This is a genomic window from Geodermatophilus maliterrae (genome assembly GCF_041018925.1).
Lineage (GTDB): Bacteria > Actinomycetota > Actinomycetes > Mycobacteriales > Geodermatophilaceae > Geodermatophilus > Geodermatophilus maliterrae.
This window is the reverse complement of sequence record NZ_JBFNXQ010000009.1, coordinates 1-98,989: the sequence shown is the minus strand read 5'-3', so window position 1 is coordinate 98,989 and position 98,989 is coordinate 1. Positions and strand designations below refer to the sequence as shown.

Here is a 98,989-nt window from a genome sequence, read left to right as displayed (position 1 = left end):
CCCGGGTCGGCCTGGGCGACCGACTGGCCGGCGAAGGCGAACGCGAGGGCGAAGGCGCCGACCGCCGCCGTCCGGCGGACGGCCGCCGCTCGCGGACGGGAGGCCGGGAGCGTCTGGGCCGAGTCCTGCTGGTCGGGCGCGGTGTGGTGCTGGGTGTTCCAGAGCATGGCGAAGAGAACTCCTGACGATGGGGTTCGCCGGGCGCCGCCGTCTGCTCAGCGGTCACACGTGGCATGGCACGAGGCCTGGGTGTGGACAGCCGGTCCACCGCCTGGCGCGGGGCCCGCTGCACGGCGGGACGACGCGATCAGGTCGGTTGGTCCCGGTCCGGCGCCCGTACGGCGCCGGGGGACAGGGGCGCGCGGCGACCACGCCGACGCGAGCGCTCGGGTGCCGGTCGGCGTCCCTGTCCGAGGATGTGTGAGTGGCGCGGAGCGGGCCCGTGGGCGCACGCCGCGACGGCTCTCCGTTCTCCCGTGGCCGCCTACCGGGTCAGCTGACGGGTTCGGGCGGGGATGCGCCCTACCCGCCCCCCAGGCCTGCTCGGGAGGCGGGATTCACCCCACTGGTGCGGTTGGGTCCCCGGCTCGCACCCACGTGGGTGGCTGCGACTCGGCGGCATCCGACGCGGTTCTCCCGGGTGGGAGAGGTGACGACCCGCCGGACGCAGCGACCGTAAGGGCGTTATGAACCTGTGACAACGGGGGACCGGTCCGCTCGGCGAGTTGCCCGTGCGCGGTACGCGTGTCGTCACTCGTATCGGCGTGTCGGCCTGGTGGGGACGCCTCCCCGTGGTCCGGAGGACCCTCACGCGGCAGTGCACCGGTGGGGCTGCGGGATGCCTAGACTCGTGGACACGACGGACGAGTCGGCCGGGCGGTCGCGTCGGCGGGGGAGACCTCGTCGCCGAGGAACGTCCGGGCTCCACAGGGCAGGGTGGTCGCCAACAGCGACCCGGGGTGACCCGCGGGACAGTGCCACAGAGAACAGACCGCCAGCGGTTCGCCGCTGGTCAGGGTGAAACGGTGGTGTAAGAGACCACCAGCGCACCGGGTGACCGGTGCGGCTCGGTAAACCCCACCCGGAGCAAGGTCGAGAAGGGACGGCGGCCTGGCCGCCGTCCTGCGCAGGCGTTCGAGGGTTGCCCGCCCGAGCCTGCGGGTGGACCGCTCGAGCCCGCCGGCAACGGCGGGCCTAGATGGATGACCGCCCATCGGGAGGCCGCGAGGCGCCCGAGGACAGAACCCGGCGTACAGGCCGACTCGTCCGTCGCCCGCCTCTGACCTGCGCTTCTGCAAAGGCGGGGGCTCAGCTGTCCTCAATGAGTCCTCAGCAGTCCTCAGCACCGAGTCGACCGCGGCCCTCGTCCGGTCGTCCGAGTCGGGCCAGAGGTGGCTGTAGGTGTCGAGCGTCTCGGCGGCGCTCGCGTGCCCCAGCCGGGCCTGGACGGTCTTGACCGACTCGCCGTGCCGGATGAGCAGGCTCGCGTAGAAGTGCCGCAGCGCGTGGAAGGTGACCGTCTGCGGGAGGCCGGCGGCGTTCACCGCCGGCCGCCAGACGCGGGCGGAGAACGCCGTCCGGCGGATCGGTGCGCCGAGCTCGGTGGTGAACACCAGGGCCTCGGCCGGCCAGGTGTTCAGGTGCGCGCCGAGGGCGTCGACGACGACCTGGGGGAGGGGGATGGTCCGGATCGACGCCTGCGTCTTCGGTGCGGCCAGGTACGGCGGCCGGCCGGGCAGGGTGATCAGCTGGCGGTCGACGGTGAGCTGGCGTCGGAGGAAGTCGATGCGGTCGATGCCGAGCCCGAAGGCCTCGCCCTGCCGGAGTCCGGTTCCGGCGGCGAGCGTGACCAGCGTCCGGTACCGGCCGGGGATGGCCTCGGTGAGGGCCTCGACCGCCTCGACCGTCAAGGGCTCGATGCGTTGCTTGGGGTCCTTCGGCAGTTTCGTCCCCGCGCACGGCGAGGCCACGATCCGCCGATCCCGGACGGCGGCTTTGAAGACCGCGGCGAGGATCCGGTGGACGACGCCGACCGTGCCGGGCGCGAGAGTGTTCGACAGCCGCTTGACGAGGCTCTGGACGTCGCTGGGGAGCACGGAGGCGAGCGGGCGCTCGCCGAGTGCGGGGTAGACGTGTCGGCGCAGCATCGTCTCCACGTGAGCCGCAGTCGTAGGTCGATGTACCTGCGCGGCGCGCCACTGCTCGGCGTACTCCCGGACCGTCTGCCGCCCGGCGTTCGGGTCGACGAACTGCCCGGTGACGAGCGCCGCGGTGACCTCGTCCAGCCAGCGCTGGGCATCGACCTTGCGGGCGAACGTCCGGGTCTTCTGCGCGCTGTTCGGTGCGGGCCGGTATCGCGCCCGCCAGGTTCCGTTCGGGCGCTTGTCGATGCTGGCCATCAGCGACCTCCGGCGCGCGGACCGACGCGGTCGCTGCTGGGCAATTCGCCCCGAAGCGCGGCGACCTTGGACTGCCACCAACGGTCGCACTCTGCCTCGTCGTAGAGAACTCGGCGGCCGACTCGGATGCCGGTGGGCCCGGCGCCGATGTGTCGCCAGTAGCGGACGGTGGAGGGGCTGGTACGGAAGCGCTCCGCGACTTCCTCGGTGGTCAGCAAGCGGACGGTCATGGTTCCTCCCGGGGAACAGCGATGGGGCGCGGACGGGTGTCCGTCACCGCTAGAAGGCGCCGATCCGTGGCGATTGGTGACAGCCGGCCCGGGGTGACATTCGGCTGACGTGGCCGCACTACGGCGCCTGCGACGTCACCCCCGTGTCACCCCGGTGTCACCCCGCGGCCAGCGCGACGGTGAACGCAGGGCCGAGCCATCGCGACGGTGCATGGCGCGTGTGATGTCGTCGAGGGCCGCGGCGATGGCGGGCAGGTGCCGGTCGTAGACGACGCCCTGTTCGACTTGGGCACCGAGCTGCCGCAGCAGGTCCACCCATGCGAGCTGCCGGGGCTTTGGCGCTGACGCAGGCGGCCTGGCGGGGACGGTGACTACCCGTTCGACGATCTCGACGGCGCTGCGGCCGGAAGCGGCGGCGCGAGCCTGCTCCCAGGCCCGGTGCCGGCAGGTCGCCGAGCACCACTTGGGAATCGGTCCTCGGGACCGCGGGGTGATCGCCCGGTGGCACCAGCCGCACGTCGTGGCCGCTGCTCGCCGTGCCCTCGTCCTCGAGCTTTCCCGTGCCGTCGCACCGTCGAGCGGTGGCGGCTGCTGAGCGAACGACCGCTCTTGTTGCTGACGGCGACGCCGCTCCCGCTGCTGCGCGCGGTATCCAGTGCTGCCTTTGCTGCTCACGCCCTGGAGCATCCGAGGTGACGTTCATGAACCCGTCACCACGAATTGCGCGTCGCCCGTGATGCACCAGGTGTGTCGGCTCGTGATCTTGGTAAGAACAGGGATCTCCAGTGACTGTTCGAGCGTGGCCACGAGTCCGGATGGCGGGCTGGCAGTTCTGTGGAGAGATCACGTCCAAAGCGCGTCTTCCAGCGGCTGATCAGGGCAGGGAGCTGGAGTCGATCCTGGGCCGACGCAGCGCACGGCGGCCCGCCGTCTCCCGACGACAACCTCAGAGAGCGAGACTCCGGAGAGCGAGACGGGCGTCCCGCAGTACGACGATGCACCGGCCGGTCGGGTCCTGTCCGGCCGCAACCCGGTCGTCCTCCACAGGTGTTCGCCGACCAGACCGACGTCCCGGAGTCCGGCGACTGGTGGGACGCCGCCTACCTGGTCCTGTGGGGCTCGAACGTGCCGATGACCCGCACGCCGGACGACCACTGGATGACCGAGGCCGCCGCCCGCGCCGAACTGGACGCCCTGGCCGATTCGGACTTCGGCCGGGACAACCCCGGGGTGATCCGCCGCTGGCGCGACTCCTGGGAGCTGGTCATCCCGTTCTTCGACTTCGCCCCGGAGGTCCGCAAGGTCATCTACACCACCAACATGATCGAGTCCATCAACGCGACGCTGCGCCGCAGCACCCGCAACCGCGGCCACTTCCCCTCCGACGAGGCCCTGCTCAAGGTCCTCTACCTGGCCTGCAAGGAGATGGGCCGCACCAGCACCCGTTCCACCGCCGGCCGCGGCAGCGGCGTTCCCTGGAGGACAGCACTCAACCAGTTCGACATCATGTTCCCAGGCCGACTGGACCAGGCCTAACCAAGATCAAGTCACGCGCTTACACAGGCCAGCTGACAGTCCCTGCTGATCGGCATCGCGGTCATCTTGCTGGCGCTCGTCGTCGCGCTGGCCGTGATGGTCGCGCCCCGGCCCGATCCCCGCCCCACCGGTACGCGGCTGACACCGCCGAGCACGGCTGCCCCCGGCCATGTGGGCGAACCCGCCCGCTGGGACCTGGGGCCCGCGGATGGTGCCTGGTGACTGCACCCCTTCCTGGAGCGTCGCGCACCTCATCGGGCAGCCGGCACAACGCAGCAGGCCGGGTGGTGGCTGAGCGCAGTGCGGCGCCAAGCCGCGTCCACGACGCCACCGGGCATCGTCGAACCGCTGGTCGGCAGGCATGGCCAGGAGGCCGCTGGGCAGCGCGCGGGACGGCGATACCTGCCCCGGTACCGACCCATCTCACAGCGCAGCAGAGAGGATGCTGGTGGCGGTGGACCGGCACGACGCTGAGGACCCCTCCCACCGACCGGCCGGCGGCGCGCTGATCGCCTTCTACTGCCTCGTGTGCGGCTACCTCCTCGCTACCCAGGACCGCCAGCCGGCGTCCGCGCCGACGTGTGCCGGCTCAAAGGCCAGAACCGGCGAACAGCATGAGCCAACCCCCATGCAGCCGCTGCTTCTGCACTGAGCTCATTCACTCGTCGTGTAGCGCTGCAGCAGCTTCCACGGTCACATGTACCGGGAATGCCAGAGGAGGCCGGAGCGGAGGAGTCCGAGTTAGCGGTATGCGTGAGGCATGGAGCAGCCGACCGCATCAGGCTCCGGGGACGTCGCACCAATCTGAATGAAATGTCAGCAACAGTCCTTGACGCGTCGGCGGCGTGCACGGACGCTCGGAGTAATGGCCACGAAAACCATCATTCTGATGCATGACGACTTGACGGATGCACCTGCGGACACAACTGTGAGCTTCGGCCTTGATGGCGTAGACTATGAGATTGACTTGACGGCCGCCAACGCCGAGGAGCTGCGGGAAGTGCTGGAAAGGTTCGTTGCGGCAGGCCGCACGGTGGGCGGCGTGCGCAGGCGTCGCCGTCCTACAAGTCCTGCTGCAGAGGTGGACCCAAAAGCCGTGCGCGCCTGGGCGGCTGCGAAGGGGTACGAGGTCAGCAACCGTGGACGTATCCCGGCGTCGGTGGTTGAGGCTTTCAAGGCTGCTGGGAACTAGCAAGCGTCAGCTCGGTACCCTCCGTCCTGTGTCGAGCGCTAGCGGCGGGGGAGCGACGGTTGAGGAACGTGAGGGTGTCAAGAACAGACGGCAGGACTGGCGTTCTGCTCTTATCGGCGCTGCTAGCGGACTAGTTGCTACAGCTATCGCCTTCGGTGGAGTGCTGTACGGGACCAACGTCACCGCAGACAGGGACGATGATCGATCCAATCGTGAGTTCCTGCAGACGCAACGGATCGCTGTTTATGGGGAGTACTTGACTGCCGTCGATGATTCTTACTCCCTGATGAGGCCGTGGATACCTGACCCATTCGTGGTCGCAACGATTAGAGAGGTCCGGGATTTTCAAACTCCCAGTGACGAGGAGTCCCGAGCCATCTATGAGTCCATTCAGCGCCTAAACACAATCGTCGGTCGCCTCCAAGTGGTAGGCGGCGCAGAGGTGTACGAAATTGCCTCCCACCTGCGCTCTGACTTGAACGCCGGAATGAACACTATTGCCCACGTGACCGGATGTAAGACTCAAGAGAATATCCCTGAGGACGTTTGCGCGCGCGACCAGTTCCTGAAGGGCGGTCAGGCATACTGGCCGGACGATGACTTCCAGTCTGACCGCGAGGAGTACCTGGAGGCGGCACAGGGGCAGTTAGGAGTCTCGGACTAGCGACCTACAAGGGCGGGTGTTACAGGAACGGTCCGAACTGGAGCCCCGTACTGGCGAGGAAGCCGGCCAGCAGCCCGCAGCGGTACTGCATCCGTCTCAGCCGCGTCTTCACCAGCGCCGTCAGCTCGGCGATGGTGTGCTTGGTCAGGTTGGCCAGCGACCGCTTCAGGTGCGACCACACCGGCTCGACCGGGTTCAGGTCGTGGGCGTAGGGCGGCAGCCGGTAGACCGTCAGCCACGGCCGGGCGGCGATCAGTTCGGCCATGGCCTTGCTGGCGTGGGTGCTCAGGTTGTCCCAGACCAGCACGATCGGCCCGCGCAGCTGCTGATGGGCGGCGTCGAGCAGGCGGGCGTAGTCGGCCTCGGTGAACCCCTTGCGCCCGACGACCATTGAACTGGCCGGACCGCTTCGATGTGTCGCCTGGACTATTCAGGCGGGTCAGCCGCGCGGCCACCCGGTAGGGGACCCTGCGGTTCAGATGCGGTATGCGTCTCTGCGGTGATCGATGTCGAGCACGTAGACGGTGAGGTTTGCATCGTCGACGCGGTAGCGGACTCGGTACTCGCCTCGTCGGGCGCGCCACTGGCCGGCGAACGGCGCGCGCAGCGGGGCCCCGACGCGATGCGGGTCGTCCGCCAGTGGGCCGAACAGGAATTCGACGCAGGCCGCAGCCGCGGACTCCGGCAGGCGCTCAGCCAGCTGCCGTGCGGCCGTCCGTGTTACGACGACCCGAAAGCTCACTCAGTCGACCCGGACCGCCGTGCGGTGAGCAGCGCGCGAACCTGGGCCTCGTCCAGGACCTCGCCTCGCTCGATCTCCTCCTCGGAGCGGGCGAGGCGCGACTGGGCGTCGGGGTCGCCGAGCAGCTCTAGGGTGGCCTCGATGGATTCGAGGTCCTCGGCGGCGAGCAACACGACGTAGTCGCGCCCGTTCTTCGTGATCCGAACACGCTCATGCGTCGCTGCCACCTTTTCAGCGATCTGCGACAGGCGTGCCTTGACCTCAGATAGCGGCAGCGTGGTCATAGACCACAATTCTAGGCTATCGGCGAAGGTTGAACAAGGGGCGCGGTCAGTGTCGGCCGCGGGCGTGGCAGGAGCGCTTTGCGGAGTTGATCTCGTGGCGACGGGCGGGGAGCTGTCCTCAATCAGTCCTCAGAACGCCCGACTTCCGCCACTTCCGGCCAACGCGGCCCAACGATATAAGTCCTGCTCAATAGCCATATCCAACGTCATCCGGCATCGACCAATACTCCAGCATCAGTCCCCGGCGTACAGGCCGACTCGTCCGTCGTCCCCTCTGACCTGGACATGTGAGGTCGGAGGGGGTGCTCAGGTCGCCCGTGGTCCGCAGGTCCACGCACGATCGAGTCGACGGCGACCCGGGTGACGTCCCGCTCGGTGGTGCAGCCCGGCTGCTGCGGGGTCTTCCGCAGGTCGGACGATGACGCGATCAGTGCCGGCTGTGCCACCCCCTTGCCGGGGCCGGGGCCGGGGTGGCCAGCAGGGGCCATGGAGCCTCCGGAGGGGTGGTGGCGGAGGAGCAGGCGGCCTCGGTGCTCGCCCACGTGCCCGCGACGGGCTCGAGGCCCGCCGCGAGCAGTGGCCGGCCGAGCACAGGAGGCGTCCACGATGCCGACCCGCGACCAGGTCGAGACCCACGGGCACCCCTGCCACCGCCCGGCTGTCGGACGACGGCCTCATCGACCCCACCCAGATCCGTACCGTGCTCGGCCCGGCCCCGCCGGCGGGTGCGAACGCCCCGCGGCCAGAGGTCGGCCATGGCGTCGTGCGGATGTGAGCTCTGCGAGGCCCTCGGCTCAGGCGCCTGCGACCGGTGGCGCGGTGGGGTCGGCGGTCTCGGCCGTGACCTCCCGGAGCACGTAGTCCTCGATCGTCTCCAGGTCGTGGGTGGAGCGCTTCACGATCGTGAGCAGGTCGCTCATCTTGCTGACCTCCTCGATCTGCTCCTTGATGAACCACTGCATGAACTGGTCCGAGGCGAAGTCGTTCTCCCGCCGCGCGATGCCGATCAACGCGTTGATCTGCTCGGTGACCCGCTTCTCCTGCTCCAGCGCCAGGGCGACCGGCGCGACGACGTCCGGGAACTCGTTGACCGGGGCCGCGACGGCGGGGATGCGCACCGGCGCGTCGGAGTCGAGCAGGTAGCGGACCATCATCATGGCGTGCTCGCGCTCCTCGAGCGCCTGGTCGAAGAAGAGCTGCGCCGTCCGGGGCATGGTCAGCTGGTCGAAGTAGACGGCACAGGCGACGTACTGCTGGTGCGCGGCGAACTCGTTGCCGATCTGGGTGTTCAGCAACTCGACGAAGGCAGGGGCGGCCATCGGGACTCCCGGACGTGTGCGGTGGCGGTCACCGGACGTTATCCGGTGACCCGCCGACGCCCGTGGACCGCCGGAGAAGGGAAGGCTAGCCTCACAAGGTGGCCAAGACGGCGCGCATGCCCAAGAAGAAGTGCTGCCAGGACAAGCCGCGCTGCAGGCGGTGTCCCCTCCGCGCCCTCGCCGAGGGGACCCTCCCGCCGGGCTACACGGTCAAGAAGCGCCGCCTGGTCAAGCTGGACAAGGCCGACAAGGTGCTCGCCAAGAGCACGCGGAAGGCTGCCTGACCCCGTCCCGCCCCTACCGCGCCCCCCGGCGGGAGTGCCGGGCGGCGTCGATCCACGGCCGAGGCGTGATCCAGCCGGGCCTGGACCGTCGTCACCGACTCGCCGTGCCGGATGAGCAGGCCGGCCAGGGGTGCCGCAGCGCGTGGGACGTGACGCTCATGACGCTCCGGCCAGGAGCGGCGCGGCGAAGCCGCGGATCGCGTCGGCCAGGACGTCGTCGGGCACCCCGTGCCAGGTGCCGGGCAGAGTCCGGTGGACGCCGGCCGGCAACGCGGCAGCCAGAGCGGCGGCCCAGCCGCCCAGCGGGCTGCCGCCGGCGTCGCTGGACAGCACCTGCACCGGCACGCTGACCGCGGCCAGGACCTCGTGCGGCACGCTCCCGGCACGGGCGAGGCACATGTCGTACACCAGAGTGGGGGCGATCTCGTCCAGCGCCTCCAGCACGACCGGCGGCTGCTGGGCGATCATGTCGGCCGGCATGCCGATGCCCCGCTGGAAGGCCTCCACCGTCTCGCGGCGCCGCCCGGCGCGCACCAGGTCCGCCAGCCCCTCGATCTCTGCTGTGTCGGCGGCGTGGTCACCCGCCAGGTCGATCGGCGGTTCGAACATCGACACCGCGCGGACCGGAGCGCCGGCGGCGACCGCGTGCAGCGCCAGCACCGCCCCGGAGGACAGGGTGTGGACCACCGCCTGCCGGGGGCCGGCCTCGTCAGTCGCGGCCGCGAGGATCGCGATGAGGTCTTCGACCTCCCGCTCGAGCGCCCAGGGGGAGGTGTCGGCGCTCTCCCCCCGTCCCCGACGGTCGTAGGACACGACCGTGAACGACGGCGAGAGCAGCTGCGCCAGCCCCCGCGACGTGCCGAACGCCCGGTGCATCGCCGCCCCGTCGACCAGGACCAGCGCCGGACCCTCTCCCACGCGCTCGAACGCGATCCTCGTGCCGTCAGCCGACTCCACGAACTCGGTCCTCATGATCGTGTCCTTCCTCGCCGCAGCCGCCCGTCGACGGCGCCTGCGTCCGATCCTCGGGCGGCCGGCCGGGTGCGATCAACGGCCGTCCACCGATCGCAGCGAGTAGCGTCGCTACTCGATGTGGCGCGCCGTCGAGCTCCGCGAGCTGCGGGTCTTCCTCGTGCTCGCCGAGGAACTGCACTTCGGGCGCACCGCGGACCGGCTGGGCCTCACCCAGTCGCGAGTCAGTCAGAGCATCCGCGACCTCGAGCGCAAGCTCGGCCTGCACCTGGTGGCCCGCACCAGCCGCCGCGTCGCCCTGACTCCGGACGGTGAGCGGTTCCGCAGGGACGCCGGTCGCGCGCTCGACGCCCTCGAGGACGTGCTCCGGGCGGCGCAGGACTCCGGCGAGCAGATGACCGAGCCGGTGCGACTGGGCATCATGAGCCCTGCCCAGATCACCCCCGTCCTGCGTGAGCTCGTCGACGCGTTCACGGCCGCCCACCCGGGCAGCGGCGTCGAGTTCGTCGGCCTGCCCTTCGCCGACCGGTTCGCCCCGCTGCGGGGTGGGGACGTGCAGCTCGTCGTCACCTCGCTGCCCATCGACCAGCCCGACCTCGCCACCGGGCCCGTCCTGTCCCGGCATCCCCGACTGCTCGCCGCCGCCCGGACCCACCCGCTCGCCCGCGGGACCGACGTCTCGATCGAGGACCTTGCCGACCACCCCATCGGCGACCTCGCGATCGCGGCGCCACCCGAACTCGCCGACGAGATGACGCCCCGGCACACCCCGTCCGGCCGACCGATCCCCCGCGCCGGCCCCACGATCCGCCACCAGGCCGAACTCCTGCTCGCCGTCGCCAGCGGCGCCGTCGTCCAGCCGGTGCTGGCGCCGTTCGCGGCGACGTTCCAACACCCGGACGTCGTCTATCTGCCCATCCGCGACCTGCCGCCCAGCCGCAGCGTCCTGGTGTGGCGCCGGCACGACCGCCACCCCGGGCTGCACGAGTTCCTCCGGATCGCCGGCACTGCCCTCCGTGGGCGACCGGCCGGCTGACCCGGCCGCGTTCCGGTCGAGGATCCCGTGCGCCGCGGCACTCCAGGCGGAACAGGCGCCGTCACGTGCGTCGCCCAGCGGCGCGATGCTGGTGGCGTTCCTGCCGCCGCGACCACGATGACCTGGTGTTCCTCGAGGCGCCGCGTGGGTCAGGCGTCGAGGCCGGCCCACACCGCGTCGGCGTCCGGCATCGCGGCGATCTCGTCCCGTATGCGCTCGGCCGCCGCTCGGAACGCCGGGTCGCCGGTCACCTCCGCGACCGCTGCCCGGATCGTGGTGACGGCGTAGTCCTCCGGGGCGACGACCACCCCCGCGCCGGCCCGGGCGAGCAGCGCCGCGTTGTCGGGCTGATCGGTCCCGCGCGGCAGGGCGACCTGGGGCACGCCGTGCACGAGGCCGCCGAGCATCGTGCCCGACCCGCTGTGGGAGACCAGCAGATCGGCCCGCTGGAGCAGGGCGGCCTGTGGGACGAACTCCGCGACCACGGCGTTGGCCGGCACCGGGCCGAGCTCGTCGGGATCGAGCCGCCGCCCGGTCGTGGCGACCACGACGCCGTCGTACTCCTCGAGGGCCGTGAGCCCGGCCGCGAGGTCCGCGGTGTCGGTGTTCTTGACCGTGCCGAGGGTGAAGTAGGCGACGGGCCGGTCGCCCGCGAGGACGTCGGCCACCTCGGGCGGCACCGGGCCGGGCTCGCCGGCGCTCGGCCGTATGGGCATTGCCTCCGGCCACGGCGGCGGGCCGTCGGGCTGCAGCGAGGGCGGGCAGAGGTCGAGGGCCTGCTCGGCCGAGACCTGTGCCCACAGCCCGGGCTCGCCGATCGCGGCTCCTGCGAGGCCGATGAGCTGGGCGTAGAACAGGAACATCGGCCCGATGCCGTGCACGACGTCCGGCACTCCGAGCCGCCGGCTCAGCAGAGGCGCCGCCATCTCGATGACGTCGTGGACGACGAGGTCGGGGCGCCACCTCTGCGCCATGACGATCAGGTCGGCGAGCCGGGCGAGGGCCGGCGTGCCGAACAGCACGACCGCCCCGTCCACCAGCTTCTGCTCCTCGGGCATGCCCGGGTCCGCCCACACCACCTCGTGTGCCGACCACGACGTCGCCCAGGTCGGTCCGACGGCGTGGACGTCGAGCCCCCGGGTGGCCAGCGGACCGACCAGGTCCGGGCCGGTGGCGACCCGCACGTCGTGGCCGGCGCGCTCGGCCGCCCGGACCAGCGGCAGCATCGGCAGGACGTGGCCGTACGCCGGGCACGAGGTGAAGAGCACCCGCGCCATGCCGGTCAGCGTGGCAGGTCGGCCGCCTGCGGTCGACGTAGCCCGTCACCGATCACGGCGCGGCCCTCGCCGAAGGCCTGGACGAACCGCCACTCGACAGGAATGGCTGGGTGTCCTTGAAGGCGGCTTCTGGGACAGGTGACCGCGGCCCCACCCCATGCACCCGCGGGAAGGCGAGAGCAGAGGCAGGACGGTCAGCTGACCGGACCTTCGTTGCTCGCCAGCGCCTCCAGTTCGAGTCGGATGGCCACTCCCTCGGCGAGGCCCTCCCAATCCGGGAACAGATTCATGGCATGTGTGCCCATGGCGTCGAGATCAGGCATAGCGCGGATGGCTTCAATACTGGGCAAGGTGACCTGTGTCAAAGGGCTTTCGTCCGTCGGCACGTAGCTGACGTATTCCTCCAAGGTCACGTGGGGGGTGCGAGCGTACGTGAAGCGACCAGACTGATTCCGCAGTCGGAGATTGCCTGACGCGCGAGGGGCGACTAGCTCGACCCCCATCTCCGCTGACCAAGCGCTCGACCGGGTGTCAAGGACCCATAGCGCCACTTGACCGGTTGCGTCAGGGCTCCTCAATGCCTGACGGAAAGCAAAGAAGGCGGCCACGTAGGGGCTCAACGACCAGTCCAGCAACCGCGTTGGCAGTCCGTGATGCTGAGCGAACGCCAGCAGCGCCTTGTCGTCCGCGAGGATCTCGCGGACCACGCCATGCTCAGCGCACTTCTCTCTGAACTCCCGTAGCAGAGCCTTCCAGATACCCATGCGCTTGTCGCTCGAGAGAAAGCCGAACTGTCGATCGAAGGATGATATCAAGGACCACTCGGCGTTCCCGCACCCACGGAAGAGGTACTGGCCTGATCGGAATGGTTCTCGATCGAAGAGCAGAGGCACTAGGTCGCGCTTCAACTCTTCCCAGGAGTGAAGCCCGAGGCGAGCAACCTTGGCCACGATGTCTCTCCTATTCCCGGTAGTAGGGGTAGACGACCTCCCGCCCCGACGGACGCAATCCCGGCACGGCGTCCATGAGGCACGGGTGAAAGACGTACTCGTGCGCATGTCGCGGCAACTCGAGTTCATTCATGTCCGAGACGGAATAGAAGCTGTACCGGCCGCCCTCGACGAATCCGAGCAAGCCGTTCTGCCAAAGAATCGACGCAATACTCGTCGACCCGTCGAAGCCCTCCTTGGCGAGGTCCTCCATTTGGTGCAGGTCTCCGGCGTCGAATCGGTCTACACCGACGGCTCGAATGATATCCTTGAGTTCCTGCCGTAGGGATCTGGCGTACTCCTGGTCGGACAGGTAGAAGTCGGCAAAGCCCTTCTTCACCGCATGGCGGGGTATCGCATCGGCCGCGATCTGGCTGGCGCACTGCGCCAACTGAGAGTCGCCGAAGCGCTTCGCGGCCATGGACACCACGCGGCGCAGCACCTCTCCCGGAACTTCGGTACGCCCGAGCGACTTTTGCTGCGCGACCACCTGACAAAGGTCGTTGCCGAGGGAGACTATGTCGCGTGGAATGAGCCGTGTATGCCTAATTATGTACTCCAGGACATCTTCATCCACGCCGCGGGCTTCGTTGTGCACCCAGGTGCGTCCCAGCCATGACAGCGATCCGTTGGGTAGTGATGGGGCCATCAGATATTCGTCAGTCAGTCGCTCAATCTTCTGTCGTAACAGAAACTCGATCGCCTCCCGAGACCAGTCCAACACGCGGATGTGCGGTTCGTTGTGGTAGCGCGGGGCATGCTCGCTTCGGTAGATGGAGGCGAGTACGAGCTCGCGCACGCACACCACGACGTGCAACCGCGAGCCGAACCTCGAGTCCCGGAGCAATTGCATGACTTGCATAAACAAGCCTTCCTGGCAACGAAGCCAGTACATGGGTGCGCTGTTGATCCTTTCGTCCACGGCATCCAGATAGAAGAAGATCGGCATGCTCTCTCGCAGCAGGTCCGCAAGGACCGACTCCAGATCGTCCCAGTCGGGATTCTCGAGGTACCGTCGCAGGTGAATAGCCGCGTTGTGGCTAAAGATTATGTCACGAAGCTCGCTATAGATGGACCGAGGTTGCCGGAACTTGCCAATGAGATGCCCGTACTCTCCTCGGATCGCGGCCGCCTCTCCAGCGTCCACCGTGCCGCGCAATTCCCGAGCTGTCAGCAGATGCGTCGTGAGGCTGCGCAGAATCGCACGGTGCCAGAGTTGCATCCATTTCTCGGTGAGGAGCTCGCTCGGGAACCATTGACATGCCTGTATCACCAGATCGGTCTGGGGCAAGTCCTGTTGGGGCGGATCAGCGTAGACTGACTTGCTGGCCTCCTGGTGACTGAACAAACGCCGCATGTATACGGTCTTGCCCGCCCCTATCCGACCAACGATGACCCGAACCATGGCATCGTCGGCGCGCGTTGCGACTCCGCCAAAGCCAGGTCTTCCGTCCAGGGCGACAAAATCGTGCAGGATGTCCTCGAGGTCCGCACGTGAACCGTCCGGCGTGCCAAAGGGACCCTTGTGCTCCCGCACGTTGGAAGTCGGCGGCCGAGTCATTGAGCACCTCCGCATTGCTGCGGACGAGGTTCACCAGCAGTCCGTACTGAGTCGGTTTCGCAGGGTTTCGGCGCACGGTAGTTCCCTCCGCGGGCCGGGCCTAGGGTCGGGGGAGTCGAAACAGTCGGTGCCCCTGCCCCTGCGGTGTGTCGTCGCGCATGTGAAGGGCCACATACGCGGAGTGAGTAATCGGTGCCGGTCTGGGCTCGGGTGGTACTCGTCGCCGGGGCTTGACGTTCAGCGGCCCGTGAACAGCCGGATGCGGGGTGAGGCAGTGCCGGGTCGTCACGTCGAGCTCACCGAGCAGGCCCAGGGACGCGTCGACCAGTTCCCAGAGGCCGCCGTCCATCCGAGAGAGCGCGGGAGCGCGGACTCGGGTCGAGTGCGGCATGGGAGTGTCCCATAGTGGGCCGCCATGGGACACAAGGCGGCCGATGGGACACGCGGATGGGCGCCGGACGGGCCGTTCACCTCGGCCGTCGCCCTTGCTCGCTGGCGTGAAGGAGTTGCCGTCGACGCAGCCGTCACTACCGTCCGAGAGCGTGACTCCCCGTCTGGCCTCGGCCGCCTGCGTCCTCGCGATGGCATAGGCGTTCTGGTGTTCTTCTGGCTGGCCATCCCTGCACTGCAGGACGGTGGGACCTCGGTCGGCGTCGTGGTCGCCGTCTGCGCTGGGCTCGCTGTCGTCCTCGGGGCGACCGGACTGGTGGTTGTCTCGAGGACACGCAGCCGCCGTCCCTGATCGGGCCACGGTCGGCTCGGTCCCGGCGGCCGTCGGCTCGCACCGGGTGGTCGGGCGGCAAGGGGCGGCGGGGCTCCCGGACACCTGCACCGCCCCTTCGGTCGCGCAGGCTCACACGGACCGCGACCGTGGGTGACGCCATCCGCTGGCCTGGTCTTGGCACTTGCTCTGTCACGCACCAGGGCTGACCGTGGCCCCAGTGGGAAGACACCAGTGCCGCGCTCTCGATGTCGAGTTCCAGGCCTCGCTCCGAGCAATGCCGGGCAGCATCGTCCAGGTGGAGCCCAAGCAAGTCGGGTGCCAGTGGGTCCTCCATGACGAGCGCATGGTCCATCACCGATAGGCCATTCCGACAGGGGGACGGTATCCCCGAGTGGGCCGCTCGAGGAAAGCGGCGCTGGCCGTCTCACCCATGACGACCCTGTCGCGACACGAGCCGCGTCCAGTAGTGCCTGCCGGGCGACGTCCGCCTCCTCTAGACCTTGAACTGCGACACCAGTCGGGACAGCTCGGCGGTCACCTCGGCCACCCCGTCGGCGGCCGACCGCGCCTGCAGGGCGTCCTGCTCGGTCTCGGTGCTCACCGCCGACACGGTGACGACAGCGTCGGCGATCGACCCGGTGCCCTGTGCCGCCTCCGTGACCCCGCGCGACATCTCGCTGGTCGTCGCGGTCTGCTCCTCGACGGCGCTGGCGATGGTCGTCTGGTAGTCGCTGATCCGCGTGACGACCTCATCGATGCGAGCGATCGCGGCCACGGCGCTGTCGGTGTCGCCCTGGATCGCCTGGATCCGGCGGGTGATGTCCTCGGTGGCCTTCGCCGTCTCCTGGGCCAGGTCCTTCACCTCGGTGGCCACCACGGCGAAGCCCTTGCCTGCCTCGCCGGCGCGGGCGGCCTCGATGGTCGCGTTGAGGGCCAGCAGGTTGGTCTGCTCGGCGATGCCCGTGATCACCCGCACCACCTCGCCGATGGCCCGGGACGAGTCGCCGAGCTTGGCCACGGTCTGCTTGGTCGACTGGGCCACGCTCACCGCCTCGCCGGCGATCCGGGCCGCCTCGGAGGCGTTCGAGGCGATCTCGCGGATGCTCACGCCCATCTCCTCGGCCCCGGCCGCGACGGTCTGCACGTTGCGCGAGAGCTGCTCGGCGACGGCCGACACCTGCTGCGCCTGCGCGCTGGTCTGCTCGACCGACCCCGCGAGCCGTCCGGAGACGCCGGACATGCCGGCCGAGAGCTCCACCAGCGACCCCGATGCCCGGCCGATGCCGGTCACCGTCTCGGCCACCTTGGCGACGAAGCGGTTGAACGCTGCGCCGAGCCGGCCGATCTCGTCCGTGCGGGTCTCGTCGACCCGGGCGGTCAGGTCGCCGTCGCCGTCGGCGATCTCCGCGATCCGCGAGCGCAGCGCGTCCAGCGGCGCGACGACGCGGCGCGCGACGAGGAAGGTGGCGCCGGCGGCCAGCAGGAGGGTGACGAGCGCGCCGACGAGGATCGTCGTCCGGAGAGCGTGGGCGTCGGCGAGGATCGCGCTCTCCGGGATCTCGACGAGCACCGCCCAGTGCTGCCCCGCACCCACCTCGATGGGCGCGGCCACGTGGACGGTGCGGCCCTGGTCGCCGTCGAGGGTGCGCTGCACGGTCTCGCCGCTCTCCACGGCAGCCGCGGCGATCTGCGCGACCTGGCCCGCGGCGGCGGAACCGGCCTCGTCACCGGGGCGGTTGCTGCCGACCACCAGACCCTGCGACGACACCAGCATCGCGCGGCCGACGTCGTACGGGCGGATGGCGCTCACCTGCTCCTGGATCGTGGCCAGCGGCATGTCGACGCCGGCGACGCCGATCGCCCGGCCGCCGACGGTGACGGGGGTGGACAGCGAGGTGAGGAGGATCTGCTCGCCGGCCACCTCGTAGAGGTAGGGCTCGATCGCCACCGAACGGCCGGTGTCCCGAGGGAGCAGGTAGTAGTCGCCCGCGCCTGGAGTCTCGTAGTCGACGAGGGCGGTCACTGCGATGGCGTCGCCGTCGCGGTACCAGTAGGGGACGTAGCGGCCGCTCGCGTCCGTGCCTGCCCTACCGGCGAAGGTCGTGTCGGACCCGTCGAACGCCTGCGGTTCGAACGCCGTCCAGACCCCGACCAGTGCGGGGTCGGCGGCGAGCAGTCGCGCCTGCAGGGCGTCGGCGTAGGCGCGGTCGCCCCGCCGGCCCTCGGTCTGGGCGGCCAGCGCCTGTGCCAGGGACTCGGCGGTGCTGCGTTGCCGACCGAGGTCGGCTTCGACATGGCGCGCCTGCTCGACCGCCACTGCCGTGGCGTTGCGCAGACCGTCTCGCTGTGCCTGGCCGGTGGCCAGGGTGGCGATCACGGCCACCAGCCCCCCGAGGGCGACGGTGAGGACGGTGACGATGCTGACCACGAGGCGGGTCTTGACGCTCACAGGACGCTCCAAGCGGTCACGTGACGACGGAAGCTGTGCACCGTCTTATCGGCCGCTCGGCTGTGAGGTTGATCGCAGCCGACACGGAGTGGTCGTCGATCTCGGTGCCGGCACGTCCGCGGGCGACCACCGACCGCGCCGCCCGCCCCTACGGCCCCCGAGGGGCGCCCGGCGCACCCGCCGCTCAGTCGGTCCGGGCGACCCCGTCCCCGACCGTGGCCGGGCTGCGCAGCAGCTCCGTCCGCGTCGCCACGTCGCTCAACCGCCGGGCTCCCGCGGGACCGGTCGGCTCAGTGGCTGCGCACCACCGGATGGCCCTCGGCGAGGGCGAGCAGCTGCCGGGCCACGTCCTCTCGGGCCGTCCGTTCTGCCGGTGTCGCTCGACCTCGGCCGACCGGCTGCCCAGGTCGAGCGCGTCCTCAGCCAGGCCGGCGCCGCAGCACGGCGTGATGGCGCGGCGGACGGTCGCCGCCGGCGGGTCAGTCGTCGACGAGGACGACCTCGTACTGGTCGGCGGTGGGTGGGAGACCGGTGTCGAACTTCGCGTTCACGACAGCGAGCTGACCGTCGTGCCGGATGGCAGTCGTCGGGACCTGGAAGAGGTCGCTCGTGATGACCTCCCGGATCGACCCGGCCGTCAGGTCCCTGCTCAGCCGCACCTCGGTCACCTGGTTGCTGTTCTGCACCGCCCAGAGCCGCTTGCCGTGCACCACGATGCCGTCGACGTCCGGCACGCTGACCCCGCTGATCCGAGCACTGTCGCCCGTCGTCGGGTCCACCGTGTACAGGGCGCCGTTGGCCGAGTGGGCGACGATGAGCGTGCCGCCGTGCCGGACGGCGGCGATGCCGTTCAGGTTGAAGACACCGCTCGTGTCGGCCGCCGGTCCCCGCAGCGTCAGGGTGCGGAACTCGCCCGGTCGACCGTGGCGGTCGATCGGCACGAGGTAGAGGACGCCCCGGAGGCTGTCGGTGAACCACGCGCCTGCCCGAGTGAGGGTGACGTCGTTGACCACCGTGGTCGGGTCGGCGTCCGGTGGGGACGGCGGGGCGAACTGGTAGGTGGCGACGGTGGCCCCGGTCTCGAGGTCGTACACGTACGCCTGTCCGCTGAAGCCCCCCGCCACGTAGAGCAGGTCGTGTCGGGTGTCGGCGAACATGCCGACGGCTCCTCGCCCCTCCGGCGCATCGATGAAGCGCTCAGCGGTCCCCTCTCCCAGGTCGCCCCGGAAGATGTCACCGCCGAACAGGTCGCCCGCGTAGAAGGTGTCGCCCTCGCCCGCGGCGATGCCCTCCGCCGAGGTGGCGCCGGGGAGGACGATGACCTCCGGCGACGCCGCCGCGGCGGACGGGGTGCCCGTGACCGTCAGGCCGACCAGGCTGGTGAGCAGCACCACCGCTCGGAGGTGGGTGGTGGTTCCGCGCGTGGTCGTGGGCATCGCTGCCTCCGGTGGGCGCTGTCGCACTCGAGGTCGGATGGACGGTCGTCGGCTCCTCGCCCGGTCAACTGTGACCTGCCGGGGTTCCGGCGGTGAAGGGCCTTGTGTCCCGTCATCGTGTCCCGTCATCGTGTCCCGTCATCGAGTCCCGTCGTCCCGGGACGAGCACGGCGCCGGCCCGCGTCCCGGTGGCCCGACGCCGACACGCGCCCTGAGGGCCGGTTCCCTCCCGGGTCGGCGTCCCACGCCTCGTGGCGGGTCTCTTGACTTCCCGATCACGGCTCTGGAGTCTCGGCCGTGTGGCTACCAGGACCGAGGTCGTACTGGTCGACGACCTGGATGGTGAGACGCCGGCCGGCACGACCGTGGAGTTCGCGCTCGACGGCACCGAGTACGGGATCGACCTGAGCGAGGAGAACGCCGCAGCGATGCGTGCTGCGTTCTCCCGCTACGTGCAGGCTGCCCGGACGGTCTCGTCGAGCGCAGGTCGTCGTCGTGCCGAGGAGCCGGCGAAGGCCGCCTACTCCGGGTACGACCCGGCTGCGGTGCGCGCCTGGGCTGCCGGACAGGGCATCACGGTCTCCCCGCGTGGCCGGATCAGGGCCGACGTCGTCGAGCAGTACCGCGCCGCCGGCAACTGACACCACCGCCCCACCGCGGCGTCCAGCCGAGGACGGCGGCAGCGGGGCCATCCAGACCCGGGCCGCACGCCCTCGTGCCGCACAGGCGTCACTCGGTGCAGTAGCCCGCCTGGGCCAGTCCGTCCAGGATCATGGGGAGGGCCTCCGGGGTGTTCTGCCCGGTGGCGTCGTGCAGCAGCACGACGCTGCCCGGCCGCACGCGCTGCAGCACGCGGTCTCGGATCGTCGTCGCCGGCGGGTCCGCCCAGTCACGCGGGTCCACCGTCCACAGCACCATCGAGCTCAGGCCGACGTCCTGGGCCGCCGCCTCGACGAGGGCGTTCGTGGCCCCGTACGGCGGGCGCCACTCGGTCGGGGCGTTCTCCGTCGCCTCCCGGATGACGTCGGTGGTGCGCTGCAGCTGCGACTGGACCTGCGCCCGGGTGAGCGTGGTGAGGTCCGGGTGGCTCCAGGAGTGGTTGCCGATCCGGTGGCCCTCCGCGATGGCGCGGCGGAGGAGAGCGGGGCGGGCGGCAGCCATCGACCCGGTGACGTAGAACGTCGCCTTCGCTCCCCAGGCCGCGAGCGTGTCGAGGACGGCGGAGGTGGCGGTCGGCGCGGGACCGTCGTCGAAGGTGAGCCGGACGTAGCCGGCTGCGCACGGATGCGCTGCCTTCGCCTGCGCGGGCGTGACGAGCAACGTCAGCAGGAGCGCGCCGACGCACAGCACGATGCAGCGTTTCATGCCGGAACGGTGGCATGTGCGCTTCCGGAACTCACACAACCCCTAATCAATTCTGCCTCTCACGCCGACAGGCCGATGATCCGGTACTTTCTGTTGCCGGTCAGGGTCGGTCCGTCGTCGCTGCAGGGACGGGATGACCGAATGCGCGGGACCTCGGCGGGGAGCTCCCCCTGCGAGAGGTCCTGCAGGATTCGGCGCAGAGCCCGACTCGTCTTCTCCCGTTGCAGGTGCACTTCTGTTGCGCCTCTCCGTATCGCAACGGGTCTTCTCTCCTGCTCGGCCGATCGCACGATCCGGGTGACGTCCGGGGAACGACCCGGCCCGCGACTCAGGGACCTGCAGGACCACCGGCGTGGCCTCGCTGACCGAAGAGGCAGGTGAGAGCTCTGGTGGGCCGGCGGTACGGCCGTACGTGACGCGGAGTGGCTTCGCGAGGAGGTCGCCCGTCCACGACGGACGGTGAGGGGAAGGGCGGGGGGACCACTCCCTGCCACTTTCAACGTATAGCGCACCAGGGGGCTTGCGGCAAGGCCCCGGTCGCGTCGCAGAATCGCCGGGCCGAGGCCAGGACCTGCGGAAACGGAAGTGCGCGCACCGGTGTGCACGAGCGACTTCCCCCGTCTCGGGAAAGCAGGGCCCAGCCGCGCTCGGAGCGCCGGGAACGCAAACCGGAGACACGAATCCCACCTCGGAGCTGATGACGTGAGTCCCCTGACCACCAGTGCGTTCGACCTCCCCGACCACCTCACCGCCAAGGCCGACACGACGCTGATCGCCGCCGACGAGCAGCACTTCGCGGCCGTCGCGGAGAGCCTCGAGCAGTCGATCGCCGACCTGTCCGACCGCCTCGATGCCGAGCGGAGGGCGCCCGGCGGCACCGGCCAGGCGGCGCTGGACCGGGACCTGGAGGTCCACCGGCTGACCGCACGCCTGCGCGCCCTGCGTCGCTTCGGCCTGGACCTGTGCCTCGGACGGATCGTCAGCGCGGACGACCCGGAGCCCGTGTACGTCGGACGACTCGGCCTCACGGACAGCTCCGGTCGTCGGCTGCTCGTCGACTGGCGCTCGCCCGCGGCCGAGCCGTTCTTCGGCGCGACCCACGGCAACCCGATGGGTCTGGCGAGCCGCCGCAGGTACCGGTGGACCCGCGGCCGGATCACCGACTACTGGGACGAGGTCTTCACCCAAGACGGCTTCGAGGGGCACGCCGCTCTCGACGACCAGTCCGCCTTCATCGCCAGCCTGGGCAGCAACCGGTCGGCCCGGATGCGTGACGTCCTCGGCACCATCCAGGCCGACCAGGACGCCGTCATCCGCGCCGGGTCCAGCGGCGCGCTCGTCGTCGACGGCGGTCCGGGTACGGGGAAGACCGTCGTCGCCCTGCACCGCACCGCCTACCTCCTCTACTCCGACCCCCGCCTCGGTCACCGCCGGGGCGGCGTGCTGTTCGTCGGTCCGCACCAGCCCTACCTGGCCTACGTCGCCGACGTCCTCCCGAGCCTCGGGGAGGAGGGCGTGCAGATCTGCACCCTGCGGGACCTCGTCGACGAGGGAGCCGCCGCGCGGCCCGAGGCCGACCCGGACGTCGCCCTGCTGAAGTCGTCCGCGGACCTGGTGACGGCGATCGACACGGCCGTTCACTTCTACGAGGAGCCGCCCACGAGAGGCATGACGGTCGAGACCGACTCCTCCGACATCTGGCTGAGCGCCGACGACTGGGCCGAGGCCTTCGAGGCGCCGGATCCCGGGACCCCGCACAACGAGGCACGCGACCAGGTCTGGGAGGCGCTGCTCACGATCCTGGTGGACGGCCACGACGGCGACGAACCGGCTGACCTGGTCCGGAAGTCCCTGCAGCAGAACCGGGAGCTGCTCACGGCCTTCAGCAGGGCGTGGCCCCTGCTCGACGCGGCCGACGTGGTCGGGGACCTGTGGTCGGTGCCCGCATACCTGCGGAAGTGCGCTCCCTGGCTCAGCCCCGACGACGTCCGCACGCTGCAGCGCGAGGACCCCCGGGCCTGGACGGTGTCCGACCTGCCGTTCCTGGACGCGGCACGGCAGCGGCTCGGCGACCCCGAGACGTCCCGTCGCAAGCGCCGGCACGACGCCGTCGTCGCCGCCGAACGGGAGCGCATGGCCGACGTCATCGACAGGCTGGTCGAGGCCGACGACTCCGAGCTGCTGCTGATGACGAGCCTGCGCCACCAGGACCTCCGGGACGCCCTGGTGGACGAGGCCGCGCTGCCCACCGCCGACCCGGACCTGCTCGCCGGCCCGTTCGCGCACGTCGTCGTGGACGAGGCGCAGGAGCTCACCGACGCGGAGTGGCAGATGCTGCTGCTCCGCTGCCCGTCCGGGAGCTTCACCATCGTCGGGGACCGGGCCCAGGCCCGGCACGGGTTCACCGAGTCCTGGCAGGACCGGCTCGAGCGGATCGGGCTGAACCGGGTCCGCCTGGCCTCGCTGAGCATCAACTACCGGACGCCGCAGGAGGTCATGGTGGAGGCGGAGCCGGTCATCCGGGCTGCCCTCCCGGACGCCAACGTGCCGACCTCCATCCGCAGCAGCGGTGTCCCCGTCGAGCACCGAGCCGCCTCGGAACTGGGCTCGATCCTCGACAGCTGGCTCGCCGAGCACGCCGAGGGGATCGCCTGCGTCATCGGCGACCCCACGTTCCGGCCGACGTCCCGCGTCCGGTCGCTGACGCCGGAGCTGACGAAGGGGCTCGAGTTCGACCTGGTCGTCCTCGTCGATCCCGAGGCGTTCGGCACGGGCATCGAGGGAGCGGTCGACCGCTACGTCGCGATGACGCGGGCGACCCATCGACTCGTCGTCCTCACGAGCTCCTGACGTTGACATCGACCACCGTGGTGGACGCCGATGAGGAGCTGTCTGTGCGAGAGGCTGGTCCGGCGTGGTCGACACCGAGGAGCGTCAACCGCGGTCCCTCGGCGGTGGGCTCGCGACGGGGCGGGCCGTGGCGGTCCTGGCGGTCATCGCGTTCCTGGCGGTCATCGCGTTCCTGTCGGTGTCGGTGTACGTCCTGTTCGTCCTCGTGCCGTATCTCGTCAACGACCTGGACGAGCTGCCTCTCGCCGAGGTGGCCAGCGGCCGCCACGACCCCGAGGACATGTGGCCGGCGACCATCCCCTGCATCGCCGCGTGCGTGGGGCATCGCCACGGGGCACGCGGTGGTCGCGGTCCTGTGCGTCACCGGCCTGTGGTGGTTCTGCAGCCCGACCACCCAGTACCTCCTCGTCTCGCGGTTGGACCAGGAGGCGCGCGTCCTCGGCCCTGGTGCCGAGGCCGGATGCGACAGCCGCTGCGGAACTGATCAGCGCCCGGACTCGCCGGGCCGGTCCAGTTCGCGGCCGGCGGCTGCCAGGACGGCCTCGCGGACGCGGTCGAGGGTGGTGGAGCGCAGCCGCCACTGCTGCCAGTACAGGACGACGTCCACCGCGTCGGCCGGGTCGAGGGCGACCAGCGCCGCCCTCACTGCTCGCGCCTGGAGGTCGGGCACCATGCCCCAGCCCAGGCCGAGGGCGACGGCGGCGACGTAGTCCGCCGCGGCGGGCACGTAGTGCACCGGTGGGGCGACGTCGGAACCGGCCTGCGCGTGCACGTATCGGTGCTGCAGGTCGTCCTTGCGGTCGAAGACGACGACCGGGGCCCGGGCGAGCGCCTCGGGTGTGGGGCCGGTGGGGAACCACCGCCGCGCGAAGCCGGGGGTCGCCATCGGCCGGTAGCGCATGCTGCCCAGGCGGGTGGAGGTGCAGCCCGGCACCGGCTCGGCGTCCGCGGTCACTGCCGCCATGACCGTGCCGGCGCGCAGCAGGGCGCTCGTGTGCTCCTGGTCCTCGCGGTACAGGTCTAAGCAGACGTCGCCGGCCAGCGGTGCCAGCGCGGGCAGCACCCAGGTGGCCATCGAGTCGGCGTTGACCGCGATCGGCAGCGTGGGCGTGCCCTCGGGCGAGGGGTCGCCGCCGAGCTCGCGGGCGACGTCGGCAGTGAGCACGTCGACCTGCCGGGCCAGGCGCAGCACCGCCTGGCCGGACTCGGTGACCTGCACCGGCTTGGTCCGCACCAGCAGGATCCGGCCGGTCGCGACCTCCAGCGCGCGCAACCGTTGGCTGATCGCCGACGGGGTGACGTGCAGCGTCCGTGCGGCGGCCTCCAGCGTGCCGCCGCGGACGGTGGCGTCCAGCGCCCGCAACTGGGCCAGGTCGAGCTCCATGAACAGTCAGGCTAACGATGCATCAGAATGATGAGCTGGACCGCACGTCGACGGCTTCCTAACGTCGGTGGCGTGCTGACCACCCCCGCGCTGCTCGCCGTCGTGTCCGGGTTGGCGCTGGGCCTCGGGCTGATCGTCGCCATCGGCGCCCAGAACGCCTTCGTCCTGCGGCAGGGACTCCGCCTCGAGCACGTGGCCGCGGTCGTGGCGGTGTGCGCCCTCTCCGACCTCGCGCTGATCATCGCCGGGGTGCTGGGCGCCGGTGCGGCACTGTCGCGGGTGCCGTGGCTCGTCCCGGTGGTGTGCTTCGCCGGGGCGGCGTTCCTGCTCTGCTACGGGGCGCTGGCCGCACGGCGGGCGCTGCGTCCCGGCTCGCTGTTGCCGGACGCCGGCGGCGTCCGCGCCGGTCTCGCGGCCACCGTCGGCACCTGCCTGGCGCTGACCTGGCTCAACCCGCACGTGTACCTGGACACGGTGGTGCTGCTGGGCTCCATGGCCTCCACCTACGGCGAGCACCGGTGGCAGTTCGCCGCGGGCGCGGGCCTGGGCAGCACAGTCTGGTTCGCCGGCCTCGGCTACGGCGCCCGCCTGCTTCGGCCGGTGTTCGCCCGCCCGGCGGCCTGGCGGGTGCTCGACGGTGTCATCGCCGTCGTCATGACAGCCCTCGCCGTCTCCCTGGCTGTCCGCGGCGTCAGCGGGACCTGAGTCCCGCAAGGGGTGCGGCGACGATGCCGAGGTCCGATGCCTCCCGGCGGGCGGTACAGGGCCGGAGGTCCGGTGACTCCGGGGCCCGGTCGGTTGCGGTCGCGATCTCGGCCGGGACCCGCCGCGGGTGCGCTCGCCCGGGGGCCCATGTCGGACGAGACCGGGACGTTCGCCCGGGACGTGGTCAGCCGGTGAGCCGTCGGTCGCTCGGACCGCCCGGTCATCGGGGCCGGCGGCTCACCCGCCGGCCCCGCCGGGGTCAGCCGGTGAGCCGCTCCCGCGGCTGCGGTCGCCTCAGCCGTTGGTCCACGCGATCGAGATGTCGTCCTTCACCCACTCGTCGCGGCAGCCGTCGGCGTCGGCATCGGCGCACCAGACGACGTACTGGGTGCCCGCCGTGCTGGTGTTGTTCATCCGGGCGTGGAACTCGAGGTCACCCGCCGCGCCGGTCATCTGGTAGCTGGACTGGAAGCACAGGTCCATCCGGCCGTCGCGGTTGGTGTCGCTGAGCCGGGAGTACTCGGGTCCCGCGCCGTCGGGGTCGGGGCAGGCGCTGATGAAGCCGACGCCGGAGCTCTGGAAGGAGGCGGGCCCGTTCACCTTCTGGCCCTGCCGGTCGAGGAAGCAGGCGTCGTTGTGCACGTTGCGGTTCGCGGTGCCGGGGTCGCTGAGCCGCTGCTGGTCGCGCTGGTCCGGGTCGGCGCAGGAGGACCCGCGGTTGACGTCGGGGTTCTCCGTGGCCGCCCCGGTGTCGCGGTTGATGTAGGAGGCGGCGCGGACGCCGTCGCGTCCGTCGCCGCGGTCGTAGCTGGCGCCGTAGCTGGCGCCGTAGCTCCCCCCGCTGCTGGTGTACCCGTCGTCGCCGCCGTGGGCGAGTGCGAGCGGGGTGCCCAGGCCCATGGCGGCGATGCTCAGGGTGGCGATTGCTCCGGTGCGGAAGGCCAGTCGCATGACGAGCTCCTTTGATGTCGGCCGAACGGCCGGACCCGGCTCTGCGAGTCACACGGGTATACGGGGCGCCGGTGTGATGCGTTGAACACCCCGGCTGGTTCTTCGCGACCGCCGCGAGAGCCCACACGTCCACGGCGACCTCGGCGGCTCCACGCGCCCGGCACGGCCGGCCGGTGGTCCTGCTGCTACCGGGCGCCGTCGCCGCTCAGCGGAACCGGGCGCCGGTGATCCGGGCCCGGAAGAACTCACCCTGGGGCTGGCGGTCGGTGCCCCACCACCAGCCGGCGCGCAGCACCGAGCCGATGGTCACGCCGTCGAAGGTCTCCTCGGCCCCGATGGCGACGCCGAAGGGATGGCGCCCGAAGGGGACGCCGTCGGGGTTGCCCCAGCGCTGCACGACGACCTCGAGCAGCCGCCCGTCGGGGCCCACCCGGAACTCGGCGCTCTCCTCCTCGTCGCCGATGCGCCAGGTCACCACCGTGCGGTCCTGGTCGGCTCCGGGGGCCCAGGTGGCCGCACGGAAGGTGGTCGGCGCCAGCGCCATCTCGCCGGCCAGGCGCCCCGCGGCACTGCGCGTGACGTCGGACCCCGAGGCGGCCATGACGGGGACGAGGCCGCCGAGCCGCCAGTCCATCTGCCCGGAACCGGAGCTGTACCGGTCGAAGCCGGCCACCGGCAGGCCGAGGAGGCGGGTGTTCGCGGCCCAGATGAACCCGCGGGGCGGAGCGAGGACCTGGCGGGCGGTGAAGGGCCGCCAGGCTCCCAGGCGGATCTCCCCCCGCATGGTCAGGACCACCGATCCCCACAGCGGCGTCCCCGGCGCGATGGCGTGCACCAGCCAGCGGCGCGCCGGCTCCGGCAGGCCGGCGACCATCGCGGGGTCGAACGCCTCCGCCGGCTCACCGCCGCCGGCCAGCAGGTCCCAGTCCCGGCGGACGCGGCGAGCCGCCCTCGGCACCGGGGGAGTGCTCACCCGTCCCTCCCGGCGCCCGTCACCCCCCGGACGCTACCGGCGACGTAGGACCTCCCCGGTGGGCTCTGCGGCAACGGTCCCGTCGTTCGCGGCCCTGGCGGGGATCGCGCTGCTCGGCGGGACCGCGATCGCCCGCCGCGCCATCCCGCCGCGGGGGCCGCCCGGCGGGGAGGCACCCCGGGGGGTCACAACCCGTTCGACCAGCGGCTCCGGGTCGGTGACACTGCGGCGTGCTCGTCACCCTGTCCACCACGCACGTGCCCGCCACCGACCTCGGCTTCCTGCTGCACAAGAACCCCGCGCGGGCGCAGCAGGTGGAGGTCTCGACCGGCACGGCGCACGTCTTCTACCCGGAGGCGACCGACCAGCGGTGCACGGTGGCGCTGCTGCTCGAGGTGGACCCGGTCGGGCTGGTGCGCACCGCCCGCGCCGGCGCGACCGAGGGCGCGGCGCTCGCGCAGTACGTCAACGACCGCCCTTACGCCGCGTCCAGCCTGCTGGCCGTCGCGCTCGGCAAGGCCTTCGCCAGCGCCCGCCGCGGCGTCAGCAAGGAGCGGCCGGAGCTGGTCGACGTCGCCCTGCCGCTGGAGGTGCGCGTCCCCGCGCTGTCCTGCCGTGGCGGCGCCGAGATGGCGCACCGCTTCTTCGCCCCACTCGGCTGGACGGTCGAGGCGACGCCGGTGCCGCTCGACGAGGCCTTCCCCGAGTGGGGCGAGTCCCGCTACGTCGACCTGCGGCTGACCGGGGACCTGCGCCTCGCCGACGCGCTCAACCACCTCTACGTCGCCCTGCCCGTGCTCGACGACGCCAAGCACCACTGGATCGGCACCGACGAGGTCGACAAGCTGCTGCGCGCGGGCAGCGGCTGGCTGGCGACCCACCAGGACCGGGAGCTGATCACCCGCCGCTACCTCAAGCACCGCACCGCGCTCACCCGCCGGGCCCTCGAGCGGCTGGCCGAGGTCGACGACGCCGAGCCCGACACCCTGGACGACGCCACCGCTCCGCCCCTCGCTGCCGCCGGCGGGCCGGCCACCGAGGACGAGGCCGCCGACCGACCGGTGCCCCTCGCGCTGCAGCGGCACGGCGCGGTGCTCGCTGTCCTCCGCTCGGCGGGCGCGCAGCGGGTGATCGACCTCGGCTGCGGCGCCGGTGCGCTGCTGCCCGCGCTGCTGGCCGAGCCGGCGTTCACCGAGGTGCTCGGGGTCGACGTCAGCGCCCGGGCGCTGGAGGTGGCCGCGCGCCGGCTGAAGCTGGACCGCATGCCCGAGCGGCAGCGCGCGCGGGTCCGGCTGCTGCAGAGCGGCCTGACCTACACCGACACGCGCCTGCGGGGCTACGACGCGGCGGTGCTCATGGAGGTCGTCGAGCACCTCGACCTCGACCGGCTCCCGGCGCTCGAGCACGCGGTGTTCGGTGCCGCGGCGCCGGCGACCGTCGTCGTCACCACGCCGAACGTCGAGTACAACGTGCGCTTCGAGGGGCTGGCCGCCGGCGCGTTCCGGCACCGCGACCACCGGTTCGAGTGGACCCGGTCGGAGTTCGCCACCTGGGCGGCGGCCGTGGGGGAGCGGTACGGGTACGCCGTCCGGCTGCTCGGCGTGGGCGACGCGGACCCCGAGGTCGGCCCGCCGTCGCAGATGGCCGTGTTCACCCGCGGTGCCGCGGAGGTGGCGGCATGACCGGCGAGGTGCGTCCCGTCGTCGTCCCCGACCTGTCGCTGGTCGTGCTGATCGGGGTGAGCGGCTCGGGCAAGAGCACCTTCGCGCGCCGGCACTTCGCGCCGACCCAGGTGCTCTCCAGCGACTCCTGCCGCGGCCTGGTGGCCGACGACGAGGACGACCAGTCGGCGACCCCGGCCGCCTTCGCACTGCTGCACCACATCGCCGGGATCCGGCTGCGCGCCGGGCGGCTGACGGTCGTCGACGCCACCAACGTCAAGGCCGAGGACCGCGCGTCGCTGGTGCGGCTGGCGCGAGAGCACGACGTGCTGCCGGTGGCGATCGTCCTCGACGTCCCGGAGAGCGTGTGCCTGGCGCGCAACGCGGAGCGGCCCGACCGCGACCTGCCGCCCGGCGTCGTCCGGCGGCAGCGCGCCGACCTGCGGCGCGGGCTGCGCGGGCTGGGCCGCGAGGGCTTCCGCAAGGTGCACGTCCTCGGCCCGGACGACGTCGAGCGCGCCGTCGTCACCTACGAGAAGCAGTACAACGACCGGCGCAAGGACACCGGACCCTTCGACGTCGTCGGCGACGTGCACGGCTGCCGCGAGGAGCTCGAGGAGCTGCTGGGCGAGCTCGGCTACGAGCTGCGCTGCGACGAGCAGGGCCGCGCGGTCGACGCCGTCCACCCCGAGGGGCGGCGCGCGGTCCTCGTCGGCGACCTCGTCGACCGCGGGCCGGACTCACCCGGCGTGCTGCGCCTGGTCATGGGGATGGTCGCCGCGGGCCACGCGCTGTGCGTCCCCGGCAACCACGAGAACAAGCTGGTCCGCGCCCTGCGCGGCCGCGACGTCCGGGTCACGCACGGCCTGGAGCGCACGCTCGCCCAGCTCGAGGCCGAGGACGAGGACTTCCGGCGCGAGGTCGAGGCGTTCTGCTCCGGCCTGGTCAGCCACTACGTGCTCGACGGCGGAGCGCTGGTCGTCGCGCACGCCGGGCTCAAGGAGTCGCTGCAGGGCCGGTCCAGCGCGCGCGTGCGCAGCTTCGCGCTCTACGGCGACACCACCGGGGAGACCGACGAGTTCGGCCTGCCGGTGCGCCACCCCTGGGCCAGGGAGTACCGCGGCCGGGCGACGGTGCTCTACGGGCACACGCCGGTGCCGACGCCGGAGTGGGTGAACGACACGCTCTGCCTGGACACCGGCTGCGTGTTCGGCGGCCGGCTGACCGCGCTGCGCTACCCGGAGCGGGAGCTGGTCAGCGTGGCGGCGCGGCAGACGTACTACGAGCCGGCCCGCCCGTTCCTGCCCGCGGACGACGCGGCCCGGCCGGCCGAGGCGGCGCGGGCGGACGGCGTCCTGGACGTCGAGGACGTGCTCGGCAAGCGCGTCGTCGAGACCCGGCTGGCCGGGCGGGTGACCGTGCGGGAGGAGAACGCCGCGGCGGCGATCGAGGTGATGAGCCGCTTCGCCGTCGCACCGGAGCAGCTGCTGTACCTGCCGCCGACGATGAGCCCCTCGGCCACGTCGACCCGGCCGGGCCTGCTCGAGCACCCGGCGGAGGCGTTCGCGTACTACCGCGGCGAGGGCGTGGCCGAGGTCGTCTGCCAGGAGAAGCACATGGGCTCCCGGGCGGTCGCGCTGGTCCGCAGCGACGGCTCGGGGGTGCTGCACACCCGCACCGGCCGGTCCTTCCTCGCCGGCGACCTCACCGCCGCGTTCGCGGCCCGGCTCGCGGCCGCGGCCGGGACGGCGGGGCTGTTCGACGAGTGCGGCTCCGACTGGCTGCTGCTCGACGCCGAGCTGCTGCCCTGGTCGGCCAAGGCCGGCGACCTGATCCGCACCCGGTACGCGGCCGTCGGCGCCGCCGCGCGGACGGCGCTGCCCGCGGCCGTCGGGGCGCTGGAGGCCGCCGCGGCGCGCGGTCTGGACGTGGGGGACCTGCTCGACCGGCAGCGGCGGCGCACCGCGGACGCCGAGTCGTTCACCGGCGTCTACCGGCGCTACTGCTGGCCGACCGACGGGCTCTCCGACATCTCGTTCGCGCCGTTCCAGCTGCTCGCCACCGCGGGGACGACGTACGCCGACCGGCCGCACGCCTGGCACCTGTCCCTCGCCGACCGGCTGGCCGAGGCCGATCCCGGGCTGGTCCGCGCGACCCGCTCGCTGGCCGTCGACGTCACCGACCCGGCGAGCGAGGCCGCGGCGACGTCGTGGTGGGAGGAGCTCACCGCGGCCGGCGGCGAGGGGGTGGTCGTCAAGCCGGCGGCCAACCTCACCCGCGGTAGGGAGGGGTACGTGCAGCCCGGGCTCAAGGTCCGCGGTCGCGAGTACCTGCGGCTGGTCTACGGGCCGGACTACACCGAGCCCCAGCACCTCGACCGGCTGCGCGAGCGCTCCCTCGGGCGCAAGCGCGGGCTCGCGCTGCGGGAGTACGCGCTCGGGCTGGAGGCGCTGGAGCGGGCGGCCCGCGCCGAGCCGCTGTGGCGGGTGCACGAGTGCGTCTTCGCCGTCCTCGCGCTGGAGTCCGAACCGGTCGACCCGCGGCTGTGACCCGCCGCCCTCCGGCCCGCGCGCGCGGGCCGGAGGGCGGCGGCGTCCCACCGGTGGTCAGGAGCCCCCGGTGGAGAGCGCGCCGAGGTAGTCGCCGAAGGTGATCACGCCGCCCTCCTGTTGCGCCCGGCCGCGGTCCGGGGGCGGGAGCACGTCCTGCAGCGCGTCGATCCGCTTCCACGCCGGGTAGGGGGCCGCTCCTGCCGAGTCCGGCACGTACGGCGAGTCGCCGACCCGGACGTGCCGGTGGACGTAGCGGCCGCAGTTGTGGAACACCTTCTCGACGGCGGCGCGCACGACGAGGCGGGCGCCGGGCCACTCAGCGAGCAGGTCGTCGTCGGCCGAGACCCGCGCCGTCGCCTGGACCCGGACGCGGTTGGGCGTCTCCAGGTCGATGAAGAGCATGCCGATCCTGGCGGAGTCGCTGATGTTGCCCATCGACAGGAACATGCCGTCGCCGTCGTAGTCGGGGAACGCCAGCGTGCGCGGGTCGACGACCCGGACCAGACCGGGAGCGCCGCCCTTGTAGGACACGGTCGGCATGCCGGTCGAGTCCACGGTGGCCAGGAAGAAGAAGTCCCGGGAGGCGATGAAGCCGCCGTGGAACCCGTCGACGTGGTCGGCGACGACGGCCTGCTCGACCCGGTCGGCCAGCGCGACGCTGTCGAAGTGCTCCTGCCAGGCGCGCTGGGAGGGCGTGTAGGAGTCCACGGCTCAAGCTCCCGCACGGACGGGCGGCCCGCCGGGTGCGGCCGCTGGGCCGCGCCTCACGGGGTGCCCAGGTCGGTGACGAGGAGCCGGAGATCCTCGCCGGGTGGGGCCTGGCGCGGCCCGACCGGTGGCGCGGCACCTCGTCGGCCACACCGCGGGTCCCCCGATGGTGGTCAGCCCCTCGCGCCCGGACGCGCCGCGACCGCAGGATCGGCCGACATCGGCTGCGGCCGGGGAGGGACGGTCCTGGTGGACGAGCACTCGCCGAAGCCGGCGAACCGGTACGAGAAGGCAGCCGAGCAGGACCGGCGGCAGCAGCGGGAGGCTGCGCAGGAGATCCTCGCCGAGCCGCTCGGCTCGTTCACGGTCAAGCAGCTCGCGTGGGGAGCCCTCGGGTTCGCGCTGGGACTGGTGCTCGCGAACCTGACCTGGGCGGTCGTCAACCTCGTCGTGTTCACCGCCGCGGGGTTCGTCGGCCGGGCCTACCTCCGGCACCGGTACGGCCGCGAGGAGCCGCGCCGGGACGCCTGAGCGCAAGGGGGCAGGGCGGTCGCGCCGGGATGCCGCCCGGCGTGCCCCACGACGCGGAGACGGCCGAGCGGGTGCGTCGTCGGCCGGCCGGCCGGGACGACGTCGTCGAGAAGCGGATGGTCGGCGAACTGTCGGGCTTCGTCCCCGTCCAGCCCGCCTCCGCGGCCGCGCTCTCGACCTGGCCGGACCGGGCGCTCGACGCGGTCCCGCGCCTGGCGCAGCGGTCAGCCGGGGGTGCCGTCGGCGAAGGTGATCGCGCCCCGCATGGCCTGCCCGCGGGTGACCGCGCGGTCGACCTCCTCGACCACCAGGTCGACCAGCCAGCGCACCGTCCCGGTCCGGGCGAGCAGCTCCTCGGCCGGCCACTCGCGGGGCGTGCCGAGCAGGCCCAGGGTGCCGGCGATCGCGGCGAGGGCGGCGTCCGGGGGTGTCCACCCGCGGTCCGGTGCCTCGAGCGCCCGCTCGTCCGCCGCCGTCCGCTCGGCCCGGTGGTCGTCGTAGCGCCGTCCGGGCCACCGCCGGCGGAGACCCCACGAGCCGCGGCGCAGGTGCTCGGCGGCCAGGTCCTCCTGGTCCACCTCGCCGTGGCGCAGCAGCTCGGTGAGTGACGGGGCCCAGCCGGTGAGGAGACGGTCGGCCGGCGCGAAGCCGGTGGGTGCGTCGTCGACCTCGACGGCGTCGTCGGTGTCGCTGACCCGCCCACGCAGGCCCAGGTCGACCAGCAGCGCCCCGCGCACCGCCAGGGCGGTCACCAGGTCGTCGGTCAGCCGGCCGCGGTCCAGCGCCAGGCAGGCCAGGCGCATCGACACCGAGTCGTCCCAGTCGTCGTCCACACCCGGATGGTGCCCGGAGAGCCCGGCGGGCGGCAGTCCCCGGTGACGGGCTGGTGACGGCAGGAGCGATCGAGGCGAAGGTGGGGCCGTCCGCGCCTACGCTCGTCCCACCGTGGGACGACGGCGTCCCCGGAAGCGTCCTCGGGGGAGGCGGTCGACCATGTCCCAGGTGCCCGAGGGACTGCCGGTCCTCGGTCGAGGCAGGCACCGCAGCCCGGCGCGCGGAGCCTGCTTCCTCGAGTACACGGCCCTGCTGGCCGGTGAGCCGTTCAGCGACGCGCCGGCGTGCGTCGACGGCGAGCTCGCCGCCGTCCTGCGGCACGCCAACGACCGGCTGTCCAAGGCCGACCGCCAGCGCCTCGTGCCCCTCCTGGGGCGCGCCATCGGCCTCGTGGTGCCCGAGCCGCTCGCGGCCCGCCCCCGGGGACGGACCGGGCGGGCGGCGCTGCACTGGGACGTGCGTGCGGTCCCCGGGTACGCCGCGGCCGTGGGCGCCCTCCGCCAGACGGTCGCGCGCCGGTTCAGCACCGCCCTCGGCGTGGACGTCCCGGCGCGGGAGTGGCGCTGGTACGACTCCGGCAGGGACCTCGACCGGCTCTTCTGGTCGCTGATGCTCGAGCCGACGCCGCTGCGCACGTCGGGCGACTGGGTGGACCGGCTGGTGGGCCGGCTCGTGCTCCTCCACGAGTGCTACGAGCAGGCGATGGACCAGCTCGGCCTCGCACGCGCGACCTCCGACAGCGGCCTCGTCCGGTCCTGACCCGCACACCCGCAGGACGTGCCGGGGCGCGACCGGGCGGCCGTGCCAGGATGGACGGGTCGGCGCCGGACCCCATCCGGGGACACCCGCCTGCCCCGGACACGTGAGTCGGCCTCCTCCCGGCGCCGGCCCGGCAGCCCGCTGCCGGCATGCCGGCAGCGGGCTGCCGTCCGCGCGAGAAGGCGCATGACCCTCCCGCCCCGACCTCCCCGGCCGTCGTCACCGTGGCCGGGCTCCCGGTGCCGTGGACCCGCTCCCGCCCGCCGGTGCCCCTCCCGCGCTGCGCTGGCGGGTGCGCCTCGTCGACGAGCCGCCGGCGACCGGCGACGACGTCCTGGACCTCGGCACGGTCCCGCGGACGCCGGTCCTGGCCTGGACCGGGGGAGCGCTGCGGCAGGTGGACGGCCCGGTGGTGCGGCCGGTGCTCCTCACCGAGCTGGCCCCGCAGGTCTCCGCCGCCGACCTCCGGCCCCGCCGGTGGGCCGTCGCGCCGGTGCGGGTCGGGCCGGCCGCCGACCTCGTCGCCGACGGCAGCGCCCTGTGCGTCCACGCCGTCGAGGGCGGCGCGCTCGTCCGCACGGTCGAGGCGCTGACCTCCCGGCACGCCGCGGACCGGGCCGGGACGCTGCCCGACGCCGCGGCCGCCCATGAGCGGCTGGCCCGCGCCGCGGAGGCCATGGCCGCCGCCAGCGGACGGCTCACCGGCGAGGACGACGGCCTGCTGGACGACGGCCTGCTGCACGTCGGCTACGGCCGCGCGACGGCGGGACGGCGCTGACGCCGGCGTACCGCGGCGCCGACGGCGCGGCGCTGCACCACGACGTCCTCGGCGCGGACGCGGGCGCGCGGTACGGCCTGGTCGTGCCGCACCTGCGAGGAGCCGATCAGAGTCGATCGAGGTCGACGGCGACCTCGACCACGACGGCGTCGCCGTCGTCCTTGCCGCCGCGGATCCGCGCCGGCACCGGGAGCAGCCAGCCGGCTTCCCGGTCGCGCCACACGCTGGTCGCCCACGTGCGCCCGTCCACGGTCGCGGTCACCGGGACCCGGCCGAAGGGACCGGCGGTCTCCGGGGCGTGCCCGTCGGGCACCGGCGCGAATACCCAGCCGCCCGGACCGGGCCAGCGGACGAGCGTCGCGTCGAAGGGCACGCGCGCAGGATGCCTCGGGGGGACGACGATCCGGCCACGGGCCGTGCGCACACCTGCGGACCGTGGCGGTGCTCAGACCGCGGCGAGGGCCGTGAGCACCTCCCGCGGGCGCGTCCACGGCAGCGCACCGCCCTCGCCGTCGAGCACGGTGAGCCGCGCGCCGGGGATGCGCCGCCCCAGCGCGTGACCGCGGTCGGGCGAGTGGACGGTGCTGGTGTCGTCGGCGCCGTACCAGAGGTGCACCGGCGTGCGGATGTCCTCCGGCCGCACCGGCCAGGGCCCCAGCGCGACCCGCAGGTCGCGGGCGTAGCCGGCCGCTCCCTGGCGGAAGCCGTCCTCGAGGGCGGTGCGGACGGCGGCACCGAGGGGCGTCGTCCCGTACAGCGAGCGGTCCCGCGGCGCGGCCGTGGCCGCGATGACCTGCCACAGCCAGGCGGCGTCGGCCCGCTCGGCGACCTCCCGCTCGAAGCCGTCGGGGTCGGCGTCGACCGCGTCGAGCATGCCGGCCACCTCGGGCACCAGCAGGTGCCGCTGGGCGCGCAGGTCGTCCTGCCCGGCCACCAGCGCCACGGCGTCCAGCAGCCCGGCGCCGGCCAGCGCCACGGCGAACGGCGCCCCCTGGGAGAAGCCGACGGCGAGCACGCGCCGCAGCCCCTCCGCCCGCACGAGGTGCCCGACGTCACCGGCCCAGCTGGTGTACGTCTTCGCCGGGTCGTGGGTGGACCGGCCCAGCCCCGGCCGGTCCACCGCGAGCAGCCGCAGTCCGAGCCCGGGCAGGACGTCGACGCCGAACCCGAGGACGCCGCTCATCCCGGCGCCCGGGCAGAACAGCACCGGCCGGCCGTCCGGCGGGCCCCACTCCGACCAGGCGAGGTCGCGGCCGTCGGGCAGCCGGATCGCGTGCGCGGTCGGTTGTCCCGGTGCCGGCGAGTCGGTGTCCACGTGTCCTCCCTGCCGGTCGTCGGGGTCCTCGTCAACCTCGCACCGCCGGCCCGCGCGGGGCAACGGCCCCGGCGGTCCCGCCGACCGGCGTACGGACGGCGGGATCCCGGCTCCGGTCGCGGGGAGTGGGGCGCCTGCGCCGGCCGTGACGACCGGGACGACGCGGCGACCGGAGCCGCGTCGGCGGACGGGACCGGCCCGGGCGCTGTGCCACCGTACTGGCCGTGCCCGCCCGCAGCTCCCGGACCGCCCCGTGACCGGCCTGGTGCTGGTCGCCGCGGCGGTGCTCGGCGCGGGCGTGGGGGCGCTGGTCGACCGGGCCGCGGCGCGCTTCCCGTGGCCCCGGCCGGCGACCGTCGGCGGCGTCCTCGGCGGCGGCGGGGGAGCGGCGCCCCGCGGTGTCCTCGAGGTGGCGACGGCGGCCCTCTTCGTGCTCGCCGCGCTCCGCTTCGGCCCCACCGCCGAGCTGCCGGCCTGGCTGTGGTCCGCGGCCGCCGGCGTCCTGCTCGGCGTCATCGACCTGCGCGAGCGGCTGCTGCCGAACCGGGTCCTGCTGCCCGCCACCGCGGGTGCGGTCGGACTGCTCGCCGCCGCCGCCGCGGGACTCGGCGCCTGGCCGGACCTCCTGCGGGCCGCTGCCGGCGCGGTCGTCCTCTTCTCCGTCCTCCTGGTCCTGGCACTGCTCGCGCCCGGCCGGCTCGGCATGGGCGACGTCAAGCTGGGGGCCCTGCTGGGGCTCCACCTCGGCTGGCTGGGCTGGCCGGCCCTGCTGCTCGGGGTGCTCGCCGGGTTCGTCGTGCAGGCGGCGGCGGCACTGGCGCTGCTCGCGCTGCGACGGGTGGGCCTGCGCAGTGACCTGCCCTTCGGCCCGGCCCTGCTGGTCGGGACGGCGCTCGCCGCCGGGTGGCCCGCGCTCCTCGGCTGAGCCCCGGAACCGGTCACCGCGGGTGACCGCAGCGGTCCGGTCGACGGTCGACCGGGTGATCGCGGTCACCCGATGAGGTGGACGCCTCTCAAGGCGCCGAGCCGTCGTGGCGACACGTCCAGCACAGCCGCGAGGACGGGTCAGCCGACCCGTGCCGGCCGGCGCCACACCAGGGAGTCCCCGTGCAGAACCCGTTCGTCACCCTCGCCACCCTCGTCGCCCTCGCCAAGGACCGCGTCGCGCAGGAGGAGAAGGGCGCCACCGCCGTCGAGTACGGCCTGCTGGTCGGCCTCATCGCGGCCGTGATCATCACCCTCGTCGCCACCCTCGGTGGCCAGCTCGCGGGCCTCTTCGAGCAGGTCGTCGAGGCGCTGCCCGGCGACGCCTGACCGCTGCCCGCGACCGAACCGTCCGCTGCCGGCGCAGCGGCCCCGTCCGCACGGGGCCGCTGCGCCGGAGCACACCAGGGAGGAGGACCGAGATGACGACGATGCGAGACGAGCGCGGGGCCAGCGCCGTCGAGTTCGCGCTCATCGTCCCGCTGCTGGTCCTCCTGGTGCTCGGCATCGTCGAGTTCGGCCGCGGCTTCCAGGTGCAGGGCACGCTGTCGGCGGCCGCCCGGGAGGGTGTGCGGCTCATGGCGCTGCAGAACGACCCGGCCGCCGCGCGCGACGCCGTCCGCTCGGCCGCCTCGTCACTGGACCCGGCCGTGACCGACGCCCAGATCGCCATCACCCCGGCCAGCTGTCCCCAGGGCACCGGTTCCACGCTGGTCCGGCTGACCGTCGACTACGACATGCCCTTCCTGACCGGCTTCTTCGGCGCCTCGGTCGAGCTCACCGGGACGGGGGTCATGCGGTGCGGCGGCTGAGCCGGGAGCTGGTCCGTCGAGTGCGGGGCCGGCTCGACGACGAGCGCGGGGCCAGCGCGGTCCTGCTCAGCCTGCTGATGGTCCCGATGCTCGGCTTCGCGGCGATCGCGGTCGACGTCGGCGCCGTCTACGCGGAGAAGTCCCGGCTGCAGGTGGCCGCCGACGCCGCCGCTCTCGCCGTGGCGCAGGACTGCGCCCGCGGTGCCTGCGGGAACGTGCAGGCCACCGCCGACGCGCTGGTCGCCGCCAACGCCGGCACGGCCACGGCCGGCCCGCCGGTGCTCTCCAGCGCCCCGACCAGCGTCACCGTCACCGGCGACCAGCCGACGGAGCACTGGTTCGCGCCGGTCCTGGGCATCGACGCGACGGCGGTCTCGGCGTCGGCGACGGTGGCGTGGGGCGCCCCGGGCGGGGGGACGGCGGTGCTGCCGCTGACCTTCTCCTGGTGCGAGTTCGCCCAGCAGACCGGCGGGGGACTGCCCTCGGGCACCACCGTGCGCACCATCCGGCTGACCAAGACCTCCGGCACCACCGACTGCACCGGGCCGTCGCACAACATCGTCCCGGGCGGCTTCGGCTACCTGGTCACCGACCCGGGCCAGTGCCGGGCCACCAGCGCGGTGGCCGGCCGCTCGGCGTCCTCCACCGGCAACACCCCGCCGGCCGACTGCTCCACGGCGGACTTCACCCGCTGGCTGGGCCACACCGTGCTGCTGCCGATCTTCGACCACTTCGGGGACAGCGGCAGCAACGCCTGGTACCGGGTCTACGGCTACGCGGCCTTCCGCATCACCGGCTTCCACCTCGGCGGCCAGTTCAGCACCGCCCCGCGCCCCTGCACCGGCAACGACCGCTGCATCACCGGCTACTTCACCCGCTTCGTCGAGCTCTCCGACGACTTCACCCTCGACCCGGACGCCCCCGACCTCGGGTCCGCCGTCCTCCGACTCATCCGATAGGTGTCCCCATGAGACGACTCCTCGCCGCCCTCGGGGCCCTGCTGCTGGCCCTCGTGGGCACCGTCGTGCTGGTCGCCTACGTCCGCGGCGCCGACGCCCGCGCCCTCGAGGGCGTGCAGACCGTGCGGGTCCTCGTGGTGGACCGGCCCATCCCCGCGGTGACGCCGGCCGACGAGGTCGGGGACCTGGTGCGCACCGAGCTGCTGCCGGCGAAGGCCGCCGCCGAGGGCCGCGTCGAGGACCTCGCGGAGCTGGCCGGCCGGGTCGCCGACGTCGACCTGCAGCCGGGGGAGCAGCTGCTCGCCACGCGCTTCAGCGACCCGGAGGACCTGCGCGAGCCCGGCACGGTCGCCGTCCCCGAGGGCGCCGAGGAGATCAGCGTGCTGCTGTCCCCCGAGCGGGCCGCCGGCGGACGGCTTGTCGCCGGCGACACCGTCGGCGTCTACCTCTCCCTGGTCTTCCAGGACGGCACCGCCACCACCCACGCCGTGCTGCACCACGTGCTCGTGACCCGCGTCGCGGGCACCTGGACCGGCGCCACGGCCGACACCGAGAGCGCGAGCACCGACGAGGGCGACGCCGTCCCCACCGGGAGCCTGCTGGTGACCCTCGCGCTGCCCGCCCAGGACGCCGAGACCGTCGTCTTCGGCGCCGAGCACGGGACGCTCTGGCTCTCCCTCGAACCGGCGACCGCCGACACCGGGGGCACCGGCGTCCTCACCCCGACCGACGTCTACGCACGGGAGCAGAAGTGAGCCGCATCGTCCTCGCCGCCGCCGACCAGGAGCTGTGCGGCCGCGTGCTGACCGCCGCCGACGGCGACGTGCACGTGCTGCCGCCCGGCCGCCTGCCGGGCGACCCCGCGCGGCTGTTCGAGCAGCTCTGGGACGGCGAGCTGCCCGACGTCCTCGTGGTGGGGCCGGACGCCGCACCGGACGAGGCGCTGTCGCTGGCCGCGCGCCTGGACGTGCAGTGCCCGGGCATCAGCGTCGTGCTGGTGGCCGAGCCGACGCCGGAGCTCTGGCAGGCCGCCATGCGCTCGGGCATCCGCGACCTGCTGGCGCCGGACGCGGGGGTCGACGACCTCCGCGCCGCGATCGAGCGGGCGGCGGCCGCCGCCACGGGACGCCGCCGCGTGCTGCGTCCGGTGGAGGAGACCGCCCGCTACACCGGCCGGGTCATCACCGTGGCCTCGCCGAAGGGCGGCGTCGGCAAGACCACCGTGTCGACCAACCTGGCGATCGGGCTGACCGCGGCCGCCCCGCAGTCGACGGTGCTGGTCGACCTCGACGTCCAGTTCGGCGACGTCGCCTCGGCCCTGGGGCTGACGCCGGAGTACACGCTGCCCGACGCCGTCCACGGCCCGGCCAGCCAGGACACGATGGTGCTCAAGACCTTCCTGACCCAGCACCCCTCGGGCCTCTACGCCGTCTGCGGGGCGGAGTCCCCGGCCGCCGGTGACGCGGTCACCGCCGCCGACGTCAGCCAGCTGCTCGCGTCGCTGGCGCGGGAGTTCCGCTACGTCGTCGTCGACACCGCCCCGGGGCTGTCGGAGCAGACGCTGGCCGCCCTCGACCGCGCCACCGACGTGGTGATGCTCAGCAGCATGGACGTCCCGGGCGTGCGCGGGCTGCGCAAGGAGCTCGACGTCCTCCGGGAGCTGTGCATGATCCCGGCCGGCCGGCACGTGGTCATGAACCTCGCCGACCCCAAGGGCGGGCTGTCGGTGCGCGACGTGGAGACCACCATCGGCACGGGGGTCGACGTCGTCCTGCCGCGCTCCTCGTCGGTGCCGGCCTCGACCAACCAGGGCGTCCCGCTGCTGCAGAGCGGCGGGCGCGAACCCGTCGTCAAGGAGCTGCGCCGGCTGGTGTCCCGCTTCGCGGCCACCCCGATCGTGCGGCCCGGCCGCTACCGCGCCAAGCACAGGGCGGCGTCGTGACCTCCGCCTTCGCGCACCGGGCGGCGTCGTGACCTCCGCCTTCGCGCACAGGGCGGCGTCGTGAACCTCACCGCACGCCTGGACGCCGCCCGCGGCCGCCCCACCGCCCCCGGTCCCGCCGCCGGGCCGGCGCCCCAGGCGCCCGACCCGGCTCCCCGCCCCGCCGTCGCGCTCTCCCGCCCGGCGGTCCCCGCGCCGCGTCCGGCCGCCCCCGCGGGCACGGCACCGGTCCCGGCCGCGACGGACGCCCTGGCCCGCCTCAAGGACAGGGTCGGCAAGGCGCTGTTCGAGCGCATGGGCAGCCGGATCAACTCTCCCGACCTCGGCGAGGAGCAGCTGCGGACCATCGTCCTCGGCGAGCTCGACGCCGTGGTCGAGGAGGAGCGCATCCCGCTCAGTCCCGACGAGCGGCAGCGGCTCACCGCCGAGCTGGCCGACGACGTCCTGGGCTACGGACCGCTGCAGCGCCTCCTCGACGACGCGACCGTCACCGAGATCATGGTCAACGGCCCGGAGATGATCTACGTCGAGCAGCGCGGCAAGCTGGTGCGCAGCACCGCCCGGTTCACCTCCGAGGAGCACCTGCGGCGGGTCATCGACCGGATCGTCTCGCGGGTGGGACGGCGCATCGACGAGTCCTCGCCGCTGGTGGACGCCCGGCTGGCCGACGGTTCCCGGGTCAACGCGGTCATCCCGCCGCTGGCCTTCAGCGGGTCGACGCTGACCATCCGCAAGTTCGCCAAGGACCCGTTCACCGTCGACGACCTGATCGGCTTCGGCACCCTCACCCCGGAGATGGCCGAGCTCCTGCGGGCCTGCGTCGAGGCGCGGCTCAACGTCATCGTCTCCGGCGGCACCGGCACCGGGAAGACGACGCTGCTCAACGTGCTGTCCTCCTTCATCCCCGAGGGCGAGCGCATCGTCACCATTGAGGACGCCGTGGAGCTGCAGCTGCAGCAGGACCACGTCGTCCGGCTGGAGTCCCGGCCGCCCAACATCGAGGGCCGGGGCGCCATCACCATCCGCGACCTGGTGCGCAACTCGCTGCGGATGCGCCCCGACCGGATCGTGGTCGGGGAGTGCCGCGGCGGGGAGAGCCTGGACATGCTCCAGGCGATGAACACCGGCCACGACGGGTCGCTGTCGACGGTGCACGCCAACTCCCCGCGCGACGCCGTCGCCCGCCTGGAGACCCTCGTCCTGATGGCCGGCATGGACCTGCCGCTGCGCGCCATCCGCGAGCAGATCGCCTCGGCCGTCGACCTCGTCGTGCAGCTCACCCGCCTGCGCGACGGCACGCGGCGGGTCACCCACGTGACCGAGGTGCAGGGCATGGAGGGGGAGACGGTCACCCTGCAGGACGCCTTCCTGTTCGACTACTCCGCCGGGGTCGACGCCTCGGGCCGCTTCCTGGGCCGGCCGGTGTCGACCGGGGTGCGGCCGCGCTTCTCCGAGCGCTTCGCCGACCTGGGCATCGCCGTGGACCCCCGCGTCTTCGGCGTGCCGCAGCCGGCACGGCAGCGGGGCCGGGCCGGATGACGCCGGCCCTGCTCGTCGTCGGTGTGGTCGCCCTGACCGGCGCGCTGCTGCTGGTCGTGCTCGCCGTCGTACCGGCCGGTGCCCGGCAGGTGCCGCTCAGCCGGCTCGACCCGGCGACGGCCCCCCGAGGGTCGGCGCTGGCCGGTGCCGGGGTCGCGGCCGGGGTCGCGGCCGGGGCCGCGGTCGAGCGGGTGCTGGCGCGGCGCGGCCGGCTCGCGTCGGGGACCGCGGCCCTCGAGCGGGCCGGGTCGTCCCTGTCCCTGCCCGACTTCGTCCTGCGCACCGCCCTGGTCGCGACCGGCCTCGGTCTGCTCGGCGGTCTGGCCGGCGGCCTGCTCGCCGGCCTGCTCCTGGCCGCGGGGGTCCCGCTCGGCGCCAAGGTGCTGCTGTCCTGGCGGACCGGACGGCGGCGCGCGGCGTTCGCCGACCAGCTCGACGACTCGCTGCAGCTGATGGCCAGCAGCCTGCGCGCCGGGCACAGCCTGCTGCGCGCCATCGACTCGGTCTCCCAGGAGGCGTCGGCGCCCACGTCGGAGGAGTTCGCCCGGATCGTCAACGAGACCCGGGTGGGCCGTGACCTCTCCGACGCCCTCGACGAGGTGGGTGCCCGGATGGGGAGCGACGACTTCACCTGGGTCGCCCAGGCGATCGCCATCCACCGCGAGGTCGGCGGCAACCTGGCCGAGGTGCTCGACGTGGTCAGCCGGACGATCCGGGAGCGCAACGCCATCCGCCGTCAGGTCAAGGCGCTGTCGGCGGAGGGGAAGCTCTCGGCGGTCGTGCTCATGCTGCTGCCGTTCGGCGTCAGCGGCTTCATCGCGCTGACCAACCCCGGCTACCTGTCCGCGTTCACCGAGACACCCACCGGCGTCCTCGTGCTCGGCGTCGCCGTGCTGCTGCTCGTCGTCGGCGCGTTCTGGCTCAAGAAGATGGTGAGCATCCGGTTCTGATGGACACCCTCCCCACCCCCGTCCTCGCGGCCGCCGCGGCCGTCGCGATCGCGGTGCCCGTCCTGGGCTGGGCACTGCTCGCCCGCCCCGGGGCGGCCGCCGCCCAGGTCCGCGACAACCTGCTCCTCGGCCTCGACAGTGCGCCGGCCGGCGCCGGGGTCCGGTCGGGCCGCGGGAGCGTCACCCGGCTGGTCCGCGGTCTGACCCCGCGCGGCACCGTCGCCCGCGTCGACCGGCTGCTGGGCACCGCCGGCCGGCCGGCCGGCTGGCCCGTGGAGCGCGTGCTGACCGCGAAGCTGGTGCTCGCCGCCGTCGCCGCCGCTGTGGGGACGCTGGTCGCGAGCACGCGTCCGACCGCGCTGCTGGTCCTGGTCATGACGGCCGTGACGGTGACCGCCTACTTCCTGCCCGAGCTGCTGCTGACCAGTCGCGGCCAGGAGCGGCAGCAGGCCATCGGCCTGGAGCTGGCCGACACCCTCGACCAGATGACCATCGCCGTGGAGGCGGGGCTGGGCTTCGAGTCGGCGCTGGCCCGCGCCGGCCGCACCGGCACGGGCCCGCTGGCCGAGGAGCTGGTGCGCACGCTGCAGGACATCGCGGTCGGGCAGCCCCGTCGGGAGGCCTACCTCGCGCTGGCCGAGCGGACCGGGGTCGCCGACCTGCGCCGGTTCATCCGGGCCGTCGTCCAGGCCGACGTCTACGGCGTCTCGATCGCCGACGTGCTGCGCACCCAGGCGGCCGAGATGCGGCTCAAGCGGCGGCAGCGGGCCGAGGAGAAGGCGATGCAGATACCGGTCAAGGTGATCTTCCCGCTGATCCTCTGCATCCTCCCGACGCTGTTCATCGTGCTGATGGGCTCCGCCGCGATGGACATCGCCACCTCCTTCGGCGGCGGCTGAGCGATGACACCGCGGCCAGGTGCCGTCCCCGGCCCGCGCTGAGCCCCGCGCTCGAGTCCCTGCCCGGGGAGCCTCCGGCCCCCCGCTCGCACGGACCCCTCCGGGACGACGGCGGCCGCGCACCCCGGCAGGGTGCGCGGCCGCCGTCGTCGGGGACCGGTCAGCCGGTCGAGCGAGGCTGGGCGGGGTTGGTCGGGTCGCCCTGCGACGGCGGGTTGATCGGCGGGCCGCTGGTCGCCTCGGACACCTTGGAGCCGGCCGAGGCGGCCACCGGGTCGTCGGCGGCGGGGGCCGCGGGGTCGCCGCCGGAGGGCTCGGCGCCCTCGCGCAGCGCGGTCAGCCGGTTCTCCATGGCGATGGTCACCTGCAGCCGGTCGGCGTGGGCGCGCTCGTACTCCAGGAGGGTCTGCAGGCCGGTCGCGTCCAGCGTCCGGATGCGCGAGATCAGTCCCTGCACGGGCAGGTGGTCGTAGTCGGGCAGCGGCAGCTGGTCGTGCTCGGTCATGGGGACCCGCCTACCCCCGCCCCCCGCATCCGACACGGTGTGTGGCGTCGGGCCGGTGGGTAGGCGGGCCAGCGAGAACGCGCCCCACCGCAGGCGCCGTCCCGCTCCGACTGCAGATCGAGGAAGTGGTCCCCTCCCCATGGACGTGTCGTTCCTGGCGCCGGTCTTCGACGCCTCAGGCCCCTACGCCACCGTCTGCGCCGACGTCACCCACGTGACCGAGAGCGCCGACACCGAGCTCGACCTCCGCGTGCGCGCGATCGCCGAGAAGCTGACCGAGCAGGGCGCCCCGGAGGTCGTGGTCGAGGCCGTGCGCAGCCGGCTGCTCGAGGGCAACGACGGGGGCGAGGCCGGCACCGTCCGCGGCCGCGCGGTCGTGGTCGCCGCCGACGGCAGCGTGGTGCTCGACCAGCAGCTGGCCGACGTCCCGCGGCGGGAGGTGGCCGAGTGGTCGCCCACGCCGGATCTGCTGCCGGTCCTGCGCGCCCTGCCCGGGCGGGTCCCGCACGTCGTCGTCCTCACCGACCGCACCGGCGCCGACCTCACCCTCGCCACCCTCCCCGGCCACGCCGAGGAGGAGGAGACGGTGACGGGCGACACCTTCCAGATCCGCAAGTTCCAGGGCGGCGGCTGGGCGCACCACCGATACCAGCACAACGCCGAGAACAAGTGGGTGCACAACGCCGACGACGTCGCCTCGCACATCGCCTCGGTGGTCCGCCGGGCGCAGCCGCGCTTCGTGCTGCTGGCCGGGGACGTGCGGGCGCGGCAGATCCTCACCGACCGCGCCAGCGGCCTGTGGTCGGACCTCGTCGTGTCGATGGACGAGGGGGGCCGGGCCGCCGGCGCCGACCGCGAGCCGGTGGAGCGCCGGGCCGCCGAGCTGGTCGCCGAGCACGAGGCGCGCGAGGAGGCCGAGGCCGTCGAGAGGATCAGCTCCGCCGGCGCCCACGGCCTGGCCGTGACCGGTACCGCGCCGGTCGTCGAGGCACTGCGCAAGGCCCAGGTGGAGACGCTGGTGCTGGCCGACCCGCCGGACGACGAGAAGCTGCTCGTGGGCGCCTCGCCGCTGGAGCTGGGTCTCGACCAGGGCGACATGGACGCCCTCGGCGTCCAGGAGGTGCACTCCGTGCCGGCCGAGCGGGCGCTGGTGGCCGCCGCCGTGGCCAGCACGGCCGGCGTCGTCGTGGTGCCGCGCGCGGCCATGCCGGGTGACATCCCGGTGGCGGCGGTCCTGCGCTACACCGACGACTCCACGCCGACCCCGCAGTGACCGTCCCGACCCCCGGAGGCACACCGTGACCGATCCGCACCAGGAGGGCACCCCGGCCGGCACCAGCCCGGCCGACGTCGACCGCCGCTCCGCCATAGCCGAGGTCCTCGGCAAGGAGGTGTGGCCCGCCGACCGGGACACCCTCGTCTCCCGCGCGCAGGAGTCGAACGCGACCGACCGCGTGCTCGCCGACCTGCGCCGGCTGCCCGCCGGGCAGCAGTTCGAGAACGTCCAGGACGTCGCCCGGGCCCTGGGCCTGGGCACCGAGCAGCACCGCTTCTGAGGAGCAGACCGTGGTCACCCAGAAGGAACCCAGCCCCGAGGCGCTGGCCAACGTCACCGAGCACAACATCGAGACGCGGGCCGACCTGCTGCCGGAGGAGTCCGGCATGAAGGGCTCGGGCATGGAGGAGGTCGCCGCCGAGATCATCCTCGCCGAGTCGGAGGAGCGGACCGTGCACCCCGACCCGGACGACGCGCAGGGCGCCCACCGGCAGTCCGCGGAGACGGCAGACCTGCCCTGAGCACGCTGCACGAGCACCCGGTCCAGTTGCGCTGGTCGGACTCCGACGTCTTCGGCCACGTCAACCACGCCCGGGTGCTCGGGCTGCTCGAGGACGCGCGGCTGGCGATGGCCGACTCCTCGCCGGGCGCGGGCATCATCCTGGCGCGGCTGGAGATCGACTACCTGCGGCAGATCCACTACCGGGTGGGCGAGCACCTCACGGTGGCCAGCCGGATCACCCGGCTGGGCCGCAGCTCGATCGGGATGCGCCAGGAGCTCACCCAGGACGGCGAGGTGGCGCTGCGCGCGGAGATGGTGCTGGTCAACTTCGACTACGCCGCCGACGCCGCCAGCCCGCTGACCGAGCAGCAGCGGGCGCACTGGGCGCGCTGGCGGGTGGACTGAGCGGTGCCCGGGGCCGGGGTCCGGTCCGTCGACGTCGCCGCCGGCGTCCGGCTGCGGTACAGGTGGCCGGCTCCGGCCAGCTGGCCGCGGCGCTGGTGCCCTCCCTCGTCGAGTGATCACCCGGCGTCGCCTGGGTACCGCCCGGTCATGCCCAAGACGACGAAGAGCGGCGACGCGAAGCAGGACGAGATCCCCAGCACGCTGCAGCGCTCGGACGAGAAGGCGCAGCGCACCTGGGCCAAGACGCACGACTCCGCCGTCGAGACCTACGACGGCGACGAGCAGCGGGCGACCCGGGTGGCCTGGGCGGCGGTCAAGCACACGCACGAGAAGGTCGGCGACCACTGGGAGGAGAAGGAGGGCGGCCGCAAGGGGCCGTCCGACGCCCAGGCCGCGGGCGGCGCCGACACGAACCGGGAGACCAGGGGCGGCGTCGACGCCAACGCCTCCAAGGCGCACCTGATGGACGTCGCCAGGCGGCTCGACGTCCCGGGTCGGTCGTCGATGTCCAAGGACGAGCTCGTCGACGCGATCCAGAAGGCGAACGACCGCGAGACGCGCCGGGCCCGCGAGGACTGAGCCCCCGGCGTTCCCACCCGCCGTGGTGGGGTAGACGACGGGCATGGCTGCTCCCCCACGTCCCGTCCGCGACCAGGTGGTCGTCGTCCTCGGTGCCTCCAGCGGGATCGGACGCGCGACCGCGCTGGAGTTCGCCCGGCAGGGCTGCACCCGGATCGTCGTCGCCTCCCGCGGTGAGGAGGCCCTCGGCACGCTGGTCGAGGAGCTGACGCGGAAGGGCGCGGAGGCGGTCGCCGTCCCCACCGACATCACCGACCAGGCCGCCGTCCGGGCGCTGGTCGGCGCCGCCGAGGCGCGCTTCGGCCGGATCGACACCTTCGTCACCGTGCCCGGCGTCGGCATCTGGGGGTCGGTGAGGCAGATCGACCTCGACGAGTTCCGCCGGGTCACCGAGGTGAACTACATCGGCCACGTGGCCGCCGCGCAGGCCGCCGTCCCGGCGCTCGAGCGGGCCGGTGGCGGCGTGCTGATCGGCATCGGCTCGGTGGAGGGCTACCGTTCCATCCCGCTGCACGCGCCGTACTCCGCGAGCAAGTTCGCGCTGCGCGCCTTCTACGACGCGCTGCGGGTGGAGCTGGCCGAGGAGAAGTCGCCGGTCGAGGTGAGCCAGATCCTGCCCGCCGGCATCGCCACGCCGTTCTTCGAGCACGCCCGTACCAAGCTCGGCTCGATGCCCAAGCCGCCCCCGCCGGTGTACGCGCCCGAGCTGGTCGCCGAGGCGGTCGTGCGGGCGTCGGTGCACCCGCGGCGGGAGATCCCCGTCGGCGACGCCGCGCTGGGCTTCATCGCCGGACAGCGGTTCAGCCCCGCCCTGACCGACGCGCTGCTGTCGCTGACCGGCCGGCAGCTGCAGACCACCGACCGGCCCGACGACGGCACCGACATCCTCGACACCCCGACCCCGGGCCCCGGCCGGGTGCGCGGCGCCTTCGCCGACCAGGTGCTCACCACGAGCCCGGTCACCCGGGTCGCCGGCGCCGTGGCGCGGCCGGGGGAGCTGCTCCTGCGGGCGATCAGGAAGCGCCCGTCAGCCTGAGGCCCCGCCCCGGCCTCCTGCGGGGCCCACGACTCCTCAGCCGCCGGGGACGAGCAGCAGCTCGCGCTGGCGGTCGCCCAGGTAGGTCACGCCGGCGTCGGTCAGCACGACCGCCTCCTCGGTGCACAGCCGCACGCACTGCCCGTCCCACTCCGGCACCGGCACGCGGACGGCGAGCTCGAGGGCGTAGACGGTGTCGGGGTGCAGCACGCGGTCGCCGTCGCCGGGGACGCCGTGCTGGTCGTCCCACCGGCCGATCGCCGGCCCCGCCCCGTGCCCGTGCACGCCGACCGGGTGGGAGTAGACCTCCACCTGCAGCCCCTCGGCGGCCGCGGCGGCGCGGGCGTCGGCGAGCACCTCGTTGCCGGTCCGGCCGGTGCGCAGGGCAGCGGCGGTCAGCGCCTGCACCCGCGTGCCGGCGGCCCAGGCGCGCTGCACCCCGGGCGGGGCAGCGGTCTCACCCGGGCGCAGCAGGTAGGCGGTGCGCTGCAGGTCGGTGGTCAGGCCGAGGCTGGTCAGCCCGGCGTCGCAGGTGACCAGGTCGCCGGGGGCCAGGGGGACGCGCTGGGGCACCGCCGGGAGCGTGACGCCGCCGACGCTGTGCGCGCGCAGCGGGACCCCGGCGCGCTGCACGGTGACCCCGGGGTGGAACCACGGCGGGGTGCCGAGGTCGGCCAGCCGCTGGTGCACCGCCCACGCCAGGTCGGCCGCGGTCGTGCTGCCCGCGGTCAGCCCGGCCGGGGAGAGGACCTCGGCCAGGACCCGGTCGGTGAGGCCGTTGAGCGCGTCGAGGGCGGCGACCTCCTCGGGCAGGCGCGTCTCCAGCCAGCCGACGACGAGGTCCTCGGCCGGCACCAGCCGCTGCGCGTAGGGGCCGAGCGCCTCGGTGAGCAGCCCGTGCTCGGCCACCGAGAGCCCGTCGGCCAGCGCGCACCGCGCCGAGACGTCGATGCCGATCCGGCGCGGGTCGGCCTGCTCGACGATCCGCCGCACCGCCGTCCACTGCGCCTGCTCGTCGCCGTGGCCGTCGCCGTCCTCCGGCGTCCAGCCGGGGAGGAACTGGCCGACCGGGTAGCGCGAGACCGCGACCGGGGTGACGCCGTCGTCGCTGCGGTGCAGCACCAGCACGACCCGGCGCCGGGCCGACAGCCACGTCGCCGGCAGCAGCGTCGCGAGCACCGGGTCCTCGTTGTTCTCCCGGCCGACGACCACCCACAGGTCGATGCCGGCGCGGTCCATGAGGCCCGGCAGCAGGTCGAGCAGGCGCTGGGTCAGCCACCGGTCCCGGACGTCGGCCTGCTGCCGCAGGGGCAGCGGCACCGTCCGCGTCGGGTCGGGGACGACCAGCGTCATGGGGAACAGGGAAGCAGAGAACCGCCGATCCCACCGGGTGAGACGACGGCCGATCAGGCGGGGTCGCGGGGCGACGGCCGCGCGCCGGCCGACCCCGGCACCGTCGGCGGGTCGAGACGCCCGCGCGCCGCACCGCCCTGCCCGGACGGGAGGTGCTCCGCGGCCGGGGTGCCGCGCGGGCGGGGCGGGCGGAAGTCGGCCACCCGGTCGCGGCCGGCCTCCTTGGCCTCGTACATGGCCGCGTCGGCGCGGTCGACCAGCCGCCACAGCGCGTCGGTGGCATCCTCGCCGTCGACCGGGCTGGTCAGCGCGACGCCGATGGAGGCGGTGACCGCGTGCCCGTGCGCGCTGCGGCTGTCGGCCACCGCGGACCGGAGGCGCTCGGCCAGCCGGCTCGCCTCGCTGGGGTCGCCGACCAGCCCGAGGACGACGAGCTCCTCGCCGCCGATGCGCGCCAGCAGGTCGCTGGGGCGCACGGTGTCGGACAGCGCGGTGGCCACGGCCCGCAGGACCGCGTCGCCGGCGGCGTGCCCGTGGACGTCGTTGACCTGCTTGAAGTGGTCGAGGTCGAGGACCATCGCGGCCACGCGCACGCCCTCGCGGCGGGCCTGCCGCCACGTGCGCGGGGCCTGGTCGACCAGGTGCCGGCGGTTGGCCAGCCCGGTCAGCGGGTCCCGCTGGGAGAGGGCCTCGGTGGCGGCCAGCAGCCGCTCGACGCGGCGGCGCAGGAGGAAGACGGCGGCCGAGGCCAGGTCCAGCATCCCGGCGTGCACGCCGACCTGGACGGCCAGGCTGAGGACGTCGGGGTAGCTGCCCCCGAGCGCGATCCAGACGGCCACTGGCGTGGCCACCATGTTGACCACGAGCATCCACGGCTCGAGGAACCAGGCCGCGACGAACGAGGAGAAGAGCAGCATGAGCGGCGTCGCGTAGCGGACCGGGTCCTCGATGCAGAGGGCGACCACCACGTAGATGAGGTCGCCGAGCAGCACCAGGCCGAAGGTCTGCCACCGGCCCACCCGGGGGCGCACCACCAGTGGCACGGCGGCCAGCAGGCAGGCGACCATCGTGGCGCCGTAGGTCCAGCGCATGACGCCGTCGCGGACGACGCCGTCGATGGCGAGGTTGACCAGACCCATCGCGCCACCGACGACGAGCAGGACGGCGAGGGTCAGGGCGGCGACCCGGTGCTCGGGACCACCGGTGCCGGGGACGTTCAAGGCCGACGCCGGACCGTCGGGTCCGGGGGGCCGGGCGGGGCTCACGCGCGTGAGGATGCCGTATGACCACACGCCCCCGCGTGCTCCGCCGCGCGGGGGCGTGTGGTCGCGTCACGCGCGGCAGGGGACGGTGCCCGGCCACCGCCGAGGTGATCGGGTCCCGGCTCCGCGTCGGCCGGCGCCGCCACTGGCAGGCTGAGGGCATGTCGCACCCCGACCCGGAACTGGTACAGGTCCGGTCGCTGGCCGACCACCCCGTGGTCGACGCCGGCACCAACGCGCTGCGGATGGTGGCACCCGGCGCGGTCACCGCCGGCCGCTTCGGGCTGGTCGAGTACCGGCTCGGCCCACGGGCCTCCGGCGCGGCCCCGCACTACCACCAGACGTTCTCCGAGTCGTTCTACGTCCTCTCCGGCGAGGTCACCCTCTACGCCGCAGGGAGGTGGCAGCCGTACCGGCCCGGCGACTTCGCGCTGGCCCCCGAGTTCGGGGTGCACGGCTTCCGCAACGACTCCGACGAGCCGGCGTCCTTCCTCATCCTGTTCACCCCGGGCATCGCCCGGGAGCGGTTCTTCGCCGAGATGGCCGAGATGCGCCGCAGCGGCCGCAGGCCCGGCCCGGAGGAGATGACCGCCTTCTACGCCCGCCACGACCAGGTGATGGTCGAGGAGTGACCCGCTCGGTGTCGGCCGGTGTCCGGCTGGGCACGGCTGCGGTGAGCGACGACGTCGAGGAGGTGCGCCCATGGCACAGGGACCGTGGTTCTACTGCCTGAAGCACAACACCGTGGAGGACCGGGACGGCTGCGCCGAGCGGCACCGGCTGGGCCCCTACGACACCCGGGAGGAGGCCGAGCGCGCCCTGCAGACGGTGGCCGAGCGCAACGAGCGCCAGGACGCCGAGGACAGGGCCTGGCGGGAGGGCCACTGACCCCCGCGGCATGATCCCCGGAGTGTGCCGGGTCGGCCGGCGCCGGGGGAGGGGGCGGCGTGACCGCGGCAGCTGAGGGACGTCCGGTGGACGAGCTCGTCGTCGGGGTGCTCGGCGGGACCGGGCCGCAGGGGCGAGGGCTCGCCGTCCGGCTGGCCGCCGTCGGGCAGCGGGTGCTGCTCGGGTCCCGGGACGCCGACCGGGCCGGCGAGGTGGCCGCCCAGGTCGCCGGGCGTGCCGCGGCGGCGGTGGGCGGCGAGGTGGTGGTGCAGGGTGGGGTCTCGGTGCAGGGCGGCTCGAACACCGACGTCGCCGGCGCCGCCGACCTGGTCGTCGTGGCCGTGCCGTTCGCCGGGCACGCGGCGCCCCTGGCCGAGCTGGCGGCGCCGCTGGCCGGCAAGGTCGTCGTCGACTGCGTGGTGCCGATGGGCTTCGACGAGCTGGGCGCCCACGTCCTCGACGTCCCCGAGGGGTCGGTGGCCCAGCAGGCCGCCGCGCTGCTGCCCGACTCGGCCGTCGTCGGCGCCTTCCACCACGTCTCGGCGGTGCTGCTGGAGGACCTGTCGCGGCCCACCCTCGACGGCGACGTCCTGGTGGTCGGCGACGACCGGGCCGCCACCGACACCGTGCAGGCTCTCGCGGGGCGGCTGCCGGGCATGCGCGGGGTCCACGCCGGCCGGCTGCGCAACGCCCGCCAGGTCGAGGCGCTGACGGTCAACCTGGTCTCGGTCAACCGCCGGTACGGGGCTCACACCGGCATCCGCGTCACCGACGTCTGAGGCCTCGCTCCACCGGCAACTGGCTCCACCGGCTCCTTCCGTGCTCCACGGGCCGGATCGGACCCGCAGGCAACGGAAGGAGTCCGTGGAGGCGCCTTGTCCACAGGCGTCCGTCGTTCCACGTCTCCTCGTCGGCACACCGCGGCACACCCGGACGTGGCCGACGGTCGGTCCGTGGACCCAGTGCCGCCTGCCCACCTGCTCCTGCGCCGGGACGCGCTGCCCGCCGGCTGGTCCGACGAGGAACTCGCGGCCCGCCTGCGCCGAGGTGAGCTGACCCGCCTGCGACCCGGTGCCTACCTGGTCAACGCGGCCTCGCTCGACGCCGTCCGCCGGCACCGGAACCTCGTCGCCGCGACGGTCGCCGCGCTCCGGCGTCCGGCGGTGGTCAGCCACCAGTCGGCCGCGGTCCTGTGGGGCATGCCCCTGTGGGGCGTGGCCCTGGGCCGCGTGCACGTCACCCGGCGACCGCCGGCGTCGAACGAGGTCGGCCGGTACCGGTGCTGCCACGTCGCCCGGCTGCGCGAGGACGAGGTCACCACCGTGGACGGGGTCCCCGTCACCACGCCCGTCCGAACCGCGCTCGACCTGGCGCGCGCCCTGCCGGCCGAGCCCGCGGTCGTCGTCCTCGACGGCGCGCTGCGGCTGGGGCTGGTGCGGCGGAGCGACCTGGAGGCCGAGCCGGCCGGCCTGACCGGGATCCCGGGCGCCCGGCGCGCCGCCCGTGCGGTCGCGCTGGCCGACGGGCGCAGCGAGAGCATGGGGGAGAGCCGCAGCCGGGTGCTGCTGCACCGGCTGGGGATGCCGCCGTCGACCCTGCAGCTGCCGATCCGGACCGACGACGGGCGTCTGCTGGGCCGGGCCGACCTCGCCTGGGAGGACGCGCAGGTGCTGGGCGAGTTCGACGGGCGGGTGAAGTACGGGCGGCTGCTGCGACCTGGGCAGGACCCCGGCGACGCCGTCTTCGAGGAGAAGCGCCGGGAGGACGCGTTCCGTGACGAGGGCTGGGGTGTCGTCCGCTGGACCTGGGCCGACCTCACGCCGGAGGTGCTGGGACCTCGGGTGCGGCGAGCGTTGGAGCGGGGACGACGCCGTAGCTCGTGAGGCCGCTCCGCCGGCTCCTTCCGAGCTCCCCGGGCCCGATCGGATCGGCGGAGCACGGATCGAGCCGGCGGAGCTGGCCGGGCGTGACGGCGCGATGCGTTTCCACCTCTGTGGGGTGGGGCGACGATGGGCGGGTGCTGCTCGCCAGCGCGGTCGCGGTCCTGCACGCGGCCGTCGTGCTGTTCGTGCTCACCGGCGCCCTGTCGGCGCTCCGGTGGCCACGGCTGGTGCTGGCGCACGCCCCGGTGGCGCTCGCCGTCCTGGCCGTCAACCTGGCCGGCGCGCCCTGCCCGCTGACCAGGCTCGAGCTCGCGCTGCGGGAGCGGGCGGGGGCGCCGCTCTACGACGACGGCTTCCTCGGCCACGTCCTGTTCGGCCCGCTCGGCCTGGACGTCGACGCGACGGGGACGCAGGTCGGCACGTACACCGTCGCGCTCGGCCTGAACGCCGTCGGCTACGGGCTCCTGGCCGTGCGCGCCGGCCGGTCGTCGGGGCGCGGTGTGGTCGCCGCCGCCGGGCCGCGTCGCCGCGATCGGCGTCATCGCCCACGGTGACCTCGCCCTGCGGGTGCTCCCCGTGCAGTGCCGGTGCTGCAGCGCCCGCAGACCGCGAGGAACACCCGCACCGGGCCGGTCGCCGGCTCCGGCGCCGCACCCCACGTCGGCCTCAGTCGAAGGAGTGCTCGGGTCCGGGGAAGATGCCGCTGCGGACCTCGTCGGCGTACTCGCGGGCCGCCCGCAGCAGCTCGCCGCGCAGGTCGGCGTACCTCTTGACGAACTTCGGCACCCGGCCGCCGTTGAGGCCGGCCATGTCGGGCCACACCAGCACCTGGGCGTCGCACTCGACGCCGGCGCCGATGCCGATGGTCGGGATGGCCAGCTCCTTGGTCACCTGCGCGGCGATCCCGGCCGGCACCATCTCCAGGACGACGGCGAACGCGCCGGCGTCCTGGACGGCGTGCGCGTCGGCCAGCAGCTGCTCGGCGCCGGCGCCGCGGCCCTGCACCCGGAACCCGCCGAGGGCGTGCTCGCTCTGCGGCGTGAACCCGACGTGCGCCATCACCGGGACGCCGTTGTCGGCCAGCATCCGGATCTGCGGGGCCACCCGCGCCCCGCCCTCGAGCTTGACCGCCTGCGCGCCGCCCTCCTTCATCATGCGGACGGCGGTGGCGAACGCCTCCTGCGGCCCGGCCTCGTAGCTGCCGAAGGGCAGGTCGGCCACGATCAACGCCCGCTTCGTCGAGCGGGTGACCGCCTTGGTCAGGAGCAGCAGGTCGTCCACGGTCACCGGCACGGTGGAGGAGTGCCCGAGGACGACGTTGCCGGCGGAGTCCCCGACCAGCAGCACCGGGATGCCGGCCTCCTCGAACACCGCGGCCGCGTAGGTGTCGTAGGCGGTGAGCATCGCCCACCGCTCGCCCCGCTCCTTGGCCTGCTGGAGGTGGTGGATGCGCACCCGCGCGGTCGACGTCCCGCCGTACAGCACCGACTCGCTCATGCCCTGTCCCCGGCCGGACTCGCCAGCTCGTTCACGACGCGGCTCCTTCCCGGACGCTGGGCAGGCTCTCCCGCCAGCGGTTGGTGATCGGGAGGCGGCGGTCGCGGCCGAACGCCTTGAGGCTGATCTTCGTCCCCGGCGCCGACTGGCGGCGCTTGAACTCCGCCACGTCGACCAGCCGCAGCACCCGGGCCACCACCTCGGGGTCGTGGCCGCGCTCGAGCAGCTGGGCCATGCCGAGGTCGCGGTCGACGTAGTCGGCGATGACCGAGTCGAGCTCCTCGTAGGAGGGCAGCGAGTCGCTGTCCTTCTGCCCGGGCGCGAGCTCGGCCGACGGCGGCTTGTCGATCGAGTTCTGCGGGATCGGCTCGGTCTCGCCGCGCTCGCGGGCGTGGGCGTTGCGCCAGCGGGCCAGCTCCCACACCAGCGTCTTCGGCACGTCCTTGATGGGGGCGAACCCGCCGGCGGCGTCGCCGTAGAGCGTCGAGTACCCGACGGCGACCTCGCTCTTGTTGCTGGTGGCCAGCAGCAGGTGCCCGTGCTGGTTGGACAGCCCCATGAGCAGCGTGCCGCGCACCCGCGCCTGCAGGTTCTCCGCCGCGGTGCCCGACAGCTCCACCGAGGACTCGAAGGCGTCGACCATCGGCGCGATCGGCACCGTCGAGAAGTGCAGGCCCAGGCGGCGGGCGCTGTCCTCGGCGTCGGCGATCGAGTGCTCCGACGACCACCGCGACGGCAGCGCGACCGCGTGCACCCGGTCGGGCCCGAACGCGTCCACCGACAGCGCGGCCACCAGCGCCGAGTCGATGCCGCCGGACAGGCCGAAGACCACCGAGGGCATGCCGTTCTTGTCGATGAAGTCCCGCAGACCGAGGACCAGCGCCCGCCAGACCTCCTCCGGGTCGCTCAGCGGCTCGGCGAGGTGACCCGGCCGCGGCTCGAACGGCGCCACCGGCTGCTCGGAGACGACGGTCCGGGTGACCGTCATCGGCCCGATCCGGCCGTCGCGGCGCTCGGGCACCCGCGCCGGGTCCACCACCAGATCGACGCAGAGCAGGTGCTGGACGAACTGCGGCGCGCGGGCGAGCAGCTCGCCGTCGGCGGACACGGCGAGGGAGTCGCCGTCGAAGACCAGCTCGTCCTGCCCGCCCACCTGGTTGCAGTACACGATCGGCGCGCCGGCCTCGGCCGCGCGGCGGCGCACCAGCGGCAGGCGCAGGTCGTCCTTGGCCCGCTCGTAGGGCGAGGCGTTGGGGGAGACGACGAGGTCGACGCCGGCCTGCCCGGCCACCCCGCACGGCCCGCCCTCGACCCAGAGGTCCTCGCAGATGGTCAGGGCGACGTCCGCGCCGTGCAGCCGCACCACCGGCAGCTCGGTGCCGGGCACGAAGTAGCGCGCCTCGTCGAAGACGCCGTAGTTGGGCAGGTGCCGCTTGGCGTAGCGGGCCACCACCTGCCCGCCGTGCAGCAGGGCGGCGGCGTTGCGCGGCTGGCCGCGGCGGGGGTTGGCGTCGCCGGGCCGGTCGTCGTCCGACCCGTCGGCGGCCGGGGGTGTGTCGACGGCGGCCGGCGCCGGGCCGTGCGTGTGCGCCAGGTACCCGACGACGACGGCGAGGTCCCCGAGCCCGCGGTCGGCGAGCGTGGCCGCCAGGTCGACGAGCGCCTGCTCGCTGGCGGCGGCGAAGGACTCGCGCAGCACCAGGTCCTCGGCCGGGTAGCCGGTCAGCGTCATCTCGGGGAACACCACGAGGTGCGCGCCGTCGCCGGCGGCCCTCCTCGCCCAGTCGACGACGAGCGCGGCGTTGCCCTCCAGGTCACCGACGCGGGTGTCGACCTGGGCCATCGCCACTCTGAGCTGCACCGGTCCACTCACGCGCCCATCCTCGTCGCCGTGCGTGGTCCCCGGCCAGGCGGGACCCTGTCCGCGTGGTCACGCACGGTCTGGCATGCGCCCGATGACCCTCCGCTCGAGCCTGCGCCGGTCGGCGGCAGGGGCCTACGCGGCCATCGGCCTGGTCGCCGCCCTCGCACCCACCCGGGTGCCGGCCGTCTTCGGCGGTGCGGCGCGTACGCCGGACGCGCGGACGGAGGTCCGGGCGGTCTACGCGGGCATCCCCCTGGCCTTCGCGGCGTCCCTCGCTGCGGCGTCCGGCTCCGGACCCGGCGACGACGCGGTCCTGCGGACGGTGGGCGCCGCGAGCGCCGGCATGGCCGCGGCCCGGCTCGCCGGGTGCGTGGCCGAGCACCGGCTCACTGCCTGGCCGACCGGCGCCTTCCTGACGCTGGAGACGGCGTTGGCCGTGGCGCTGCGGGCAGCCCGGCGGGCCGGGGGCTGATCCTCCTGACCGCCTCGGCCGGACGAGGTCAGCCCGTGGCCACCGGCGGGGTCGTCGTGCGCGGGACGGGCAGCCCGTCGGCCGCGGCCGGGGTCCCGGCGTCCGTCTCCGGTGGCGTCGCCCGCTCGAGGAAGCGCAGGAGCTCCACCGGGAACGGCAGGACCAGGGTCGAGTTCTTCTCGGCGGCGACCTCCACGACGGTCTGCAGCAGCCGGAGCTGCAGCGCGGCGGGGTGCGCGGCCATCACCTCGGCGGCCTGGGCGAGCTTCTCCGACGCCTGCAGCTCGCCCTCGGCGGTGATCACCCGGGACCGGCGCTCCCGCTCCGCCTCGGCCTGGCGGGACATCGACCGCTTCATGGACTCCGGCAGCGCGACGTCCTTGATGTCGACGCGGTCGATGTGGACACCCCAGTCGACGGCGGGGCTGTCCAGCATCAGCTCCAGACCCTGGTTGAGCCGCTCGCGGTTGGAGAGCAGGTCGTCGAGGTCGCTCTTGCCGATGATCGACCGCAGCGACGCCTGGGCGACCTGGGCGATCGCCGCCTGGTAGTTCTGCACGTCGACGACGACCCGCACGGGGTCGAACACCCGGTAGTAGACGACCGCGTCGACCGTGACGGTCACGTTGTCCCGGGTGATCCCGTCCTGGGCCGGGACCGGCATGGTCACCACCTGCATGCTCACCTTGTGCATCCGGTCCGCGACCGGGGCGATCAGCGTGAGCCCCGGCGCCCGCGGGTCACCGCGCAGCCGCCCGAAGCGGAGCACCACGCCCCGCTCGAACTGGGTGACGACGCGGACGCTCGATCCCACCAGGAGCAGCAGCCCGACGACCACGATCGCCAGGATCACGAGGATGGCGTCCATCTCGGCCTCCGTCGTCCCGTCGGGTGCGGTGCGGTGCGGGCACGGGGACGACGTGCCCGGCGCAGGACGATCCGGCCGGGGGACGCGGCCGCGACACCGCCGGTGGACTTCCGCCCGCGGGGCGTCTCCGCAACGCTGGGACGGGCAGCCGGGACCCGGTCCCGGCTCCTCCCGCGCGACCTGAGGAGGCTCGAGTGGGCACCGTCCACGTGGCGCGTGTGTACGACCGCGCGTCCCTGCCCGAGGGACGGCGCTTCCTCGTGGAGCGCCTGTGGCCACGAGGTGTCCGCCGCGAGGACCTCGAGCTCGACGGGTGGGTGCGCGACGTCGCGCCGAGCACGGAGCTGCGCCGGTGGTTCGGCCACGATCCCGACCGCTGGGAGGAGTTCCGCCGGCGCTACACCGCGGAACTGGACGCCGCTCCCGGGGCCTGGCGGCCGTTGCGCGACGCGGCCCGCGCCGGCCCCGTCGTCCTGCTCTCCAGCGCCCGCGACGAGGAGCGCAACAGCGCGGTCGCGCTGCGGGACTACCTGCTGGCCCACCGGTAGACCTCCGGCGGGGACGGCTCGGTCCCGGGGTGCACCACTGCGACCGGACTCACCGCTCCGTTCACCACGGCGCGGCTCACCGAGCCGAACACCGCGCCCAGCCCCGCCCGCCGGTACCGCGACCCGACGACGACGAGTGCGGCGCCCGCGGAGCCGGCGACGAGGGCAGCGGCCGGACGGCGGCGGACCACCTCGGTGGTGACCGGGACGTGCGGGTACAGCTCCCGCCACGTCGCCACGGCACCCTCGACGAGCGCGTGCGCCGCGGCCTCGGTGGTGACGAGGGGGGCGGTCACCGCCTCCAGGTCGGCAGGACAGTCCGCGGCCCAGGCGTGGACGGCGGTGACGCCGATGCCCCGCCGGGAGGCGGCCCGGAAGGCGAACCCGGTGGCGGCGTCGGACCGCGGGAGACCGTCCACGCCCACGACGACCCGTGGCGGGACGACGTCCGGAGCGGCCGCCCCCGACAGGTGCACCACCGTGACGGGGCAGCCGGCGCCGGCCGTGACCTGGAGCGTCAGCGACCCGTGCAGGAGGCGCTGGACGCCCGGCCGCCGGCCACTGCGCCGTCGGGGACCCAGGACGAGCAGGTGGGCATCCCGGCTCTCCCGGAGGAGGACCCGGCGCGGCGAGCCCCGGACGATGCAGGCGGAGACCTCGACGTCCGGGGCCAACGCACGGACACGGGCGAGTGCGCCGTCCACGAGCCGTGCGGCCGCCGCCTGCTGCACGGGCAGGGTGTCGACCGTGGGGACGAAGCCGAGCGGATCGAGCACCACCGGTGCGGCGAAGGCGTGCACGATCCGCAACGGGCGCTGCTGCCCGGCCGCTTCCGCGGTCGCCCACTCGAGGGCCGACGCCGACCCGCCCTCGGCGGGAACGCCGACGACGACGGGGGCGGACAGCCGCTGGAGTCGGCGCGCGACCGGCAGGACGGCGCGGGTGAAGGCCGGGTCCGACAGCAGGGCGGACTCGAGCTCCTGCACGGTCCGACGGTCCGGGTCACTGAGCACGAGCGCCTCCTCGGGCGGTCCGCTCTTGCGGGTGCATCGTAACGCGATACTCCCGCCGTGGACCCGCTTCCGGGGCGGCGGATCCGTGGTCGAATGAGCCCGTGGCCCCGGAGGACGACGCGCCGGCGGGTCCGCCGTTGACCAAGCGGGAGTTCGAGGCGCTCGCGGAGTTCCGCTTCGGCATCCGCCGCTACCTGCGCTTCAGCGAGGAGACGGTGCGCCGGCACGGGCTGACCCCGCAGCAGTACCAGCTGCTGCTGGCCTTGAAGGGGTTCCCCGGCCGCGAGTGGGCCACGGTCCGGGAGTTGGCGGAGCGGCTGCAGCTGCGCCACCACAGCGTCGTCGAGCTGGTCGACCGGGCGCAGGGCCAGGACCTCGTCACGCGTGCGGCCAATCCCGACGACGCCCGCTCCGTCCGGATCCTGCTGACCGGGGAGGGCGAGCGGATCCTCGGACGGCTCAGCGCCCTGCACCGGGACGAGCTGCGCCGCCTCGACACGGCGCTGACGCCCCCCGACTGGGGGGAGCCGGTCGCGGCCGACGCCGAGAGCGTGTGACGACGCCGGGAGTCCGTCGCGATCCCGGAGCGACACAGCGCCGCCGGCCGTGTACCCGGCGCGGTGACCGGGCAGGCTGTGCACCGACGTCACACCCCGGAAACGAGCGGACCCGATCATGGCCAGCATGGACCGACAGCAGGAGTTCGTCCTGCGCACCCTCGAGGAACGCGACATCCGCTTCGTGCGGCTGTGGTTCACCGACGTCTCGGGCTACCTGAAGGCGGTCGCCGTCGCCCCGGCCGAGATCGAGGCGGCGTTCGCCGAGGGCATCGGCTTCGACGGCTCGGCGATCGAGGGCTTCGCGCGCGTCTACGAGTCGGACATGCTGGCCAAGCCCGACCCGGCCACCTTCCAGGTGATGCCGTCGAGCAAGGGGCGGAGCAGCGACACCGCGCGGATGTTCTGCGACATCACCCTGCCCGACGGCTCACCGTCGTGGGCCGACCCGCGGCACGTGCTGCGCCGGGCGCTGTCGAAGGCCGCCGAGATGGGGTTCACCTTCTACACCCACCCCGAGGTCGAGTTCTTCCTGCTCAAGGACCTCCCCACCGACGGCCGCCCGCCGGAGCCGGCCGACACCGGCGGCTACTTCGACCTGTCCACGCACAACGTCGCGCACGACTTCCGCCGCGAGGCGGTCTTCGCGCTCGAGGCGATGGGCATCTCGGTGGAGTTCAGCCACCACGAGGTGGCGCCCGGACAGCAGGAGATCGACCTGCGCTACGCCGACGCGCTGTCGATGGCCGACAACGTCATGACGCTGCGGCACGTCGTCCGGGAGGTGGCGCTCGCCCAGGGCGTGCACGCCACCTTCATGCCCAAGCCGTTCACCGACCTGGCCGGCTCGGCGATGCACGCCCACGTGTCGCTGTTCGAGGGCGACCGCAACGCCTTCCACGACGCGTCGGACCCCTCCGGGTTGTCGGCGACCGGCCGCCAGTTCGTCGCGGGGCTGCTCATCCACGCCCGCGAGTACACCGCCGTCACCAACCAGACGGTCAACTCCTACCGGCGGCTGCTGGCCGGCACCGAGGCGCCGACGGCGGCCACCTGGGGCCGGGCCAACCGCTCGGCGCTGGTGCGGCTGCCGTCCTACAAGCCGAACAAGGGCCAGTCGGCGCGGGTCGAGGTGCGCTCGCCGGACTCCGCGTGCAACCCGTACCTGACCTTCGCCGTCCTGCTGGCCGCCGGGCTGCGCGGGGTCGAGAAGGGCTACGAGCTGCCGCCGGAGGCCGAGGACGACGTCTGGTCGCTCACCGACACCGAGCGCCGTGCCGCCGGCTACGAGGACCTGCCGGTGTCCCTCGGCGAGGCGCTGACCGCGATGCAGGGCAGCGAGCTGGTGGCCGAGACGCTGGGGGAGCACGTCTTCGAGTTCTTCCTGCGCAACAAGTGGGAGGAGTTCAACTCCTACCGGCAGAACGTGACGCCCTTCGAGCTCAAGCGCTACCTCCCCGGCCTGTAGGGGGAGGAGGACCCCCCTGTAAGGGGCCGTCGGGAGCTCGCGGCGGGACCCCGCAGGGAGCCGAACTACGCTCGGGGTCGTGCCGGACCGTCCCCGCCTGCTCGTCGTCGTCCCGAGCGACACCGCCCCGCCCGCCCGGCTGGGGGAGTGGCTGACGGCGGCCGGCCTCGAGCTCGACGAGCGGCACCTGGACGCCGGCGACGCCGTCCCCGCCGACCTCGCCGACCACGACGGCCTGCTGGTCATGGGCGGCCCGCAGTCGAGCCTGGACGACGACGCCACCAGCGGGCTGGCCCCGGTGCGGGCGCTGCTCGCCCGGGCGCTGGCCGACGACGCGCCGATCCTGGCCATCTGCCTCGGCGCCCAGCTCGTGGCCCAGGCCGGCGGCGGGCAGGTGCGGGTCGGCGCCGAGGGGCCCGAGGTCGGCGCGGCACTGGTGGCCCGCCGCGACGCCGCCGAGCGCGACCCGCTGTTCGCGCCGGTCCCGCTGAGCCCGGACGTCGTCCAGTGGCACCACGACGAGATCTCCCAGCTGCCGCCGGGCGCCACCCTGCTGGCCAGCAGCCCGCAATACGTCAACCAGGCCTTCCGGGTCGGCCGCGCCTGCTACGCGCTGCAGTTCCACGTCGAGACCAGCCCCGACGTCGTCCGCCGCTGGGCCGAGAGCGACCCGGTCGGCGTCGCCGCCACCCCGTTCGACGCCGGGACCGTCGGCGAGCGGGCCGCCGCGGTGCACCCCGACATCGAGGAGGTCTGGGCGCCGTTCGCCGCGCGCTTCGCCGACCTGGTGCGCGCCACCCGGACGACGCGGGTCTGAGGCCGTGACCGGGACCCGGGAGGTGCCCTACCGGGCACGGGTGCGGCTGGCCCGCTTCGGCTTCCTCGACGCGGAGAAGGCGGCCCTGCTGCTGTCGGACCCGGCGCTGGGGCTGTGGGACCTCGACCGCAACGAGCCGGCCGACCCCGAGGCCGCCCCGGTCGTCTCCGCGCTGGCCCGCGCCGGCGACCCCGACCTCGCCGTCCGCTCGCTGTCCCGCCTGGTCGAGGCACTCGACGCCGCCGACCCCACCGGCAGCTCGGCCGCCGCGCTGCTGGCGCGGCTGCGCGGCTCGGGGGCGCTGCGCAGCCGGCTGCTGTCGGTGCTGGGCGCCAGCGCGGGGCTGGCCGACCACCTCGCCGCCCACCCCGGCGACTGGACCGTGCTCGACTCCGAGGGCCGCGGCCCCGTGCGGCCCACCGCGCAGTCGCTCGAGCGGCAGATGCTGGTGGCCGTCGACGCCGACCCCGACGACCCGCCGTGGGGCGTCCGGCTGGGCAGGGCCGCGCCCGACGCCTCGCCGCAGCGGGTGGCGGCACTGCGGCTGGCCTACCGCCGCGCCGTCCTCTCGCTGGCCGGGCGCGACCTGGGCGAGGGGCTGTCGGCCGAGGACGTCGCCGGGGAGCTCGCCGACGTCGCCGCCGCGGTGCTCACCGCCGGGCTGGCGATCGCCGTCGCCGAGCAGCCCGGGAGCGCCGCCCCCTGCCGGCTGGCGGTGATCGGCCTGGGCAAGTGCGGCGGCCGCGAGCTGAACTACATCAGCGACGTCGACGTCGTCTTCGTGGCCGAGCCGGTCGATCCCAGCGACCCCGAGGCCCCGGCGGTGCAGAGCGCCACCCGGGTGGCCGCCGCGCTCATGCGGATCTGCCGCGAGGCCGCGTGGGAGGTCGACGCGGCGCTGCGGCCGGAGGGCAAGGCCGGCGCGCTGGTGCGCACGCTGGCCAACCACGCCGCCTACTACCAGCAGTGGGCCAGCACCTGGGAGTTCCAGGCGCTGCTCAAGATGCGCCCGGTCGCCGGCGACCCCGACCTCGGCCGCGCCTACGTCGACGAGCTGTTCCCGCTGGTGTGGCAGGCCGGCGAGCGCCCCGGCTTCGTCGGCGAGGTGCAGGCCATGCGCCGCCGCGTGGAGGAGAACATCCCGCCCGCGCAGGCCGAGCGGGAGCTCAAGCTCGGCCGCGGCGGGCTGCGCGACGTCGAGTTCGCCGTCCAGCTGCTGCAGCTGGTGCACGGCCGGGTCGACGTCCGGCTGCGCGTCGGCGGCACGCTGCCCGCGCTGGGCGCGCTGGTCGGCGGCGGCTACGTCGGCCGCGACGACGGCGCCACGCTCATCGCCTCCTACCGCTTCCTGCGCACGGTGGAGCACCGGCTGCAGCTGCTGCGGCTGCGGCGCACCCACCTGCTGCCCACCGACGAGCAGCAGCTGCGCTGGCTGGCCCGCTCGCTGGGCTACAAGCCCGACCACCGCGGCGACGCCGTCGACGTGCTGCGCGCCGAGCTCGCGCTGCACACCCGCGAGGTGCGCCGGCTGCACGAGAAGCTCTTCTACCGGCCGCTGCTGTCGGCGGTGGCCAAGGTGCCGCCCGAGGCGGCCCAGCTGGGCAGCAAGGCGGCCGGCGACTGGCTGCGCGCGCTCGGCTTCGCCGACCCCGACGGCGCGCTCCGGCACATGGCCGCCCTGTCCGGCGGGCTGTCGCGGTCGGCGTCGATGCAGAAGTACCTGCTGCCGGTGGTGCTGCAGACCCTCGCCGACTGCGCCGACCCCGACGCCGGCCTGCTGGCCTACCGGCAGGTGAGCGAGGCCCTCGGCGGCAACCAGTGGTACCTGCGGCTGCTGCGCGACGAGGGCCAGGTGGCCGAGCGGCTGGCCCGGCTGCTCGGCTCCAGCCAGTACGTGGCCGCGCTGCTCACCCGCACCCCCGAGGCGCTGCGGATCCTCGCCGACGACGACGAGCTCGAGCCGCGCGGCGCCGAGGCCCTGGTCAGCGCCTGGCGGTCGGCCGCCGGGCGGGCGCCGGACCCGCAGGCCGGCATCCGCGTGCTGCGCGCCCTGCGCCGCACCGAGCTGCTGCGGATCGCCGCGGCCGACCTGCTCGGCCGCCTCGACGTCGTCCGGGTCGGGCAGGCGCTCACCGACGTCGCCGTCGCCACGCTGCAGGCCGGCCTCGACGTCGCGGTCTCCGCGTGGGCGCGCGAGGCCGGCACCGCCGTCGCCGACGTGCCCATGGAGCTGGCCGTCATCGGCATGGGCCGGCTCGGTGGCGGGGAGATGGGCTACGGCTCGGACGCCGACGTGCTGTTCGTCCACCGGGCCCGCGCGGGCGCCGAGGAGGGGCGGGCGGGGCAGGCGGCCAACGCCGTCGCGCACACGCTGCGCCGGCTGCTCGGCGAGCCGGCGCCCGACCCCGCCTTCGAGGTCGACGCCGACCTGCGGCCCGAGGGGCGGCAGGGCCCGCTGGTGCGCAGCCTCGACGCCTTCCGCGAGTACTACGAGCGCTGGGTGTCGGTCTGGGAGGTGCAGGCGCTGCTGCGGGCGGCGCCGGTGGCCGGCAGTCCCGAGCTGGGCGCGGCCTTCGTCGAGCTGGTCGACCCGATCCGCTACCCGGCCGGCGGCCTCACCGACGCGCAGGTCGCCGAGATCCGCCGCATCAAGGCGCGGGTCGAGCGCGAGCGGCTGCCCCGCGGCGCCGACCCCGCCACCCACACCAAGCTCGGCCGCGGCGGGCTGGCCGACGTCGAGTGGACCGTCCAGCTGCTGCAGCTCCAGCACGCCGCGGACGTGCCCGCGCTGCGCCGGCCCTCGACCGTCGACGTGCTGGCCGAGCTGTCCGCGCACGGGCTGCTGGCGACCGAGCAGGCCGAGGCGCTGCGCGAGGCGTGGGAGCTGGCCACCCGGGCGCGCAACGCCGTCTTCCTGGTCCGCGGCCGGCCCAGCGACCAGCTGCCCCGGCCGGGCCTGGAGCTGGCCGGCGTGGCCCGGGCCAGCGGCGCCGGCCCCGACGTCGACCCCGGGCAGTTCCTCGACGACTACCGGCGCACCACCCGGCACGCGCGGACGGTCGTCGAGCAGGTCCTCTACGGCCGGCCCGCCGGCTGACCGCCGCGTGTGCGGGTTGCGCGGGCGGGGCACGCTGGGGGAGTGAGTGCAGCCCTGCCCGCCGACGACCCGACCGACGACACGCCGACCGACCCGGTGGCCGACGGCGCCGCCACCATCACGCCCTACCGCGACGGGCCGCTGATCGTGCGCGGCGACTTCCGCCTGGTCGACCAGGACGGCACCGAGATCGACCCCGGGCGCCGGACGGTGGCGCTGTGCCGCTGCGGCAAGTCCGGTGTCAAGCCGTTCTGCGACGGCACCCACAAGCGCTCGGGCTTCTCCGCGCCGAGCGCGCCGAGCCGGCCGCGCCCGGCCGCGGCGATCCGCCGGCAGGACACCGCCGACCAGCCGGGGACCCGCCCCGCCTGAGAGAGGACCTCGTCCTCCCCACCCCCCGCGAGCCCAGGGCGCGCCCCGGGACGAGGCCGCCCCGAGTCGTGACAGCGGTGGGAGGGCGGGGTCCTTCCTCAGGCCCGGGCGTCGATGGAGCGGGCCATCCGGACCTGCTCCTCGAGGACGTCGTCGATCCGGGCCTGGACGGCGTCGAGCCGGCCGATGACCTCGCTGGTGGCGTGGATGCCGGCGGTGACCTGCTCGCTGCTGGCCTGGATGCCGGCGATCTGGTCCGACACCCGCTGGGTGGCCGCGGCGGTCTCGCGGGCGAGGTCCTTCACCTCGCTGGCCACGACGGCGAAGCCGCGGCCGGCCTCACCTGCCCGCGCGGCCTCGATGGTGGCGTTGAGCGCCAGCAGGTTGGTCTGGTCGGCGATGCCGGAGATGATCCGGATGACCTCGCCGATGGCCGTCGACGCCTCGCTGAGCGCTGCCACCTCGGAGGTCATGGTGGAGGCCTGGGCGACGGCGTTGTCGGCCACCTGACCGGCCGCCGACGCCGCCTCGCGCAGCCGGGTGACGCTGTCGAGCAGCTCGCGCGAGCGCTGCGCGTCGGCCTCGGCCCGGCGCAGGGCGTCCAGGCGCTGGGACACCATGTGCTGGACGTTGCGCACGGCCGAGGCGCGGGACTCGGACACGTGCACCGGCCCGGTCGCGACGAACTCCATCGTGCCGACGACCCGCCCGCCGACGGTGACCGGGAAGCAGATGCCGGAGCGCAGGCCGGCCCGCTGCGCGGCCTGCACCCGCGTGCACTCGCGCATCTCGGCCAGGTCGCGGACGGCGACCAGGTCGCGCGCCTGCAGGGCACGGCCGGGCAGGCCCACCCCGGCGGCAGCGGCGCCGGTCCGGGTCGCGCGCCGGTACTCCTCGGCCACCTCGCCGGACTCGTGGGTGCAGCGCAGGACGCCCGCCTCCTCGTCCAGCGACCAGAACGCGGCGTGGGCCCAGCCGAAGGCGGTCCGCACGGTCTCCAGCGCGGTCGTCAGCGCCGAGGACTCGTCGGCGGCCTCGCCGATCCGGGTGACCACGGTGGTGACGGCCGCCCGGTCCTCGAGGCTCTCCTGCAGCGCCGCGGTGGCCAGGGCGGCCGCGCGCATCGAGGCGAACAGCCGGTGGATGGACTCCCACTTCTCGGTCCGGGAGCCGAAGAACGGCAGCTGCCCGCGGGAGTGGTACTCGACGACGGCGGTGACCACGCCGTCGTCGACCGCCGGGATGAAGCAGCCCTCCCGGACACCGGCGGCCCACGCCGCCTGCCAGCGCGGGTCGGCGCCACGGGCCGCGGGGGCGCCGTCGAGGTGCACGGCCCGCCGCTCGCGCACCGCCCTGCCGCCGGTCGCCTCGGGGAGCCGGTCGGCACCCGGCCAGCCGACGCCCGCCGACGCCGCCAGGGGGCCGTTGTCGTAGGCGAGGGCGAACGAGCCGTCGTCCCCGGGCGCCCACACGGCGCCGTAGTCCAGGCCGCAGGCCTCGGTGATCGTGCGCACCACCGCCATGTGGGCGTCCAGCGGCGTCCGCACCCCGGCGTCCAGGGCGGCGACCACCGCCTCGAGGGTCTCGATGTCGCGCGGCATCGGCGGGGGCGCCACCGTGCTCACGGGAGCCGGGTCGGTGCGCCGCCACATGGGGATCCTCCGGTCGTCGGGGACCGGCAGCGTCGTCACCGCGGTCCTGCGTCCTGCAGAGCTTCGGCAGGGCGCGACCGATGTCGAGCCGGCACGCTGGACCACCTCGCTGCAGGGCCGCCACGAGCTGGCGAGTGGCGGAGGGCAGCGGGGTCCTCCGTCAGGCGGCGAGCGCCGCGGTGTCCCGCAGGGCGGAGCGCCCCGCCTCCCACTCGCCCAGCAGGTACCGGGCGGCCAGCCCGTCGAGGGCCAGCGAGCAGGCGGCGCCGAAGAGCACGTCCGCGGCCAGCGCGGGGTCCTCGGACACCAGCGAGCCGCACATGTCCACCGAGGCGATCTGCTCGTGGACGGCGTCGGCCTCCACGTGCTCGTCGTAGAAGACGGTCGTGGACTCGTCGTGCCCGAGGCGGCGCAGCCCGGCGGAGTAGCGGCGGCTGGGCTCCGACGAGGTCATCTCCACGCAGGCCAGGTGGCCCAGCGCCGCGGCCCGCCACCGCCGGTGCAGGCCGAACAGCGACATGGTGTTCACCGAGGTGAAGGCCACGGCGGGGGCGTCGTCCCACAGGGCGCCGTAGGTGGCGTCCAGGCCGAGGTCGGTCATCATCCCGGCGAACAGCTCGCTGTGCATGCGCCCGGGGGTGCCGCCGCCGTACTCGTCGGCCTGGATCTCCACCATCGCCGCCTTGGCCCGCCCGTGCAGCCGCGGGATGGCGAAGGTGTGCGGGTCGCCCTCCTTGAGGTGGTAGACCGACCGGAGGGTCAGGTACTCGCGCCACTGCTCGGGGGTGCCGTGCCGGGCCATGTGCCGCGACAGCGACGGGCCGTCGTCGGCGGCGATCAGCGCGGTCAGCTGCACGTCGATCGGCTCGTCCGTCGGGGTCCGGGTGCCGGTCAGCTCCTGCAGGGCCGCGGTGTGCCGCCGCTCGAGGTGCGCGCGCAGCGTGAGCAGCGCGGGGTCCCACTCGAGCGCGTCGTCGACGTCGTCGAACCCCCGGTAGTGCAGCTCGTAGCAGACCGCGAGCGCCAGCTGCAGGTCGTCGTCGTGCAGCGGGTCGGCGGTGGCCTCCGCCGTGCGGGCGGCCAGGTCGACGGTGCCGGGGGAGACGGGACCGGCGAGGAGGTCGTCGCGGAGGGCCGCGCTCAGGGGGCCCCGGGGCTCGGGCAGACGCATGCACGGGGCCATGCCCCGTACTGGCCCTTCTGATGCACCGTGCACGATGTGATGCCGCGCCGGGTAAGGGCTGCCCATGGCAGAGCTCCGCGACCGCGTCGTCCTCGTCACCGGCGGCAGCGCCGGCATCGGCCGCGCCACCGTGGCCCGCCTCGCCGGCGCCGGGGCCCGGGTGGTCACCTGCGCCCGGGACGGCGACCGGCTGGCCGAGGCGGTGGCCGGCCTGCCCGGGGTCACCCCGGTGGTCGCCGACGTCGCCGACGGCACCGACCGGGAACTGCTGGTGCGGCGGGCCGTCGAGGCCCACGGCCGGCTCGACGCCGTCGTCCTCAACGCGGGCCTGGCCTACGCGGCGCTGGTCGAGGACACCCCGGGCGACGTCGTCGAGGGGATGGTGGCCACCAACCTCACCGGCGTCGTCGAGCTGAGCCGGCTGGCGCTCCCGCACCTGCTCGCGTCGGCCGCGGAACGCGGGCGAGGCGACCTGCTCGTCGTCAGTTCCTCGGGCGGGCTGTCCCAGGTGCCGCCGCTGACGGTCTACTCGGCCACCAAGGCCGGTGTGCAGGGCTTCGTCGCCGGGCTGCGGCGCGAGGTGACCGCCCGCGGCGTCCGCGTGCACACCGTCATGCCGGGGCCGGTGGCCACCGAGTGGATGGCCCGCGGCCACGGCTCCGCACCGGCCTCCGACGCCGACGCCCGCGGGCGGCTCACCCCCGGCATCGCGACCGAGCAGGTCGCCGGGGCCGTCGCCCGGTGCCTGACGTCGTACTGGTCCCGGTCGGTGGCGGTCCCGCGGGTCATGGGCCTGGCCCGGCTCGGCGAGGTGTTCCCGGTCAACCGGGTGCTGGACCTCGTGGTGTCGCGGCAGACCGACCGCATCCGGGCGATCTCGGCGCGCATGGTCGACGAGCGCACCGGCTGACCGCGCGCGGACCGACGGCGGACAGGAGGATCCCGGCGTGCCCTTCGACCCACCGTCGGCGGTCCTGCGGACCGCCGGCGCCGACGGCTGGACGCTGGTCGAGCCGCTGTCCTACGTCGGCAGCCGCGACCGCTTCGTCGTCCCCGCCGGCTTCCGCACCGACCTGGCCACCGTGCCGCGGCCGGTGCTGTGGCTGGTCCCCCCGGCGGGCCGCTACACGCTGGCCGCGGTGCTGCACGACTGGCTGTGCACGGTGGGCATCCGCACCGGCGCGGTGACCTCGCGGCAGGCCGACGGGATCTTCCGACGGGTCATGCGCGAGGCCGGCGTCCCGGTGCTGCTGCGCTGGCTGATGTGGACCGGCGTCCGCTGGGGTGCCCTCGCCGACGCCGAGCGGCGGCCCGGCTGGTGGATCAGCGCGCCCGGCGTGCTGGCCGTCTCGCTGCTGGCCGCGCCGCTGGTGCTGCCGTCGGTGCTGCTGGTGCCCGGGCTGCTGGTCTACGCCGCCGCCGAGCGGCTGGTGTCGGGGGAGGACTGGGGACGGGCCTGGTCGCGGGCTGCGCGACGCCCGACGGACGACGAGGCTGCCGTTCATGACTGACGCCTCCGGCCCGCCCTTCCGCGCCGACCACGTCGGCAGCCTGCTGCGCCCGCCCGCGCTGCTCGGGGCGCGCGCCCGGCACGCCGCCGGGGAGATCGACGCCGCCGAGCTGCGCGCCACCGAGGACGAGGCGATCGCCGACGTGGTCCGGCTGCAGGGCGACGTCGGTCTGCGCACCGCCACCGACGGCGAGTTCCGCCGCGCCTCGTGGCACATGGACTTCATCTACGCGATCGACGGGATCAGCAAGGTCGCCGGCGAGGACATCGTCGTCCACTTCCGGAACGCCGACGGGACGATCGACTTCACACCGGCCGGGCTGCACGTCGACGGGCCGCTGTCGATCGACGAGCCGATCTTCGGGGCGGACTTCGCCTACCTGCAGGGCCAGGTCTCCGAGCGGCAGACGGCGAAGCTGACCATCCCCTCGCCCTCGATGGTCCACTACCGCGGGGGCGCGGCCGCGATCGACCCGGCCGTGTACCCCGACGAGGACGCCTTCTGGGACGCGCTGTCGGCCGCCTACGCGCAGCAGGTGCGCGGGATCGCCGCGGCCGGCTGCACCTACCTGCAACTGGACGACACCAGCCTGGCCTACCTCAACGACCCCGCGCAGCGCGCCGAGCTCGCCGCGCAGGGCCGCGACGCCGAGCACCAGCACGAGCGCTACATCCGGCAGATCAACGCCGCGCTGGCCGGCCGCCCGGACGGCCTCACGGTCACGACGCACATGTGCCGGGGCAACTTCCGCTCGTCCTGGGTGGCCGAGGGCGGCTACGACTTCGTCGCCGAGGCGCTGTTCGGCGGCCTGGAGGTCGACGGGTTCTTCCTCGAGTACGACGACGCCCGCTCCGGTGGCTTCGAGCCGCTGCGCTTCGTGCCGCCGGGCACGCGGGTCGTCCTGGGCCTGGTGACGACGAAGCGGCCGGAGCTGGAGAGCAAGGACGCCCTCAAGCGGCGCATCGACGACGCCGCGCGGTACGTGCCGCTCGAGCAGCTCGCGCTCTCGCCGCAGTGCGGGTTCTCCTCGACCGTCGAGGGCAACGCGCTCACCCGCGACGAGCAGGTCGCGAAGCTGGCGCTGGTGGTCGAGACCGCCCAGGAGGTCTGGGGGTGAGGACCTCGGCCCCCTCGTAGGGCCCCGCCGCGAGCCCGCGAGCGGTGCGGGGCAACGGGCCCTCGATCACGGGCCGGTCACGACCGGGGCCCGTGCTGGGCGGACGGGCCGGCGGCTGACATGCTCCCAGCGTCTACCAGGACAGCGTCGTCCGGGCGCTGTCTGTGCTCGTAGGGAGGGCGCCCGTGTCCACCACCGTCAGCAGGTCCGACACCGACGGAGGGCCACCCGGAGGGACCGGCCGCCGGGCGTCGCTCAAGACCGTCCTCGTGTGGTCCGCTGTGTCGATCGTCGGCGCCGTGGCCTGGACCGTGCTCGCCCTCTCGCGCGGTGAGACGGTCTCGGCGCTGTGGATCCTGTTCGCCGCACTCTGCTCGTACGCGATCGCCTACCGCTTCTACTCCCGGTTCATCGCCTACCGGGTGCTCAGGGTCGACGACCGGCGGGCCACACCGGCGGAGCGGCTGCACAACGGCATCGACTTCGACGTGACCGACCGGCGGGTGCTCTTCGGGCACCACTTCGCCGCGATCGCCGGCGCCGGACCGCTGGTCGGCCCGGTGCTCGCCGCGCAGATGGGTTACCTGCCGGGGACCATCTGGATCGTCGTCGGCGTCATCTTCGCCGGCGCCGTCCAGGACATGGTCGTCATGTTCTTCTCGATGCGCCGCAACGGGAAGAGCCTCGGCCAGATGGTCCGCGAGGAGATCGGGATCGTGGGCGGCATCGCGGCGCTCATCGCCGTCTTCGCCATCATGATCATCATCTTGGCGGTGCTCGCGCTCATCGTCGTCAACGCACTCGCCGAGTCGCCGTGGGGCGTGTTCTCCATCGCCCTGACCATCCCCATCGCCCTCTTCATGGGTGTCTACCTGCGCACGATCCGTCCGGGACGGGTGCTGGAGGCCACCGCCATCGGCGTCGTCCTCCTGCTGGCGGCGGTCATCGGCGGCGGCTACGTCGAGGAGATGGGACTGGCCGAGACGCTGACGCTGTCGAAGGAGTGGCTGGTCCTCGCCCTCGTCGTCTACGGGTTCGTCGCCTCCGTGCTGCCGGTGTGGCTGCTGCTCACCCCCCGCGACTACCTGTCGACGTTCATGAAGGTCGGCGTGATCGTGCTGCTCGCCATCGGTCTGCTGCTCGCCCGGCCGGTGCTGCAGGCCGAGGCGGTGACCGACTTCGCCCGGGAGGGGACCGGCCCCGTCTTCGCCGGGTCGCTGTTCCCGTTCGTCTTCATCACCATCGCCTGCGGCGCACTGTCCGGCTTCCACGCGCTGATCTCGTCCGGGACGACGCCGAAGATGGTGGCCAAGGAGAGCCAGGTCCGCCTCATCGGCTACGGCGGCATGTTGATGGAGTCCTTCGTCGCCATCAGCGCGCTCATCGCCGCCGTCGTCATCGACCAGGGTCTGTACTTCGCGATGAACGCCCCGGCCGGTGTGACGGGCGGCACCCCGGAGACGGCGGCGGCCTACGTCAGCGGGCTGGGGTTCCCCACCTCGGCGGAGGATCTCGCCGCGGCCTCGGCGGCGGTGCAGGAACCGAGCCTGATCTCGCGCACCGGCGGTGCGCCGACCCTGGCCGTGGGCATCGCCAACATCCTGTCCCAGGCGTTCGGCACCGGGATGGCGGCCTTCTGGTACCACTTCGCGATCATGTTCGAGGCGCTGTTCATCCTGACCGCCGTCGACGCCGGCACGCGGGTCGGGCGGTTCATGCTCCAGGACACGATCGGCAACGTCTGGAAGCGCTTCGGTGACCTGTCGTGGCGGCCCGCGAACATCATGGCCAGTGCGGCGGTGGTCGGGCTGTGGGGCTACATCCTCTACGTCGGGGTGACCGACCCCCTGGGCGGCGTGAACCAGCTCTTCCCGCTGTTCGGCATCGCCAACCAGCTGCTGGCCGCGATCGCGCTGACCCTGGTGACGGTGCTGCTGATCAAGCACGGGAAGGTGCGCTACGCCTGGGTCACCGCCATCCCGCTGGCCTGGGACCTCACGGTGACGATGACGGCGAGCTGGCAGAAGGTGTTCTCGGGCGACCCGAGGGTCGGCTACTTCACGCAGCGCCAGCTCTACGCCGATGCCCTGGAGCGAGGCGAACTGCTGGCTCCGGCGCAGGACGTCGACCAGATGGAGCAGGTCGTCTACAACTCGACGCTGAACGGGGTGCTGCAGGCGGTGTTCGCGCTGCTGACCCTGGTCGTGGTCGTCAACTCGGTCGTCGTGATCGCCCGCGCCCTGCGGGCCGGCGGGCCGGTCCCCACCACCGAGGAGCCGGCCGTGCCGTCGTCCATCGTGGAGCCGTCGGGGCTGTTCGCCACCGCGGAGGAGAAGCGCGTGATGGCCGAGCAGGAGCGGATGGTCGGCGCGGGTGCGCGGGGCCAGGGCACCTTCACGGAGGAGGGTCCGTCCCGGTGACCGCCGCCTGGACCGTCCGCGAGGCCGCCGTCCGGACCTGGCGCGGGGTGCGCTGGTACCTGCGCGAGTGCAGCGGGGAGGCGCGCTGGGACGACCACCTGCGGCACTGCGCCGAGCACGGCCACGAGCCGATGAGCCGGCGGGAGTTCGAGCGGCGGCGCGCCGACGAGCGGGAGCGCAACCCCGTCAGCCGCTGCTGCTGAACCGGACGACCGCGGCCCCCTGCCCACGGGTGTGGGCAGGGGGCCGCGGTCCGTGGGCCCGGTGGCTCAGGCCGCGTAGTTCACGTGCACGTGGTCGAAGTGGTTGGCCGTGACGCTGCCGCGGTCCTCCATCTGCTTCCAGGAGCCGGTCGGCGAGCTGAGGATCTGCTGCTCCCAGATGACGTAGTCCACGCCGAGCTCGTCCCAGTGGTCGATGTGGTACTGGACGATCGCGTCGCCGAGGGCGGCGTCGGTCAGGACCATGTAGTCCAGCGCCAGGCCGGAGGGGTGGCCCTTGGGGTCGACGGCGCTGGCGCGGGTGCCGCCGAGGGTGATCGAGCCGGCGCCCGGCACGGCTGCGACGACGGCGTCCGCCGCGGCCTGGACCTGCGGCTGGACACTGCCGGCGCTGTTGGTGATGCGCGCGACGGCGGCAGCGGCCGTCTGGACGACGGGGGCCGACGTGGTCGACGGGGCCGACGTGCCGGCGGTCGTCGTCGTGGCGGCGGGGGCCGCCTCGGCCGGAGCGGCGGGGGCCGGCTGCGCCGGAGCGGCCTGCTCGGCCCCGGAGGTGGTCAGCACCAGTCCCGGCGTGAGGCTGTTCGGGTTGCTGCCGATGACGTCGACGTTGCGCTGGTACAGCTCGCGCCACGACTCGCTGTGGGCGGCGGCGATCTCGCGCAGCGTGTCGCCCCGCTCGACCGTGTAGTCGCCCCCCGCGGCGTGGCGGCCGTAGGTGTCGGCGCGGTCCCGGTCGCCGCGGTCGCCCGCGTCGTCCTGGCCGGTCGCCGGGGCGGCGACCGGCTGCTCGGCGGCGGCCGGCTGCTCGGCGGCGGGCGCCGGCGCGGACGTCCCGGCGGCGGCCGGGGTGGTGCCCTCGGTCAGTCGCGCCCCGCAGGTCGGCCAGGCGCCGATGCCCTGCCCGGCGAGGACGTTCTCGGCGATCGCGACCTGCTGGGCGGGGGTCGCCAGGTCGGCGCGGGGCGCGAGCTCGGTGCCCCCGTAGCCGGCCCAGGTCGCCTGGCTGAACTGCAGCCCGCCGTAGTAGCCGTTGCCGGTGTTGATGCTCCAGTTCCCGCCCGACTCGCACTGGGCGACGCCGGTCCAGTCGTGGGTGGGAGCGGCGGCCGCCGCCGGGGAGCCGAGGACACCGAGCCCGACGGCGGTGGCGCCGGCTGCGACGGGGGCCTTGGCGAGGACCTTCTTGGTGCGGACGTAGCGGGGTGCGCGGTGCTTGGCCATGAGTGGTCTCCGATCACCGCCGGCGAGGTGAGCTGTCGGGTTCGGGCGATCGGTGCCCGGCCGCGGGACGCGGCTTCACCCCGAGGCGCGCAGGCCGCAGGGCCGTGGCGCGCCGTGGACGTGGGTCCCCCACCCCTGCCCTGGGATCGGTGGAAGGCAGCCGGTGGGCAGGGTTTGGCGGTCCGGCGCCGCGCTCCCTTTAGCTGAGCGCAGCCAAGAAGCTACGTTCCGTCATGTCAGTTGTCGCCGTGACGCCGGTCACACCCGGGTCCCCCGGATCGCCGTCGGCGCGGCGTGACTGGTCAGCGGTCCGTCCGCGATCGGGTGCGTGGCGCAGGCCACGTCCACTGGACCGGCCCGGACACGCTTCGTCCCACGTGCCCCAGGAGTGTCCCGGCGCCCCAACGGGGGTCAGGTCGGGTGGGCGCGGTGCCGACTCTGAGAGCACGTTCCCGAGGCCCGCGGGCCCGTCCGAGGAGTGCCCATGCCGTCGTCCCACGACCCGAGCCGCCGCCTGACCGAGCTGCGCGCCGGCATGTCCGTCCTGACCAGTGCCGCCGCCGACCTCGGCGTCGGCAGCCAGACCGAGGTCCGCGTGCTGGCCGACGGCCGGCTCTGGCTGGCCGAGCAGCAGGTCGCGGTGAGCGCCGCCGACGTCTACCAGGCCGCCCGCGGGCTGGTCGCCGCCCAGCTCGACGCCATCGCGCAGGTCTCCGGCCAGCCGGTCGAGGACCACGCGTTGGCGTGGCTGGTGACGCTGCAGACCAACGAGGTCATGGTCGGCCTCGAGGACGAGGCCGCCGCCTTCGACGCCGCCCTCGACGCCCCGGCTCTCGACGGCCCCGCCTTCGACACCGCCGCGCTGGAGGACGACGCCGCCTGACGCGCTCCCGGGGCGGCGCGCGGTGGTGCCGGCACTCAGGGCAGCACGTTCGGACCCGCGTGCGCCGGGCGCGGCTGCTCCTCGGAGTAGGGGCGGATGGCGATCAGGGCGACGTCGTCGGCCGCCCCGCCCTCCGGGATCAGCGTGGCGACGATGCGGTCGCACAGGCCCTCGAGGTCGAGGTCCGTGCTCCCGGCGAGCAGCGCGGTCAGCCGCGCCATGCCGCTGTCGAGGTCGCGGACGGCCGGACGCGCGGGCCCGCCGACGGAGGGGGACGGTCCCGGGGGCGTCCCGGGGGCGGGATCGTGCTGCTCCAGCAGCCCGTCCGTGTAGAGCAGCAGGGTGGACCGCACCGGCAGGGTCAGCTGGTGCTCCGGCCGGGGCCGGTGCGGGTCGACCCCCAGGGGGAAGCCCACCCGGTCGGTGAGGACGTCGACCCTGCCGTCCGGGTGCAGCAGCAGCGGTGGCGGGTGGCCGGCCGAGCTCCAGGTGATCGACCGGTCGACGGCCGGGCGGTCGGCGTGGAAGCGCTGGACCCGGGCGACCAGGGCGGTGGCGAACACGTCGTGCCCGAGGGTGTCGCTGGCGACGTCGACGGCGGTGAGGACCTCGGCCGGACCGGCCGTCCCGGTGTGACCGGCCATCCGCAGCATGGTGCGCAGCTGGCCCATCGTGGCCGCGGCCGTGATGTCGTGACCGGCGACGTCGCCGATGACCAGGCTGGTGGTGCGCGCGGCGTCGAGGTAGGCGTCGTACCAGTCCCCGCCGACCAGCTGCGCGTCCTCGGCGGGCAGGTAGCGGGAGGCCAGCTGCAGGTGGTCCGGTTGGGGGAGCAGCGGGGGCAGCAGCGCCCGCTGCATGGTCTCCGAGACCGCCTTCTCGAAGGAGGCGACCCGCGCGGTCTCGACCACCAGGCCCGCGCGGGTCATCAGCGCGGTGACCAGCTCGCGCTCGCGCTCGCCGTAGGGCGGCGCGCCCCGCAGGCGGCCGACGGTGAGGACCGCGACCACCTCGCCGCGGCGGATCACCGGCGCGACGAGCGCGCTGCGCACGTCCAGCAGGCGGACCGCGTCCTGCTGGGCGGCGGTCAGGCCCGCCGCCTCCGGCAGGTCGATCAGCTCCACCTGCCCGGTGACCGCGACGTGTCCCGGGCCGGTGGCCTCGCCGACGCGGCGGCCGGCGCGGTCGATCCACGCGCGCAGGGCCGGCAGCGCCGCCGGGTCGCGGTGCTGGGACGCCACCGGCAGGAGGCCGCCGTCGCGGCCGACGGTGCACACGTAGGCGAAGTCGCCGAGGTCGGGGACGGCGAGGGCGACCAGCGCCTGCCACACGTCGCCCGGGGCCAGGTCGGCGGTGAGCAGGTCGCTGATGCGGGCCAGCAGACCGGCTCGCTGCGCCTCGGCCCGCGCGCTGGCCCGGGCCTGCTCGGCCTCGAGCGTGGCGACGCGGAGGGCGACCTCGCGGGAGGCGATCGCGGCCAGCTCGTCGAGCAGCTGGACGTCCTCGGCCGTCCACCGGTGCACCGTGGTGTCGACGACGCAGAAGCTGCCCAGGACCTGCCCGTCGGGCAGCCGGACCGGGAACCCGGCCCACGCCCGTACGCCCATGCCGGTGATCGAGGGGTTGCCGGCGGTGCGCTCGTCGGCGGTCACGTCGGCCAGCGCCAGCGGCTCCCCGTCGAGCACGTACTGGCAGAAGGACTCCTCGACCGTGTTCTCCGTCGGGCTCCCGGGCGGCAGGCCCTGACTGCTCAGCCAGTAGGAGCGGGCGTCGTCCACCACGGTCATGAAGGCCAGCGGCGCGCCGGTCAGCCGCTGCGCGATCCGGGTGAGCCGGTCGAAGGACTCCTCCCCCTCGGCGTCGAGCAGCTGCGTCAGGCGTACCGCGGCCAGCCGCCCGGGGTCCGCCGCGACATCGCGGCCCGTGGCAGGTCCACCGTCACGGGCGTCGCGAGCGCACACGCCCCCCATCCTGCACGGGACGGTGGCCCGCAACCCGGTGTCGCCGGGACCAGCTCCTGAGACCTGCCACTCCCCGTGCCCGTGCTCACCTCCGGCGTAGTCCGGGCCGGGACGGGTACAGGAACCGGATCGGCCGGTCAGAGAGACGGCGGCGGCTCGGTCCACGGCTGGCGGACCGGTGACCACGACGGGGGACCACGCGTTGGACGTGCACGGCACCGCCGCCGACGGCGGACACCGCGAGACCGGCGCCGCTGCGCCGGGCCTCGTGCACGACGCCCTGCTCTACGACACCGTCGAGCAGGTGGCCACCGTCGCCTCCACGTGGCTCCGTGACGGCCTGGCCGCTGGGGACGCCGCCGTCATCGCCACCGCCCCGGAGACCACCGGTCCGGTGCGCGAGGCCACCGGCGACGACCCGCGGGTGATGGTCGTCGACCGGCACGCCCTGTACCGGTCCCGCACGCCCACGGCGATCGCGACGATCCGCCGCTTCGCCGCCGAGCACGCCGCCCCCGGACGGCGCGTCCGCGTCGTCGGGGAGGTCGACTTCGGCACCACGGTCACCGACTGGCGGGAGTGGCAGGCCTACGAGGCGGTCCTCAACACCGCCTTCGCTCCCTTGCCGCTGTGGGGGCTGTGCGTGTTCAGCTCCCGGCTGCCCGAGCCGCTCGTGGCCACCGCCCGGCAGACCCACCCGCGACTGCTGGCCGCGGACGCAGTGGTCGCCAACCCCGACTACGTCGACCCGGCCGCCTACCTGCGCGCCCTGCCGGTGCCCGACGAGCCGCTGGAGACGACGCCGCCGGCGCTGGTCGACGACGACGTCGCCGACTTCGCCGGGCTGCGGCACGCCGTCCGTGCGCACCTCGACACCGTCGACGGCCCGGCCGACGTGCTCGAGGACTTCCTCATGGCCGTGGACGAGATCGCGTCCAACGCCGTCCGGCACGGGAGGCCACCTGCCGGGTTGCGGCTGTGGACGGCGCCCGGCCGGCTGGTGTGCACCATCCGCGACTCCGGGCGGGGCCTCGACGACCCGTTCGCCGGCTACGGGCCGGCGCACGGCGAAGACCTCTCCCACGGCGGCATGGGCCTGTGGCTGGCCCGCCAGCTGTGCGACCACGTCGCCATCCGCCGTGAGGAGCGGGGCACCAGCGTGCGGCTGTCCACCCGGTGGGCCTGACGCCGGGCCACGTCCCCGGAGCCCGCCCCGGCCCGCTCACGCGTGCGGCCCGGCATCCCCCCGGCCGTGGCTGCCAGGGTCGCCGGGACCGCGGCGGTCCTCCCGCGCTTGGACTCCCCGACCTCTGGGCACGGACCGGGGACGGCGCGGTGAGCCGCCGGCAGCCCGGCGCGCCCAGGTCCGGCGGTTCGACAGCCAGCCGCCGGACCGCCGGCTGCACTGATCGGGCGATCGGGCCGGTGCGTTCACTACGTTGGGTGGATGAACCCGAGCGCCGGCGACGCACGGCAGCACCTCGGCGACGCCATGAGCCGGGTCGCTCGGCAGCTGCAGGAGGAGCACGGCGACGTCGAGGCGACGCTGCAGGGGATCACCGCCTCGGCCGTCGCGACCGTGCCGAACGCCGAGGAGTGCAGCATCAGCTACGTGGTCGGCCGCAGGAAGGTCGAACCGCGCGCCTCGACCAGTGATCTACCCAGGCAGGTCGACGAGCTGCAGAACCGCCTCGGCCAGGGACCCTGCCTGGACGCGGTCTGGGAGCAGTTGGTCGTCCGGGTCGACGACGTCGGCGCGGAGGACCGCTGGCCGGCGTTCACGCGGGAGGCCTCGGCGCTCGGGATCGGCAGCATGATGTGCTTCCAGCTGTTCGTCTCCGGCGACCAGCTCGGCGCGATGAACCTGTACTCGCACACCCCGGGCGCCTTCGACGACGAGGGACTGCAGATCGGGCAGATGTTCGCCAGCCACGCCGCCGTGGCGCTGGCCGGTGCCGAGCACGAGCAGAACCTGCGCCGGGCCATCGACAGTCGCGACCTCATCGGCCAGGCCAAGGGCATCCTCATCGAGCGGTACGGCCTGACCGCCGACCAGGCCTTCGGGGTGCTGGCCCGGATCTCCCAGGAGACCAACCGCAGGCTCGTCGACATCGCCCTGGAGCTCAACGACACCGGAGCCGTACCCAGCGGGGAGCGCGGGCCCGACTGAACGGCCCGTCCCGCCGCACCGTCGAGTGGAGGCGTCGGGTCAGCCCAGTGCGGCGGTGACCGCTTCCTCCGCGCGCCGGCGGGCGGAGCCGTCGCCTTCCACGAGCGCGGAGACCACGGACCCGTCGATCAGCGCGACCAGCGTGGCCACGTCCGCGCCCGAGCGCCCGCAACGGTCCAGCGACTCCGCCAGCGCGGCGTCGATCCTGGCGCGGGCGCTCCGGAGGACGGGGCGCAACGCAGGATGTCTCCCGCAGGCGAGGAACCGCTCGTAGAGGGAGTGCAGCTCCTCGTCGCTGTGCCGTCCGGGGCCCAGGACGACGTCGACGACGTGCCCGGCCGTGGCGGCGGCCGAGCGCGCTCTCCGGGGGAGGGCGGCGACCGCCTGCTCGACCTCCGCGACCTCGGCCCGGACCACCTGCTCGACCGCCGCGGTCCGCAGGTCGTCGAGGCTGTCGAAGTAGTAGGTGGTCGCGGCCAGGGGGAGCTCGGACGCGGCGGCGACGGCGCGGTGGGACAGCGCGTCGAGTCCGTCGGTCAGCACCAGCCGTGCGGCCGTCTCGACGATGGCGGCGCGGCGGGCCTGGCCCTTGGCCGTCACCCCGGTCATCAGTGCGCGGCGGACGGAGCGAGCTGCAGCGCGAGCACCCCGCCGAGGATGAGGAGGATCGCCACGATCCGCACGGTCGTGACCGGATCGCCGAGGAAGAACATCCCGACCAGTGCCGTGCCGCCCGCGCCGATGCCGGTCCACACCGCGTAGGCCGTCCCCACGGGGAGCGTCTTCAGTGCCAGGGACAGGAGCGCGAAGCTGGCCGCGGCGCAGGCGGTGAAGGAGACCGTCCACCACAGGCGGGTGAAGTTCTCCGACTGCTTCAACGACACCGCGAAGGCGGTCTCGAAGAGCCCGGCGACGACGACGAGGGCCCAGGCCACGTCACACCTCCTACACGGAACGACAATTAGTACGACCGTACCAGAAGATTGGGACGGTCGTACCTGAACCGCTGTTCACGGGCCTCGTGACGACGCTTCCGTCCTCCCGGTCCCGCGGTTCTCACCCACTGCCCTCCTCGGCGATGAGCTCGGCGACCTCGTCGGGCATCTCCGAGCAGTCGTCGTCGGTGTCCGGCTGGTCCCCGGCGAGTCCCTCGACGCCGGCGTCCTCGACCGGTTGGAAGCCCTTCTCCGCGATGTGCCGCGGTACCCGGTTCTGCGCGTTGACGACGTGCGAGCGCGACAGCCAGCCGAGGCCGTCGTCCACCTGGAAGTCGAGCCCGCCGCCGGGCGCCCGCTGGACGTGGCCCGGGGAGGGCAGCAGTCCGACCAGCTGCACGGCCTGGTCGACGGTCAGCGTGGACGGCGGGGTGTCGAAGTAGTACCAGCTGGCCGAGCAGATGCCGTAGACCCGCGGACCCAGCTGCGCGTGGTTGACGTACAGCTCGAGCATGCGGCGGTCGTCGAGCACCAGTGCCAGCTCCACCGACAGGCCGGCCTCGACCGCTCTGCGCCAGGCGCTCATCTCCTGGTTGAGGAAGAGGTTCTTGGCCACCTGCTGCGGGATGGTCGACCCGGACGGGTCCTCCTCGCCGCGCAGGTGCGCCTCGGCGCGGCCGGAGAGCTCGTCCCAGGTGAAGGCGCCGTCGCGGTAGGGGAGTGACTGGTCCTCGTGCGCGATGACGGCGGCGAGGAAGTTGCGCGACACGTGCTCGACCGGGACCGACTGCTGGATGGCGCCCTGGTCGTTGGCCAGCATGAACGCCGTCGTCGGCGGGTCGATCCAGCGCAGCGACAGCAGGAGCAGCGCCTGCAGCAGGAAGGCGACGACCAGGACGCGGCTCGCGCGGCGCAGCCGTCGACGCCTCCGGCGCTTCGGGACGTCGGGGGGCAGGACCTCGTCCCTGCGCAGCCGGGTGTCCGGACGGTGCGGCTCGTGGGGAGGCGGAGCTCCAGGCGCAGGCGGGGGAGGTGCCGCCCACGGGTCGTCGTACTGCCGGCGCCGGTCGTCGTCGGCCGTCGGCCGTGACGTGCGTCGGGTGGGCCACCGGTCGGTCCACTGCTGCTCGGGCGGGAGGTCGCCGGGCGAGCGGCGGCGCGGCGCGAAGGGCATGCGGTGCTGTCCTCCCGGGGCCGACGGACGGTCCCCGAGGATACGGCGGGGTCGGCGGAGGAACGCTCAGCGACGGTCCGCGCAGCGTCAGGCCGGCGTCGGTGGATCGGCGTGCCTCAGCTGCTCCACGGACGAGCGAGGTCGACCACGCGTCGCGCCCGGGACGCCGACCCAGGCAGTTCAGAGGCTCGCACGGGTGAACGTCACGTGAGTGACTCCGCTGGGGGAGGAGGTGGCCTCCACCCGGTAGTCCTCCTGCAGGTCCTCGAGTCCGTCCCAGAGGCGCACGCCTCGGCCGAGCAGGATCGGGACCACCACGGTGTGCATGTGGTCGACGAGCCCGGCGGCGAGGAAGTCGCGGATCACGGTGGGGCCTCCCCCGATGCGCACGTCCTGGCCGTGTGCGGCCGCGCGGGCCACCTCGAGCGCCTCGGCGGGCGAGGCGTCGATGAAGTGGAACGTCGTGCCGCCCTCCATCTCGATCGACGGGCGAGCGTGGTGGGTGAGGACGAAGACCGGCGTGTGGAACGGTGGGTTGGGCCCCCACGCGCCCTTCCACTCGGGGTCCTCGCGCCATCCGGGGTGGCCGAACTTCCCCGCCCCCATGATCTCGGCGCCGATCCGCGGATCGTGCTGTCGGATGAAGACGTCATCGACGCCGCCGCTGCCGCCGGGCTGCCACCACCGAGTGGCGAACATCCACTCGTGCAGCCTGTCCCCGGCGTGGCCGAAGGGGGCCTCTCTGCTCTGTCCCTCACCGGTGCCGAAGCCGTCGAGTGAGACGGAGAAGTCGTGGACGCGGACGAGTGACATGTCGGTGCTCCTTCGATGGTGCTCAGCGCGTCGGAGAAGAGACCGCTCCGATCGGCCGAGCTCATCGCAGCCCCGCGCAGGACGGCTCGACGCGATCGCGCGGCCCTCGTGGAGGTGTGACGTGCCGGCTCCGCGCCTGCCGGGCCATCCCGTGCGCGAGGACCTCCCGTGGCCGCCTCTCGCGGTCCCTCTGACGTCCGTGCCGCTGGACGGTGACCGGTCCGGCCTCGTCGTGGTGGACGACCGCGGCAACGCTGGCCGTTGAACGCCGGGAGCAGCGAGCCCACACTGCGGACGAGGTCTCCGCCGAGGAGGTACTGGTGACCCTGTACGGGACGCTCGCCCGGTCCGACCAGCAGACCCTGCGGCTGGCACCGCTGTGGGTGTTCAGCGCACTCGTCGGCCGGACGCGGCTGGAGACCTGGGAGCTGGATGCGCTCTGGGACGCCGTTCGTGCCACGCTCCCGACGACGACTCGGCTCGGGAGCGAGGCGCTCCAGGCGACGCTGGACGATCCCGGCCTCGTGGAGGTGTACGAGCGGGACGGCCGTCCCGTCACCACGGGCCTGCTCGCAGCGGCGACGGTGGCGGCCGGATGCGGCGCCGGTGCCGCGAGATCGGTGAGCTCTGCCCTCCTCGCCGTCGGTGAGGGGATCGCGCGGGCGCGGGGACCGTTCGGTCGCTCCATCAGCCGTCAGGATGCGGACACGCTCGAGTTGCTGGCCGAGATCCTGGACGTGGACGGTGCAGACCCGCACCGGCTGTTCGCGTCCGTCTGATCCCTCGCGACGCCGCAGCCCGACCGCGAGGACGGATCGACCTGGAGCGGCGGGCTGGTGCACGGGTGCGACGTCCCGCAGGGGGGATCCCGCAGCGGAACAGCGAACAGGTCGGAGACGTGTGCTGGTCAGGGCGTCATGTCGTAGGTGATCCACATGGTGCGGGTGGCGTGCTGGTCGTACTTCGCCCGGCCGCGGTAGTTGTCGTCCGCGGTGATCCACCGCACCACGCTCCACCCGTTGACCGCAGCGCGTCCGCGCAGCTCGGCCAGCAGCGCGTCGACGGCCCCACCGCCGCGGTGGTCGGGGTCGATGAACAAGTCGTCGAGGAAGCAGCCGGTGCTGGCCGACAGCGGGCGGGCGAAGGGCCGGTAGTGCGCCAAGCCGGCGACGTCGCCCGTCTCGTCCTCGACCAGCAGGCACCTGACCTCGTGCGCGGGGTCACCGATCCAGGACCACACGGTGGCGGCCGCCGCATCGGACTGCTCGACGCGGTAGAAGTCGGCGTACTGCCGGTACAGGGCCCGCCAGCGCGGCTGGTCCTCCTCGCGCGCATCACGGACCCGCCACCGCCGCCGCACTGCCCTCGACCCGGTCACGGGTAGACCGTAGCGAGCACGGTCACCGGCCGACGATGGCGTGCGTGAGCGCGATCAGCGCCGACGGTGGGCCTGCTCGCAGGAACAGCGAGGGCTCGGCGAGTTCGAGCTCGAGGAGCATCGGAGTCCCCTCGAGGAGGGTGACCACGTTCACCTGGGCGTAGGGCGCCTCTGCAGGGGACGACGAGCGGACGCTGGGGAGGCCACGACCGCTACGTCGGCGATCACCGCAGGGTCGGCGATCACCGCAGGGGGATCCTCTGAGGGACACCGACGGCTGGCTGCTCCGACCCCCGTGAACGTCGCCGGAGCAACTCCGTTCTTCGAGTCGACCCGCTCCGCAGCGGCTCGTTGACGGCCGTCTGCGACGGGAAGGCGACCAATCGCTGAGGTTTCAGCGCGGCTCCGTCTTCGTCAGCAGGCCGTGGCGTTGGTGATCAGATTGCAGCCCGGTTGTCGGCCTTCGGCGTGTCGTCGAATGCGGCGGAGCTTCACGGTCGGCCGGCCTCACCCTCGTCGTGGTGCAGGCTGCTGGGGCAGCCACTCGAGCCGGGAGGACGGAGATCGTCGTGACGGGACCTGTGCACCAGCGGTCGAAGGCGGCGCTGGACGCCGACATCCGTGCCCGGCGCCGCACCGCGCTGGTCGTCAACGTCCGGTCCCGCCGGGGACGCCGTCACTTCGCGACGGTGCACCGGCGGCTGCAGGCCACCGTGGAGCTGGTCGACGTGCGCCCGGTCGCCGACCCTCGGGGCCTGCCCGAGGCGCTCGCCGCCGCGGCTGACAGCGGCGCGGACCTCGTGGTGGTGGGCGGCGGCGACGGCACGCTGAGCGAGGCCGCGCACCAGCTCGCCCACCGCGACGTCTGCCTCGGCGTGGTTCCGCTCGGCACGACCAACAACTTCGCCCGCGGCCTCGGCCTGCCGCTCCGCCTGCCCGCCGCGCTGCGCGTGCTCACCGGCGGCAAGGTCGCTGACGTCGACCTCGGGCACGTGGCCGGGCGGCACTTCGCCAACCTGACCAGCCTGGGGCTGTCGGTGCAGGTCGCCGAGCACGTTCCGCACCGGCTCAAGCGGGTGCTCGGCCGCGCTGCCTACCCGCTGACCGCGCTCGCACTGCTGCCCGGCCACCGGCCCTTCACCGCGCGCCTGCGCATCGGCGAGGAGGTCCACGAACTCGTGACCCACCAGCTCAACATCGCCAACGGCAGTCACCACGCCGGCCGGGCGATCGCCTCCGACACCGACCTCGATGACCGCCGGCTGGTGGTGTACCGGCTCGGCGACGCCAACCGGCTCGGGCTGAGCCTCGCGACCGTCCGCCAGACGGTCATCGGGCCCCGCCGGCCGCTGGCCCGCACCCGGTTCCTCACGGCCGGCGAGGTGTGGTTGGAGACCGACCCGCCCCTCGCGCTCGACGTCGACGGCGAGATCCGCGGACGCACGCCCGTGCGGATCGCGCTGGAGGCCAACGCGCTGCGGGTGATGGTCGGCACGGACTTCCCGGACCGCTGACCACTACTTGCCTCGCGATCGTGGGCCTCTCCTGGGACGAGGAGCGCCGGCTCCTTCCGCGACGGAGCAGGCTGATTCGTCCGCACCGCCGACCGCGTGGGTTTCCTGTCCTGCGCGTCAGTGACCGCGCCGTGGCGATCGCTTGCGCCCGGCAGGCGCGGACGTGGGCCGAGCAGTTCAACGACCCGCCTCACGCGGTCGTCGAGGACTCCGGCGGCTACCGAGGGACCCTGGGCGGCAGCGCGGAGACGTCATCCCGTCAGGGGAATCTGCTACGGCGACGTTCGGACGAGCCGGGCGTGAGTCGCCGGGTCCCGTAGGGGATCCCGACCGGTGATCCCAAGCAGGCGCCCCCCGCCGGTCGCAGAGTCCTCGTCGCTGGAAGCACTCGAGGATCAGGCTGACCTCGATAGCAGGCACCTCTTGCTTCCCCATGGCTACCGGGCGAACGACCTGAACCGCCTGCCGATGTGAGAGCTCGATCATCAGCCCGGTCGAGACCGCCGCGACCCAGACGGCTCCGGCGACCGGTTGCCCGTCGCCGTTGCGGGTTCGCTCACCGGTCGTCCTACGGAGCGCTGTGCCGGTCGTCGTTCCCTTCCGTACGCAGCATCCGCTCGGCGCGGTGGTCGACCGGCCCTCGGTGTGGTCTGACCGATCAATTCTCCGTGCCGTGCTGGTCTGTACGCCGAACACCGACTCACGGGAGGCGACGCCATGCGGAGACTGACCTTCGGCATGAACCTGAGCCTGGACGGCTACATCGCCGCGCCCGGCGACGACCTCGGCTGGAGCGTGCCGAGCGACGAGCTGTTCCAGTGGTGGTCCGACCGGGTGGGGACGACGGGCCTGGCGCTGTACGGGCGCAGACTGTGGGAGACGATGAGCTCCCACTGGCCGACCGCCGACCAGCAGCCTGGCGCCACACCGGCGCAGATCGAGTTCGCCCGCCGCTGGCGGGACATGCCGAAGGTGGTGTTCTCCTCGACGACCAGCGCGGTCGACGGGAACGCCCGCCTGGTCACCGGCGACGCGGTCACCGAGATCACCCGGCTCAAGACCGAGGATGGCGGTCCCATGGACGTCGGCGGCGCCACCCTCGCCGCGGCGGCCATGCGGGCCGGCCTGATCGACGAGTACGCGATCGTCACCCACCCGGTCCTGGTGGGCGGCGGCACGCCGTTCTTCACGGCCCTGGACAACTGGGTGAACCTGAACCTGGTGGAGACCCGGACGTTTCCCGGCGGCGTGCTCCTGACCAGGTACGAGACCAGGCGGTGAACACCCGACCTCGGATCGACGCGGGCTCGGGCCACCCGAGGATCTCGTGGCCGTTCAGGGGATCGGTCACCGGGACAGGACATGACCGCAGGTCAGCCCGCGAGGAAGGCGTTGATGCGGGAGGCGAGTTCGTCCGGGGCCTCTTCGGCGACGTGGTGTCCACTGTTGATGCGCCCGCCCGTCAGCTGCGTCGTCCACGGGGTCCAGACCCCGAGGACGTCGGGGTGCAGGTCCTCCAGGTCATCCCGGGAGGACCACAGCACCAGAGTCGGGCAGGTGATCCGGCGCCCGGCGGCGCGATCGGCCTCGTCGGCGGCCCGGTCCACCCCGAGCCCGGCACGGTAGTCCTCCAGCATCGCCACCACCGTCGCCGGGTCGTGGATGGCTGCCCGGTAGTCGGCGTAGTTCTCCTGTCCCATCACCGCCGGGTCGCCGCCGTACCAGGCGTCGGGGTCGGCCAGGATCGCCCGCTCGGGCTTGCCCGGCTGGGCGAAGAAGAACCAGTGCCACCAGGCAGTGGCGAACGCGGCATCGGTGCGCTCGAGGGCTTCCAGGATCGGCACGCTGTCGAGCACCACCAGATGCGTCACCGCCCGTGGGGAATCCAGAGCCAAGCGCGTGGCCACGTAGCTACCCCGGTCGTGTCCGACCACGGCGAACCGCTCGTGCCCGAGCGCGCGCATCAGCCCCAGGACATCTGTGGCCATGGCCCGCTTGGAGGCCTGGGCATGGTCGGCGCGCACCGCCGGCTTGCTCGAGCGTCCGTATCCGCGCAGGTCCGGACACACGACGGTGTGCCCAGTGGACGCCAGCAGCGGTGCGACCCGGTGCCAGGTGGTGTGCGTGCGCGGGTGCCCGTGCAGCAACACCACCGCCGGGCCGGTCCCGCCGTGGCGCACCCACAGGTGTACCTCGCCGACGTCGACGTATTGCTCGGCGAACCCCTCGAACACCCGGTGATCATGCACCAGCGTCCCGTCGGCCTTTGCGTATCGGTCACCGATCCGCTCGTGAGTCGGCGGTATGTGGCTCGGGAAGGCGTTCGATGGCCCCGCCTGACGGTCGGCTTGCGGGTCGCTCGATGAGAACGAGCGCTATCGACCGTCTTCTGCTGGGCAGAGGATCTGATTCCCAGGAGGGAGAGCGCACGTGACCGCATTCATGAACACGCTGGCGCGGCGGATGTTCGAGCTCGTGGAGCCGATCGGCGTCATCCCCTACTCCGCGGACGAGCCCAACGAGGCGATGTTCGCCCTCGGGTTCACCAACTACTGGGACACCTACTTCGCCGGCCGAGCCGCTCCCCTCGGCACCTCGGTCCCCGCCGAGGTGGTGCGCGCGCTGTTCTACAACTTCGCGCCGGGCGAGGTAGCCCGCCACATCCCGAGTGTCTGGAGCACCACCACGCCCCAGGCCGCGATCGCCGCTCGGCAACAGGGCTGCGTGAAGGCGCTACGCCGGATCCTCGGCGACCTCCTCGGCACCCCCGCTTTCGCCCGCGCCGTGGAGCTGCTGACCGCCGCAGCCCTCAGCGCTCCGCTGGAGGGTCGGCCGATGTATGCCGCCCTGCGGACGCTGCCCGTGCCCGACGAGGCAGTGGCACGGCTGTTCCACGCGGCGTCGTTGCTCCGCGAGCACCGCGGCGACGGGCACATCGCGGCGCTCATGGCGGAGGGCATCGGTGGTCTGGAAGCCCACGTCCTGGTCGCTTTGGACTCGGGGATGCCGGCGGAGGAGTTCGGCCGCATCCACCACTTGCCGACCGCGCAGCTGTCCGCCCTCGTCGACGGAATGAAACACCGGGGCCTCGTCGCCGATGACGGCGGATTCACCCGGGCCGGCCGGGAGACCAAACAGCGCATCGAGGCGCTGACCGACGACCTCGCCGTCGCGCCGTACTCAGTCCTGGACGCAGCCCAGATCGACGAGCTGACCGCGGCCCTCGAGCCCCTCGCCGCCGCGCTCGTCGCCGCCCAGGACCGGGGATGACCCTCCGACGGAACACGCGGACGATGCCATCCCCTCATGACTGACCGTCGGAGAAGGCCGCGCGTGATCTGCGGCGCGCGGCAGGTTGCTGTGGCCCAAGACGAGCGGCGCTCCAGCGGACGCCGAAGCGGCTGACCTGGGTGCAGCCGCTGCCCGCGGACGGTGATCACCACGGACAGTCCTGGCGTGTCTTCAAGATGCCGACCACCCGAGCGGGTGAACGAGTCGACACCCCCAGGGGATCCTCGTGCGGCTCAGGTCACGGGTGCTTGCGGGCGCGGATGATCGCCGCGGAGGCGTGGGTGTGCACCCGGTGCGTCTCACGGATGTCGACGTCGACCAGTCCGGCCTCGGCCAAGGCCGCGGAGAACTGCTCACGGGTCAGAGCACCGGAGATGCAACCGGTCCACTGCGCCATGTCCGCGCGGGTGGCCTCGTCCATGCTGGGGTCGGCGAGGACGTCGGAGACGGTGAACAGCCCGCCCGGGCGGAGCACGCGGGCAGCCTCGCGCAGTACCACGTGCTTGTCCGCGGCCAGGTTGATCACGCAGTTGGACAGCACTACGTCGACGCTGGCGTCGGGCAGCGGGACGTCCTCCATGTAGCCCTGCACGAACTCGACGTTGCCCGCCCCGGCCTCGGCGGCGTTCGCCCGGGCGAGGGCGAGCATCTCCGGGGTCATGTCCAGGCCGATCACCCACCCGCCAGGCGCCACGCGACGAGCGGAGATCAGCACGTCGGCCCCCGCGCCCGATCCCAGGTCCAGGACGACCTGTCCTGGGTGCAGCTCGGCGACCGCGGTCGGCACGCCACAACCCAAGGACGCCGCCACCGCCGCCTGCGGAGCGCCGTCGGCGGCCGAGGCGTCGTACAACTCGGCACCGAATCCGGCGTCGGCCGCAGGGCCGGTGCCGGATGGATCACCGCAGCAGGAGGCCTCCAGGGCCCGGGCGCGCTGGTGCTGCCCGGCGGCGGCGTGGGTTGCCGCGGCCGCGTAGCGGGTCCGCACGGCCCTTCGGATCGCGGCCGGATCGGTCATCGCTCAGCTCCTCGGGTCGGCGGAGGACAGCCGGCAAGCCGCAACCCGCAGCACATCCGGTGGACGCCGCCCCATGACGACGTCAGCAGCACTGGGAAAGCACTCCAGGCAGCTCGCGTTGACCGCATACAGCGATCTGGTCCCGCGCCGCTGCACCTGGACGAAGCCCACCGCGGCGAGCGCGGCGAGGTGGTGGCTGACCGTGGACTGCCCGATCGGCAACACCGCCGCCAGCTCGCCCACCGACACCGGCTCCGGTTGCTGTGCCAACCACGCCAGCAACTGCACCCGGGTGGGATCGGCCAGCGCGCGGAACCACTCGGCGTACGTCTCCGCCGTCCGTCGGTCCAGCACGTCTCGCACCGTCACATGGTTCATCGATGAACGACGATCGTCGATGAAGGCGTCGAACGTCAAGCCCCGGTTCGGCCGTCGCGTTCTTCGTGGAGCTCGGTCTTATCTGCCGCATCGTGTTCGCCGTCGACGACATCGACGATGTCGTCGCCCGCCTGCAGGCCCACGGCGCGGACTCGTCGGTGACGTGGCGCAGCACGAAGACGAGTACCGGCGCTGGACACCCACGGGCACCTGTGGCCCGACAGCGACGAGTCCGCACGGGCCGCCGTCGGTGCGGTGCTGGCGGCTCGTGCGGACTCGTCGGGGACTGCTGGCGCCTCTCGGGGATGAACCCTGAGGTCAGCGCCGAGTGGGACTCAGATGTCGTAGTACATCGCGAACTCCCCCCGCGTGATTGGTGGCCTGCGGCTGCTAATGGACATCCCTGTTGACCTGCGGTTTTGCGTTAAACAGCATCGGCAGATGACGGTCCTCGCTGAGCGTCTTGGGGACTGGATGGGGACTGGCGGCGGGTCTCCGAGGATGACGCGGAGGCGGTCGGCTGTCTCGTGACCTGGCTTCGGGCCGCCGTCCCCGCTCGTTCGTTGGCCCACTGGCGGAGCCGGTGGCCCGCATCCCACCCCGATCAGCGTGCCGGCTGCCTCGGTCGCCGGAAGCGCGCTGCGCGTCCCTTCGGGATCGGCCTCCGGCCGACCCTTCCCCCGACCAGCGGCAGCCGGATGGGGCCGGTTGTGGGAAGCGCGGGGGAGTGAGGACGGCCAGACCTGCCGGGCCGGTTGTCAGCGCCCACCGTCCCGAGGCGAGGGCGCGGGGGACTGCTGCAGGGCTGGTTGACACTCCGTCTGTGGGACCTCGTCCTGCAGGAAGGATGTCGCTGTGCCGAAGAAGTTCCCGCCGGAGTTCAAGCGTGACGTCGTGCGGGTCGCGCGCCGCGGTGATCTGAGCCAGGCCGAGGTCGCTGCCGACTTCGACATCTCGGTGGAGTCGGTGCGTCGCTGGGTGCGCCAGGCCGACATCGACGACGGTGTCGTGGATGGTCAGACCAGCGCTGAGCAGAACGAGCTGGTGCAGCTGCGCCGTGAGAAGCGGCGGCTGGAGATGGAGAACGAGATCCTGCGCCGGGCCGCGGCCTATTTCGCCGCGGGCAGCCTCCCAAAATGAGCTACCCGCTGGTTCGTGACCTGGCCGCCGAGGGGATCCCGGTGCGGCTGACCCGCGGGGTTCTCGGCCACTCGCGGCAGGCCTACTACGCCTGGCTCGCCGCTCCGGTCAGCCAGCGCGATCTTGAGGACGCTTACCTGACCAACGCGCTGATCGATGCGCACGGCGACGACCCGGAGTTCGGCTACCGGTTCCTGGCCGACGAGCTCGAACGCTGCGGCCACAGCGTCGGGGAACGGCGGGCCTGGCGGCTGTGCTCGCAGCAGAAGCTGTGGTCGACCACGGTGCGCATAGGCCGGCGGGGCGCGGGCAAGACCCCTGGTCCGGCGGTCCACGACGACCACGTGCAGCGGAACTTCTCCGCCGACCGGCCCGATCAGCTGTGGGTCACCGACATCACCGAGCACCCCACCGCCGAGGGCAAGCTCTACTGCTGCGCGATCAAGGACCTGTTCAGCGACCGGATCGTTGGTTATGCCCTGGACGAGCGGATGACCGCTCAGCTCGCCGTCACCGCACTGCGCACGGCAGTGGCTCGCCGCCAGCCAACCGGTGTCGTGGTGGTCCACAGCGACCGCGGGTCGCAGTTTCGCGCTCGAACCTTCCGGGCCGTGCTGACCGCCGCAGGGCTGCAAGGCTCCATGGGGCGGGTCGCCTCCGCCGGCGACAACGCCGCCATGGAGTCCTGGCACGCACTCCTGCGGAAGAACGTTCTCAACCGCCGCCGCTGGCGCACCCGCGACGAACTCCACCAGGCGATCGTGTTCTGGACCGAGCACACCTACAACCGGCGCCGCCGCCAACGGCGTCTCGGCAAGCTCACTCCCGTCGAGTACGAACTCGCCTTCACCACCCAGACCGCCGCTATCGCGGCATGATCATCACTCACCCGATGTCAACGGACCCTGCAGCAGTCCCGAGGACACCTCCTGCCGTCGCAGCTTCCCCCCACACCCCAGGAGGGCATCAGGCCCTCCACTGAGCTCGGCGCGGTAGACCCGGTCAGGTGACACGTGCCTCGGCCGCTCCTCACCGTGTCGGCAGGGCGGCCAGGATCAGTCCGTGGCGGAGCAGCGATCCAGGCGGCAGCGTCGCAGTGCCACATCTCTCGTGGCCGGCGAGCCGTGGGACTGGGGTCGGTTCTGGCTGTTCCTCTTCTTGGTGCTCCTCAGCGCTGGGGCTTCGAGCGTTACCTCAGCGGTGGCCCGCCGCACCACGTCAGAGGCGCAACGCAAGTCCGCCGAGGACGACGAGATCATCCGAGCCATGCGCACGGGGTTCCTGCCGCCAAGTGCCGACCCACAGTCATGGCGCAGGCGGATCCGACGCCAAGGTCGGGAAGCTGCCGTGATCGGAGCGGTCTGCAGCTGTCTGTGCATCGCTGCAGCTGTGCTCACGGCGACGGCGGCCCATCTGAACAACGACGACGACCTCGTGCTGTGGACGCTGGCGGTCATGGCGCTGCTCCTCCGGCGCACCGCCTTGAAGCCGGTCTTGAGCAGGGGGTTGCCGCGTTCGGCGGGGGCCCTGACCGTGGCGTGCAGCAGGTTGACGGTGCGCTCGTCCGCGGTCAGCGGGCGCTCGGCGGAGTGCTTGATCGGGGTGGTCAGCGCCGTGCGCTCGCCTTCGTAGCCCAGGTCGGCCAGGGCAGCGTGCTCGACGTCGGTCCACTCGGCCAGCATCGGCAGCGCCCCGGGATCGGTGCGCAGGGCGGTGGTGTCGTGCTCGCGGCCGGGCCGGACGTCCGAGGTCCGGATCGGCCAGCCGTCGGCCGCGGCGATGACCTGCAGGTTGCCGCCGTGGGCGGCGTGCTTGCCCGACCACCACAGATCCACCTGGCGGCCGGATCGGTCGGGCCGGGCGGTCGGGCCTGGCACGTGGCAGCGGTCGGCACGGATCAGCGTGCCGTCCACGGTGACGTGCACGTGGCCGGCGGCGCGCGCGGCCAGCAGCGGTCCGCGCAGCCCGGGTGCGCGGTTGGCGAGGACGTCAAGGCCCTCGTGCAGGTAACGACAGGCGCTCGAGCGGCCGATGGCGTTGTCGGCGGCCAGCTGCACCAGCCGGGTGCCGTCGAGGAACCAGCGCAGGACCAGCACCCGCCTGCCGGTAGCGGCCGAGCGCTCGGCACATGGGCCGGGTGCGGCGTCGATGCTGGTCGGCGGCCAGCAGCGCCGACACGAACTGCACGGTGTCCTCATCGACCGGGAGCACGGCGGTGCAGGTGACAGGATCGGACACAGCAGGACCTCGGGTGGGAGAGACGATCTGTGAGAAGACGTCCCTCCTACCGAGGTCCTCCGTCGTCTCCGGTCATCTCGCCGCGGTCGGCGTGTCGCTCCTGACCTGCGGATTACCCGCTACCGGGAAAGGCTCACCGGGTGGAGAAACGCGCTCAGCGAGGATGCTCACTGAAGTTGGCGTAGAGGTCGTGCTCGGTGAACTCCCGACCCAACTGGCGGCGGAAGAACGCGTTGGTCGAGTAGCGGGTGGAGGAGAGGAAGAAGCGCTCCTCGTTGCTCCTGACCATGGCGAAGAAGGGATCCGCCGCGTCCGGGCCGAGGTCGAAGTTGTCGTAGTTGACGACGACGTGCACCCGCCGGTCGAGCGCGGTGAACCGGCGGTCGAGCTCCCGGGCCAGGTCGCCGGCGTCCTGCGCCGTTCCCAGCCGCAGCCCCTCGAAGTTGACGTAGACGGTGTCGGTGGCCGCGTCGAACCGGAAACGCTCCTCCATGTCGAGGGGAGGCCGGTCGCGCAGCCCCATCGGCCGGTCGAGGAAGATCGCCGCCTCCATCGCGCACAGGTCGTCGCCGATGACGGGAGCGACGTCCATGTGGGCCAGCACGTCCCGCTCCACGTCGATGCCCGGGGCGACCTCGACCAGCTCGAGACCCCGCTCGGTCAGCCGCAGGACGCAGCGCTCCGTGACGTAGTAGACGCACTGCCCGCGCGCGGCAGCCAGGCGCCCGTTGAAGGTCACCTGCCCGACCCGGTCGCGGAACTTCGCGACCGCGCCGGTGTCGTCGACGACCAGCGCGCCGTCGCGCACCGCCACCTGCGAGCGGGCGGTGAACGTGCCGAGGAAGAAGACCGCCTTGGCGTTCTGGCTGATGTTGATGAAGCCGCCCGCACCGGCGACCCGGCGACCGAACCGGCTGACGTTGACGTTCCCCTCCGCGTCGGCCTCGGCCATGCCCAGGAACGCCTGGTCCAGCCCGCCGCCGTCGTAGAAGTCGAACTGGTACGGCTGGTCGATGATCGCCTGCGGGTTGGCGACGGCGCCGAAGCTCAGCCCGCCGGCCGGGATGCCACCGACACCGCCGGGCTCGACGGTCAGCGTGATCAGGTCGAGGATCCGCTCCTCGGCAGCCACCGCCGCCACGCCCTCGGGGATCCCGATCCCGAGGTTCACCACCGCGTTGGTCGACAGGAACATCGCGGCGCGGCGGGCGATCACCTTGCGCGCGTCGAGGGGCATCGGGACCAGCCCGGTGCTGGGCGCGGTGATCTCCCCGGTGTAGGCGGGGTTGTGGGCCTCGGCGAAGGTCTGACCGTGGTTGGCGGGCTGCGCGACGACGACCGCGTCGACCAGGATGCCGGGCACCTTCACCTCGCGCGGGCTCAGCGTCCGGTGCTCGGTGACCCGCTCGACCTGCACGATCACCACGCCGCCGGAGTTCTTGGCCGCCTGCGCCATCGACAGCACCTCGAGGGTGAGCGCCTCCCGCTCCATCGTGATGTTGCCCTCGGGGTCGGCCGTCGTCCCGCGCAGCAGGGCCACGTGCACCGGCTGCGCGGGGAAGAACAGGTGCTCCTCCCCGCGCAGCGTCACCAGCTCGACCAGTTGCTCCGTGGTGCACTCGTTCATCCGGCCGCCCCCGTGGCGCGGATCGACGAACGTGCCGAGCCCGACCTTGGTCACCACGCCCGGGCGCCCGCCGGCGATCTCCCGGAACAGGTGGCTGATCACGCCCTGCGGCCAGCAGTACGCCTCGATGCGGTCGTCGAGAGCGAGCACGCCGAGGCTCGGCACGAGCCCCCAGTGCCCGCCGATGACCCGGCGCACCATGCCGTCGGCACCGAAGTGGTTCAGCCCGCGAGTGCCGCCGTCGCCCTGGCCCGCCGCGTAGACCAGGGTGAGGTCCCGCGGCGAGCCGGTGGCCTCGAAGCGCCGCTCCAGCGCGAGCGCCAGCTCCTCGGCGAACCCGACGCCGACGAACCCGCCGGTGGCGACGGTGTCGCCGTCGAGGACGATCTGCGCCGCGGCGTCGGCCGAGATGACCTTGTTGCGCTGCACCGGACGGCGGGGCTCAGCGCCGGGCGCCGACCGACGCCCGGTCGGCGACGGGGTCCCGCGTCAGGTCGCTGCGCGCGGTCTCCCGGCTGAGCACGACGGCGATCACCGTGAGCACCGCGGCACCGGCGAGGTAGAGCGAGATCGGCACCGAACTGCCGTACTCGATCAGCAGCGCCGTGGCGATGATCGGCGCGAGGCTGCCCGCCACGATCGAGGACACCTGACCGGCCACCGACAGACCGCTGTAGCGCAGCTGGGTGGAGAACAGCTCGGAGAAGAAGGAGGCCTGCGGCCCGTACATCGCTCCGTGGAGGACCAGGCCGACCGTGCCGGCGAGCGCCAGCAGCAGGAACGACTGCGAGTCGTACAGGGCGAAGAAGACGAAGCCCCACACCCCGACGCCCACGGCCCCGACCAGGTAGACCGGCCGGCGGCCGAACCGGTCGGACAGCGCACCCATCGCGGGGATGGCCACGAAGTGGACCGCGGACGCGATGAGCGCCGCGTTCAGCGCCGTGCCGCGCGATATGCCCACCTCACCGGTGGCGTAGGCCAGCGCGAACGCGGTGAAGATGTAGTAGCCGATGTTCTCCGCCAGGCGGGCGCCGATGGCCAGGATGATCTCCCGCGGATAGTCCTTGAGCACCTGGACCACGGGCAGCTTGGGGGCTTCCTCCGCCTGGGCGGACTGCTCCCGGGCGGCCCGGAAGACCGGTGACTCCTCGATCGAGACCCGGATCCAGAGACCCACGCCCACCAGCACCGCGCTGAGCAGGAACGGGATGCGCCAGCCCCAGGACTCGAACTGCTGGTCGGTGGTGAACGCCGAGACCAGCGCGAGGACGGCGACGGCGAGGAGATTGCCCGCCGGCGCGCCGGCCTGCGGCCAGGAGGCCCAGTACCCGCGTCGCTCCGGCGTGCCGTACTCGGCGGCCATCAGCACCGCACCGCCCCACTCGCCACCGAGGGCGAAGCCCTGTACCAGCCGGAGGACGATCAGCAGGATCGGTGCCCAGATGCCGATCGTGGCGTAGGTCGGCAGCAGGCCGATCAGGAACGTCGCGCCGCCCATCAGCATCAGCGTGATGACCAGCATCTGCTTGCGGCCGATCTTGTCACCGAAGTGCCCGAAGATCACCCCACCGATGGGGCGGGCCGCGAAACCCACGGCGTACGTGGCGAACGCGAGCAGCGTGCCGACGAGCGGGTCGAAGTCCGGGAAGAACAGCTTGTTGAAGACCAGCGCGGCGGCCGAGCCGTAGAGGAAGAAGTCGTACCACTCCACGGTCGTCCCGACGAGGCTGGCGCCGACGACCTTGACGATGGACGTGCGCGACCCCGGCGGGACAGCGGCTTCCTGGTGGGACCTGGACAAGGCTCATCCCCTATGCGTGTGCAGGATCTGTTGAGGTTCCGGCCGAAGAGCGGGAGCTCCCCGGCGATCGAGGTGGCCGCCCGCTCACGCGCGGCCGGCGAGGCACTCGCGACTGGTGCAGCAGCACGAAAGCGACCGGACGACAGGCCAGAGGTCCTGCGCAGGACATGAGGCACGGTTTCCCCGGAAGGCCGTTTGGCAGGTAGCCGTCGGCGGTACGCGGCTCGTCGCCGGACTGGAACGGGCAGGACCCACGCACGGCTGTGCAAATCCACGGTCACCCCCTGGCTGCCCGAGTTCCGGCCACAGCATCCCCGGGTTGGGGAACATCGGCGAATTGCGGGCGTTCCCGATCCGGTGACCGGCGCCAGCCATGGAAGAACGCCAGCGAGGGAGGCCGCGTCCCTCAAGGGGCGGGCACTGCGGGCCGGAACAGCGCGCGAGGTCGGCAACCACGTGCAGCAGGCGGCCGGCGGGGTGGGCCGGCAGGTGGTCCGGCCGGCCGGGGAGCGGGGGCACGCGGTGGCCCG

The 98,989-nt window shown here is 73.6% G+C and carries 95 protein-coding genes, 1 other RNA gene, 2 pseudogenes and 2 riboswitches; of the genes and pseudogenes, 55 read left to right on the top strand and 43 right to left on the bottom strand.

Annotated features, from left to right (window positions below; all coding sequences use genetic code 11):
• Positions 1-466: 466 nt before the first annotated feature.
• Positions 467-628: riboswitch (cyclic di-AMP (ydaO/yuaA leader) on the bottom strand.
• Between the two features lie 236 nt (positions 629-864).
• Positions 865-1,269, top strand: an RNA gene (gene rnpB, locus ABQ292_RS05250) — RNase P RNA component class A.
• Between the two features lie 179 nt (positions 1,270-1,448).
• Here rnpB and ABQ292_RS05245 read toward each other — a convergent pair.
• From ABQ292_RS05245 to ABQ292_RS05235, 3 genes and pseudogenes are all read right to left on the bottom strand, one after another.
• Positions 1,449-2,399, bottom strand: a pseudogene (locus ABQ292_RS05245) (site-specific integrase); the annotation flags it as partial.
• Positions 2,399-2,629 (bottom strand): helix-turn-helix transcriptional regulator, encoded by a 231-nt coding sequence (locus tag ABQ292_RS05240; protein ID WP_369203958.1) that lies wholly within the window; start codon positions 2,627-2,629, stop codon positions 2,399-2,401. The pseudogene ABQ292_RS05245 and the gene ABQ292_RS05240, both read right to left, overlap by 1 nt.
• Before the next feature lie 135 nt (positions 2,630-2,764).
• The gene (locus ABQ292_RS05235) at positions 2,765-2,944 is read right to left on the bottom strand and encodes a hypothetical protein (RefSeq protein ID WP_369203955.1); all 180 of its coding nucleotides are present in this window, start codon (positions 2,942-2,944) and stop codon (positions 2,765-2,767) included.
• Positions 2,945-3,676: 732 nt separating this feature from the next.
• On the opposite strand from ABQ292_RS05235, the gene ABQ292_RS05230 reads away from it, so the two are divergent.
• The 3 genes from ABQ292_RS05230 (at position 3,677) to ABQ292_RS05220 (ending at position 6,021) form a co-directional block, all read left to right on the top strand.
• Positions 3,677-4,165: a transposase gene (locus ABQ292_RS05230; RefSeq protein ID WP_369203953.1), complete on the top strand. Its 489-nt coding sequence runs from the start codon at positions 3,677-3,679 to the stop codon at positions 4,163-4,165.
• Positions 4,166-5,030: 865 nt separating this feature from the next.
• Positions 5,031-5,357: a histone-like nucleoid-structuring protein Lsr2 gene (locus ABQ292_RS05225; RefSeq protein WP_369203951.1), complete on the top strand. Its 327-nt coding sequence runs from the start codon at positions 5,031-5,033 to the stop codon at positions 5,355-5,357.
• 28 nt (positions 5,358-5,385) lie between these two features.
• The gene (locus tag ABQ292_RS05220; protein WP_369203949.1) at positions 5,386-6,021 is read left to right on the top strand and encodes a hypothetical protein; all 636 of its coding nucleotides are present in this window, start codon (positions 5,386-5,388) and stop codon (positions 6,019-6,021) included.
• A 19-nt stretch (positions 6,022-6,040) separates the two neighbouring features.
• Here the strand turns inward: ABQ292_RS05220 and ABQ292_RS05215 are convergent, their stop codons facing one another.
• The 4 genes from ABQ292_RS05215 to ABQ292_RS05200 all read right to left on the bottom strand — a co-directional run bounded on the left by ABQ292_RS05215 (position 6,041) and on the right by ABQ292_RS05200 (position 8,366).
• Complete coding sequence (locus tag ABQ292_RS05215; protein ID WP_369203947.1) at positions 6,041-6,412, bottom strand: transposase; 372 nt, start codon at positions 6,410-6,412, stop codon at positions 6,041-6,043.
• An 84-nt stretch (positions 6,413-6,496) separates the two neighbouring features.
• Entirely contained in the window at positions 6,497-6,763 is a 267-nt protein-coding gene (locus ABQ292_RS05210) for a type II toxin-antitoxin system RelE family toxin (protein ID WP_369203945.1), read from the bottom strand.
• Positions 6,760-7,047, bottom strand: a complete 288-nt coding sequence (locus tag ABQ292_RS05205; protein ID WP_369203942.1) for a type II toxin-antitoxin system Phd/YefM family antitoxin — start codon at positions 7,045-7,047, stop codon at positions 6,760-6,762. The genes ABQ292_RS05210 and ABQ292_RS05205 overlap by 4 nt, the downstream gene beginning before the upstream one ends.
• 794 nt (positions 7,048-7,841) lie before the next feature.
• Positions 7,842-8,366: a ferritin gene (locus ABQ292_RS05200; RefSeq protein ID WP_369203940.1), complete on the bottom strand. Its 525-nt coding sequence runs from the start codon at positions 8,364-8,366 to the stop codon at positions 7,842-7,844.
• A 98-nt stretch (positions 8,367-8,464) separates the two neighbouring features.
• Between ABQ292_RS05200 and ABQ292_RS05195 the strand changes: the two genes are divergently transcribed.
• A complete protein-coding gene (locus ABQ292_RS05195) occupies positions 8,465-8,650 on the top strand; it encodes a hypothetical protein (RefSeq protein WP_369203938.1) in 186 nt (61 codons plus the stop codon).
• Positions 8,651-8,806: 156 nt separating this feature from the next.
• Here the strand turns inward: ABQ292_RS05195 and ABQ292_RS05190 are convergent, their stop codons facing one another.
• Entirely contained in the window at positions 8,807-9,622 is an 816-nt protein-coding gene (locus ABQ292_RS05190) for an alpha/beta fold hydrolase (RefSeq protein WP_369203936.1), read from the bottom strand.
• Between the two features lie 118 nt (positions 9,623-9,740).
• Between ABQ292_RS05190 and ABQ292_RS05185 the strand changes: the two genes are divergently transcribed.
• Positions 9,741-10,658, top strand: coding sequence for a LysR family transcriptional regulator (locus ABQ292_RS05185; RefSeq protein WP_369203934.1), 918 nt, complete (start codon positions 9,741-9,743; stop codon positions 10,656-10,658).
• A 149-nt stretch (positions 10,659-10,807) separates the two neighbouring features.
• Here the strand turns inward: ABQ292_RS05185 and ABQ292_RS05180 are convergent, their stop codons facing one another.
• From ABQ292_RS05180 to ABQ292_RS05160, 5 genes are all read right to left on the bottom strand, one after another.
• A complete protein-coding gene (locus tag ABQ292_RS05180) occupies positions 10,808-11,935 on the bottom strand; it encodes a glycosyltransferase (protein WP_369203931.1) in 1,128 nt (375 codons plus the stop codon).
• 194 nt (positions 11,936-12,129) lie between these two features.
• Entirely contained in the window at positions 12,130-12,885 is a 756-nt protein-coding gene (locus tag ABQ292_RS05175) for an FRG domain-containing protein (protein ID WP_369203929.1), read from the bottom strand.
• Between the two features lie 10 nt (positions 12,886-12,895).
• Positions 12,896-14,461 (bottom strand): P-loop ATPase, Sll1717 family, encoded by a 1,566-nt coding sequence (locus ABQ292_RS05170; protein ID WP_369203927.1) that lies wholly within the window; start codon positions 14,459-14,461, stop codon positions 12,896-12,898.
• Positions 14,462-15,702: 1,241 nt separating this feature from the next.
• On the bottom strand, positions 15,703-17,658 hold the full coding sequence (locus ABQ292_RS05165) for a methyl-accepting chemotaxis protein (protein WP_369203925.1): 1,956 nt from the start codon (positions 17,656-17,658) through the stop codon (positions 15,703-15,705).
• A gap of 479 nt (positions 17,659-18,137) precedes the next feature.
• Complete coding sequence (locus tag ABQ292_RS05160) at positions 18,138-19,094, bottom strand: SMP-30/gluconolactonase/LRE family protein (RefSeq protein WP_369203923.1); 957 nt, start codon at positions 19,092-19,094, stop codon at positions 18,138-18,140.
• Between the two features lie 299 nt (positions 19,095-19,393).
• Between ABQ292_RS05160 and ABQ292_RS05155 the strand changes: the two genes are divergently transcribed.
• Entirely contained in the window at positions 19,394-19,735 is a 342-nt protein-coding gene (locus ABQ292_RS05155; protein WP_369203921.1) for a histone-like nucleoid-structuring protein Lsr2, read from the top strand.
• 88 nt (positions 19,736-19,823) lie between these two features.
• Here ABQ292_RS05155 and ABQ292_RS05150 read toward each other — a convergent pair whose 3' ends face one another.
• A complete protein-coding gene (locus tag ABQ292_RS05150; RefSeq protein WP_369203919.1) occupies positions 19,824-20,459 on the bottom strand; it encodes a polysaccharide deacetylase family protein in 636 nt (211 codons plus the stop codon).
• Between the two features lie 702 nt (positions 20,460-21,161).
• Here ABQ292_RS05150 and helR point away from each other — a divergent pair.
• Together helR and ABQ292_RS05140 are read left to right on the top strand one after the other, a co-directional pair.
• Positions 21,162-23,309: an RNA polymerase recycling motor ATPase HelR gene (gene helR, locus ABQ292_RS05145; protein ID WP_369203916.1), complete on the top strand. Its 2,148-nt coding sequence runs from the start codon at positions 21,162-21,164 to the stop codon at positions 23,307-23,309.
• 64 nt (positions 23,310-23,373) lie between these two features.
• Positions 23,374-23,793 carry a hypothetical protein gene (locus ABQ292_RS05140; RefSeq protein ID WP_369203914.1) on the top strand — a complete coding sequence of 140 codons (420 nt, stop codon included), beginning with the start codon at positions 23,374-23,376 and terminating at the stop codon, positions 23,791-23,793.
• Here the strand turns inward: ABQ292_RS05140 and ABQ292_RS05135 are convergent, their stop codons facing one another.
• Positions 23,794-24,693, bottom strand: coding sequence for a LysR family transcriptional regulator ArgP (locus ABQ292_RS05135; RefSeq protein WP_369203912.1), 900 nt, complete (start codon positions 24,691-24,693; stop codon positions 23,794-23,796).
• 72 nt (positions 24,694-24,765) lie between these two features.
• Here ABQ292_RS05135 and ABQ292_RS05130 point away from each other — a divergent pair, with 72 nt between their 5' ends.
• A complete protein-coding gene (locus ABQ292_RS05130; RefSeq protein WP_369203910.1) occupies positions 24,766-25,398 on the top strand; it encodes a LysE/ArgO family amino acid transporter in 633 nt (210 codons plus the stop codon).
• Positions 25,399-25,692: 294 nt separating this feature from the next.
• Here the strand turns inward: ABQ292_RS05130 and ABQ292_RS05125 are convergent, their stop codons facing one another.
• Complete coding sequence (locus ABQ292_RS05125) at positions 25,693-26,349, bottom strand: hypothetical protein (RefSeq protein ID WP_369203908.1); 657 nt, start codon at positions 26,347-26,349, stop codon at positions 25,693-25,695.
• Positions 26,350-26,554: 205 nt separating this feature from the next.
• On the bottom strand, positions 26,555-27,322 hold the full coding sequence (locus ABQ292_RS05120; protein WP_369203906.1) for a DUF6544 family protein: 768 nt from the start codon (positions 27,320-27,322) through the stop codon (positions 26,555-26,557).
• Positions 27,323-27,552: 230 nt separating this feature from the next.
• On the opposite strand from ABQ292_RS05120, the gene ABQ292_RS05115 reads away from it, so the two are divergent.
• Both ABQ292_RS05115 and ABQ292_RS05110 read left to right on the top strand, forming a co-directional pair.
• Positions 27,553-29,004, top strand: a complete 1,452-nt coding sequence (locus tag ABQ292_RS05115) for a 3' terminal RNA ribose 2'-O-methyltransferase Hen1 (protein ID WP_369203904.1) — start codon at positions 27,553-27,555, stop codon at positions 29,002-29,004.
• Positions 29,001-31,532 (top strand): polynucleotide kinase-phosphatase, encoded by a 2,532-nt coding sequence (locus tag ABQ292_RS05110; protein ID WP_369203902.1) that lies wholly within the window; start codon positions 29,001-29,003, stop codon positions 31,530-31,532. The genes ABQ292_RS05115 and ABQ292_RS05110 overlap by 4 nt, the downstream gene beginning before the upstream one ends.
• 57 nt (positions 31,533-31,589) lie before the next feature.
• Here the strand turns inward: ABQ292_RS05110 and ABQ292_RS05105 are convergent, their stop codons facing one another.
• Positions 31,590-32,243: a pyridoxamine 5'-phosphate oxidase family protein gene (locus ABQ292_RS05105; protein WP_369203900.1), complete on the bottom strand. Its 654-nt coding sequence runs from the start codon at positions 32,241-32,243 to the stop codon at positions 31,590-31,592.
• Positions 32,244-32,492: 249 nt separating this feature from the next.
• On the opposite strand from ABQ292_RS05105, the gene ABQ292_RS05100 reads away from it, so the two are divergent.
• Positions 32,493-32,774, top strand: coding sequence for a hypothetical protein (locus ABQ292_RS05100; protein ID WP_369203898.1), 282 nt, complete (start codon positions 32,493-32,495; stop codon positions 32,772-32,774).
• A gap of 224 nt (positions 32,775-32,998) precedes the next feature.
• Here ABQ292_RS05100 and ABQ292_RS05095 read toward each other — a convergent pair whose 3' ends face one another.
• On the bottom strand, positions 32,999-33,607 hold the full coding sequence (locus tag ABQ292_RS05095; protein ID WP_369203896.1) for a GOLPH3/VPS74 family protein: 609 nt from the start codon (positions 33,605-33,607) through the stop codon (positions 32,999-33,001).
• A gap of 169 nt (positions 33,608-33,776) precedes the next feature.
• Between ABQ292_RS05095 and ABQ292_RS05090 the strand changes: the two genes are divergently transcribed.
• The gene (locus ABQ292_RS05090; RefSeq protein WP_369203894.1) at positions 33,777-34,367 is read left to right on the top strand and encodes a hypothetical protein; all 591 of its coding nucleotides are present in this window, start codon (positions 33,777-33,779) and stop codon (positions 34,365-34,367) included.
• A 244-nt stretch (positions 34,368-34,611) separates the two neighbouring features.
• Positions 34,612-35,145, top strand: coding sequence for a hypothetical protein (locus ABQ292_RS05085; RefSeq protein ID WP_369203892.1), 534 nt, complete (start codon positions 34,612-34,614; stop codon positions 35,143-35,145).
• A 106-nt stretch (positions 35,146-35,251) separates the two neighbouring features.
• Here ABQ292_RS05085 and ABQ292_RS05080 read toward each other — a convergent pair whose 3' ends face one another.
• Positions 35,252-35,518 (bottom strand): DUF1905 domain-containing protein, encoded by a 267-nt coding sequence (locus ABQ292_RS05080; protein ID WP_369203890.1) that lies wholly within the window; start codon positions 35,516-35,518, stop codon positions 35,252-35,254.
• A gap of 72 nt (positions 35,519-35,590) precedes the next feature.
• The gene (locus tag ABQ292_RS05075) at positions 35,591-36,460 is read right to left on the bottom strand and encodes an alpha/beta fold hydrolase (RefSeq protein ID WP_369203888.1); all 870 of its coding nucleotides are present in this window, start codon (positions 36,458-36,460) and stop codon (positions 35,591-35,593) included.
• A gap of 253 nt (positions 36,461-36,713) precedes the next feature.
• Between ABQ292_RS05075 and ABQ292_RS05070 the strand changes: the two genes are divergently transcribed.
• The 9 genes from ABQ292_RS05070 to ABQ292_RS05030 all read left to right on the top strand — a co-directional run bounded on the left by ABQ292_RS05070 (position 36,714) and on the right by ABQ292_RS05030 (position 44,545).
• Positions 36,714-37,385: a prepilin peptidase gene (locus tag ABQ292_RS05070; RefSeq protein ID WP_369203886.1), complete on the top strand. Its 672-nt coding sequence runs from the start codon at positions 36,714-36,716 to the stop codon at positions 37,383-37,385.
• Positions 37,386-37,567: 182 nt separating this feature from the next.
• Positions 37,568-37,774 carry a Flp family type IVb pilin gene (locus ABQ292_RS05065; protein WP_369203884.1) on the top strand — a complete coding sequence of 69 codons (207 nt, stop codon included), beginning with the start codon at positions 37,568-37,570 and terminating at the stop codon, positions 37,772-37,774.
• Positions 37,775-37,866: 92 nt separating this feature from the next.
• Positions 37,867-38,256: a TadE/TadG family type IV pilus assembly protein gene (locus ABQ292_RS05060; RefSeq protein WP_369203882.1), complete on the top strand. Its 390-nt coding sequence runs from the start codon at positions 37,867-37,869 to the stop codon at positions 38,254-38,256.
• The gene (locus ABQ292_RS05055) at positions 38,244-39,215 is read left to right on the top strand and encodes a pilus assembly protein TadG-related protein (RefSeq protein ID WP_369203880.1); all 972 of its coding nucleotides are present in this window, start codon (positions 38,244-38,246) and stop codon (positions 39,213-39,215) included. The genes ABQ292_RS05060 and ABQ292_RS05055 overlap by 13 nt, the downstream gene beginning before the upstream one ends.
• An 8-nt stretch (positions 39,216-39,223) precedes the next feature.
• On the top strand, positions 39,224-39,970 hold the full coding sequence (gene cpaB / locus ABQ292_RS05050; RefSeq protein WP_369203878.1) for a Flp pilus assembly protein CpaB: 747 nt from the start codon (positions 39,224-39,226) through the stop codon (positions 39,968-39,970).
• The gene (locus tag ABQ292_RS05045) at positions 39,967-41,157 is read left to right on the top strand and encodes a CpaE/TadZ family protein (protein ID WP_369203876.1); all 1,191 of its coding nucleotides are present in this window, start codon (positions 39,967-39,969) and stop codon (positions 41,155-41,157) included. Before cpaB ends, ABQ292_RS05045 begins: the two co-directional genes overlap by 4 nt.
• 60 nt (positions 41,158-41,217) lie before the next feature.
• A complete protein-coding gene (locus tag ABQ292_RS05040) occupies positions 41,218-42,696 on the top strand; it encodes a TadA family conjugal transfer-associated ATPase (protein ID WP_369203874.1) in 1,479 nt (492 codons plus the stop codon).
• On the top strand, positions 42,693-43,646 hold the full coding sequence (locus ABQ292_RS05035) for a type II secretion system F family protein (RefSeq protein ID WP_369203872.1): 954 nt from the start codon (positions 42,693-42,695) through the stop codon (positions 43,644-43,646). Before ABQ292_RS05040 ends, ABQ292_RS05035 begins: the two co-directional genes overlap by 4 nt.
• Positions 43,646-44,545 (top strand): type II secretion system F family protein, encoded by a 900-nt coding sequence (locus ABQ292_RS05030; protein WP_369203870.1) that lies wholly within the window; start codon positions 43,646-43,648, stop codon positions 44,543-44,545. The genes ABQ292_RS05035 and ABQ292_RS05030 overlap by 1 nt, the downstream gene beginning before the upstream one ends.
• A 160-nt stretch (positions 44,546-44,705) precedes the next feature.
• Here ABQ292_RS05030 and ABQ292_RS05025 read toward each other — a convergent pair whose 3' ends face one another.
• Positions 44,706-45,050 (bottom strand): DUF8129 domain-containing protein, encoded by a 345-nt coding sequence (locus ABQ292_RS05025; protein ID WP_369203868.1) that lies wholly within the window; start codon positions 45,048-45,050, stop codon positions 44,706-44,708.
• 139 nt (positions 45,051-45,189) lie between these two features.
• On the opposite strand from ABQ292_RS05025, the gene ABQ292_RS05020 reads away from it, so the two are divergent.
• The 6 genes from ABQ292_RS05020 (at position 45,190) to ABQ292_RS04995 (ending at position 48,848) form a co-directional block, all read left to right on the top strand.
• Positions 45,190-46,323, top strand: a complete 1,134-nt coding sequence (locus ABQ292_RS05020; RefSeq protein WP_369203866.1) for a baeRF2 domain-containing protein — start codon at positions 45,190-45,192, stop codon at positions 46,321-46,323.
• A gap of 25 nt (positions 46,324-46,348) precedes the next feature.
• Entirely contained in the window at positions 46,349-46,606 is a 258-nt protein-coding gene (locus tag ABQ292_RS05015) for a DUF2795 domain-containing protein (RefSeq protein ID WP_369203864.1), read from the top strand.
• Positions 46,607-46,616: 10 nt separating this feature from the next.
• Complete coding sequence (locus tag ABQ292_RS05010) at positions 46,617-46,847, top strand: hypothetical protein (protein ID WP_369203862.1); 231 nt, start codon at positions 46,617-46,619, stop codon at positions 46,845-46,847.
• Between the two features lie 26 nt (positions 46,848-46,873).
• Positions 46,874-47,233, top strand: coding sequence for an acyl-CoA thioesterase (locus tag ABQ292_RS05005; protein WP_369203860.1), 360 nt, complete (start codon positions 46,874-46,876; stop codon positions 47,231-47,233).
• A gap of 147 nt (positions 47,234-47,380) precedes the next feature.
• Entirely contained in the window at positions 47,381-47,812 is a 432-nt protein-coding gene (locus tag ABQ292_RS05000) for a ChaB family protein (protein WP_369203858.1), read from the top strand.
• Positions 47,813-47,855: 43 nt separating this feature from the next.
• Positions 47,856-48,848 carry an SDR family oxidoreductase gene (locus ABQ292_RS04995; protein WP_369203856.1) on the top strand — a complete coding sequence of 331 codons (993 nt, stop codon included), beginning with the start codon at positions 47,856-47,858 and terminating at the stop codon, positions 48,846-48,848.
• Between the two features lie 36 nt (positions 48,849-48,884).
• On the opposite strand, the gene ABQ292_RS04990 is transcribed toward ABQ292_RS04995, so the two are convergent.
• Together ABQ292_RS04990 and ABQ292_RS04985 are read right to left on the bottom strand one after the other, a co-directional pair.
• On the bottom strand, positions 48,885-50,201 hold the full coding sequence (locus ABQ292_RS04990; protein WP_369203854.1) for a M24 family metallopeptidase: 1,317 nt from the start codon (positions 50,199-50,201) through the stop codon (positions 48,885-48,887).
• Between the two features lie 53 nt (positions 50,202-50,254).
• A complete protein-coding gene (locus ABQ292_RS04985; RefSeq protein WP_369203852.1) occupies positions 50,255-51,466 on the bottom strand; it encodes a GGDEF domain-containing protein in 1,212 nt (403 codons plus the stop codon).
• A gap of 158 nt (positions 51,467-51,624) precedes the next feature.
• Between ABQ292_RS04985 and ABQ292_RS04980 the strand changes: the two genes are divergently transcribed.
• The 5 genes from ABQ292_RS04980 (at position 51,625) to ABQ292_RS04960 (ending at position 54,788) form a co-directional block, all read left to right on the top strand.
• Positions 51,625-52,095, top strand: a complete 471-nt coding sequence (locus ABQ292_RS04980; RefSeq protein ID WP_369203850.1) for a cupin domain-containing protein — start codon at positions 51,625-51,627, stop codon at positions 52,093-52,095.
• Positions 52,096-52,165: 70 nt separating this feature from the next.
• Positions 52,166-52,351, top strand: coding sequence for a hypothetical protein (locus ABQ292_RS04975; RefSeq protein ID WP_369203848.1), 186 nt, complete (start codon positions 52,166-52,168; stop codon positions 52,349-52,351).
• 86 nt (positions 52,352-52,437) lie between these two features.
• Complete coding sequence (gene npdG, locus ABQ292_RS04970) at positions 52,438-53,130, top strand: NADPH-dependent F420 reductase (RefSeq protein ID WP_369203846.1); 693 nt, start codon at positions 52,438-52,440, stop codon at positions 53,128-53,130.
• Between the two features lie 174 nt (positions 53,131-53,304).
• On the top strand, positions 53,305-54,234 hold the full coding sequence (locus ABQ292_RS04965) for a type IV toxin-antitoxin system AbiEi family antitoxin (RefSeq protein ID WP_369203844.1): 930 nt from the start codon (positions 53,305-53,307) through the stop codon (positions 54,232-54,234).
• Between the two features lie 134 nt (positions 54,235-54,368).
• Positions 54,369-54,788: a DUF2784 domain-containing protein gene (locus ABQ292_RS04960; protein ID WP_369203842.1), complete on the top strand. Its 420-nt coding sequence runs from the start codon at positions 54,369-54,371 to the stop codon at positions 54,786-54,788.
• A 112-nt stretch (positions 54,789-54,900) separates the two neighbouring features.
• Here the strand turns inward: ABQ292_RS04960 and panB are convergent, their stop codons facing one another.
• Together panB and ABQ292_RS04950 are read right to left on the bottom strand one after the other, a co-directional pair.
• Entirely contained in the window at positions 54,901-55,731 is an 831-nt protein-coding gene (gene panB / locus ABQ292_RS04955; protein WP_369203840.1) for a 3-methyl-2-oxobutanoate hydroxymethyltransferase, read from the bottom strand.
• Between the two features lie 31 nt (positions 55,732-55,762).
• The gene (locus tag ABQ292_RS04950; protein WP_369203838.1) at positions 55,763-57,604 is read right to left on the bottom strand and encodes an NAD+ synthase; all 1,842 of its coding nucleotides are present in this window, start codon (positions 57,602-57,604) and stop codon (positions 55,763-55,765) included.
• An 82-nt stretch (positions 57,605-57,686) separates the two neighbouring features.
• Here ABQ292_RS04950 and ABQ292_RS04945 point away from each other — a divergent pair, with 82 nt between their 5' ends.
• Positions 57,687-58,067 (top strand): DUF4345 family protein, encoded by a 381-nt coding sequence (locus ABQ292_RS04945; RefSeq protein WP_369203836.1) that lies wholly within the window; start codon positions 57,687-57,689, stop codon positions 58,065-58,067.
• A gap of 28 nt (positions 58,068-58,095) precedes the next feature.
• Here ABQ292_RS04945 and ABQ292_RS04940 read toward each other — a convergent pair whose 3' ends face one another.
• Complete coding sequence (locus ABQ292_RS04940; protein ID WP_369203834.1) at positions 58,096-58,935, bottom strand: slipin family protein; 840 nt, start codon at positions 58,933-58,935, stop codon at positions 58,096-58,098.
• 194 nt (positions 58,936-59,129) lie between these two features.
• Between ABQ292_RS04940 and ABQ292_RS04935 the strand changes: the two genes are divergently transcribed.
• Positions 59,130-59,483 (top strand): DUF488 domain-containing protein, encoded by a 354-nt coding sequence (locus ABQ292_RS04935; protein WP_369203832.1) that lies wholly within the window; start codon positions 59,130-59,132, stop codon positions 59,481-59,483.
• On the opposite strand, the gene ABQ292_RS04930 is transcribed toward ABQ292_RS04935, so the two are convergent.
• Positions 59,462-60,469 carry a universal stress protein gene (locus ABQ292_RS04930; RefSeq protein WP_369203830.1) on the bottom strand — a complete coding sequence of 336 codons (1,008 nt, stop codon included), beginning with the start codon at positions 60,467-60,469 and terminating at the stop codon, positions 59,462-59,464. The two genes, ABQ292_RS04935 and ABQ292_RS04930, sit on opposite strands and share 22 nt — an antisense overlap.
• 128 nt (positions 60,470-60,597) lie before the next feature.
• Here ABQ292_RS04930 and ABQ292_RS04925 point away from each other — a divergent pair, with 128 nt between their 5' ends.
• The 5 genes from ABQ292_RS04925 to ABQ292_RS04905 all read left to right on the top strand — a co-directional run bounded on the left by ABQ292_RS04925 (position 60,598) and on the right by ABQ292_RS04905 (position 66,807).
• Positions 60,598-61,053 carry a MarR family winged helix-turn-helix transcriptional regulator gene (locus ABQ292_RS04925; RefSeq protein ID WP_369203828.1) on the top strand — a complete coding sequence of 152 codons (456 nt, stop codon included), beginning with the start codon at positions 60,598-60,600 and terminating at the stop codon, positions 61,051-61,053.
• A gap of 127 nt (positions 61,054-61,180) precedes the next feature.
• The gene (gene glnA / locus ABQ292_RS04920) at positions 61,181-62,521 is read left to right on the top strand and encodes a type I glutamate--ammonia ligase (protein ID WP_369203826.1); all 1,341 of its coding nucleotides are present in this window, start codon (positions 61,181-61,183) and stop codon (positions 62,519-62,521) included.
• A gap of 79 nt (positions 62,522-62,600) precedes the next feature.
• Positions 62,601-63,338 (top strand): type 1 glutamine amidotransferase, encoded by a 738-nt coding sequence (locus tag ABQ292_RS04915; RefSeq protein WP_369203824.1) that lies wholly within the window; start codon positions 62,601-62,603, stop codon positions 63,336-63,338.
• Positions 63,339-63,342: 4 nt separating this feature from the next.
• On the top strand, positions 63,343-66,435 hold the full coding sequence (locus ABQ292_RS04910) for a bifunctional [glutamine synthetase] adenylyltransferase/[glutamine synthetase]-adenylyl-L-tyrosine phosphorylase (RefSeq protein ID WP_369203822.1): 3,093 nt from the start codon (positions 63,343-63,345) through the stop codon (positions 66,433-66,435).
• Between the two features lie 42 nt (positions 66,436-66,477).
• Positions 66,478-66,807 carry a CDGSH iron-sulfur domain-containing protein gene (locus ABQ292_RS04905; RefSeq protein WP_369203820.1) on the top strand — a complete coding sequence of 110 codons (330 nt, stop codon included), beginning with the start codon at positions 66,478-66,480 and terminating at the stop codon, positions 66,805-66,807.
• A gap of 98 nt (positions 66,808-66,905) precedes the next feature.
• Here ABQ292_RS04905 and ABQ292_RS04900 read toward each other — a convergent pair whose 3' ends face one another.
• Together ABQ292_RS04900 and ABQ292_RS04895 are read right to left on the bottom strand one after the other, a co-directional pair.
• Positions 66,906-68,498 (bottom strand): methyl-accepting chemotaxis protein, encoded by a 1,593-nt coding sequence (locus ABQ292_RS04900; RefSeq protein WP_369203817.1) that lies wholly within the window; start codon positions 68,496-68,498, stop codon positions 66,906-66,908.
• A gap of 121 nt (positions 68,499-68,619) precedes the next feature.
• Positions 68,620-69,630 (bottom strand): iron-containing redox enzyme family protein, encoded by a 1,011-nt coding sequence (locus ABQ292_RS04895; RefSeq protein WP_369203815.1) that lies wholly within the window; start codon positions 69,628-69,630, stop codon positions 68,620-68,622.
• A gap of 76 nt (positions 69,631-69,706) precedes the next feature.
• Between ABQ292_RS04895 and ABQ292_RS04890 the strand changes: the two genes are divergently transcribed.
• From ABQ292_RS04890 to ABQ292_RS04870, 5 genes are all read left to right on the top strand, one after another.
• Positions 69,707-70,552 carry an SDR family oxidoreductase gene (locus ABQ292_RS04890; RefSeq protein WP_369203813.1) on the top strand — a complete coding sequence of 282 codons (846 nt, stop codon included), beginning with the start codon at positions 69,707-69,709 and terminating at the stop codon, positions 70,550-70,552.
• Between the two features lie 37 nt (positions 70,553-70,589).
• Positions 70,590-71,153: a DUF1353 domain-containing protein gene (locus ABQ292_RS04885; protein ID WP_369203811.1), complete on the top strand. Its 564-nt coding sequence runs from the start codon at positions 70,590-70,592 to the stop codon at positions 71,151-71,153.
• The gene (locus ABQ292_RS04880) at positions 71,146-72,270 is read left to right on the top strand and encodes a 5-methyltetrahydropteroyltriglutamate--homocysteine S-methyltransferase (protein ID WP_369203809.1); all 1,125 of its coding nucleotides are present in this window, start codon (positions 71,146-71,148) and stop codon (positions 72,268-72,270) included. Before ABQ292_RS04885 ends, ABQ292_RS04880 begins: the two co-directional genes overlap by 8 nt.
• 185 nt (positions 72,271-72,455) lie before the next feature.
• Entirely contained in the window at positions 72,456-74,690 is a 2,235-nt protein-coding gene (locus tag ABQ292_RS04875; RefSeq protein WP_369203807.1) for a carbon starvation CstA family protein, read from the top strand.
• Positions 74,687-74,893 carry a CstA-like transporter-associated (seleno)protein gene (locus tag ABQ292_RS04870; protein ID WP_369203805.1) on the top strand — a complete coding sequence of 69 codons (207 nt, stop codon included), beginning with the start codon at positions 74,687-74,689 and terminating at the stop codon, positions 74,891-74,893. The genes ABQ292_RS04875 and ABQ292_RS04870 overlap by 4 nt, the downstream gene beginning before the upstream one ends.
• A 66-nt stretch (positions 74,894-74,959) precedes the next feature.
• On the opposite strand, the gene ABQ292_RS04865 is transcribed toward ABQ292_RS04870, so the two are convergent.
• Positions 74,960-76,135: a transglycosylase family protein gene (locus ABQ292_RS04865; RefSeq protein ID WP_369203803.1), complete on the bottom strand. Its 1,176-nt coding sequence runs from the start codon at positions 76,133-76,135 to the stop codon at positions 74,960-74,962.
• Between the two features lie 2 nt (positions 76,136-76,137).
• A riboswitch (cyclic di-AMP (ydaO/yuaA leader) is annotated at positions 76,138-76,297 on the bottom strand.
• Positions 76,298-76,619: 322 nt separating this feature from the next.
• Here ABQ292_RS04865 and ABQ292_RS04860 point away from each other — a divergent pair.
• Entirely contained in the window at positions 76,620-77,018 is a 399-nt protein-coding gene (locus tag ABQ292_RS04860; RefSeq protein WP_369203801.1) for a hypothetical protein, read from the top strand.
• 35 nt (positions 77,019-77,053) lie between these two features.
• Here the strand turns inward: ABQ292_RS04860 and ABQ292_RS04855 are convergent, their stop codons facing one another.
• Positions 77,054-78,979 (bottom strand): GAF domain-containing SpoIIE family protein phosphatase, encoded by a 1,926-nt coding sequence (locus ABQ292_RS04855; RefSeq protein ID WP_369203799.1) that lies wholly within the window; start codon positions 78,977-78,979, stop codon positions 77,054-77,056.
• 178 nt (positions 78,980-79,157) lie between these two features.
• On the opposite strand from ABQ292_RS04855, the gene ABQ292_RS04850 reads away from it, so the two are divergent.
• Positions 79,158-80,165: an anti-sigma factor RsbA family regulatory protein gene (locus tag ABQ292_RS04850; RefSeq protein WP_369203797.1), complete on the top strand. Its 1,008-nt coding sequence runs from the start codon at positions 79,158-79,160 to the stop codon at positions 80,163-80,165.
• A gap of 261 nt (positions 80,166-80,426) precedes the next feature.
• Positions 80,427-81,149 carry a GAF and ANTAR domain-containing protein gene (locus tag ABQ292_RS04845; RefSeq protein ID WP_369203795.1) on the top strand — a complete coding sequence of 241 codons (723 nt, stop codon included), beginning with the start codon at positions 80,427-80,429 and terminating at the stop codon, positions 81,147-81,149.
• Positions 81,150-81,188: 39 nt separating this feature from the next.
• Here the strand turns inward: ABQ292_RS04845 and ABQ292_RS04840 are convergent, their stop codons facing one another.
• The 4 genes from ABQ292_RS04840 to ABQ292_RS04825 form a co-directional block, all read right to left on the bottom strand.
• Positions 81,189-81,758 (bottom strand): TetR/AcrR family transcriptional regulator, encoded by a 570-nt coding sequence (locus ABQ292_RS04840; protein ID WP_369203793.1) that lies wholly within the window; start codon positions 81,756-81,758, stop codon positions 81,189-81,191.
• Entirely contained in the window at positions 81,758-82,084 is a 327-nt protein-coding gene (locus ABQ292_RS04835; protein ID WP_369203791.1) for a DMT family transporter, read from the bottom strand. Before ABQ292_RS04835 ends, ABQ292_RS04840 begins: the two co-directional genes overlap by 1 nt.
• Positions 82,085-82,205: 121 nt before the next feature.
• Positions 82,206-83,258 carry a transglycosylase domain-containing protein gene (locus ABQ292_RS04830; protein ID WP_369203789.1) on the bottom strand — a complete coding sequence of 351 codons (1,053 nt, stop codon included), beginning with the start codon at positions 83,256-83,258 and terminating at the stop codon, positions 82,206-82,208.
• A 180-nt stretch (positions 83,259-83,438) separates the two neighbouring features.
• Complete coding sequence (locus tag ABQ292_RS04825; RefSeq protein WP_369203787.1) at positions 83,439-84,071, bottom strand: dihydrofolate reductase family protein; 633 nt, start codon at positions 84,069-84,071, stop codon at positions 83,439-83,441.
• Between the two features lie 320 nt (positions 84,072-84,391).
• Between ABQ292_RS04825 and ABQ292_RS04820 the strand changes: the two genes are divergently transcribed.
• The gene (locus ABQ292_RS04820; RefSeq protein ID WP_369203785.1) at positions 84,392-84,850 is read left to right on the top strand and encodes a hypothetical protein; all 459 of its coding nucleotides are present in this window, start codon (positions 84,392-84,394) and stop codon (positions 84,848-84,850) included.
• A 128-nt stretch (positions 84,851-84,978) separates the two neighbouring features.
• On the opposite strand, the gene ABQ292_RS04815 is transcribed toward ABQ292_RS04820, so the two are convergent.
• Positions 84,979-85,449, bottom strand: coding sequence for a GNAT family N-acetyltransferase (locus tag ABQ292_RS04815; protein WP_369203783.1), 471 nt, complete (start codon positions 85,447-85,449; stop codon positions 84,979-84,981).
• Between the two features lie 569 nt (positions 85,450-86,018).
• Here ABQ292_RS04815 and ABQ292_RS04810 point away from each other — a divergent pair.
• Together ABQ292_RS04810 and ABQ292_RS04805 are read left to right on the top strand one after the other, a co-directional pair.
• Positions 86,019-86,963 carry a diacylglycerol/lipid kinase family protein gene (locus ABQ292_RS04810; RefSeq protein WP_369203781.1) on the top strand — a complete coding sequence of 315 codons (945 nt, stop codon included), beginning with the start codon at positions 86,019-86,021 and terminating at the stop codon, positions 86,961-86,963.
• Between the two features lie 717 nt (positions 86,964-87,680).
• Positions 87,681-88,244, top strand: a complete 564-nt coding sequence (locus tag ABQ292_RS04805) for a dihydrofolate reductase family protein (protein WP_369203779.1) — start codon at positions 87,681-87,683, stop codon at positions 88,242-88,244.
• 92 nt (positions 88,245-88,336) lie between these two features.
• Here ABQ292_RS04805 and ABQ292_RS04800 read toward each other — a convergent pair whose 3' ends face one another.
• Positions 88,337-89,197 (bottom strand): alpha/beta fold hydrolase, encoded by an 861-nt coding sequence (locus ABQ292_RS04800; RefSeq protein WP_369203777.1) that lies wholly within the window; start codon positions 89,195-89,197, stop codon positions 88,337-88,339.
• 196 nt (positions 89,198-89,393) lie between these two features.
• On the opposite strand from ABQ292_RS04800, the gene ABQ292_RS04795 reads away from it, so the two are divergent.
• Positions 89,394-90,233 carry an SCO6745 family protein gene (locus tag ABQ292_RS04795; protein ID WP_369203775.1) on the top strand — a complete coding sequence of 280 codons (840 nt, stop codon included), beginning with the start codon at positions 89,394-89,396 and terminating at the stop codon, positions 90,231-90,233.
• A gap of 259 nt (positions 90,234-90,492) precedes the next feature.
• On the opposite strand, the gene arsM is transcribed toward ABQ292_RS04795, so the two are convergent.
• A complete protein-coding gene (gene arsM / locus ABQ292_RS04790; protein ID WP_369203773.1) occupies positions 90,493-91,272 on the bottom strand; it encodes an arsenite methyltransferase in 780 nt (259 codons plus the stop codon).
• A gap of 3 nt (positions 91,273-91,275) precedes the next feature.
• The gene (locus ABQ292_RS04785; protein WP_369203771.1) at positions 91,276-91,689 is read right to left on the bottom strand and encodes an ArsR/SmtB family transcription factor; all 414 of its coding nucleotides are present in this window, start codon (positions 91,687-91,689) and stop codon (positions 91,276-91,278) included.
• Between the two features lie 816 nt (positions 91,690-92,505).
• Here ABQ292_RS04785 and ABQ292_RS04780 point away from each other — a divergent pair.
• A protein-coding gene (locus tag ABQ292_RS04780; RefSeq protein ID WP_438940570.1) for an IS3 family transposase occupies positions 92,506-93,668 on the top strand; the annotation gives its coding sequence in 2 pieces (ribosomal slippage) (positions 92,506-92,776 and positions 92,776-93,668; 1,164 coding nt in all).
• Positions 93,669-94,253: 585 nt separating this feature from the next.
• Here the strand turns inward: ABQ292_RS04780 and ABQ292_RS04775 are convergent.
• From ABQ292_RS04775 to ABQ292_RS04765, 3 genes and pseudogenes are all read right to left on the bottom strand, one after another.
• A pseudogene (locus ABQ292_RS04775) lies at positions 94,254-95,001 on the bottom strand (transposase family protein); the annotation flags it as partial.
• A gap of 181 nt (positions 95,002-95,182) precedes the next feature.
• Complete coding sequence (locus ABQ292_RS04770; protein WP_369203767.1) at positions 95,183-97,084, bottom strand: acyl CoA:acetate/3-ketoacid CoA transferase; 1,902 nt, start codon at positions 97,082-97,084, stop codon at positions 95,183-95,185.
• Between the two features lie 13 nt (positions 97,085-97,097).
• On the bottom strand, positions 97,098-98,459 hold the full coding sequence (locus tag ABQ292_RS04765; RefSeq protein WP_369203765.1) for an MFS transporter: 1,362 nt from the start codon (positions 98,457-98,459) through the stop codon (positions 97,098-97,100).
• Positions 98,460-98,989: the final 530 nt, after the last annotated feature.

Coding starts and splice junctions, on each gene's coding strand:
- ABQ292_RS04995 (WP_369203856.1), top strand. CDS start 47,856: ATGGCTGCTCCCCCACGTCCCGTCCGCGACCAGGTGGTCGTCGTCCTC.
- ABQ292_RS04890 (WP_369203813.1), top strand. CDS start 69,707: ATGGCAGAGCTCCGCGACCGCGTCGTCCTCGTCACCGGCGGCAGCGCC.
- ABQ292_RS04865 (WP_369203803.1), bottom strand. CDS start 76,135: ATGGCCAAGCACCGCGCACCCCGCTACGTCCGCACCAAGAAGGTCCTC.
- ABQ292_RS05215 (WP_369203947.1), bottom strand. CDS start 6,412: ATGGTCGTCGGGCGCAAGGGGTTCACCGAGGCCGACTACGCCCGCCTG.
- ABQ292_RS05135 (WP_369203912.1), bottom strand. CDS start 24,693: ATGGAGCTCGACCTGGCCCAGTTGCGGGCGCTGGACGCCACCGTCCGC.
- ABQ292_RS04840 (WP_369203793.1), bottom strand. CDS start 81,758: ATGACCGGGGTGACGGCCAAGGGCCAGGCCCGCCGCGCCGCCATCGTC.
- ABQ292_RS04825 (WP_369203787.1), bottom strand. CDS start 84,071: ATGTCACTCGTCCGCGTCCACGACTTCTCCGTCTCACTCGACGGCTTC.
- ABQ292_RS05125 (WP_369203908.1), bottom strand. CDS start 26,349: ATGCGACTGGCCTTCCGCACCGGAGCAATCGCCACCCTGAGCATCGCC.
- ABQ292_RS05205 (WP_369203942.1), bottom strand. CDS start 7,047: ATGACCACGCTGCCGCTATCTGAGGTCAAGGCACGCCTGTCGCAGATC.
- ABQ292_RS04845 (WP_369203795.1), top strand. CDS start 80,427: ATGAACCCGAGCGCCGGCGACGCACGGCAGCACCTCGGCGACGCCATG.
- ABQ292_RS05200 (WP_369203940.1), bottom strand. CDS start 8,366: ATGGCCGCCCCTGCCTTCGTCGAGTTGCTGAACACCCAGATCGGCAAC.
- ABQ292_RS05180 (WP_369203931.1), bottom strand. CDS start 11,935: ATGGCGCGGGTGCTCTTCACCTCGTGCCCGGCGTACGGCCACGTCCTG.
- ABQ292_RS05190 (WP_369203936.1), bottom strand. CDS start 9,622: ATGAGGACCGAGTTCGTGGAGTCGGCTGACGGCACGAGGATCGCGTTC.
- ABQ292_RS04945 (WP_369203836.1), top strand. CDS start 57,687: ATGACCCTCCGCTCGAGCCTGCGCCGGTCGGCGGCAGGGGCCTACGCG.
- ABQ292_RS05185 (WP_369203934.1), top strand. CDS start 9,741: ATGTGGCGCGCCGTCGAGCTCCGCGAGCTGCGGGTCTTCCTCGTGCTC.
- ABQ292_RS05035 (WP_369203872.1), top strand. CDS start 42,693: ATGACGCCGGCCCTGCTCGTCGTCGGTGTGGTCGCCCTGACCGGCGCG.
- ABQ292_RS05030 (WP_369203870.1), top strand. CDS start 43,646: ATGGACACCCTCCCCACCCCCGTCCTCGCGGCCGCCGCGGCCGTCGCG.
- glnA (WP_369203826.1), top strand. CDS start 61,181: ATGGACCGACAGCAGGAGTTCGTCCTGCGCACCCTCGAGGAACGCGAC.
- ABQ292_RS05025 (WP_369203868.1), bottom strand. CDS start 45,050: ATGACCGAGCACGACCAGCTGCCGCTGCCCGACTACGACCACCTGCCC.
- ABQ292_RS04895 (WP_369203815.1), bottom strand. CDS start 69,630: ATGCGTCTGCCCGAGCCCCGGGGCCCCCTGAGCGCGGCCCTCCGCGAC.
- cpaB (WP_369203878.1), top strand. CDS start 39,224: ATGAGACGACTCCTCGCCGCCCTCGGGGCCCTGCTGCTGGCCCTCGTG.
- ABQ292_RS04805 (WP_369203779.1), top strand. CDS start 87,681: ATGCGGAGACTGACCTTCGGCATGAACCTGAGCCTGGACGGCTACATC.
- ABQ292_RS05000 (WP_369203858.1), top strand. CDS start 47,381: ATGCCCAAGACGACGAAGAGCGGCGACGCGAAGCAGGACGAGATCCCC.
- ABQ292_RS04880 (WP_369203809.1), top strand. CDS start 71,146: ATGACTGACGCCTCCGGCCCGCCCTTCCGCGCCGACCACGTCGGCAGC.
- ABQ292_RS05110 (WP_369203902.1), top strand. CDS start 29,001: ATGACCGGCGAGGTGCGTCCCGTCGTCGTCCCCGACCTGTCGCTGGTC.
- ABQ292_RS04940 (WP_369203834.1), bottom strand. CDS start 58,935: ATGGACGCCATCCTCGTGATCCTGGCGATCGTGGTCGTCGGGCTGCTG.
- ABQ292_RS05240 (WP_369203958.1), bottom strand. CDS start 2,629: ATGACCGTCCGCTTGCTGACCACCGAGGAAGTCGCGGAGCGCTTCCGT.
- ABQ292_RS05160 (WP_369203923.1), bottom strand. CDS start 19,094: ATGCCCACGACCACGCGCGGAACCACCACCCACCTCCGAGCGGTGGTG.
- ABQ292_RS05150 (WP_369203919.1), bottom strand. CDS start 20,459: ATGAAACGCTGCATCGTGCTGTGCGTCGGCGCGCTCCTGCTGACGTTG.
- ABQ292_RS05225 (WP_369203951.1), top strand. CDS start 5,031: ATGGCCACGAAAACCATCATTCTGATGCATGACGACTTGACGGATGCA.
- ABQ292_RS04975 (WP_369203848.1), top strand. CDS start 52,166: ATGGCACAGGGACCGTGGTTCTACTGCCTGAAGCACAACACCGTGGAG.
- ABQ292_RS04860 (WP_369203801.1), top strand. CDS start 76,620: ATGCCGTCGTCCCACGACCCGAGCCGCCGCCTGACCGAGCTGCGCGCC.
- panB (WP_369203840.1), bottom strand. CDS start 55,731: ATGAGCGAGTCGGTGCTGTACGGCGGGACGTCGACCGCGCGGGTGCGC.
- ABQ292_RS04990 (WP_369203854.1), bottom strand. CDS start 50,201: ATGACGCTGGTCGTCCCCGACCCGACGCGGACGGTGCCGCTGCCCCTG.
- ABQ292_RS04980 (WP_369203850.1), top strand. CDS start 51,625: ATGTCGCACCCCGACCCGGAACTGGTACAGGTCCGGTCGCTGGCCGAC.
- arsM (WP_369203773.1), bottom strand. CDS start 91,272: ATGACCGATCCGGCCGCGATCCGAAGGGCCGTGCGGACCCGCTACGCG.
- ABQ292_RS05060 (WP_369203882.1), top strand. CDS start 37,867: ATGACGACGATGCGAGACGAGCGCGGGGCCAGCGCCGTCGAGTTCGCG.
- ABQ292_RS04830 (WP_369203789.1), bottom strand. CDS start 83,258: ATGCCCTTCGCGCCGCGCCGCCGCTCGCCCGGCGACCTCCCGCCCGAG.
- ABQ292_RS05020 (WP_369203866.1), top strand. CDS start 45,190: ATGGACGTGTCGTTCCTGGCGCCGGTCTTCGACGCCTCAGGCCCCTAC.